At 68.6% G+C, this 111425-nt stretch carries 106 protein-coding genes and 3 pseudogenes; 48 read left to right on the top strand and 61 right to left on the bottom strand.

Annotated features, from left to right (window positions below):
* Nucleotides 1-45 precede the first annotated feature (45 nt).
* The 3 genes from LGN19_RS10705 to LGN19_RS10695 form a co-directional block, all read right to left on the bottom strand.
* The gene (locus tag LGN19_RS10705; protein WP_174960700.1) at nucleotides 46-1362 is read right to left on the bottom strand and encodes an MFS transporter; all 1317 of its coding nucleotides are present in this window, start codon (nucleotides 1360-1362) and stop codon (nucleotides 46-48) included.
* 120 nt (nucleotides 1363-1482) lie between these two features.
* Nucleotides 1483-2418 carry an HpcH/HpaI aldolase/citrate lyase family protein gene (locus LGN19_RS10700; RefSeq protein WP_226214513.1) on the bottom strand — a complete coding sequence of 312 codons (936 nt, stop codon included), beginning with the start codon at nucleotides 2416-2418 and terminating at the stop codon, nucleotides 1483-1485.
* 67 nt (nucleotides 2419-2485) lie between these two features.
* Nucleotides 2486-3715, bottom strand: coding sequence for a Zn-dependent hydrolase (locus LGN19_RS10695; protein ID WP_226214511.1), 1230 nt, complete (start codon nucleotides 3713-3715; stop codon nucleotides 2486-2488).
* A 141-nt stretch (nucleotides 3716-3856) separates the two neighbouring features.
* Here LGN19_RS10695 and LGN19_RS10690 point away from each other — a divergent pair, with 141 nt between their 5' ends.
* Nucleotides 3857-4819 carry a LysR family transcriptional regulator gene (locus tag LGN19_RS10690; RefSeq protein ID WP_174960704.1) on the top strand — a complete coding sequence of 321 codons (963 nt, stop codon included), beginning with the start codon at nucleotides 3857-3859 and terminating at the stop codon, nucleotides 4817-4819.
* A 40-nt stretch (nucleotides 4820-4859) separates the two neighbouring features.
* On the opposite strand, the gene LGN19_RS10685 is transcribed toward LGN19_RS10690, so the two are convergent.
* The 5 genes from LGN19_RS10685 to LGN19_RS10665 form a co-directional block, all read right to left on the bottom strand.
* Nucleotides 4860-5786, bottom strand: a complete 927-nt coding sequence (locus tag LGN19_RS10685; RefSeq protein WP_226214509.1) for a 2-hydroxyacid dehydrogenase — start codon at nucleotides 5784-5786, stop codon at nucleotides 4860-4862.
* Nucleotides 5787-5838: 52 nt separating this feature from the next.
* Nucleotides 5839-6633: a class II aldolase/adducin family protein gene (locus tag LGN19_RS10680; RefSeq protein ID WP_122948902.1), complete on the bottom strand. Its 795-nt coding sequence runs from the start codon at nucleotides 6631-6633 to the stop codon at nucleotides 5839-5841.
* Nucleotides 6634-6722: 89 nt separating this feature from the next.
* Nucleotides 6723-7370 (bottom strand): RraA family protein, encoded by a 648-nt coding sequence (locus tag LGN19_RS10675; RefSeq protein ID WP_226214508.1) that lies wholly within the window; start codon nucleotides 7368-7370, stop codon nucleotides 6723-6725.
* A gap of 26 nt (nucleotides 7371-7396) precedes the next feature.
* Nucleotides 7397-8749, bottom strand: coding sequence for an MFS transporter (locus LGN19_RS10670; protein WP_122948904.1), 1353 nt, complete (start codon nucleotides 8747-8749; stop codon nucleotides 7397-7399).
* A gap of 161 nt (nucleotides 8750-8910) precedes the next feature.
* Entirely contained in the window at nucleotides 8911-9960 is a 1050-nt protein-coding gene (locus LGN19_RS10665; protein ID WP_175219353.1) for an AraC family transcriptional regulator, read from the bottom strand.
* Between the two features lie 70 nt (nucleotides 9961-10030).
* On the opposite strand from LGN19_RS10665, the gene LGN19_RS10660 reads away from it, so the two are divergent.
* Nucleotides 10031-11242 (top strand): MFS transporter, encoded by a 1212-nt coding sequence (locus LGN19_RS10660; RefSeq protein WP_226214507.1) that lies wholly within the window; start codon nucleotides 10031-10033, stop codon nucleotides 11240-11242.
* Between the two features lie 31 nt (nucleotides 11243-11273).
* On the opposite strand, the gene LGN19_RS10655 is transcribed toward LGN19_RS10660, so the two are convergent.
* A complete protein-coding gene (locus LGN19_RS10655; protein WP_226214506.1) occupies nucleotides 11274-12119 on the bottom strand; it encodes a helix-turn-helix domain-containing protein in 846 nt (281 codons plus the stop codon).
* A 47-nt stretch (nucleotides 12120-12166) separates the two neighbouring features.
* On the bottom strand, nucleotides 12167-12724 hold the full coding sequence (locus LGN19_RS10650; protein ID WP_226214505.1) for a carboxymuconolactone decarboxylase family protein: 558 nt from the start codon (nucleotides 12722-12724) through the stop codon (nucleotides 12167-12169).
* A 416-nt stretch (nucleotides 12725-13140) separates the two neighbouring features.
* Here LGN19_RS10650 and LGN19_RS10645 point away from each other — a divergent pair, with 416 nt between their 5' ends.
* Together LGN19_RS10645 and LGN19_RS10640 are read left to right on the top strand one after the other, a co-directional pair.
* Nucleotides 13141-13479 (top strand): hypothetical protein, encoded by a 339-nt coding sequence (locus LGN19_RS10645; protein ID WP_226214504.1) that lies wholly within the window; start codon nucleotides 13141-13143, stop codon nucleotides 13477-13479.
* A gap of 15 nt (nucleotides 13480-13494) precedes the next feature.
* On the top strand, nucleotides 13495-13836 hold the full coding sequence (locus LGN19_RS10640) for a hypothetical protein (RefSeq protein WP_205170120.1): 342 nt from the start codon (nucleotides 13495-13497) through the stop codon (nucleotides 13834-13836).
* Between the two features lie 65 nt (nucleotides 13837-13901).
* Here LGN19_RS10640 and LGN19_RS10635 read toward each other — a convergent pair whose 3' ends face one another.
* Entirely contained in the window at nucleotides 13902-14324 is a 423-nt protein-coding gene (locus tag LGN19_RS10635; RefSeq protein ID WP_413227203.1) for an isocitrate lyase/phosphoenolpyruvate mutase family protein, read from the bottom strand.
* Nucleotides 14294-14422, bottom strand: a pseudogene (locus tag LGN19_RS10630) (transposase); the annotation flags it as partial. The gene LGN19_RS10635 and the pseudogene LGN19_RS10630, both read right to left, overlap by 31 nt.
* Nucleotides 14423-14496: 74 nt before the next feature.
* On the opposite strand from LGN19_RS10630, the gene LGN19_RS10625 reads away from it, so the two are divergent.
* Nucleotides 14497-15699, top strand: coding sequence for an RNA-guided endonuclease InsQ/TnpB family protein (locus LGN19_RS10625; protein WP_226214503.1), 1203 nt, complete (start codon nucleotides 14497-14499; stop codon nucleotides 15697-15699).
* Nucleotides 15700-15753: 54 nt separating this feature from the next.
* On the opposite strand, the pseudogene LGN19_RS10620 reads toward LGN19_RS10625, so the two are convergent.
* A pseudogene (locus tag LGN19_RS10620) lies at nucleotides 15754-16206 on the bottom strand (isocitrate lyase/phosphoenolpyruvate mutase family protein); the annotation flags it as partial.
* The gene (locus tag LGN19_RS10615) at nucleotides 16203-17249 is read right to left on the bottom strand and encodes a saccharopine dehydrogenase family protein (RefSeq protein WP_226214499.1); all 1047 of its coding nucleotides are present in this window, start codon (nucleotides 17247-17249) and stop codon (nucleotides 16203-16205) included. The gene LGN19_RS10615 and the pseudogene LGN19_RS10620, both read right to left, overlap by 4 nt.
* 117 nt (nucleotides 17250-17366) lie before the next feature.
* On the opposite strand from LGN19_RS10615, the gene LGN19_RS10610 reads away from it, so the two are divergent.
* Nucleotides 17367-17960 carry a TetR/AcrR family transcriptional regulator gene (locus LGN19_RS10610; protein ID WP_226214497.1) on the top strand — a complete coding sequence of 198 codons (594 nt, stop codon included), beginning with the start codon at nucleotides 17367-17369 and terminating at the stop codon, nucleotides 17958-17960.
* A 36-nt stretch (nucleotides 17961-17996) separates the two neighbouring features.
* On the opposite strand, the gene LGN19_RS10605 is transcribed toward LGN19_RS10610, so the two are convergent.
* Nucleotides 17997-18464: a MarR family winged helix-turn-helix transcriptional regulator gene (locus tag LGN19_RS10605; RefSeq protein WP_174960729.1), complete on the bottom strand. Its 468-nt coding sequence runs from the start codon at nucleotides 18462-18464 to the stop codon at nucleotides 17997-17999.
* 81 nt (nucleotides 18465-18545) lie between these two features.
* Here LGN19_RS10605 and LGN19_RS10600 point away from each other — a divergent pair, with 81 nt between their 5' ends.
* On the top strand, nucleotides 18546-18914 hold the full coding sequence (locus LGN19_RS10600) for a hypothetical protein (RefSeq protein ID WP_226214496.1): 369 nt from the start codon (nucleotides 18546-18548) through the stop codon (nucleotides 18912-18914).
* Between the two features lie 88 nt (nucleotides 18915-19002).
* Nucleotides 19003-19620 (top strand): glutathione S-transferase family protein, encoded by a 618-nt coding sequence (locus LGN19_RS10595; protein ID WP_226214494.1) that lies wholly within the window; start codon nucleotides 19003-19005, stop codon nucleotides 19618-19620.
* 126 nt (nucleotides 19621-19746) lie between these two features.
* Here LGN19_RS10595 and LGN19_RS10590 read toward each other — a convergent pair whose 3' ends face one another.
* The 5 genes from LGN19_RS10590 to LGN19_RS10570 form a co-directional block, all read right to left on the bottom strand.
* Entirely contained in the window at nucleotides 19747-20469 is a 723-nt protein-coding gene (locus tag LGN19_RS10590; protein WP_226214492.1) for an HAD family hydrolase, read from the bottom strand.
* Between the two features lie 22 nt (nucleotides 20470-20491).
* A complete protein-coding gene (locus LGN19_RS10585; protein ID WP_226214483.1) occupies nucleotides 20492-21463 on the bottom strand; it encodes an ornithine cyclodeaminase family protein in 972 nt (323 codons plus the stop codon).
* Between the two features lie 110 nt (nucleotides 21464-21573).
* Entirely contained in the window at nucleotides 21574-22704 is a 1131-nt protein-coding gene (locus LGN19_RS10580) for a DSD1 family PLP-dependent enzyme (RefSeq protein WP_226214481.1), read from the bottom strand.
* 128 nt (nucleotides 22705-22832) lie between these two features.
* Complete coding sequence (locus tag LGN19_RS10575; RefSeq protein WP_413227202.1) at nucleotides 22833-23759, bottom strand: LysR family transcriptional regulator; 927 nt, start codon at nucleotides 23757-23759, stop codon at nucleotides 22833-22835.
* 188 nt (nucleotides 23760-23947) lie between these two features.
* Entirely contained in the window at nucleotides 23948-24862 is a 915-nt protein-coding gene (locus tag LGN19_RS10570) for an NAD(P)/FAD-dependent oxidoreductase (protein ID WP_226214477.1), read from the bottom strand.
* Between the two features lie 146 nt (nucleotides 24863-25008).
* Here LGN19_RS10570 and LGN19_RS10565 point away from each other — a divergent pair, with 146 nt between their 5' ends.
* From LGN19_RS10565 to LGN19_RS10550, 4 genes are all read left to right on the top strand, one after another.
* Complete coding sequence (locus LGN19_RS10565; RefSeq protein ID WP_122948920.1) at nucleotides 25009-25449, top strand: Rrf2 family transcriptional regulator; 441 nt, start codon at nucleotides 25009-25011, stop codon at nucleotides 25447-25449.
* A 250-nt stretch (nucleotides 25450-25699) separates the two neighbouring features.
* On the top strand, nucleotides 25700-26293 hold the full coding sequence (locus LGN19_RS10560; protein ID WP_226214475.1) for a DUF2760 domain-containing protein: 594 nt from the start codon (nucleotides 25700-25702) through the stop codon (nucleotides 26291-26293).
* Nucleotides 26290-28131: an Hsp70 family protein gene (locus LGN19_RS10555; protein ID WP_122948922.1), complete on the top strand. Its 1842-nt coding sequence runs from the start codon at nucleotides 26290-26292 to the stop codon at nucleotides 28129-28131. The genes LGN19_RS10560 and LGN19_RS10555 overlap by 4 nt, the downstream gene beginning before the upstream one ends.
* A gap of 5 nt (nucleotides 28132-28136) precedes the next feature.
* Nucleotides 28137-30881, top strand: a complete 2745-nt coding sequence (locus LGN19_RS10550; RefSeq protein ID WP_226214473.1) for an Hsp70 family protein — start codon at nucleotides 28137-28139, stop codon at nucleotides 30879-30881.
* 89 nt (nucleotides 30882-30970) lie between these two features.
* Here LGN19_RS10550 and ctlX read toward each other — a convergent pair whose 3' ends face one another.
* Together ctlX and LGN19_RS10540 are read right to left on the bottom strand one after the other, a co-directional pair.
* Nucleotides 30971-31975, bottom strand: coding sequence for a citrulline utilization hydrolase CtlX (gene ctlX / locus LGN19_RS10545; RefSeq protein WP_122948924.1), 1005 nt, complete (start codon nucleotides 31973-31975; stop codon nucleotides 30971-30973).
* Nucleotides 31976-32034: 59 nt separating this feature from the next.
* Nucleotides 32035-33114, bottom strand: a complete 1080-nt coding sequence (locus LGN19_RS10540) for an ornithine cyclodeaminase (RefSeq protein ID WP_122948925.1) — start codon at nucleotides 33112-33114, stop codon at nucleotides 32035-32037.
* A 398-nt stretch (nucleotides 33115-33512) separates the two neighbouring features.
* On the opposite strand from LGN19_RS10540, the gene LGN19_RS10535 reads away from it, so the two are divergent.
* Together LGN19_RS10535 and LGN19_RS10530 are read left to right on the top strand one after the other, a co-directional pair.
* Nucleotides 33513-33944, top strand: a complete 432-nt coding sequence (locus LGN19_RS10535; RefSeq protein ID WP_006479718.1) for an Lrp/AsnC family transcriptional regulator — start codon at nucleotides 33513-33515, stop codon at nucleotides 33942-33944.
* Nucleotides 33945-34528: 584 nt separating this feature from the next.
* A complete protein-coding gene (locus LGN19_RS10530) occupies nucleotides 34529-35071 on the top strand; it encodes a methyltransferase family protein (RefSeq protein ID WP_374104176.1) in 543 nt (180 codons plus the stop codon).
* Between the two features lie 114 nt (nucleotides 35072-35185).
* On the opposite strand, the gene LGN19_RS10525 is transcribed toward LGN19_RS10530, so the two are convergent.
* The 4 genes from LGN19_RS10525 to LGN19_RS10510 are packed head-to-tail and all read right to left on the bottom strand — an operon-like array spanning nucleotide 35186 to nucleotide 38795.
* Nucleotides 35186-35779 (bottom strand): peroxidase-related enzyme, encoded by a 594-nt coding sequence (locus LGN19_RS10525; protein WP_226214472.1) that lies wholly within the window; start codon nucleotides 35777-35779, stop codon nucleotides 35186-35188.
* A complete protein-coding gene (locus tag LGN19_RS10520) occupies nucleotides 35776-36306 on the bottom strand; it encodes a CMD domain-containing protein (protein ID WP_226214470.1) in 531 nt (176 codons plus the stop codon). Before LGN19_RS10520 ends, LGN19_RS10525 begins: the two co-directional genes overlap by 4 nt.
* Before the next feature lie 45 nt (nucleotides 36307-36351).
* On the bottom strand, nucleotides 36352-37785 hold the full coding sequence (locus LGN19_RS10515; RefSeq protein ID WP_226214468.1) for a flavin-containing monooxygenase: 1434 nt from the start codon (nucleotides 37783-37785) through the stop codon (nucleotides 36352-36354).
* Nucleotides 37782-38795 carry a LysR family transcriptional regulator gene (locus LGN19_RS10510; RefSeq protein WP_226214467.1) on the bottom strand — a complete coding sequence of 338 codons (1014 nt, stop codon included), beginning with the start codon at nucleotides 38793-38795 and terminating at the stop codon, nucleotides 37782-37784. Before LGN19_RS10510 ends, LGN19_RS10515 begins: the two co-directional genes overlap by 4 nt.
* 355 nt (nucleotides 38796-39150) lie before the next feature.
* Here LGN19_RS10510 and LGN19_RS10505 point away from each other — a divergent pair, with 355 nt between their 5' ends.
* From LGN19_RS10505 to LGN19_RS10490, 4 genes are read left to right on the top strand one after another with little or no spacing between them, the layout of a single operon-like run.
* On the top strand, nucleotides 39151-40344 hold the full coding sequence (locus tag LGN19_RS10505) for an ABC transporter substrate-binding protein (RefSeq protein WP_011356128.1): 1194 nt from the start codon (nucleotides 39151-39153) through the stop codon (nucleotides 40342-40344).
* A gap of 40 nt (nucleotides 40345-40384) precedes the next feature.
* Entirely contained in the window at nucleotides 40385-42196 is a 1812-nt protein-coding gene (locus LGN19_RS10500) for an ABC transporter permease (RefSeq protein WP_226214465.1), read from the top strand.
* 11 nt (nucleotides 42197-42207) lie between these two features.
* On the top strand, nucleotides 42208-43065 hold the full coding sequence (locus LGN19_RS10495) for an ABC transporter ATP-binding protein (RefSeq protein ID WP_226214464.1): 858 nt from the start codon (nucleotides 42208-42210) through the stop codon (nucleotides 43063-43065).
* Nucleotides 43062-43826, top strand: coding sequence for an ABC transporter ATP-binding protein (locus LGN19_RS10490; protein ID WP_174962083.1), 765 nt, complete (start codon nucleotides 43062-43064; stop codon nucleotides 43824-43826). Before LGN19_RS10495 ends, LGN19_RS10490 begins: the two co-directional genes overlap by 4 nt.
* A 49-nt stretch (nucleotides 43827-43875) precedes the next feature.
* Here the strand turns inward: LGN19_RS10490 and LGN19_RS10485 are convergent, their stop codons facing one another.
* The 3 genes from LGN19_RS10485 to LGN19_RS10475 are packed head-to-tail and all read right to left on the bottom strand — an operon-like array spanning nucleotide 43876 to nucleotide 46613.
* Nucleotides 43876-44754 (bottom strand): NAD(P)-dependent oxidoreductase, encoded by an 879-nt coding sequence (locus LGN19_RS10485; protein ID WP_226214462.1) that lies wholly within the window; start codon nucleotides 44752-44754, stop codon nucleotides 43876-43878.
* Nucleotides 44751-45977: an MFS transporter gene (locus LGN19_RS10480; RefSeq protein WP_122948935.1), complete on the bottom strand. Its 1227-nt coding sequence runs from the start codon at nucleotides 45975-45977 to the stop codon at nucleotides 44751-44753. The genes LGN19_RS10485 and LGN19_RS10480 overlap by 4 nt, the downstream gene beginning before the upstream one ends.
* Nucleotides 45978-46028: 51 nt before the next feature.
* A complete protein-coding gene (locus tag LGN19_RS10475; RefSeq protein ID WP_226214461.1) occupies nucleotides 46029-46613 on the bottom strand; it encodes a TetR/AcrR family transcriptional regulator in 585 nt (194 codons plus the stop codon).
* Between the two features lie 245 nt (nucleotides 46614-46858).
* On the opposite strand from LGN19_RS10475, the gene LGN19_RS10470 reads away from it, so the two are divergent.
* Complete coding sequence (locus LGN19_RS10470) at nucleotides 46859-47305, top strand: hypothetical protein (protein ID WP_122948937.1); 447 nt, start codon at nucleotides 46859-46861, stop codon at nucleotides 47303-47305.
* 37 nt (nucleotides 47306-47342) lie between these two features.
* Here the strand turns inward: LGN19_RS10470 and LGN19_RS10465 are convergent, their stop codons facing one another.
* On the bottom strand, nucleotides 47343-48764 hold the full coding sequence (locus LGN19_RS10465; RefSeq protein ID WP_226214459.1) for a sensor histidine kinase: 1422 nt from the start codon (nucleotides 48762-48764) through the stop codon (nucleotides 47343-47345).
* A complete protein-coding gene (locus LGN19_RS10460; protein WP_174962095.1) occupies nucleotides 48751-49416 on the bottom strand; it encodes a response regulator transcription factor in 666 nt (221 codons plus the stop codon). Before LGN19_RS10460 ends, LGN19_RS10465 begins: the two co-directional genes overlap by 14 nt.
* 140 nt (nucleotides 49417-49556) lie before the next feature.
* Here LGN19_RS10460 and LGN19_RS10455 point away from each other — a divergent pair, with 140 nt between their 5' ends.
* From LGN19_RS10455 to LGN19_RS10445, 3 genes are all read left to right on the top strand, one after another.
* Nucleotides 49557-49706, top strand: coding sequence for a hypothetical protein (locus LGN19_RS10455; RefSeq protein WP_174962097.1), 150 nt, complete (start codon nucleotides 49557-49559; stop codon nucleotides 49704-49706).
* On the top strand, nucleotides 49703-50719 hold the full coding sequence (locus tag LGN19_RS10450) for an ABC transporter substrate-binding protein (RefSeq protein ID WP_226214458.1): 1017 nt from the start codon (nucleotides 49703-49705) through the stop codon (nucleotides 50717-50719). Before LGN19_RS10455 ends, LGN19_RS10450 begins: the two co-directional genes overlap by 4 nt.
* 122 nt (nucleotides 50720-50841) lie before the next feature.
* Nucleotides 50842-52152 carry an MFS transporter gene (locus LGN19_RS10445; protein WP_226214456.1) on the top strand — a complete coding sequence of 437 codons (1311 nt, stop codon included), beginning with the start codon at nucleotides 50842-50844 and terminating at the stop codon, nucleotides 52150-52152.
* A gap of 12 nt (nucleotides 52153-52164) precedes the next feature.
* Here LGN19_RS10445 and LGN19_RS10440 read toward each other — a convergent pair whose 3' ends face one another.
* Nucleotides 52165-52839, bottom strand: coding sequence for a hypothetical protein (locus LGN19_RS10440; protein WP_226214454.1), 675 nt, complete (start codon nucleotides 52837-52839; stop codon nucleotides 52165-52167).
* Between the two features lie 211 nt (nucleotides 52840-53050).
* On the opposite strand from LGN19_RS10440, the gene LGN19_RS10435 reads away from it, so the two are divergent.
* Nucleotides 53051-53239, top strand: coding sequence for a hypothetical protein (locus LGN19_RS10435; protein WP_226214453.1), 189 nt, complete (start codon nucleotides 53051-53053; stop codon nucleotides 53237-53239).
* An 86-nt stretch (nucleotides 53240-53325) separates the two neighbouring features.
* On the opposite strand, the gene LGN19_RS10430 is transcribed toward LGN19_RS10435, so the two are convergent.
* Both LGN19_RS10430 and LGN19_RS10425 read right to left on the bottom strand, forming a co-directional pair.
* Complete coding sequence (locus LGN19_RS10430; RefSeq protein ID WP_226214451.1) at nucleotides 53326-55116, bottom strand: sensor histidine kinase; 1791 nt, start codon at nucleotides 55114-55116, stop codon at nucleotides 53326-53328.
* Nucleotides 55113-55757 carry a response regulator transcription factor gene (locus LGN19_RS10425; protein ID WP_122948943.1) on the bottom strand — a complete coding sequence of 215 codons (645 nt, stop codon included), beginning with the start codon at nucleotides 55755-55757 and terminating at the stop codon, nucleotides 55113-55115. The genes LGN19_RS10430 and LGN19_RS10425 overlap by 4 nt, the downstream gene beginning before the upstream one ends.
* A 322-nt stretch (nucleotides 55758-56079) precedes the next feature.
* Here LGN19_RS10425 and LGN19_RS10420 point away from each other — a divergent pair, with 322 nt between their 5' ends.
* Together LGN19_RS10420 and LGN19_RS10415 are read left to right on the top strand one after the other, a co-directional pair.
* Nucleotides 56080-56532 (top strand): hypothetical protein, encoded by a 453-nt coding sequence (locus LGN19_RS10420; RefSeq protein WP_122948944.1) that lies wholly within the window; start codon nucleotides 56080-56082, stop codon nucleotides 56530-56532.
* A gap of 102 nt (nucleotides 56533-56634) precedes the next feature.
* Nucleotides 56635-58653: an LssY C-terminal domain-containing protein gene (locus tag LGN19_RS10415; protein ID WP_226214450.1), complete on the top strand. Its 2019-nt coding sequence runs from the start codon at nucleotides 56635-56637 to the stop codon at nucleotides 58651-58653.
* A gap of 16 nt (nucleotides 58654-58669) precedes the next feature.
* Here the strand turns inward: LGN19_RS10415 and LGN19_RS10410 are convergent, their stop codons facing one another.
* The 5 genes from LGN19_RS10410 to LGN19_RS10390 form a co-directional block, all read right to left on the bottom strand.
* Complete coding sequence (locus LGN19_RS10410) at nucleotides 58670-58999, bottom strand: DNA-binding protein (protein ID WP_226214449.1); 330 nt, start codon at nucleotides 58997-58999, stop codon at nucleotides 58670-58672.
* Nucleotides 58996-59328, bottom strand: a complete 333-nt coding sequence (locus LGN19_RS10405) for a type II toxin-antitoxin system RelE/ParE family toxin (protein WP_122948947.1) — start codon at nucleotides 59326-59328, stop codon at nucleotides 58996-58998. Before LGN19_RS10405 ends, LGN19_RS10410 begins: the two co-directional genes overlap by 4 nt.
* A gap of 345 nt (nucleotides 59329-59673) precedes the next feature.
* Nucleotides 59674-60228 carry a protein tyrosine phosphatase gene (locus LGN19_RS10400; protein WP_226214448.1) on the bottom strand — a complete coding sequence of 185 codons (555 nt, stop codon included), beginning with the start codon at nucleotides 60226-60228 and terminating at the stop codon, nucleotides 59674-59676.
* A 212-nt stretch (nucleotides 60229-60440) separates the two neighbouring features.
* Nucleotides 60441-62891 carry a flavin-containing monooxygenase gene (locus LGN19_RS10395; protein ID WP_226214447.1) on the bottom strand — a complete coding sequence of 817 codons (2451 nt, stop codon included), beginning with the start codon at nucleotides 62889-62891 and terminating at the stop codon, nucleotides 60441-60443.
* Nucleotides 62878-64593: a GMC family oxidoreductase gene (locus LGN19_RS10390; RefSeq protein WP_226214446.1), complete on the bottom strand. Its 1716-nt coding sequence runs from the start codon at nucleotides 64591-64593 to the stop codon at nucleotides 62878-62880. The genes LGN19_RS10395 and LGN19_RS10390 overlap by 14 nt, the downstream gene beginning before the upstream one ends.
* Before the next feature lie 309 nt (nucleotides 64594-64902).
* On the opposite strand from LGN19_RS10390, the gene LGN19_RS10385 reads away from it, so the two are divergent.
* Both LGN19_RS10385 and LGN19_RS10380 read left to right on the top strand, forming a co-directional pair.
* A complete protein-coding gene (locus LGN19_RS10385; protein WP_226214444.1) occupies nucleotides 64903-65934 on the top strand; it encodes an AraC family transcriptional regulator in 1032 nt (343 codons plus the stop codon).
* A 55-nt stretch (nucleotides 65935-65989) separates the two neighbouring features.
* Nucleotides 65990-66499 (top strand): GNAT family N-acetyltransferase, encoded by a 510-nt coding sequence (locus tag LGN19_RS10380; protein WP_226214442.1) that lies wholly within the window; start codon nucleotides 65990-65992, stop codon nucleotides 66497-66499.
* 3 nt (nucleotides 66500-66502) lie between these two features.
* Here LGN19_RS10380 and LGN19_RS10375 read toward each other — a convergent pair.
* Both LGN19_RS10375 and LGN19_RS10370 read right to left on the bottom strand, forming a co-directional pair.
* Nucleotides 66503-66751, bottom strand: a pseudogene (locus LGN19_RS10375) (leucyl aminopeptidase); the annotation flags it as partial.
* A gap of 64 nt (nucleotides 66752-66815) precedes the next feature.
* The gene (locus LGN19_RS10370; protein WP_011356102.1) at nucleotides 66816-67271 is read right to left on the bottom strand and encodes an Lrp/AsnC family transcriptional regulator; all 456 of its coding nucleotides are present in this window, start codon (nucleotides 67269-67271) and stop codon (nucleotides 66816-66818) included.
* A 117-nt stretch (nucleotides 67272-67388) separates the two neighbouring features.
* On the opposite strand from LGN19_RS10370, the gene LGN19_RS10365 reads away from it, so the two are divergent.
* Both LGN19_RS10365 and LGN19_RS10360 read left to right on the top strand, forming a co-directional pair.
* Complete coding sequence (locus LGN19_RS10365; RefSeq protein ID WP_226214440.1) at nucleotides 67389-67934, top strand: RBBP9/YdeN family alpha/beta hydrolase; 546 nt, start codon at nucleotides 67389-67391, stop codon at nucleotides 67932-67934.
* 225 nt (nucleotides 67935-68159) lie between these two features.
* Nucleotides 68160-69428 carry a YbfB/YjiJ family MFS transporter gene (locus tag LGN19_RS10360; RefSeq protein ID WP_226214439.1) on the top strand — a complete coding sequence of 423 codons (1269 nt, stop codon included), beginning with the start codon at nucleotides 68160-68162 and terminating at the stop codon, nucleotides 69426-69428.
* Between the two features lie 20 nt (nucleotides 69429-69448).
* Here LGN19_RS10360 and hpaC read toward each other — a convergent pair whose 3' ends face one another.
* A complete protein-coding gene (gene hpaC, locus LGN19_RS10355) occupies nucleotides 69449-69994 on the bottom strand; it encodes a 4-hydroxyphenylacetate 3-monooxygenase, reductase component (protein WP_039354714.1) in 546 nt (181 codons plus the stop codon).
* A gap of 353 nt (nucleotides 69995-70347) precedes the next feature.
* Here hpaC and LGN19_RS10350 point away from each other — a divergent pair, with 353 nt between their 5' ends.
* Nucleotides 70348-70980, top strand: coding sequence for a response regulator transcription factor (locus LGN19_RS10350; protein ID WP_122948954.1), 633 nt, complete (start codon nucleotides 70348-70350; stop codon nucleotides 70978-70980).
* Nucleotides 70981-71086: 106 nt separating this feature from the next.
* Here the strand turns inward: LGN19_RS10350 and LGN19_RS10345 are convergent, their stop codons facing one another.
* The 5 genes from LGN19_RS10345 to LGN19_RS10325 all read right to left on the bottom strand — a co-directional run bounded on the left by LGN19_RS10345 (nucleotide 71087) and on the right by LGN19_RS10325 (nucleotide 75250).
* A complete protein-coding gene (locus LGN19_RS10345; protein ID WP_226214438.1) occupies nucleotides 71087-71830 on the bottom strand; it encodes an SDR family NAD(P)-dependent oxidoreductase in 744 nt (247 codons plus the stop codon).
* Between the two features lie 59 nt (nucleotides 71831-71889).
* The gene (locus LGN19_RS10340) at nucleotides 71890-73014 is read right to left on the bottom strand and encodes an amidase (RefSeq protein WP_226214437.1); all 1125 of its coding nucleotides are present in this window, start codon (nucleotides 73012-73014) and stop codon (nucleotides 71890-71892) included.
* Nucleotides 73015-73052: 38 nt separating this feature from the next.
* Nucleotides 73053-73574, bottom strand: a complete 522-nt coding sequence (locus LGN19_RS10335) for a nuclear transport factor 2 family protein (RefSeq protein WP_226214436.1) — start codon at nucleotides 73572-73574, stop codon at nucleotides 73053-73055.
* Nucleotides 73575-73582: 8 nt separating this feature from the next.
* Complete coding sequence (locus tag LGN19_RS10330; RefSeq protein WP_226214435.1) at nucleotides 73583-73960, bottom strand: hypothetical protein; 378 nt, start codon at nucleotides 73958-73960, stop codon at nucleotides 73583-73585.
* Nucleotides 73961-74056: 96 nt separating this feature from the next.
* On the bottom strand, nucleotides 74057-75250 hold the full coding sequence (locus LGN19_RS10325; RefSeq protein ID WP_011356093.1) for an acyl-CoA dehydrogenase family protein: 1194 nt from the start codon (nucleotides 75248-75250) through the stop codon (nucleotides 74057-74059).
* A gap of 166 nt (nucleotides 75251-75416) precedes the next feature.
* Here LGN19_RS10325 and LGN19_RS10320 point away from each other — a divergent pair, with 166 nt between their 5' ends.
* Entirely contained in the window at nucleotides 75417-76982 is a 1566-nt protein-coding gene (locus tag LGN19_RS10320) for a sensor histidine kinase (RefSeq protein ID WP_226214434.1), read from the top strand.
* Nucleotides 76983-77059: 77 nt separating this feature from the next.
* On the opposite strand, the gene LGN19_RS10315 is transcribed toward LGN19_RS10320, so the two are convergent.
* The 3 genes from LGN19_RS10315 to LGN19_RS10305 all read right to left on the bottom strand — a co-directional run bounded on the left by LGN19_RS10315 (nucleotide 77060) and on the right by LGN19_RS10305 (nucleotide 79575).
* Nucleotides 77060-77446, bottom strand: a complete 387-nt coding sequence (locus LGN19_RS10315) for a tautomerase family protein (protein ID WP_226214433.1) — start codon at nucleotides 77444-77446, stop codon at nucleotides 77060-77062.
* Between the two features lie 345 nt (nucleotides 77447-77791).
* Nucleotides 77792-78295: an aromatic-ring-hydroxylating dioxygenase subunit beta gene (locus LGN19_RS10310; RefSeq protein WP_041493642.1), complete on the bottom strand. Its 504-nt coding sequence runs from the start codon at nucleotides 78293-78295 to the stop codon at nucleotides 77792-77794.
* Nucleotides 78292-79575, bottom strand: coding sequence for an aromatic ring-hydroxylating oxygenase subunit alpha (locus tag LGN19_RS10305; RefSeq protein WP_226214431.1), 1284 nt, complete (start codon nucleotides 79573-79575; stop codon nucleotides 78292-78294). Before LGN19_RS10305 ends, LGN19_RS10310 begins: the two co-directional genes overlap by 4 nt.
* 139 nt (nucleotides 79576-79714) lie before the next feature.
* Between LGN19_RS10305 and LGN19_RS10300 the strand changes: the two genes are divergently transcribed.
* Nucleotides 79715-80635, top strand: a complete 921-nt coding sequence (locus tag LGN19_RS10300) for a LysR family transcriptional regulator (RefSeq protein ID WP_226214429.1) — start codon at nucleotides 79715-79717, stop codon at nucleotides 80633-80635.
* 271 nt (nucleotides 80636-80906) lie between these two features.
* Here LGN19_RS10300 and LGN19_RS10295 read toward each other — a convergent pair whose 3' ends face one another.
* Together LGN19_RS10295 and LGN19_RS10290 are read right to left on the bottom strand one after the other, a co-directional pair.
* Nucleotides 80907-81890: a PDR/VanB family oxidoreductase gene (locus tag LGN19_RS10295; RefSeq protein WP_226214427.1), complete on the bottom strand. Its 984-nt coding sequence runs from the start codon at nucleotides 81888-81890 to the stop codon at nucleotides 80907-80909.
* Between the two features lie 167 nt (nucleotides 81891-82057).
* Nucleotides 82058-83455 carry a spinster family MFS transporter gene (locus LGN19_RS10290; protein ID WP_226214425.1) on the bottom strand — a complete coding sequence of 466 codons (1398 nt, stop codon included), beginning with the start codon at nucleotides 83453-83455 and terminating at the stop codon, nucleotides 82058-82060.
* 411 nt (nucleotides 83456-83866) lie between these two features.
* Here LGN19_RS10290 and LGN19_RS10285 point away from each other — a divergent pair, with 411 nt between their 5' ends.
* Entirely contained in the window at nucleotides 83867-84985 is a 1119-nt protein-coding gene (locus LGN19_RS10285; RefSeq protein WP_226214423.1) for a porin, read from the top strand.
* A gap of 65 nt (nucleotides 84986-85050) precedes the next feature.
* Here LGN19_RS10285 and LGN19_RS10280 read toward each other — a convergent pair whose 3' ends face one another.
* Entirely contained in the window at nucleotides 85051-86085 is a 1035-nt protein-coding gene (locus tag LGN19_RS10280; RefSeq protein WP_226214421.1) for a LysR family transcriptional regulator, read from the bottom strand.
* Nucleotides 86082-87056 carry a helix-turn-helix domain-containing protein gene (locus LGN19_RS10275; RefSeq protein WP_226214420.1) on the bottom strand — a complete coding sequence of 325 codons (975 nt, stop codon included), beginning with the start codon at nucleotides 87054-87056 and terminating at the stop codon, nucleotides 86082-86084. The genes LGN19_RS10280 and LGN19_RS10275 overlap by 4 nt, the downstream gene beginning before the upstream one ends.
* Before the next feature lie 150 nt (nucleotides 87057-87206).
* Here LGN19_RS10275 and LGN19_RS10270 point away from each other — a divergent pair, with 150 nt between their 5' ends.
* Together LGN19_RS10270 and LGN19_RS10265 are read left to right on the top strand one after the other, a co-directional pair.
* Complete coding sequence (locus tag LGN19_RS10270) at nucleotides 87207-88322, top strand: NAD/NADP-dependent octopine/nopaline dehydrogenase family protein (protein ID WP_226214418.1); 1116 nt, start codon at nucleotides 87207-87209, stop codon at nucleotides 88320-88322.
* Nucleotides 88319-89329 carry a 3-hydroxybutyryl-CoA dehydrogenase gene (locus LGN19_RS10265; protein WP_226214417.1) on the top strand — a complete coding sequence of 337 codons (1011 nt, stop codon included), beginning with the start codon at nucleotides 88319-88321 and terminating at the stop codon, nucleotides 89327-89329. The genes LGN19_RS10270 and LGN19_RS10265 overlap by 4 nt, the downstream gene beginning before the upstream one ends.
* A 128-nt stretch (nucleotides 89330-89457) precedes the next feature.
* Here LGN19_RS10265 and LGN19_RS10260 read toward each other — a convergent pair whose 3' ends face one another.
* Together LGN19_RS10260 and LGN19_RS10255 are read right to left on the bottom strand one after the other, a co-directional pair.
* On the bottom strand, nucleotides 89458-90795 hold the full coding sequence (locus tag LGN19_RS10260) for an MFS transporter (RefSeq protein ID WP_226214415.1): 1338 nt from the start codon (nucleotides 90793-90795) through the stop codon (nucleotides 89458-89460).
* A gap of 144 nt (nucleotides 90796-90939) precedes the next feature.
* Nucleotides 90940-91830 (bottom strand): LysR family transcriptional regulator, encoded by an 891-nt coding sequence (locus LGN19_RS10255; protein WP_226214413.1) that lies wholly within the window; start codon nucleotides 91828-91830, stop codon nucleotides 90940-90942.
* 101 nt (nucleotides 91831-91931) lie between these two features.
* On the opposite strand from LGN19_RS10255, the gene LGN19_RS10250 reads away from it, so the two are divergent.
* The 12 genes from LGN19_RS10250 (at nucleotide 91932) to LGN19_RS10195 (ending at nucleotide 105544) form a co-directional block, all read left to right on the top strand.
* Nucleotides 91932-93485: an AMP-binding protein gene (locus tag LGN19_RS10250; protein WP_226214409.1), complete on the top strand. Its 1554-nt coding sequence runs from the start codon at nucleotides 91932-91934 to the stop codon at nucleotides 93483-93485.
* 11 nt (nucleotides 93486-93496) lie between these two features.
* Nucleotides 93497-94684, top strand: a complete 1188-nt coding sequence (locus tag LGN19_RS10245; protein WP_226214407.1) for an acyl-CoA dehydrogenase family protein — start codon at nucleotides 93497-93499, stop codon at nucleotides 94682-94684.
* Nucleotides 94681-95832, top strand: coding sequence for a CaiB/BaiF CoA transferase family protein (locus LGN19_RS10240; RefSeq protein ID WP_226214405.1), 1152 nt, complete (start codon nucleotides 94681-94683; stop codon nucleotides 95830-95832). Before LGN19_RS10245 ends, LGN19_RS10240 begins: the two co-directional genes overlap by 4 nt.
* Before the next feature lie 44 nt (nucleotides 95833-95876).
* Entirely contained in the window at nucleotides 95877-97175 is a 1299-nt protein-coding gene (locus tag LGN19_RS10235; RefSeq protein WP_226214404.1) for an MFS transporter, read from the top strand.
* A gap of 114 nt (nucleotides 97176-97289) precedes the next feature.
* Nucleotides 97290-98348, top strand: coding sequence for a porin (locus tag LGN19_RS10230; protein ID WP_122949718.1), 1059 nt, complete (start codon nucleotides 97290-97292; stop codon nucleotides 98346-98348).
* Nucleotides 98349-98385: 37 nt separating this feature from the next.
* On the top strand, nucleotides 98386-98781 hold the full coding sequence (locus tag LGN19_RS10225; protein WP_175219441.1) for a BON domain-containing protein: 396 nt from the start codon (nucleotides 98386-98388) through the stop codon (nucleotides 98779-98781).
* Nucleotides 98782-98827: 46 nt separating this feature from the next.
* Nucleotides 98828-100168 (top strand): serine hydrolase domain-containing protein, encoded by a 1341-nt coding sequence (locus tag LGN19_RS10220; RefSeq protein ID WP_226214398.1) that lies wholly within the window; start codon nucleotides 98828-98830, stop codon nucleotides 100166-100168.
* 425 nt (nucleotides 100169-100593) lie between these two features.
* Nucleotides 100594-101721 carry a porin gene (locus tag LGN19_RS10215; protein ID WP_413227201.1) on the top strand — a complete coding sequence of 376 codons (1128 nt, stop codon included), beginning with the start codon at nucleotides 100594-100596 and terminating at the stop codon, nucleotides 101719-101721.
* Nucleotides 101722-101760: 39 nt separating this feature from the next.
* The gene (locus LGN19_RS10210; protein WP_226214396.1) at nucleotides 101761-101973 is read left to right on the top strand and encodes a DUF3311 domain-containing protein; all 213 of its coding nucleotides are present in this window, start codon (nucleotides 101761-101763) and stop codon (nucleotides 101971-101973) included.
* Nucleotides 101970-103448 (top strand): sodium:solute symporter family protein, encoded by a 1479-nt coding sequence (locus tag LGN19_RS10205; RefSeq protein WP_175219445.1) that lies wholly within the window; start codon nucleotides 101970-101972, stop codon nucleotides 103446-103448. The genes LGN19_RS10210 and LGN19_RS10205 overlap by 4 nt, the downstream gene beginning before the upstream one ends.
* A gap of 64 nt (nucleotides 103449-103512) precedes the next feature.
* Nucleotides 103513-104997, top strand: coding sequence for an amidohydrolase family protein (locus tag LGN19_RS10200; protein ID WP_226214394.1), 1485 nt, complete (start codon nucleotides 103513-103515; stop codon nucleotides 104995-104997).
* 172 nt (nucleotides 104998-105169) lie between these two features.
* Nucleotides 105170-105544: an Ivy family C-type lysozyme inhibitor gene (locus LGN19_RS10195; protein ID WP_226214392.1), complete on the top strand. Its 375-nt coding sequence runs from the start codon at nucleotides 105170-105172 to the stop codon at nucleotides 105542-105544.
* Between the two features lie 141 nt (nucleotides 105545-105685).
* Here LGN19_RS10195 and LGN19_RS10190 read toward each other — a convergent pair whose 3' ends face one another.
* The gene (locus tag LGN19_RS10190; RefSeq protein ID WP_122948980.1) at nucleotides 105686-106207 is read right to left on the bottom strand and encodes a GNAT family N-acetyltransferase; all 522 of its coding nucleotides are present in this window, start codon (nucleotides 106205-106207) and stop codon (nucleotides 105686-105688) included.
* A gap of 203 nt (nucleotides 106208-106410) precedes the next feature.
* Here LGN19_RS10190 and LGN19_RS10185 point away from each other — a divergent pair, with 203 nt between their 5' ends.
* Nucleotides 106411-106794 (top strand): hypothetical protein, encoded by a 384-nt coding sequence (locus tag LGN19_RS10185; protein ID WP_122948981.1) that lies wholly within the window; start codon nucleotides 106411-106413, stop codon nucleotides 106792-106794.
* Between the two features lie 54 nt (nucleotides 106795-106848).
* Here LGN19_RS10185 and LGN19_RS10180 read toward each other — a convergent pair whose 3' ends face one another.
* From LGN19_RS10180 to LGN19_RS10165, 4 genes are all read right to left on the bottom strand, one after another.
* Nucleotides 106849-107268: a RidA family protein gene (locus LGN19_RS10180; RefSeq protein ID WP_226214390.1), complete on the bottom strand. Its 420-nt coding sequence runs from the start codon at nucleotides 107266-107268 to the stop codon at nucleotides 106849-106851.
* A 345-nt stretch (nucleotides 107269-107613) separates the two neighbouring features.
* On the bottom strand, nucleotides 107614-108384 hold the full coding sequence (locus LGN19_RS10175; RefSeq protein WP_174962176.1) for an ABC transporter substrate-binding protein: 771 nt from the start codon (nucleotides 108382-108384) through the stop codon (nucleotides 107614-107616).
* Between the two features lie 151 nt (nucleotides 108385-108535).
* Nucleotides 108536-109765, bottom strand: coding sequence for a cyanate transporter (locus tag LGN19_RS10170; RefSeq protein WP_226214388.1), 1230 nt, complete (start codon nucleotides 109763-109765; stop codon nucleotides 108536-108538).
* 235 nt (nucleotides 109766-110000) lie between these two features.
* A complete protein-coding gene (locus tag LGN19_RS10165) occupies nucleotides 110001-111377 on the bottom strand; it encodes an FAD-containing oxidoreductase (RefSeq protein WP_226214387.1) in 1377 nt (458 codons plus the stop codon).
* Nucleotides 111378-111425: the final 48 nt, after the last annotated feature.

The raw sequence follows: 111425 nt of genomic DNA, 5'->3' as shown, positions 1-111425 counted from the left end.
CGGTCGGGTTCATGCGTTGCGCGCGCATCGCTCACCGGCCCGGTATCACGGGCTGGTCGCCAGCGTGCCGCGAACGGTCGCGCGCTGACGCTGACAGTAGCGCCCGAGCCCGACAATGCCGACGAGGGAGACGAACGACAGCAGCGTGAAGAACGCCGCGAGCGGCAGCCATTGTCCGCGAAACTGCTGCGCGAGCATCGTACCGATCAGCGGCGTCGTACCGCCGGCGACCATCGCGCACAGCTGGTACGCGATCGAGATGCCGGAGTAGCGGACGCGCGTCGGAAACGCCGGGGTCATGAAGCCGGCGATGACCGCGTAGATCGCCGACAGCGTGACGACCGAGAACGAAATGCCGGCAACGATCGCGACGGGGTTCCGGGTCTGAACGAGCAGGAACATCGGATAGGGTGTCAGCATCGACAGCACGGCCGCGCAGGTGAGGAAGCGCGTCTCGCCGAAGCGTTGCGCGAGCAGCGCGGAGACGGGCTGCGACAGCAGCTGGATGAGGGTGACGACGAACAGGCAATCGAGAATGAACGACTTCGACATGCCGAGGTAGGTCGTCACGTACGAAATCATGAACGTATTCGTGAAGAAGAATCCGGCCGAGCCGATCGTCGTTGCCGCGGCGGCCAGCAGGATCGGTACCCACGCGGTGCGCAGCACTTCGGCGACGGGGTACTTGGCCACGGCGTTGGTATCGCGCACGCGTTCGAATTCGGGCGACTCCTTCACGCCGAGCCGGATCGCCATCCCGATGAGCAGCAGCACGAAGCTCGCGAGGAACGGCAGGCGCCAGCCCCAGCTGACGAAGCTGTCGTGGTCGAGCGACGTGACGAAGCGGAACGCGAGCAGCGACAGGATCAGCCCGGCGGGGCTGCCCATTTGCGGGAACGACGCGAAGAACGTCTTGCGGCCGGCCGGCGCGTGTTCGCTCGCCATCAGCACGGCGCCGCCCCATTCGCCGCCAACCGCGATGCCCTGCAGGATCCGCAGCAGCACCAGCAGGATCGGCGCCCAGATGCCGATCGTCGCGTAGCCGGGCAACAGGCCGATGCCGGTCGTCGCGATCCCCATCAGGAACATGGTGAGCACGAGCATTTTCTTGCGGCCGATGCGGTCGCCCAGGTGGCCGAACACGGCGCCGCTCAGCGGCCGCGCGACGAAACCGACGAAAAAGGTGCCGAACGACGCCATGGTGCTCAGGAAGTGGTTGCCGCTCGGGAAGAACACGTCGCCGAGCACCAGCGCGGCGGCGGTCGCGTACGTGTAGTAGTCGTAGAACTCGACGGCGGTGCCGATGAACGCCGCGGTGGCGGCGCGCACGGGCTGATGCGTGTGGGGGGCAGGTTGAGACATGGGCTGTCCTGTCGTTCGTATGAGGGTGCCGGCCGTGCCGCGATGTTCTGCCGCGCGAGGCCCTGGCGTGCCGCAATGCGGTTTATCCGTCGCCGATATGCGTGCGTAAAATTCTGTTTTTTAATTCCGAGCATTAGCGGCGTTTATGCTCGCCGCCTGCGCATGCGCGTCGGCTACGCGCCGGCATTGCGCGTGGCGTTCGAGCAGCCGGCGCGCATTGTTTGCGTCGGGCGCATCGATGCGCCCGGAGGCGGCGGCGTGGCCGGATGCCGATTGCGCGCGATAGGCATCCAGCAGCGCGCGCGCCGCGTGCGCGTCCGCATCGGACGGCGTCAGCGCCCGGTTGATCGCGTCCACTTGCGTGGCGAACACCGCGCATTTCGACCGGAAGCCCAGCCCGGTCGACGTGGCGAGATCGTGCGCGAGGACGTCTGCCGCAAGGTAGGTGCAGGGCAGGTCGATCGGCTGGCAGCCGGCCGCGATGCATTCGATCAGGAAGCGGCTGCGCGCATGCAGCAGTTCCAGCCCGTCACGTGTGCGGCGCGCGCCGAAGCTTGCCGCGAGATCCTCGACCGCCAGCATCGCGTGACGGATGCGCGGGCTCGCGGCGAGCATCGCGCCCAGGTGCACGAGTCCGCGGGCCGATTCGATCGTCGGCACGATCTCGGTCGAGCCGTCCGGCAGGCCGTGCCGCGCTTCGAGCGCCGTCAGCGCGTCGGCGAGCCGTGCGAGCTGCGCAGGCGTTTCCGCATGCGGCAGGAAGATCGCCCCGGGGCGGCCGCGCATCACGCCTTCGAGATCGTCCTGGCCGTCCTGCTCGAGCGGATTGATCCGCACCGCGCCGAGCGCGCCGCAGGCGGCCGCGTCGCCGAGCAGCGAGACGATGCGCTGGCGCGCGGCCGGCCGGTCGGCAGGCGCGGTCATTTCTTCCAGGTCGGCGACGATCGCGTCGGCGGACGTGCCGAGCGCGGCGGCGTGAGCGGCGGCATCGGCGCCGGGGACGAAGAGCCATGCGCGTCGCAGCGCGGCAAGCGGTCGGTCAGGGTAGCGGGTCACGGTCGGGAGCAGTGTCGGGGTCGGAAAGGGGGCCGGTTGTGCGTGGCGTAACGTGAGGATCGGCCGCTTACACGCGCGCCGCACGTGCGAGCATCGCGTGCAGCAGCACGTCCGCGCCGCGCGCCACATCGGCCGGCAGTGCGTCTTCGGCTTCGTTGTGGCTCAATCCGCCGACGCACGGAATGAACACCATCGCGGTCGGGCAGTGTTTGGCGAGATGGATCGCGTCGTGTCCGGCGCCGCTGATGATGCGCTGGTTCGGATAGTCGAGCATGTCGACCGCGCGCTGAACGGCGTCGACGCAGGCCGGATCGAACGGCGTCGACGGGCTGACCCAGTGTTGCCCGATCTCGACCGACACGCCGCGCCGCGCGGCCACTTTGCCGAAACGTGCGCGCACGGCGGCTTCCATGTCGGCGATCGCCGCGTCGTCCGGATGGCGCAGGTCGACCGTGAACGTGACCTCACCCGCGATCGTGTTGCGCGACGCGTTGCGGATCTGCCATTCGCCGATCGTCGTCAGTCCCAGCGGGAAGTATTCGGCCGCGATCGCCTCGAGTTCGGCCGCCATGTCGGTGGCGGCAAACAGTGCATCTCGCCGGTACTGCATCGGCGTCGTGCCCGCATGGGCGGCTTGCCCCGCGACGCGCACGTCGAGCCAGAGGATCGCCTGGCCGCCCGTGACGACGCCGATCGGCACGCCGTTTTCCTCGAGCACCGGCCCTTGTTCGATATGCGCTTCGAAATAGGCGTCGAACGGCGCGCCGGGCACGGCGCGCTCGCCCGCATAGCCGCTCGCGCGGAGCGCATCGGCGACGCTTGCGCCGGCCGCATCGCGTGACGCGAGCGCCGCGTCGAGCGGCATCACGCCGGTGAACGCGGCGGAGCCGAGCATCGCGGGCGTGAACCGCGCGCCTTCCTCGTTGGTCCACACGACGATCTCGATCGGCCGTTCGGTGGCGATCCCCGCGTCGTTCAGCGTGCGCACGACCTCGAGCGCGGCGAGTACGCCGTACACGCCGTCGAAGCGCCCGCCTTCCGGCTGGGTATCGAGGTGGCTGCCGCTCGCGACGGGCGCCGCGTCCGGCCGCAGGCCCGCGCGCCGCGCGAACAGGTTGCCGACGCGATCGACGGTGAGCGTGAGCCCCGCGTCCCGGCACCACGTCTCGAAGCGCGCGCGGCCGGCCGCGTCTTCGTCGGTCAGCGCGAGGCGGCGCACGCCGCCTTTCGCGGTCGCGCCCACTTGCGCCATGTCCATGAGGCTCTGCCAGAGCCGCTCCGCATTGATCTTCAGCATCGTCGAGGTTCCTGATCGGTCGGCCGCCCACGGGCCGGTGTTCATCGTGTCGTCTTTATCGAAAATCAAAAATAATTAGTCCAATTTTTAATCGTTATCCTGAGTATAATTTTCACGAATGATGAAGCCGCGAGATCCGTGATGAGCAAAGACCGCCCCGACACCTACCTGAACGACCGCCTCGACTGGAACCTGTTGCGCACCTTTCTCGCGATTGCGCGCGAGCAGAGCGTGAGTCGCGCGGCGATGCGCCTGCACCTCACGCAGCCGGCCGTGAGCCAGGCGCTGCGGCGGCTCGAGGAGCAACTCGGCCTGCGTCTCGTCGACCGCCACGGGCCGCGCATCGAGGTCACGCAGGCCGGCATCGAGGTGCAGCAGATCGCCGAAGACATCTACGGCACGATCTCGCGGCTGTCGCTTGCCGACGTCGATCGCGATCACGACATCTCGGGCACCGTGCGCATCGGGATCGTCAGCGGCATCGACTTTCCCGCGTACGACGATTTCCTCGCCGAGTTTCATCGCACCTATCCCCGCATCGAATTCGAAAGCCAGGTGATGCGCAGCGCCGACGTCGTCAACAGCCTGCAGCAGCGGGCGCTGACGCTCGGGCTGACGCCGCGCCGCGCGCTGCCGAAACGGATCGACGCCCGCGTGTTCCTGCGCCAGCATTACGCGCTGTTCTGCGGGCGCCACCATCCGCTGTTCGGGCGCGACGGCCTGCGCACGGCCGACCTGGCCGGCCTGCCGTTCGTGTCGTTCACCGGTGACAAGGTCGGCGATCACATGTCGCCGCTGACGATCTTTCGCGACGAGATGGGGTTCACCGGGCGCGTGATCGCGTCGTCGTCGAGCATGGCCGAGGTCAAGCGCTTCATCTTCGCGGGGCTCGGGATCGGCTGCCTGCCCGAGCACATCGTCCGGGACGACATCGCGCACGGACGTTTTCAGCGCCTGCCGCCCGACGAAGGCGTGGCCGACGTCGACATCCACTTCCTGTGGTCGCAGGACCGCAAGCTCAATGCGGCCGAGGCGGCGTTCGTCGACGCGCTGAACGCGTTTCTCGACCGCCAGGAGGCGCCCGACGCACCGGCCGCGCCGTGACCCGGGCGGCCGTGACGCGGCGGCACGCGGCCGCCGGCCGTCAGTAGCCGCGTGCGACATCCACCACGTTGTGCAGCGGCTCGCCGTCCAGCAGCCGCTGTACGTTCTGCGCGACCTGCTGGCCGATCGTGTCGGAGCTGGCGACCGACGCCATGTGCGGCGTGACGATCAGGTTCGGCGCGCGCCAGAGCGGATCGTCGGCGGGCAGCGGTTCGACCGGGAACACGTCGACGAGCGCGCCGCCGAGCTGGCCGCGTTCGAGCGCCGCGGCCAGATCGGCGACGACGAGATGCTCGCCGCGTCCGACGTGGATCAGCTTCGCACCGGGCTTCAGCCGATCGAACGTGGTCGAATTCAGGATGCCGCGCGTTTCATCCGTCAGCGGCAGCAGGCACACGAGGATGTCGGTGCCGGCGAGAAACGCGTGCAGGCCGTCGTCGTGCTCGAACAGGTCGATACCGGGCAGCGCGCGTGGCTGGCGCGCCCAGCCGCGAACTGTGTAACCGCGTTGCTGGAGATCGACGGCGACACGGCTGCCGATCTCGCCGAGCCCCATGATGCCGACCGTGCATTGCGACGGATGCGCCTGGTCCGGGCGAAACCAGCGCGCCGCCTGCTGGTTGCGCATCGCGAGGTCGAGCCGGCGGTGGAAATGCAGCACGCCCCAGGCGACGAATTCGCTCATGCCGCGCGCATGCTGCGGATCGACGACGCGGCACAGCGGCAGCGCGGGCAGCGCGGGATCGGCGAGGATGTTGTCGACGCCGGCCGCGATGCTGTGGACGAGCCGCAGGTTCGGCATCGCGGCGAGCGCGCCATGAGGCGGATCCCAGCACGCGGCGATTTCCGCGTCGACCGCGCCCGGTTCGCCGTGCATCACGACGTCGAAGGCCGGCGCCGCACGCCGGATCGATCCGACGAGGTGCGACATGTCATAGCTTTTACTGAGGAGTGCGATTGTAGTCATCGGAAGCAGTGGCAGAGGCCGGCACGGAGGGCCGGCGCATGACGAAAGAGTTTCAGCAGCGGTAGTCGGACGCGGGATCGTCGATCAGGCGCAGCGCCGCGCGCCACGCGGTGTCGGCGATGTCGGCCGAATCGTCGCGCGTGAATTGCGCGGCCGTGCGCCGGCAGACGTCGGCGGGCGGCACGATCAGCTTCGCGCCGCCGGCCATCGCCTGCACCTGCGCCTGGCACGCGCGTTCGAGGAAGTAGATTTCGTGGAACGCCTCGGCGGCGGTGGCGCCGCCCGCAAGCAGGCCGTGGTTGCGCAGGATCATCGCCTTGTGCGTGGCCAGGTCGCGCACCAGCCGGTCGCGTTCGGCGAGGTCGAGCGCAATGCCCTCGTAGTCGTGATAGCCCAGCTTTTCATGGAACTTCAGCGCGTGCTGGCTGATCGGCAGCAGGCCGTGTTCCTGTGCGGACACGGCGATGCCTGCCGCGGTATGCGTGTGGACGACGAAGTGCAGGTCGTCCCGCGCGGCATGAACCGCGGAATGGATCGTAAAGCCCGCCGCGTTGACGCGGAACCGTGCCGGCTCGCTGGCCGCGCGCGGGTCGATCACGTTACCGTGCGCGTCGATCTTCACGAGATCGGACGCGCGCATCTCGTGGAACAGCACACCGTAGCGGTTGATCAGGAAAGTCGGTGTGTCGCCGGGCAGCCGCGCCGAGATGTGCGTGTCGATCATGTCCGTCATGCGGAAATGCGCGACGAGGCGATACAGTGCCGCCAGGTCGGTACGGATCGCCCATTCGTCGGGCGGGCAGTCGTGCGCGCCGGCTGGCAGGCGTGCGTCTTCGAAGGATCGCATCGGTGTCTCTCCATGTTCAGGCATTGATGGCGGGGTAGTGTTCGCCCGCGCGGGGCGGCCCGTCAATTTCATTGTGCTAATGCGGATCATTAGCGCGGCGAATGGTCGTGCTGCGCGGTGACGGACAGCACGTTGGATACCGGTTCGCCGGCCCGCAGGCGGGCGAGCAGCGCAGGTTCCGCGCGATCCGACGCGAGCGCGGCGTCGATGACGGCGGCGAGCGTCGCCGGGTCGGCGAACAGTACGCCGTTGTCGTCGGCCATCACGATCGAACCTGGCGCGACCGTCACGCCGCCGCACTGGACGGATCGGCCGAATGCGCTGGCGTCGTCGTCGAGGCGCTTGGTCGTCAACGCGCTCGTGCCGCGCGCAAAGACGGGCAGTCCGATCTGCCGAAGCTCGTGCAGATCGGTCGCCGCGCCGTCGACGACGATGCCGGCCGCTCCCGTGCATTGCGCGGCCGTCGCGGTGACCGCGCCGACACACGCATGCATGTGGTCGCCCTGCATGTCGATTACGAGCACGTCGCCCGTCGCGAGGCGGGCCAGCGCGCGATTGACCGCGACCGCGTCAGGGCTGCGCAGTTGCAGGGTGACCGCGCGGCCCACCAGCTTGACGCCGGGGACGAGCGTACGCAGTACCGGTTGTGCGAAGCCGGTTTCGAGGAAATGGCCGAGCGTCGGCAGGCTCACGTCGCGCAGTTGCTGCACGAGCGACGGATCGAGGGCGGGTGTCACGGGATTCACCGTTCGGCTGGCCGGATTCATGCGCGTTCCCCGACCGGTTCGTCGCGGTGCGCGTGCGCGGACAGGTCGCGTTTCAGCGTTTCCGTGAGCAGCAGGAGCGCGAGCGCGGAGACCAGTGCGGACGCAACCATGTACCACGCGACCGACGAGCCGCGCCCGGTCGCGGACAGCAGCGCGGTCGTCACGATCGGCGTGGCGGCGCTGCCGAGCAGGCCCGACAGCATGTAACTGACCGACAGCCCCGAATAGCGCACTTCGGTGCCGAACAGTTCGGCGAGGAACGTCGCGATCGGCCCGTAGTTGGCCGCGAACGCGGTCATCATCAGCAGGTAGCCGGCGAGCGCAAGCGAGAACTCGCGGCTGTCGAGCAGCCAGAACATCGGAAACGCAAACAGCGCCTCGGCGAGAATGCCGCCGAAGATCACGGGTTTGCGGCCGATGCGGTCCGACAGACGGCCGAACAGCGGCAGCATCACGATGCAGAGCGCGCAGGCGATCAATGCGATCGACAGCATCGCGCCGCGCGAGTAGCCGAGTGTCTGCGTACCGTACGTGAGCCCGAACGCGACCATCAGGTTGAAAGCGGTGCCGGTCGACATCGTCGCGACGCCGCCCAGCACGACCTGCTTGCCGTAGCGGCCGAGCACCGCGGCGATCGGCAGCTTCACCTGCGCGGCGGCTTCCTTGACCTTCGCGAAGGTCGGCGTTTCCGTCGTGTTCAGGCGGATATACAGGCCGACACCGACGAGCAGCGCGCTCGCGAGGAACGGAATGCGCCAGCCCCACGCGAGCAGTGCCGCGGGCGACAACATCGCACTGCTGACGAGAAATGCGAGATTCGCGATCAGCGTGCCGGCGGGGACGCCGACCTGCACCCACGAACCGAACAGGCCGCGCTTGCCGGCGGGTGCATGCTCGACCGCCATCAGTACCGCGCCGCCCCATTCGCCGCCGAGCGCGAGCCCCTGGACGATGCGCAGCGTCAGCAGCGACACGGGCGCCCAGATGCCGATCGCGCCATAGCCCGGCAACAGGCCGATCGCGAACGTCGCGCAGCCCATCAGGACCAGCGACACGAGCAGCATTGACTTGCGTCCGAGCCGGTCGCCGAAATGGCCGAACAGCGCGGCGCCGACGATGCGCGCGAGATACGCGGACGCGAAGGTGCCGAATGCGAGCAGCGTACCGACGAGCGGCACGAAGCTCGGGAAGAACACCTTGTTGAAGACGAGCGCGGACGCGGTGGCGAAGACGAACAGGTCGTACCATTCGACCGTCGTGCCGATCACGCTCGCGATGGCGATGCGCTTCAGGTCGTTGGGCGCAGCAGGAAGGGCGGGGGATGAGGCGGCGGGACGAACCGTGGCCATGGCTTTCTCCGGGGTGGGGCGGTCAGCGTTGAGATGACGGGCCGCGCGGCGTGCGCGGCAGGTGCGCCTTTATCGGAAGCCAAAAACAATAAGTAAAAGTGCGTTTTCTGATTCTTTGTATTAACGGCGTTGATGATGCATCCGGTGGTTGCCGGCGATGTTCAGTGCGGGCTGACCACCTCGCCGTCCGCGCGCACCGCGCCCGGCGGCTTGCCCACCACGCGCTTGAATGCACGGCTGAACGCGGCGAGCGAGCCGTAGCCGAGCCGGTATGCGACGGCCTCGATCGTCTCGTGGTCGCGCGTGATCCATTGTGCGGCGAGCCGCATCCGCAGCTCGGTCAGGTAGCGCACGGGCGTCATCCCGGTCGCCGCGAGAAAGCGTTCGGCAAACACCGAGCGCGACACGCCTGCTTCGGTGGCGAGTTCCGCCACGCTCCAGTTGCGACCCGGGTCGCGATGCAGCGCGACGATCGCGCGGCCGAGCTTCGGCTCGCGCAGCGCCTGCACCCAGCCCGCCGCATCGCCGCATCCGCACTCGACCCAGCCGCGCACGATGAACGCCGCGACCACGTCCGCGAGCCGCGCGAGGATGCCCGCGAAGCCCGCGCGCGCCGAGCACGCTTCGCGCTCCATCGCGTCGAGCATCGGGCGGATTTCCGGGTAGCGCGCGAGCAGCGTGCCGACGTGCATGAACTCGGGCATCGTGCCGACGAGCGGCTGCATGCCGCCGAGATCGAGCTCCATGCACGCGCTGAAGATCAGCGCATCGCCGGCGCCCGGCTCGGTCGTCGCGCAACCGGCGGGCGATACGCCGGCCGACGCGACCGACGCCACCGTATCGCAGATCTTTGCGACCTCCAAGCCGTTGATCTCGCGGCACGGTGCATCGGGGTCCGACACCAGCGCGTGCATCCCGCCGTGCGGCAGCAGGATCGCGTCGCCGGCCTCGAGCCGGATCGTGTCGCCCGACGCGTCGCGCAGCAGCACGGGCCCGCGCCCGACGAAATGGAACTGCGCGCGGCCGGTCACCTGGCCGAAGTTCAGCCCGAACGGCCGCGCGACCTGGATGCGGCGGTACTGGACGCCGCTCAGGCGCATCCCCAGCAGCAGCTCGCTGACGAGGTCGTGCACGTCGGGGATGGGCGGAAGCAGGGGCTCGGACATGTCGAGATTCGGACGATTGATCAACAAGAACGGATTGTATGTCATAGACCGTCCTGACGTGGTTCCTTACGATACGCCCTCATCAGTACTTTCCCTAACCGACACGGAACCACGCATGAATCCCGGAATCTCCACGGCCGCCTCGACGGCGGCCCCCCGCGAACCGGCCTGGGGCGCGGTATTCGCGATGACGCTCGGCGTCTTCGGGCTCGTCACGGCCGAATTCCTGCCCGCGAGCCTGCTGACGCCGATGGCCGAGAGTCTCGGCGTGACCGAAGGCGTGGCCGGGCAGGCCGTCACGGCCACCGCGACGGTCGCGCTGGTCACGAGCCTGCTGATCTCGGCGCTGACGCGCACGATCGACCGGCGGCGCGTGCTGCTCGTGTTCTCGGTGCTGCTCGTCGCATCGAACCTGGCGGTCGCGTTCGCGCCGAACTTGGGCGTGCTGCTGGTCGGCCGCGTCGTGCTCGGCATTGCGCTCGGCGGTTTCTGGACGATGGCGACGGCTACCGCGATGCGGCTCGTGCCGACGTCGATGGTGCCGCGCGCGCTGTCGATCATCTTCAGCGGCGTGGCGGTCGCGACGATCGCGTCCGCGCCGATGGGCAGCTACTTCGGCCACCTGATCGGCTGGCGCAACGTGTTCCTGATCGCGGCCGTGCTCGGCGCCATCGCGTTCGTGTCGCAGGTCGTCACGCTGCCGTCGATGCCGCCGAGCGGCACGACGCGGCTGCGCACGCTGATCGACGTGCTGCGCCGGCCGACCGTCGGCCTCGGGATGTTCGCGACGATCCTCGTGTTCACCGGGCATTTCGCGTTCTTCACGTACCTGCGGCCGTTCCTCGAACAGGTCGCGGGCGTCGGCGTGAACGGGCTGTCGGCGATCCTGCTCGGCTATGGCATCGCGAACTTCGTCGGCACGTCGCTGGCGGGCCGCGTGCTCGAACACCGGTTGCGGCCGATGCTGATCGGGATGCCTGCGCTGATGGTCGTGCTCGGCGTCGCGCTCGTCGCGCTCGGCCGTGCGCCGATGATCGACGCGGTGCTGGTCGCGTTGTGGGGGATGGCGTTCGGCGGCGTGCCGGTCGCCTGGTCGACGTGGGTCACGCGTACCGTGCCCGATGAGGCCGAGAGCGCGGGTGGGCTGATCGTCGCGGCGATCCAGCTCGCGATCGCGACGGGCGCGGCAGCCGGCGGCGTCGTATTCGACGCGAACGGTGCGGCCGGAGTGTTCGTCGCGGCAGCCGTCGTGCTGGCCGTCGCGGTTGCGACGATCGTGACCGGCGTGCCGAAGCGTGTCGGCGTGGTGTCCGCGCTCGCGGAATGACGTTGCACCGGCGGGCCGCCCGGCCCGCCGCTCAGCGCACGCGTGCGTGCGCGTCGAGCAACTGCCGGTGGCGCGCTTCGGTCGCGTCGTCGGCGGGGAACATGCACTCCATGCGCAGTTCCTGCGCGGCGGCGCTTTGCGGCGTCCCCACCGTCGTGACCAGCGAGAAGTAGCGCAGCACGACGCCTTCGTGCACGAAGCCGATCGGAATGACCGGCAGCGACGGTGCGGCGGCCGGCGCCGGCGGTGTTTTCCAGTCGCGCGGCGCATCGGGGCTGGCGAGCAGGTCGTCGAGCAGTTGCCGCGTGTCGTCGTCGATCACGCGGCCGACCGATTCGCGCTGCACGCGTTGCAGCAGGCTGCGCGACACCGTATCCCAGTCGGCCACGAACGGCCGCATCCCGTGCGGATCGAACATCAGGCGCAGCAGGTTGCGCGGGCCTTCGCGCGCGGCCATGTCGATGAAGCAGCCGAAAAAGCGCGGCGCCGCGTCGTTGCTCATCAGCACATTCCAGTGGCGATCCATCACGATCGCCGGAAACGGATCGTGCTGGCGCACGACCCGTTCCAGCGCGCCGATCACACCCTGCATCTCCTGCGCATCCCACGGCGCTTCCGAATACACCGGCGCATAGCCGGCCGCGAGCAGCAGCGCGTTGCGCTCGCGCAGCGGCACGTCCAGAGTTTGCGCGAGCGTCAGCAGCGTGTCGCGGCCCGGCACGCTGCGCCCGCTTTCGATGAAGCTGATCTGGCGCTGCGAGATGCCCGCGTCGAGCGACAGGTCGAGCTGGCTCACGCCGCGCACGTCGCGCCAGTAGCGCAGCAACTGGCCCAGTTCGTGCGGCGGCGCGTGCGGTTCGCGGCGGCTGGCGTTCATCGTGCGTCCCTGGGCGTTCCGTGAGCGACCGATCGACTATATCGGACTCACGCGGCGTGCGCATGCCACGCAAATGCGTCGAACGGTGCTTCGAGCGCGGGCTTCGTCACGCTGCCGACGTAGTTCGTGATCGTCGACGCGGCGACCACCGCGATCACCTCCAGCAACTGTTCGTCGCTGAAGCCGGCGTCGAGGAACGACTGCCGGTCGGCATCGGCCAGGCGGCCGCGGGTGTCGATCAGCTTGCGTGCGGTAGCCGACAGCGCGGCCAGTGTCGCATCGCCGGGCAGGCCGCCGCGGCGGATCGCATCGACGTCGGCGTGGGTCACACCCTGTTTCAGCGCCAGCGCGGTATGGAACGCGACCGGCCACTCGCTCGCGTTCGTGACCGCGTTGGTGAGCAGGAGCGTCTGGATCTGCGGCTCGGTGAGGCTGCTTGCGTGCACGCGCTCGAACAGGCCGAGGAAGCCGTTGATCAGCACCGGCGATGCGGCCATGGCCGCCGCGATGTTCGGGATCACGCCGAAGGTGTGCTGGAGCTGCTGGAGGACGGGCTTCGATGCGGCCGGCGCGGAGTCGATGGTGTGAAGCGGATAGGCGGACATGATGTCTCCCGGGCGATGAGCGCCGCCGGAATGGCGGCGCGACACCCGAAGCGTAGGAGCGGTCGTGTCGTGCGCCAATTACATGGGATGTAATCGTCGTGAGTGGCGGGGCCGCGAACGGCGCGAATCGATCGCGTGGCACACCCGGGTTCGGCGGGCCGATTCGCGTGGCGCTCGCATGCGATCGTATGATGTGCGAGCATCCGTGGCGCCATGCTCGCGCCGGTGGCTGGAAAGGGTCAGCGACCGTTGGCCGGTGCGGGGGGAGGGTACGGCCGCGTTGGCTGTTCGCATGCGCGGCGCGATGGGCTTCCCGGACTTTTCCACGCAACAACTGCATTCTTGAAGCGCTTGGCTCAATGAAGAAGGTAATCAACTTCAACTATCTGTCGCCGCTGTACACGTGCTTGTTCATCATGACCGATGACGAGCTGGACGATTTCTACATCAACTCCGATGACGGGCGGGCGTGGCTGCTCCAGCAGATGAAGACCCGATTCGAGCGATACGGTGCTGAATCCCGGTCGCGCGTCGTCGACGCACTGGAATATGCGCTGGTGTCGGGTTCATGGCTGGCGCGCTGGCGTGGCATCGTGCCGCACGATATTCCGCTGGACGACGTGACGGACAAGGAGAAATATGTTCGCGATCTTTTTCACGTGCTGGCCGGCAGGGCACCCGATCCCGCATTCGACGTTCGCGAGATCGAATTCGACCAGACCGTCGGGCCCGACGGAATCGACGTCCGGAAATAGCGAGGCAACCGACGAATGAGCGCGACGAAACGCGAGATGAAGAAGGATAACGAAACGATCGAACTGTCCGGCGAGGAGGCGTTGCGTGTGCTCGCGGAGATCGAATACATCCTCATCTCGTTGCGCAATATCGGCCGCTACTATCACGCTGGCCCGGCAGCCGCCGCCGGTACGGATCCGGACTATGCGCACGAGACCAACCGGTTCATCGACGAGGGCGGCGTGACCCGGCGGCTCGCGGAGGTGCGAAAGATCATCACCGGGAAATTCGATCGGTCGCTCGGCGCCGACGACATGGACGACGTCGAGCGGGCGATGGAACACATCAAGGTCTGGGAGAAACCCGGCGATCTGTGACGGCCGGTGCGGCGTGCGGCCGGCATCGCGATGCCGGCCAGCGCTGGATCGCGATGAAACGCGCGTCAGCTGCCTTGCCTGACCATCTCCGCCAGCGTCTTCATCGCCTGCAGGTACGGATATGGCCCGTGGCTGATGCGGGCCACGCCGTATGCCGCGAATTCGGCGAGCGTCGGTGTCTCAGTGACGCGCATCACGTTCACCGGCAGCGGCGATGCGGCCGTCAGCGCGCGAATGAGCGCCGGCGAGCGCAGCCCCGGCACGAACAGCCCGTCGGCACCGGCCGCTGCATAGGCGCGTGCGCGGGCCAGCGTGGCGTCGAGCAGGCGCTCGTCGTGCGTGTCGGCCGGCGCCTTGAAGAACTCGTCGGTACGCGCGTTGATCTGCATGTGCGTCAAACCTCGTCCTTCAGGGCGGTGAAGGATAGCGCGGACGCCGTAGGCGTCCTTTCGGGCGGCTAGTGGGGCGTTTTCTGTTGGTCGATGTATTTGCGAACGATTTCGACAGGCGCTCCGCCACAACTTCCGGCAAAGTAAGACAGAGACCACGGCGCGCCGCCCCACAACTTTTTACGAATGCTCGAGTAGCACTTGAAAGACGCAAATGCGACCACGTCGAATGGCTTGACTCGCTCTTGTGGGCCAGACATACAATCGTCGGATGCGACGACTCCAGGCCTTCAAGTTCGAACTGATGCCGAACGGCGAGCAGCAGCGCGATATGCGCCGCTTCGCCGGATCGTGCCGGTTCGTCTACAACAAGGCACTGGCGTTGCAGAAGGAGAACTACGAGGCGGGCGGCAAGTTCATTGGCTACATAGCAATGGCCAAGCATCTGACGGAGTGGCGTAACGGAGGCGAAACGCCATGGCTCAAGGATGCCCCCGTTCACCCGTTGCAACACGCCCTCAAGGACATGGAACGGGCCTACAAGAACTTCTTTGCCAAGCGAGCGGCGTTTCCGAAGTTCAAGAAGCGCGGCCAGCGCGACAGTTTTCGCTACCCGGACCCCAAGCAATTCAAACTCGACCAGCCCAATGGGCGCATTTTTCTGCCCAAGCTGGGCTGGATGCGGCTAAGGCTGTCGCGTCCTGTGCCGGGCGAACTGCGCAACGTAACGGTCAGCTTCAACGCGGGCAAGTGGTGTGTCTCGATCCAGACCGAGCGCGAGGTCGAGCAGCCGGTGCCCCATGCCACCAGCGTGATCGGCATCGATGTGGGCATCGCCCGCTTCGCCACGATGAGCGACGGCACGTTTGTCGCACCGCTCAACAGTTTCAAGAAACATGAGGCTTGTCTGCGCCGATGCCAACGTGCGATGAGCCGCAAGGTCAAGTTCAGCAATAACTGGAAAAAAGCCAAGGCCAGAGTCCAGCGTATCCATACGCGCATCGGCAATGCTCGCCGCGACTACCTGCACAAGGTCACGACCACGATCAGCAAAAACCACGCGATGGTGTGTATCGAGGACTTGCAGGTTCGGAATATGTCCAGGTCGGCGGCAGGCAGCACCGATGCGCCTGGCAAGAACGTTCGGGCCAAGTCCGGTCTGAATAAGGCCATCCTCGACCAAGGGTGGTTCGAGTTCAGACGGCAGTTGGAATACAAGCTGGCCTGGAATGGCGGCTGGCTGGTGGCGGTGCCGCCCGCGAATACAAGCCGGACGTGTCCGGCTTGTGGATACGTGAGTGCGGATAACCGGACCACGCAGGAAAAATTCGCCTGTGTCGAATGCAGTTACGAGGAGAACGCCGATGTCGTCGGTGCTCTGAACATTCTGGCGCGGGGACACCGCGTTGCAGCCTGTGGAGAGCCGGTGAAGTCGGGCCGCTCCGTGAAGCAGGAACCTGCCGAGGCGATCTGAGACAAGCATTGTCGTTTCAGACGCGGTAGGAATCCCCCGTCTTCAGGCGGGGGAGGATGTCAAGAAGTAGTTGGCGCCCGTGCGATCCGCGGCCTGCCGTGCCGCTGCGAGGCGAGCTGCGGCGGCTTCGACGTCGCGCAATTCGCCCGTCGCCGGGAAGCTGTCCTCGAGGTTGCAGCCGATCGCGCCGGCGTCGATGCTCAGCGCGATCGTTTCGGCGACATCTTCCGGCCGCTCGCCGTACCCGCTTTCGAGATCGACGGTGACGGGCAGGTCCGTGGCACGCGTGATCCGCTCGAGCACTTCCATCATCAGCGCGCGCGGCATCTGTTCGCCGTCGACGAAACCGTTGGCCGCCGCGACCGACCAGCTGCCGGTTGCCAGCGCGACGGCGCCCGCGTCGGCCGCCGTGCGCGCGCTGCCGGCGTCCCACACGTTGAACAGCGCCAGCGGCTGGCCCGCGCGGTGAAGCGAACGGAAATATGCGCCTTTCTCATTGCTGCTCATACCTGTGTCTCCTTGTGGAAAACCGGGTCGGTTGTCGTGCCGAACGATACTGCCACCGAATCGAGCGCCGCGAGGAAATCGCGCGCGTCGAACAGTTCGCCGAGACTGCGCACGCCGCCCGACACCGCGGTGTCACCCGCTATCAGGCGAACGGCCGCCTCGACGATGATCGGCGCGCTGACCGCGTAGATGTCGCGCCCGGACGCCGTCGCGCGGTGTGTCGTGCCGCCCTGCACGACGATTACGTCCATCGCGAACTGCTGCGCCGAGCGGCCCAGTGCGTCGGTTGGCGCGGGCGGCGGCGTGGCCGCATCGCGTACGTCGCGCAGCGCGAGCGTCGCGAGCCACGATTCGATCGTATCGATGTTCAGGTGACGCGACAGCGTCATCACTTCGGAAAACGGCAGCAGCGTCACGTCGACGCGGCCGATCGGCGGCGGGAACGGCCATGCGCGCTCGCGTGCGGTAGACGGCACCGGCGTCGGCTTGCCGGCCTTCTGCACGAGCCGCACCGCGCGATTGCGTTCGCCCGTCACGCGCGTGCCGCGCGTCGGGTGCCAGCGGTCGAGCCCGGTCGCGATATCGACGCGCTCGATCGGCTGGTTTCGGTCGACCACGGCCGTGACGAGCAGGTCGGCCAGGCCGCCGTAGAACGCCGCGGCCGGCACGACGGTCACGCCCGCCGCGCGCGCCCGCGCATCGCTGTGTTCGGCCAGCGCCAGCACCGACGGCTGTTCGGCGGTCAGGTCGAGATAGGGGATGCCGGCCCGCAGCGCGGCATCGGCCAGCGGCAGCGCGGTATCGAGGTACGGGCCCGCGCAGTTGATCACCGCAGCCGCGCCGCGCAACGCGGCGTCGAGCGCGGCCGGATCGTCGATCGCGGCGACGCGCGCGAGCGCCGTAGCGCCGCCGTCTTCCGCGAGCCGCGCGGCATCGCGGCCGATGCGGATCGCGCGCAGGCCGCGCCGTGCCAGTTCGGCGACGACAAACCGCCCGGTATGACCCGTGGCGCCATAGACTGCAACCGTCATTCGATCATTCATGATCAACTCCGCTACAGAACGGTCTGTTTTATAGTACAGACCTGTAGCGTCGTCAAGGTCGCGGTGCTATGATCGGATCACTGTTGCGGTAGGGGCGGCCAGCACGGCCGGGTCGGGATGAAAAAGGAAACAGGCACACCAGGGAACGCGCCCGATACGCGCGAACGCATTCTGCAGACGGCCAGCGAGCTGTTCTACCGGGAGGGCACGCGCGCGGTCGGCGTGGACCTGATCGTCGCGCAGGCGGGCGTGGCGAAGACGAGCCTCTATCGCCACTTCGCGACGAAGGACGACCTGATCGAAGCGTTCCTGCTGCGCGAGGACGCCGATTTCTGGGCGCATTGGGATGCGGTGGCCGCGCAGTACCGGCGCACGCCGCGCGAGGAGCTGGATGCGCAACTGCAATGGATCGGCGAACGCATTGCGCGCCCCGGCTATCGCGGCTGCCCGCAGATCAACATCGCCGCCGAATATGCGGACGGCAACCATCCGGCCCGCAAGGTGGCCGTCGCGCACAAGCAGGAGCTCCGGCGCCGGCTGACCGAACTGGCGGCGGCGATCGGTGTCGATGAACCGGAAACTTTCGCATTGCGGCTCGCGACCGTCATCGACGGCGCGCTGAGCAGCGGGCAGGCGCTGCATGCGCACGGGCCCGTGGCCTTCCTGCAGGAATTCGCGCAACTGCTGCTGCCGAAGAAGGGCCGGAAGTAAGCCGCCTTGCCGCAGCGACCCGCGTGCCGGTTCGGTTCAGTCGCGCGCGGCCGGATCGACCGACAGCGCGCGCAACTGGCCGCGCAACTGGTCGACTTCTTCCGGCGCGAACGGCCGTTCGATCTCGGCATGCGCCTGCTGCCACAGCGGAAACGCTTCGGCCAGCAGGTCGTGGCCGGCCGGCGTCAGTTCGAGCAGGCGGCTGCGCCGGTCGTCCGGATCCTGGATGATCGTGACGAGGCCGCGCCGCTCGAGCGGCTTGAGCGCGGCCGTGAGCGTGGTGCGATCCATCGCGAGCAGCGACGCGACCGATTTCATCGGCGCCGGCTGGGGCCGGTTCAGCGACATCAGCAGCGAAAACTGGCCGTTGGTGAGATCCAGCGGGCGCAGCACATCGTCGAAAATCCGCGCAAGGTTGCGCGCCGCGCGCTGCATGTGCAGGCACAGGCAGCAATCGCGCACCATCAGCGTCGTGTCGAAAGGGAGCTTTTCTTTTCGTGCCATGTTGCAATTGTGTTGATATCAACCTATCGTGTCAAGGTCGAGGCGCGGCAGCCCGTCGCGTCCGTCACCGGAGGAGACAACATGAGTGCTCAACAGCAGTTGTATCTCGCGGTATTTCTCGGGACCAAGGATAGTCCGGCCATGAAGGCCTGGCTGGCGCTGCCGGAAGACGCGCGGCGCACGCGCGAGCGCGATGGCATCGCCGCATGGCATGCATGGGTCGACCGGCATCGCGACGCGATCGTCGAGATGGGCGGGCCGCTCGGCAAGACCAAGACCATCGATGCGGCCGGCGTCACGGACACGGCGAATGCGATGAGCGGCTTTACCGTCGTGCGGGCCGCGTCGCACGACGCGGCGGCCGCGCTGTTCGAAGGCCATCCGCATTTCACGCTGTTCCCGGGCGTGGCGATCGACGTGATGGCGGTGCTGGCGATTCCCGGCGCGTGAACGACGAGCGAGGCCACGCGTCGGGTATCGGCGATGCGCCGTGGCCGCCATGCGGAAGTTTTCCCGACATTCTGGATGGAGACTGGCGATGAAGCTTTACGGATTTGCCGGCACCCGCTCGCAACGCGCGCTGTGGGGGCTGAAAGAGCTGGATGCCGATTTCGAGTTCATCTCGGTGAACCTGCTCCAGGGCGAGCACAAGCGTCCTGAATTCCTGCGCCTCAATCCGGCCGGCAAGGTGCCCGTGCTGGTGGACGGCGACCTCGTGATTCCCGAATCGGCCGCGATCGTGCTGTATCTCGCGGACGAGTACCCGGAGAAGGCGCTGCTGCCGGTCGATCCGGCGCTGCGGGCCGAGGCTTACCGGTGGGTCATGTTCGCGGTGACGGAGCTCGAGCAGCCGCTGTGGCGGATCACGCGGCATTCGTTCATCTATCCGCCGGAGAAGCGCTCGCCGGCCGACATCGAACTGGCGCGCGAGGATTTCAGGACGATGGCCGCAATCCTCGACAAGCATCTCGAAGGGCGCGAGTTCATCGTCGGCGATTCGCTGACGGTGGCCGATTGCGTGACGGCCTACCTGATCGACTGGGCGGGCGAGTGCAACCTGATCGAATCGTTCCCGCAGCTGCGCGCGTATCTCGAACGGCTGTATGCGCGGCCGAAGGCGCCGCAGCGGATCGCGGACGCGCGCAAGGCGGCGTGACGAGCGGCGGTCGGTCATGTGCCGCATCGGCGTGACCGGCCGCTACTTTGGCGGAATCGGCGACCGGCTATCAGCCGCGTGTCATGGCGGGGAAGCGCGCGTCGCGAATGCGGCGCGCGCAGACGTTCACGCTACGTCGTCGGGGCCGCCAAGCATGCGACACAGCATCGACAGGTCGCTGAGTGTGAGGTGCGGTGTCGCGGCCTGCGGCTGAACACGCTCCGTTTCCGGATGCGTATCGCGTACCACCCACGCTGCCTGAAGTCCTGCGTTCAATGCGCCGACGACATCGAGGTGATAGTCGTCGCCGACATGCAGCAATTCCGCCGGCCGCACATCGAGCGTTTGCGCCGCCGCATGGAAGATCCCGGGCTCCGGCTTCGCGACCCCGAACGCCTGCGCGCTGAGCGTCGCACGAAAGAATTCGCCGCCGCCGGTCAGCTGGAGATTCGCGTTGCCGTTGGTTACCGCGATCAACGGGAACCGCGCGCTCAACCACGCGAGCGCCGGCAGCGCATCGTCATAGAATTCGACCCGGTTGCGCGCGGCATAGAAGGCCGCGTACGCATGCTCGGTGAGGGCGGCATCCTCGTTCGCACGCTCCAGCGCCAGCCTGATCGAGCCGATTCTCATTGCGCGGAAGTCGCCGGCAAGCTCGGGGCACAATCGTTCGTATTCCTCACGCAGCTCGCTCAGTGCCTGCTGCGTGGGCAGCACGCTCGCGGTACCGGGCGCATGCTCGATCAGCCACGCGCGGAGTGCGGCTTCGGCCCGTACGACGGCCGGCCCGAACGGCCACAGGGTGTCGTCCAGGTCGAACGAGAGGGCGGAAACTTGGGTGAGACGCATGGCGATTGACCGGGAATTTCGTTTACCAGGGCCACGGAATGGAGATTCCGGTGCCGTTTTCGAGGGCCTGCTGATACAGGAAGCGTGCGACGGTCAGGTCCTGAAGCGCGAGGCCGGTCATGTCGAAGACGGTGATCTCGTGCGGCGCGCGGTCGACCGACGCGGTTCCGGTGAGGATGTCACCGATTTCCGTGCGTGGCAAATCCGGTGCCCACTGGCATTCGCCAATGCTGCGCGCCTGATCGTGATCGTCCACGACGATGCGCGCGCGTGCCAGCACGCCTGCCGGAAGCTCGCGCTTGCCGACGGTGTCGGCGCCCACGCAGGTCAGGTGGGTGCCCGGCTGAACCGCATCCGCATCGAACAGCGCGCCGCCGCCCGGCGTTGCCGTGATGACCACGTCGCTATCGGCCACCGCGTCGTTCCGGTCGCGCGCCACGGCGATCGCGCATCGTTCCCGGAAGGCCGATTCGAATCCCGGATCGGGTTCGCCGCTGACGTTCACGTACTGCACCGTGCACCGTTGCGGCAGCAGCGCGAGCGCGTAGTCGAGCTGGACGCGCGCCTGCACGCCTGTGCCGAACACACAGATTCGCGTGCTGTCGCGACGCGCGAGCAGTTGCAGCCCGAGGCCGCCGGCCGCCCCGGTTCGCGCGGTGGTGATCGCATTGCCGTCCATGATGCAGAGCGGGCGGCCCGTGGCGGGATCGAATAGCGCGACGGTGGCCTGATGCGGTTCGCCGCCGAGCCCGCGGTTGCCGGGCCAGAACCCGGCCGCCTTGAAACCGAGCAGATCCTGGCGCGCGACGTCGCCCGACTTGATGCCGAACACGCCGCCGGTGTGCAGCTTCTCGCGAACCACCGGAAACACGCGTCCGGCCCGTTGACTGTGCAGCACGAAGGCTTCGCGAACCGCCGCCGTCACTTGCGCGGCCTGGAGGGCGGGTTCGACGGCGTCGCGGTCGAGAAGCAGGAGTCGGGCGTCTGTCGGCATTTTCGAGCAAGCGCTTTCGGCGCGAGGTGTTGGCGAATTGTTTTAAATTTTGTCCAGATTTGGATAAATAGTCAACGTGGCGATGGCGCGGCGCGGACGCTCGGTTGGGTTCACCACCCGTAGAAGCGCGGCCACGTCTGCGCGCCGCCGTCTTCGCCGACGGCCTGATACTCGGGATGTTGCGCGCCGGTGGCGCACGCGTGATTCGGCAGGATGCGCAGGCGGGTGCCGATCGGAAACCGTTGTGCGATGCCGGAATCGGGCGAGCCCGCGCGCGACACGATCCCGTGCTCCTGGTTGGCGGCGCTCATCACGTAGCCGCCGAGCACGTCGCCGTGTTCGGTGCAGACCAGCCCGTAACCGAAATCGCGCGCCTGGCGCTGCGTGCCGCGGTCGCGGCTCATCGCCATCCAGCCCGCGTCGACGATCGCCCAGCCTTTCTCTTCCTGGTGCCCGATGACGGTGGTCAGCACCGACAGCGCGATGTCGGCCAGGTCGCACACGCCGATGTTGTGCATCACGAGGTCGAACATCACGTACACGCCGGCGCGCACCTCGGTGACGCCGTCGAGGTGGTTCGCCGCGAGGGCGGTGGGCGTCGAGCCGATGCTCACGACCGGGCAAGGCAGACCGGCGGCCCGGAGGCGCTCCGCCGCCCGTACGGTGCGGCTGCGTTCCTGCTCGGCGATGGCCGCCAGCGCGTCGGGCGTGTCGTATTCGTAGCTGGAGCCCGCGTGCGCCAGCACCCCGCCGAGCGCCATCCCGCCGTCGACCAGCGCGCGGCCCACGTCGATCAGCAGGTCGGCGTCGGGCGGAATCCCCGAGCGGTGGCCGTCGACGTCGACCTCGATCCACACGTCGAAGCGCTCGCCGTGCGCGCGTCCGAATGCGGCGATCGCGTGCGCGGCCGGCAGGCTGTCGGCGACCAGCTTCAGGTCGCAACCTTGCCGGCGCAGCGCGAGCGCCTGGCCCAGCTTCGCGGGCACGATGCCGACCGCGTAGACGATGTCGCGGATGCCGTGCGCGAAAAACTGTTCGGCTTCCTTGAGCGTCGACACCGTGATGCCCTGCGCGCCGGCGGCGATCTGCGCATCGACGACGTGCGCGCATTTGGTGGTCTTGACGTGCGGCCGGAACCTGACGCCGAGCGCATCAAGATGCGCCTGCATGCGGCCGATGTTGTGACGCATGCGGCCGACGTCGATCAGGGCGGCCGGCGTGTTGAGGGTTTGAAGATCCACGATGCGTTGCCTCGGAGGGTTGCCGATGCGAACACTGTAGAGACGTCGACGGGATTCGTGTTTAACGCATGGCTAATCCGGCATTAAACGCTGCTTAATCGACCGAATCGTGCGGATCGCGGCGCGGCTCATGCCTTGCCGCGCCACGGCGGCGGGCTCAGAAACCGCGTCGCGGCTTCGAGAAACACCCGTTGCCGCGCGGAGCGGCCGGTGCGCGATGGCAGCAGCGCCGTCACCGGCGCGGGCGGCAGGTGCCAGTCGGGCAGCAAGCGGACGAGCCTGCCGTTCGCCAGCAGCGGGGCGACGTCCCACTCGGAGCGCTCGACGATCCCGAGGCCGGCCAGCGCCCATTCCGTGATGACGGTGCCGTCGTTGGAGGACAGTGCGCCGGTGACGCGGATCACGGCGGAGCGCCTCGGTTCGCCCTTGACGTCGCCGCCTTGCGAGAAGCGCCATCGCGGGATGTCCTCGTCGTTCTCGCGCAGGCACAGGCAGTCGTAGCGGGCCAGGTCGGACGGATGGTTCAGTTCCTTGAGGCGACGTGCATAGGCCGGGCTCGCGCACAGAAAGCGCGCGTTGGGCGCGAGCGGATACCCGATCCACGACGACGACTTGAGGCTGCCGACATGAACGACCACGTCGGCTCCCGATGCGCCGGTCAACGGGCTTTCCGACAGGTGGAGCGCGATGTCGAGCTTCGGATGCGCGCGTTGCACGTCGCGCACGATCCGCGCGACGTACTTTCGCCCGAAGCCGAGCGGGGCGACGATGCGCAGCGTGCCGCGCACGTCGTCGTGGTCGCCCGAGATGCTGACCGGCAGCGCCTCCACGCGCTCGAGAATGTCGACGGCCTCCTGGTACAGCCGTTGTCCTTCGTCGGTCAACGCGATCCCTTTCGGTTGCCGCACGGCGAGCCGTGCGTTCAATCGCGCTTCCATCCGCTGCAGGCGAATCGTGACCGCGGGCGGCGTGAGATCGAGCAGCCGCGCGGCCGAGGCGAGCGAGCGCGACGTGCCGATCGCGCGTACGAGTCGAAGGTCGTCGAGGTCGAGCATTTCACGTCTCTTAATGCTGGAGGTGCCGAGCATTAAACCGCACATCGGGATGCGAATCCATCGATGCGGATGCGGATGCGGATGCGGATTCGGATGCAGATGTGGATGCGGATCGCGGTGACTGCGTATCGAATCGAACCGGATCGCACCGCCGCTTCGCATGACGCAGCCCGCGGCTCCACGCACCGTTACCGGTCGAGCCCGAAAATCAGCGACCGGTGCGCGGCGACCCCGGCCATCACACCCGACGCCGACGCGAACGTCGCGTTGGTCATCGGCGTCGATGCGTCGCCAGCCACGAATACGCCGGGGACACTCGCCTGCTTCCCCGCATCGACACGAACGACCGGGCCGAGCGGTCCGTCGTCGAATGCACAGCCGAGCTGCTGCGCGAGATCGCTCGCCATGGCCGTGCGCGCACCGACGAACAGCGCATCGATCGGCACGACCTGCCCGTCGGCGAGCCGCAATGCGTCGATTCGCGGCGCATCGCCCAGGATTTCAGCAACGGGCGACCGTTCGATGCGCACGCCACGCGCATTGAGCAACGCGGCTTCTTCTTCATTTGCTTCGACTACACCCTGCGTGAACCACGCCGTCGGGCCCCAGTCCGGAATCAGGATCGCCTGATGCACGGACAGCGGATGCGAGGCCAACACGCCGAGCCGCTGGCCGCTCACCTCGTACCCGTGGCAATATGGGCAATGCAGCACGCTGACGCCCCAGCGCTCGGCGAGCCCCGGCAGCGCGGGCAACTCGTCCCGGATACCTGTCGCGAGAATCAAGCGGTCGGCACTCGCACGGCTGCCGTCGGCGAGCGTCACGTGGAAGCGGCCGTCCGCATCGCGTTCGGCCGTGCGCACGTCGCCGGTGATCCGCTGTACGGTCGGATACGCGGCGAGCTGCGCGGCGGCTTCCGCGACGATCTGCGCGGGCGGCTTGCCGTCCTGCCCGAAAAAGCCGTGCGCGTGCGCGGCAAAGCGGTTGCGCGGCCGGCCGGCGTCGATCACGAGCACGCGGCGGCGCGCCCGCGCAAGCTGCATCGCGGCCGACAGCCCCGCAAAGCTGCCGCCGATCACGATCACTTCATGAGGGTCATGCATGCACCTTCTCCTTTCCTGAACCTGCGTGAATGACGGGCGCGTTCCGATGACGGCCGATCTAACTCATGAAACACGAGCAGTTACATGATAGGGCGATGGTATCATTCACGCAACTTCAGAAGTTTCGAGAGAGAGGGGCGCTGCCCGTGAGAACCGATAGCCGTTTGTCGCGCATGCTGCATGTGCTGATCCACATGGACCAGGCCGACGGCCCGCTGACGTCGGAGACGATCGCGACGATGCTGAGCACGAACCCGGTGGTCGTGCGGCGCCTGCTCGGCGGCTTGCGCGACCGCGGCTACGTGCAGTCGGAGAAGGGACACGGCGGCGGCTGGGCGCTGAGCGTCGCGCTCGACGACATCACGCTGCTCGATGTCTATCGCGCGGTGGGCGAGCCGCCGCTGTTCTCCGATCTCGTCACGGACGACGAGGCCGAATGCCTGGTCGAGCAGGCCGTCAACGCGCACCTGTCGGCCACGCTGAAGGAGGCCGAGACGACGCTGCTCGCCCGCTTCGGCGAAGTCACGCTCGGCATGCTGTCGCGCGATTTCGAGGCGAAGCACGCGAAGCGGCGCAAGCCTCGCTGACGCGCCGCAGCATCGCGGCCGGCCGTCGCCAACCTGCGATCCGGCACGGCCGAAAACGCTGCGCCGCAATGTTCTGTCCCCCAACTTCTGCCCGGTTCGCCCGCCACAGGGCAAAATACGGGTTTTCCGCACCCGCGAGGGCGCGACCGAATCACGCGCCGGGCGGCGGCAGTGCGCAATCCGCACGCCGCCGCCGGGCGCCCAGGCAAGATCGCTCGCCATGTCGCGAGCCCACAGGAGTCCAGACCTCATGCCCGAATCCAACCTGTCCTTCTTCGGCCGGCTATCGCTGGCCGTCGGCACGTTCTTCTCCGTGCTCGGCAACCGCGAGTTCGCGGCCGGCGTGCTGCGCGTGCGCGATGGCGCCCCGGCGCCCGTCGCGCCGGCACCCGCTGCCGCACCGGCCCCGGCCCCGGCGCCTGCCGCCGCGCCCGTGAAGGCGCCGGCACCCGAGTTGCGCGAAGCGAGCCCGCAGGCCGCGCTGCAACTGCTCGGCCTGCTGCAGCGCGATGCGCGCTTCATCGATTTCGTCGAGGAAGACATCGCCGGCTACGCGGACGCCGACATCGGCGCGGCCGCGCGCCTCGTGCACGACGGCTGCCGCGCCGCGCTGCGCGAACACTTCTCGATCGTGCCGGTGCGCGACGAAGCCGAAGGCAGCCGCGTGACGCTGCCGGCCGGTTTCGACGCGACGGCCGTGCGCGTGACGGGCAACGTGGTCGGCTCGGCGCCGTTCACGGGCACGGTCAGCCATCGCGGCTGGCGGGTGGCCGACGTGCGCCTGCCGAAGCTGACGGGCAGCCACGACGCATCGGTCGTCGCACCGGCGGAGGTGGAACTGTGAGCGATCCGCGCTATTCGATCGGTATCGATCTCGGTACGACCCACTGCGCGCTGTCGTATGTCGACAGCGCCGCGAGCGACGGCGAAACCATCACGCAGCAAGTGCTGCCGATCGCGCAGCTCACCGCGCCCGGCGCGCTGGAGTCGCGCGACCTGTTGCCGTCGTTTCTCTATCTTCCGCATGAAAGCGAACTGACGCAGGGCGACCTGACGCTGCCGTGGACGGCCTCGCGCGCGTTCGCGGTCGGCGAGATGGCGCGCACCCGCGGCGCCGGCACGCCGATCCGCCTCGTGTCGAGCGCGAAGAGCTGGCTGTGCCACCCGGGCGTCGACCGCCGCGCGGCGATCCTGCCGAGCGATGCACCGCCGGAAGTGTCGCGCGTGTCGCCGCTGGAAAGCTCGATTCGCTACCTGACGCACCTGCGCGAAGCGTGGGACCACACGCATCCCGACGCGCCGTTCGCCGACCAGGACGTGACGGTCACGATCCCCGCGTCGTTCGACCCGGCCGCGCGCGAACTGACGGCCGAGGCCGCCCGCGCCGCCGGCTACTCGCGGATGACGCTGCTCGAGGAGCCGCAGGCCGCGCTGTACAGCTGGATCCAGAAGAGCCAGGGCGGCTGGCGCAAGCAGGTGCAGGTCGGCGACCTGATCCTGTGCGTCGACGTCGGCGGCGGTACGACCGACCTGTCGCTGATCGCGGTGGTCGAGCGTGAAGGCAATCTCGAACTGCATCGCGTGGCGGTCGGCGAGCACATCCTGCTCGGCGGCGACAACATGGACCTCGCGCTTGCGCATATCGTTGCGCGCAAGCTCGCGCAGCAGGGCACGCAGGCTGACCCGTGGCAACTGCGCGCACTCACGTACGCGTGCCGTTCCGCGAAGGAAACGCTGCTGTCCGACCCGACGGCCGACGCGGTGCCGCTCGTCGTGCCGAGCCGCGGCTCGAAGCTGATCGGCGGGTCGATCCGCACGGAGCTCACGCGCGCGGAACTCACGCAGACGATCCTCGAAGGCTTCTTCCCGCAAGTCGACGCAGCCGCGCGCCCGGTGAGCCGCGCGCGCGTCGGCCTGACGCAGCTCGGCCTGCCGTATGCGCAGGACGCGGGCATCACGCGCCATCTCGCGGCGTTCCTCGGCCGCCAGGTCGCGGCGCTCGACTCGCTCGAAGGCGTGCAGCGCACGCTGCCGCAGGGCGCGACGTTCCTGCATCCGACCGCCGTGCTGTTCAACGGCGGCGTGTTCAAGTCGACGCTGCTCACGCAGCGCGTGCTCGATACGCTCAACAGCTGGCTCGCCGCCGAAGGCGCGCCGCCCGCGCGCCTGCTGGAAGGCGCGGATCTCGATCTCGCGGTCGCACGCGGCGCGGCGTACTACGGCTACGTGAAGCGCGGCCGTGGCGTGCGCATTCGCGGCGGCACGGCGCGTGCGTACTACGTCGCGATCGAATCGGCGATGCCCGCGGTGCCGGGGCTCGAACCGCCGGTGCAGGCGCTGTGCGTCGCGCCGTTCGGGATGGAGGAAGGTTCGGACGCGGCGTTGCCGCCGCAGGAGTTCGGCCTCGTCGTCGGCGAACCGGTGCAGTTCCGCTTCTTCGGTTCGTCGGTGCGCCGCCAGGATCAGGTCGGCACGCTGCTCGACTACTGGTCGCCGGAAGAGCTGCAGGAGCTGGAGGAAATCCAGGCCACGCTGCCCGCCGAAGGGCGCACCGTCGGCGAAGTCGTGCCCGTGAAGCTGCATGCGCGCGTGACCGAAGCCGGCACGCTCGAACTCGAGGCGATCCCGAGCGGCACGAACGAGCGCTGGAAGGTCGAGTTCGACGTGCGCGGCGCCGCCTGAGCGCGATGAAGCGCTATACGGTCGGGATCGACCTCGGCACCAGCAATACGGTCGTCGCCTACGTCGAGGCCGGTTCCGACGCGATCCGCGTGTTCGACGTCGAGCAGCTGGTCGGCCCCGGCGCGGTGGCCGCGCAGCCGCTGCTGCCGTCGGTGCGCTATCACCCGGCGGCGGGCGAGCTGCCGCCGGACACGCTGCGGCTGCCGTGGGCCGCCCACGCGAAGGCGAACACGGCCGGTGCGACGCCGGCCGTGATCGGCCGCTACGCGCGCACGCTCGGCGCGCAGGTGCCGGGCCGGCTCGTGACGAGCGCGAAGAGCTGGTTGTCGCACGCGTCGGTCGACCGGCTCGCGGCGATCCTGCCGTGGGGCGCGGCCGACGGCGTCGACAAGGTGTCGCCGGTCGACGCCAGCGCGAGCTATCTCGCACACGTGCGCGACGCGTGGGACGCACGCTTTCCCGATGCGCCGCTCGCGAAGCAGGACGTGATCCTGACGGTGCCCGCGTCGTTCGACGACGGCGCGCGCGCACTGACGGTCGAAGCCGCGCGGCGCGCGAAGCTGCCCGCGCTGCGGCTGCTGGAAGAGCCGCAGGCCGCGTTCTACGACTGGCTGTACGGCCAGCGCGACACGCTGCGCGAGACGTTCTCCGCCGCGCGGCGCGTGCTGATCTGCGACGTCGGCGGCGGCACGACCGACCTCACGCTCGTCGATGTCGCGCCCGGCGACGACGGCGAGCCGAGTTTCACGCGTGTCGGCGTCGGCAATCACCTGATGCTCGGCGGCGACAACATGGACCTCGCGCTCGCGCGCCTGGTCGAGACGCGGCTGACCGAGCCCGGCACGCGGCTGTCCGCCGCGAGCCTGTCGCAGCTCGTCGAGCGTTGCCGCGCGGCGAAGGAGCGGCTGCTCGGCGACGATGCACCCGAATCCGTCAACGTCACGCTGCTCGGCGCGGGCAGCAAGCTCGTTGGCGGCGCGCGTTCGGCCGAGCTGACGCGGCAGGAAGTCGAGCAGATCGTCGTCGATGGTTTCTTTCCGCAGGTCGAAGCCGGCGAGTTGCCGCGCCGTGCGCGCGCCGCGATCGTCGAATTCGGGTTGCCCTATGCGAGCGATGCGGCCGTTACGCGGCACGTCGCCGCGTTCCTGAATCGTCATGCGGAAGGCCCGCTGCCCGACACGCTGCTGCTCAACGGCGGCGTGTTCCGTGCGGGGGCGCTCGCCGGCCGTCTCGCACAGACGCTCGGCGCGTGGCGCGGTGCACCGCTCGACGTGCTGCACAACGCGCATCCGGACGTGGCGGTCGCGCGTGGCGCGGTGGCCTACGGGCTCGCGCGCGCCGGGCATGCGCCGCGTATTGGCGGCGGTTCTGCGCGCAGCTATTTCCTCGTGCTTGACGATGGCGAGGCCGAATCTGCCGCGCGCGGCGTCTGCCTGCTGCCGCGCGGGGCGGAAGAGGGCCACGAGATCCGGCTCGACGATCGCACGTTCGCGCTGCAACTTGGGCAGCCGGTGCGTTTCCACCTCGTGTCGACGGTGGCTGAGACGGCGTACCGGCCCGGCGATCTCGTCGATCTCGACGGCGGCGATTTCGTGCGGCTGCCGCCGATTGCGACGGTCGTCGACGCGAAAGCGGCCGGCGACGCGCGCGAAACGCCGGTGAAGCTCACCGCGTCGCTGACCGAGGTCGGTACGCTCGAAATGCACTGCATCGCGACCGACGATGCGGCGCGCCGCTGGCGGCTCGAATTCCAGTTGCGCGGCGATGCGCCCGCGCAGGGTGACGACGCCGCACTTGCGCGGCATCCGCGTCTCGACCAGGCAATCGAACTGATCGAGCGCTCGTTCGGCAGCAAGGCCGCCGGCGTCACCCCGAAAGACACGCGCCGGTTGCGCGGACAGCTCGAACAGGCGCTCGGTGCGCGTGAGGAGTGGGACGTCGCGCTCACGCGTGAATTGTTCGACGCGTTGCTCGCGCGCGCACGGCGGCGGCGGCGCTCGTCCGATCACGAACGTGCTTGGCTGAACCTCGCCGGTTACTGCCTGCGTCCGGGCTTCGGCCATCCGCTCGACGCGTGGCGCATCGAGCAACTGTGGCCGCTGTTCGACGACGGGATTCAGTATGTGACCGACGCTCAGGTGTGGTCGGAGTGGTGGACGTTGTGGCGGCGCGTGGCCGGTGGCCTCGACGACGATGCGCAGACCCAGGTGCGCGACGCGATCGCGTTCCTCGAACCGACCGACGACAAGCGGCGCAAGCTGCCGTTCGATCCGGGCAAGGTCGGGCCGGCCGACATGACGCGGTTGTCTGCGTCGCTCGAACGGCTGCCCGTGGAACGCAAGGTCGAACTGGCCGAGCGCCTGATCGCGCAACTGCAGAAGCCGGGCGAGCGTGCATTGTGTGCATGGGCACTTGGGCGCATCGGCGCGCGCCGGCCGTTCTACGGCAGCGCGCACAGTGTCGTGCCGGCGGAAGTCGCCAACGGTTGGCTCGATGCGCTGTTCGAGCTCGACTGGAAGCAGGTCGAACCGGCCGCGTTCGCGGCCGCGCAGATTGCGCGGATGACCGGAGACCGTTCACGGGATCTGCCGGACGACACACGCGAGGCCGTGATCAAGCGCCTGTCGGCCGCGAATGCGTCGACGGCGTGGATCGACATGGTGCGCGAAGCGATTGCGTTCGACGAAGCCGACACGGTGCGCGTGTTCGGCGAAACATTGCCGGCCGGGTTGAAGCTGCTGGCCGGGTGAAGGCGGTCACGGAACGGATGCTTCGACCACGTTTGCAGGACGAAGCATCCGGTTGCGCCGGTCAGTGCGCGACGTGACCGCTGTTTGCTTCACGCATGCGATGACGCTTCGCGCTGTCGTTCCACCGATTCGATTTCCGACGCATCGCGCGCGGTCGAGCGCCGCGCGAGATGAATCCCCGCGAGCATGCAGCGCACCGAGCCGCCGGCCAGTTCGATCGTCGGCACGTCGAGCGGCAGCAGGCGGGCAGAGCGCTCGATCGTCGCGCGCTGCACCGGCGTGAGGCAGTCATACGCGCGCCGCGACAGCGCGAGCACGCGCCCCTCCTTGCCCGACAATTCCAGCGTATTGCCCGCGAAATTCGCGATCTGCGACGCATCGAGCGCGATCACCGTGCGTCCCGTTTCGGCCAGCCGTTGCGCGATCTCGTCACGTCGGCGGCTGTCGGCGATGAGGTCGAGCCCGACCATCGCGAACTCGGTCGCGACGCTCATCATCACGTTCGTGTGATAGATCGGCCGCCCGTCGGCATCGGCCGTATCGAAGCAGATCGGCTCGAAATTGAAGTTCGTGCAGAAGCGTTCGAGCGCGACCGGATCGGCGCGGCGCGAACGCGCGGTGTACGCGATCCGCGCGACGTGATCGAGCACCATCGCGCCCGTGCCTTCGAGGAACACGTCGTCGTATTCGAGCCCGGAATAATCGATCACGTCCTGCACGCGATACTCGGCCTTCAGCATCTCGACGATATCGGCGCGCCGCTCGCGGCGCCGGTTCGCGCTGAACATCGGATACAGCGCGACGTGGCCGCCCGGATGCGTCGAGAACCAGTTGTTCGGGAACACCGAATCGGGCGTGTCGCGCTCGCCGTGATCGTCGAACACGTGCACGCGCACGCCGGCGTCGGCGAGCGTCTGCGCGGCGGCCGTGACTTCGTCGCGCGCGGCGGCGGACACGGATGCCGCGCCGTGCGCGCCGTCGGCGGCGGCCGTGCGCTGGAACGCGTTGTCGGCCGCGGTTTGCGGGTTCGGCAGGAAGCGGTGCGGCCGGATCATCACGACGGCGGCCGGCGCCTGGATCGATACGAGATTCATGGAAGGCAAGGACGAAAGGCTGGAAACCGGGCGGCGTGCGTGCCGCCCGGGCATCGCAGTCAGCGCGCGAACGCGGCGACGGCTTCGGTGACGTACGCCGCGTGACCCTGCGCGATCGCGGCCGGGTCGTCGATCAGCGCGAACAGGTTCTTCGGGTCGACGGCCGGTGGAATCAGCGCGATTTCGACGCCCGCGTTGTGCTGCTGCGCGAGCGCATACAGATAGCGCAGCGCCGAGTAGTCCTCGAGCGCGAAGCCGACCGAGTCGAACACCGTGACTTCGTCCGCGCGTGCGCGGCCGGTCGTCTCGCCCTGCAGCACGCGCCACAGCTCGGTGACGGGGAAGTCGGCCGGCATCTGCTGGATCTCGCCCTCGATGCGCGATTGCGGCTCGAATTCGACGAACACGCTGCCTGCATGCAGCACGCCTGCTTCGAGTTCGGTCTTGCCCGGGCAATCGCCGCCCACGGCGTTCAGGTGCATGCCCGGCTCGATCATGTCGGCCGTGACGATCGTCGCGTACGCCTTGTCGGCGGTGACGGTCGTCACGATGTCGGCGCCGCGCACGGCGTCGGCGGTCGACGCGGCGCGCACGACGCGCAGCGCCGGGTACGCGGCGAGGTTCTGCACGAGCTTGTCGGTCGCGCGCGGATCGACGTCGAACACGCGGATTTCGTCGATGCCGAGCAGCGTGTGGAACGCGATCGCCTGGAATTCGCTCTGCGCGCCGTTGCCGATCAACGCCATCGTGCGCGAGTCGGGACGTGCCAGTGCCTGCGCGGCGAGCACCGACGTGGCGGCCGTGCGCAGCGCGGTGGTCAGCGTGAGTTCGGCGAGCAGCAGCGGGTAGCCGGTATCGACTTCGGCGAGCGCGCCGAACGCCATCACCGTGTGCATGCCGCGCGCGGCATTGACGGGGTGGCCGTTCACGTACTTGAACGCGAACAGCGACGCGTTCGCGACGGGCATCAGTTCGATCACGCCGTCGCGCGAGTGGCACGCGACGCGCGGCGATTTGTCGAAATCGGCCCAGTGCAGGTAATCGGCGCGCAGCGTGTCGACGAGCTCGCGGAGGAACGTCGTGACGCCGGTCGTGGCGATCAGTCGGGCGGTGGCGGGAACGTCGAGGAAGCGGGTCATATGTTTGTCTCCTGTCGACCCGAGTTAGCGCTTTAGCGCTTACTCGGGTCCCATGCCTTGTGCGGTCGACCCGAGTTCGCGCTTTAGCACTTACTCGGGTCCCATGCTTTGCAATTACTCAGTGCCGGTACGGGTGTCCCTGGCGTTCTGGTCGACCTGGCGGTGCGTCGGCGCGCGTCCCGGCTTCCTGGAAAGCGGCGGTGCGGCCTGTCCCGCCGGTCGATAGGGTCATTATTTCCGCGAGTCGAGCCAACAAAAAGACAGCAAAAGTGGCAGATTTATCGATAGACTTGGCAAATTGCCAGCCTGATCCGGCAGTTTGACCAGTTCTCGCTGGTCGGAATGCACAGCTTCCGGCACGCTGGCGGCCGGTTCACGTTCAACAGGAAGGCCCGTCCATGATCACGCTCGACGACGTCGACCGGCAGCTCATCGCGCTGCTGCGCGACAACGCGCGACTGCCCGTCGTCGCGCTGGCGAAGGAATTGCGCGTCGCAAGGGCGACCGTGCAGAACCGGCTGACGCGGCTGGAGAAGAACGGCGTGATCGTCGGCTATACGGTGCGGCTCAAGCCGGCGGCGGAACGGCACCGGATCCGAGCGCTGATGTCGATCGCCGTGCAGGGCAATCGCGGCGCGGAAGTGGTGAAGGTGCTGCGCGGGCATCCGAACGTCGCATCGATCCACAGCACCAACGGGCGCTGGGATCTCGTCGCCGAGCTGCATGCCGATTCGCTCGAGCACTTCGATCGCGTGCTCGGCGCGATCCGGCTGATCGACGGGATCGCGAATACCGAGACGAGCATTCTGCTGTCCACGCACAAGGCGTGACGGGGGCGGGGCCGAGCGGACCTCGTTGCTGCCGAAGGGCCCGGCCGCGGATAGATTGGCCACGTAGCGGCTGCGAATCAAAGCGGCCGGCGCGAAAGGTGCCGCGTCGCGCCGTTGTCCGAATTCCATTTCGATCGCGACATGGCTAGCTGAAAGCGGGCCGGTTGCACTCGGCGTACCAGCCAATCGTTTGCCGCACGACCGAGATGATCCTGTCCGCGCGACGCGCGATACGAGCCACGAACCGCCGGGCCGGCAGCGCGCCATCTTGCTTCGGTATCCCTATTTGACCGATGGCTCGGGATTTACGCTAATTCACGTCAGAAAGTCAAAACTTTGGCCCTCGTTGATCGATCGGGCATGCTAGTCTGAATCGGTAATACAAAGTAATAAAAAAAGCCCTTAATAAATTACAAATCAATAACATGGCACAGACGATAGAGGACGCAGGGGGACGGGGAACGTGCACGTCAAGTACGCCGGCAGTACACGCTACGGCTATACGAGAGGAATCGGAGGGGATCAGTCTGATCGAGCTTGGCGCTCGCGTGTCGTCGGTGACGGTGCTGGGCGTGTTTGCCTACATGCTCTATTTGCAGTGGCGACTGGATACGAGCCGGATCACGCTGATCCTGCTGTTGGTCTCCGCCGTACTGACCGTTGGATTCTCGGTGTTTGCGAACTTGCCGAGGCGGCGCGACTGGCATCCCGTCGCGGTGATTTTTACGCTCGGCGGTTCGTTCTATTGCCCCGCGTATCAGCTGACCGTCAGCACGCAACTGATTCCGGAGTGGGCCGGGGGCGCGTGGCAAATCACCGGGATTGCATTGCAATTGTTCGCAAAGCTGTCGCTGGGGCGCTCATTCGGTCTGCTGCCGGCGAACCGGGGCGTCGTCTCGACCGGTGCGTACCGCTTCGTGCGTCACCCGATCTACGCCGGTTACCTGTTGTCTGAAATCGGTTTCCTGCTCGCCAACTTCAGTACCCGAAACGTGGTCACGATCGGCGTCTGGATGGTGTTGCAGATCGGGAGAATCCTGCTCGAGGAGCGCCTGTTGTCGGACGACGCGGATTATCGTGCGTACCGGGCGCAGGTTCGGTACCGGCTGATTCCGGGCGTGTTCTGACGGGCATGCCGAACGCTCGCCATGCCTGAGCGTGGATGAACCTCGCGAGCGTGGGGCCGGCGCAGCTTCGTGCGCCGGTTTCCGTCGGATCAGGTGGCGAATCGCGCGGCAGGGTCAGGCGTGGGCCGCTGGCTCCGGAAACACCGGCTCGCCCAGCGTCAGCATCAACCGGTTTGCCCACGCGAAGATCGCGACCGCGTGCGACAGGTCGAGAATCTCCTCATGTGTCAGCCCTTCGGCTTCCAGCGCGGCGATATCGCGCGCGTCGACCGTATCGGGCCGCTCCGTCAGCGCGATCGCGTAGCGGACGATCGCGCGCTCGCGCGCCGTCGTGCCGGCCGTCGCCGGATCGTCGAACACCTGCTCGATCGCGTCGGTGCGTTTCGCGAGTTGTGCGAAGCGCTGCGCATGCACGGACGCGCAATATACGCAGCCGTTCACGCGTGACACGGCCGTGCTGGCCAGTTCGCGCTCCGCGCGCGACAGCCCGCCGGGGCCGTACATGATCGCGTTGAACACGCCCGAGCGTTGCCGCAGGATCTCGGGAAGATGGACGAGCAGCAGGTAATAGTCGGACGTCTTCGCGTGCGGGTGGCTTGCTTCGAGCACGGCTAGCTGATCGGGCGTCGCGGCATCGAGCGAAACGGTGTCGAGCCACGCACGCCAGCCGAGCGTGTCGGACGTGAAGCCGTGGGCGGTCGTCGTCATGCGGCCTCCGTGGCGGCACGTGCCTGAAGCGCTTGCGCGGCGACGCCGACACGCAATTGATACGCGACGAACGCCACGAGCTGCGACAGCGCGACGATCGCGGGCGTCGTGAGTCCGGCCGACTTCAGCGTATCGAGGTCGGATGGGCGCGCATCGACCGGGGCGTACGTCAGCAGGCGTGCATGCGCGAGGATCGCGCCGATACGGCGGGGCAGCGCGTCGAACGCATCGGCGTCCGCGCGTGCGATGTCGTCGAGCGTGCCGCCTGCGTCGAGCAATCGTGCGCGATAGGTGTCTGCCAGCATGCGTGCGTTTGATTTTTCCGCAACATACCGCGCCGCATGCAATCGTTCGATCAACGAAAGATCCGGCAACGCGGGATCGAACAATGCAGCTTCGCTCAGCCGCGTATGCAGCAGCACCTTGTCGCGCGCGCGGCGGAGCGCGGCGAGCGCGTCACCGTCGCGCAGGCCGGCGATCGCGTCGATCGTGTCCGGCGCATCGGCCGGCGTGATGGATTCAGTCATCGTTTCGGGTTCCCTTCGTCGTCAATGTGATCGATGGACGTGCGCTTACGCATCGGCGTCGCGCCATTCGTCGCCTTGCAGTTCCGCGTTGGCATACGCGACGAGCGCGTCGTAGTGGCGGTCGCGGTCGGCGTCGAACAGCCGGCTCGCGATGCCGCGCGCAAGCCGCTGCGCGCCCGCGCTGATGGCCGGGATATCGCCGGACAGCTTGCCGTGGCTCAGGCTCGCCGCATGGTTGAAGCAGTGGATCCGCGTGATGGTCGCGCACGTGCCGGGCTCGTGCTCCTGGAACGCGAACGCGGGGCCGAGATCGGGCGACTCGGCGAGCTCGTCGAGCCACGTGCCCGGTTCCGGTCGATAGCGATCCTTCCAGCGCCGTACCTGCGCGCCGAACGACGCGAATTCCGTGCGGGTCGTCCAGTCCGAATGAAAGCCGGTCGCGAAGATCAGGAAGTCGACGGTGTACCGCCCGCGCGGAGTCGTCACGTCGAGACCGTCCGCGTGTTCGGCGAGCGTCTCGATCGGGCTGCCCGCATGAAAGTGCGCATGCTCGTGGCGCGACACGCGCAGCACGCTGTCGCGCGGCGGCGGCGTCTGCGACGTCAGCGCGTAGTGCATGAAGCGCCACTTCGTCGCGTCGTCGAGATCGGCGTAGCCGTGCACGAGGCCCGGGCTGCCGATGCCCGTCAGTTTGTTGATGCGTGGAATGTCCGCGCGGCGGAAGAACAGGTCGACGCGCGCGGCGCCCGCTTCGAGCGCGGTGCCCGCATTGTCGAACGCGGACGCGCCCGCGCCGACCACGCCGATGCGCTTGCCCGCGAGCGCCGCGAAGTCGATCGGCTCGGACGAATGGGCCCAGCGCGTGCGCGGCGCGCGTTGCGCGACGGGCGGCACGTACGGGCCGCCGAGCCCGTCGCGGCCGGTTGCGAGTACCACGTGCCGCGCGAGCAGCGTCTGCGCTTCGCCGTTGCCGCGCACATCGAGCGCGAGCAGGCCGTCGTCGCGCGGACGCAGCGCGACGAGCGTGGTGTCGTTGCGCACCTGCAGGTCGAGCACGCGCCGGTACCAGCGCAGGTAGTCCATCCATTGCGTGCGCGGAATCTTGTAGAGCGCGTCCCACGCGTCGCGGCCGTATTGGGCCTCGAACCAGGCGCGGAACGTCAGCGCGGGCAGGCCGAGCGCGGGGCCCGCGAGTTGCTTCGGCGAGCGCAGCGTGTCCATCCGCGCGAACGTGACCCACGGGCCTTCGTAGCCGGCCGGCGCGCGATCGATCACGCACTGGTTGTCGATGCCGAGAAGGCGCAGTTCGGCGGAAGCCGCGAGCCCGGCCATGCCGCCGCCGACGATCGCGACGTCGAGCACGCGTGTGCCGTCCGCGTCGCGCGGCGGCACCCACGCCGGCGCCGGCAGGTCGAGCCAGCGCAGGTCTTGCGCGAGCCGGGCTTCGAGTGCGTGGAGTGCGTCGAGTGGCGTCGTCATGCGGCCTCCGGGCGTGTGCGGCGCGATCGTGTCGTGCGTGACGTGCGTGACGGGCGCTCGGCGCGCAGCCGGTCGCCGCGCAGCAGCGCGTCGTGCGCGGCGGCTTCGTGAAAGGTCACGTCGTCGAGCAGGGCGCGCGTCGTGCGGTGCAGCGCGTCGAGCAGCGCATCGATGGCCGCGGTGCGTGCCTTGCCAGCCGGCGTCGCGACGCCGAACGCAAACGGGATGTCGACGTCGAGCGGGCGTGCGACGACGCCGTCCACTGGCAGCGCGACGCCCGTCGCCGGATCGACGATGCCGACTCCGATGCCCGCGCGTGCGGCCATGACCGCGTTCAACGACGCATTGGTTTCGATGAATACGCGTGCGTCGACCCGTGCGGCCGCGAATGCCGCGTCGATCCGCTGGCGCAGCCGGTGCCGGTTCGCGACCGTCACGATGCGGCGGCGCGCGAGATCGCGCAGCGCGATGCGCGGCTGCGCCGCGAGCGGATCGCCGGCGGGCAGCACGGCGACGCACGGCGTCTGCGCGATCCAGTGCACGTCGAGCCCCGCATGCGCCATCGGCAGCGTGACGACGCCGACGTCGGCCGTGCCGGCCAGCACCTCGTGCACGACATGCTCGGCCGATTCGCTGCGCAACTGGTAGTGCGGTGCCTGCGCGCCGTCGGGCAGCGCGGCGAGCGCGGCCGGCACGAGCGTGGCCGCGAGCGAAGGCGTCGCCGCGATGCGCACGGGTTCGGCGGTTGCATCGCCGAGTGCCCGTGCGCGTGCCTCGATCGCCCGCAGGCCGACCAGCGACCGTTCGACTTCCTCATAGAGCAGGAATGCGCGCCGCGTCGGCGTGACGCGCGGGCCGTGCCGGTCGAACAGCGCGTAGCCGAGATCGGCTTCGAGCTCCTGGATCTGCCGCGTGACGGCCGGCTGCGAGCGGCCGAGCAGTTCGCCCGCGCCGGTCACGCTGCCGGCCGACATGACCGCGGAAAAGGCTTCGAGTTGATGCAGCTCCATGACACCTTCCGATGATGCGATTTGCGCATTGTAGGAGGGCGAGCATGCGCGATTCATATAATGATTTTTGCTATCGACAGCGTGAAAACTTCGAAGCGCCCGATCGTCGCGATGGCCGGTTGTGCGTGCGTCCGCGTTGGTTGCGACGGGTGACGCGAGCGAAACGCCAATCGAATCAACGTGATGCGATCCATGCCGGCATATCGCGCGATGCAAGGCGTGCAGGCGAGCATTCGCGAGCACCAACCCCTTCGCGCCGCGCACGATATCGATATGCGCAAAACTTCGTTGGATCGTCCTGAACCGGATGGTTACATGCCCTCACTCTTTTCGACTGACTGAAGCTGGGGGACGCATGAACGTTTCGGGGAACGACGCACGCGGCGCATGGCGGCGCGTGCTGGGCACGGTGGCGGCGCTCGCTGCCGCATGGGGCTTGTCGACGGGCGGTGCGCTCGCGGCGGGCGTGTCGGGCGAGCCGGTGGTGATCGGCGTGAGCGGCCCGCTCACGGGCCAGGACGCGCAGTACGGCGAACAATGGAAGCGCGGCTTCGATCTCGCGCTCGACGAGATCAACGGCAGCGGCGGCATTCATGGCCGGCCGCTCGCGGTCGACTTCCAGGACAGCCGCAGCGACCCGCGCCAGGCCGTGGCGATCGCACAGAAGTTCGTCGCCGATCCGCGCATCGCGATCGAACTGGGCGACTTCTCCAGCGCGACGTCGATGGCTGCGTCGCCGATCTACCAGCGCGGGCAGCTGATCCAGTTCGGCTTCACGAACTCGCATCCGGACTTCACGAAGGGCGGCGACTATCTGTGGAGCACCGCGCTGAGCCAGGCCGAGGAGCAGCCGCTGCTCGCACGCTATGCGGTGAAGGAACTCGGCTTCAAGCGGATCGCGGTGCTGTACCTGAACACCGACTGGGGCCGCACCAGCAAGGACATCTTCGCGAAGGCGGTGGCCGGGCTCGGTGCGCAGGTCGTCGCGGCCGAAGGCTATCAGCCGACGGAGAAGGATTTCCGTTCGACGCTCGTGCGGATCGGCGCGTCGAAGCCCGATTCGATCGTGCTGATCTCGTATTACGCGGACGGTGCGCAGATCGTGCGGCAGGCGCGCACGTCGGGCGTCACGCTGCCGATCGCGGCGGTCGGCTCCGTGTATTCGCCGAAATTCCTCGAGCTGGGTGGTGCGGCCGTCGATGGCGTCTATACCGAATCGAACTTCTTCCCGGCCGAACCGCGCCCCGAGGTGCAGGCGTTCGTGCAGCGCTATCGCGCGAAGTTCCATGCCGATCCCGACTCGTTCGTCGCGCGGGCGTACGACGCGCTGATCCTGTCGGCCGAGGTGCTGCGCCGCTACGGCACGACGCGCCAGGCCGCGCACGACGGCTTCGCGAAAATCAGCGACGTGCCGAGCGTGATCTTCGGCAAGGTGCGCTTCGATCCGCAGACGCGTCGCGTCGCGGGCGCGCGCACCGTGTATCTGGTCGTGAAGCAGGGGCAGTGGGCGCTGTGGGATGGCGCGAAACCGCAGCTCGCCGCGCGTTGAGCGCGGCCCTGAACCGCATGCACGGAACGGACGCATCGTGATGGCTTCCTGGCTCGACTACACGCTCAACGGCCTCATCGTCGGCAACATCTACGCGCTGCTCGCGGTCGGGCTCGCGCTGATCTTCGGCGTGTCGCACCTGATCAACTTCGCGCATGGCTCGGTCTACATGGTCGGCGCGTTCATCGGCTGGCTGTGCCTGACGCGCTTCGGGCTGCCGCTGCCGGTCGCACTCGCGGCGGTCGTGGTCGGCTGCGGCGCGCTCGGCGTCGCGATCGAGCGGATCGGGCTGCGACCGCTGCGTCACGCGGCACGCATCGCGCCGCTGCTCGCGACGATCGGCATCAGCTTCATCCTCGACCAGCTCGCGCAGCTCGCATTCGGCGCGGACCCGCGCGCGGTGCCGACGCCGCTGCCCGACTGGCATCTGCGGATCGCCGGTGCGACGCTCGGCTCGCTCGACCTGCTGATCGCGGGCATCGGCATCGCGGCGGCCGCGCTGCTGTACGGCTTCCTGCGTTTCACACGGCTTGGCTGGGCCGTGCGCGCGACCGCGCAGGATCGCGACGCGGCGCTGCAGATGGGCGTCGACGTCGACCGCGTGAACCAGACCGTGTTCGCGATCGCGTGCGCGCTCGGCGGCGTGAGCGGGCTGCTGGTCGGCATGTACTACAACAGCATCGATCCGGCGATGGGCTTCCAGGCCACGCTGAAGGGCGTGGTCGCGCTGCTGATCGGCGGGCTCGGCAACGTGCCGGGCGCGATCGCGGGGAGCCTGCTGCTCGGTCTCGTCGAAAGCTACGGCGTCGCGCTGTTCGGCACGAGCTACCGCGACCTGTTCGCGTTCGGGCTGCTGATCGTGTTCCTTGTGTGGCGGCCGAACGGGCTGTTCAGTGCGAATCGCGCGCTGCCGCCCGAGCCGATGACGGGCACGTTCCTCGCGGCCGCGAAGGCCGTGCGTGTGCCGCGCCCGGTACTCGTCGTGCTGGTCGTACTCGCGGCCGTGCTGCCGTGGCTCGGCGCATCGCCGTACGTGCTGCAGACGCTCACCAACGCGTGGCTGTACGGGCTGCTCGCGTTGAGCCTCACGCTGGTGGCGGGTACGGTCGGGCAGATCTCGCTCGGTCACGCGGCGCTGCTCGTGATCGGCGCGTATGCGTCGGCGCTGCTGTCGTCGGATCTCGGCTGGTCGCCGGCCGTGACGATCCCGTGCGCGGGCGTGATCACCGCCGTGCTCGGCACGCTGCTCGTCTATCCGGCGTTCCGGCTGCGCGGGCATTACGTGTCGATCGCGACGCTCGGCATCGGCGAAGTGGTGAGCCTCGTGATCCTGAACTGGGACGGCCTCACGCGCGGCCCGCTCGGCGTCACCGGCATCGCGCCGCTGCCGTGGGCGACGACCGCGCGTGCCGCGTACTGGTTCACGTTCGCGGTGCTCGTCGTGTTCGCGCTCGTGCAGGTGCGGCTGCTGCACTCGCATCTCGGCCGCACGCTGCGCGCGGTGCGCGAGGACGACGTCGCCGCGCGCGCGCACGGCATCGCGCCGAACCGCTACAAGGCGATCGCATTCGCGGTCGGCGGCGTCGCGGCCGGCGTGAGCGGCGGGATCGCCGCGCATCTGTACAGCTACATCAATCACCAGACCTTCGATTCGCAGGTGTCGATCCTCGCGTTGACGATGGTGATCCTCGGCGGGCTCGGCAACGTGCTCGGCGGCATTGCCGGTGCGATCGCACTGATCGGGCTGCCCGAACTGTTCCGCTGGGCGGCCGACTACCGGATGCTGATCTACGGCCTCGTGCTGCTGCTGCTCGTCCGGTTCCGGCCGCAGGGCCTGCTCGGCACGGTGTGAGGAGGAATGCGATGACGACCAATCGACCCTTGCTCGACGTGCAGGGCCTGACGCGCCGCTTCGACGGCGTGACCGCGCTCGACGGCGCGAGCCTGACACTCGCCGATGGCGAACTGCTGAGCGTGATCGGGCCGAACGGCGCGGGCAAGTCGACGCTGTTCAACCTGATCGCGGGGGCCGACCGGCCCGACGCCGGCCGCGTGACGTTCGACGGCCGCGACATCACCGGCACGGCTCCCGAGCGGCTCGCTGCGCTCGGCCTCGCGCGCACGTTCCAGCACGGCCGCGTGTTCGGCAACCTGAGCGTGCTCGACAACGTGCTGATCGGCGCGCATGCGCGGCTGCGCGCGGCGCGGCCGGGCTGGCCCGCGCTGGGTGCTGCGGCCGAAGTGCTGCGCGCGCTCGTGCGGCCCGCGTCGGTGCGGCGCGAGGAAGCCGCGCTGCGCGAAGAGGCGCGCGCGATCGTCGCCGGGTTCGGCGAGCGGCTCACGCCGCGCATCGATCATCCGGCGCACAGCCTGTCGTATGCGAACCGGCGGCGTGTGGAGATCGGCCGCGCGCTCGCGCTGCATCCGCGCCTGCTGCTGCTCGACGAACCGACGGCCGGGATGAACGAGACGGAGACGGCCGAGATGCTGCAGCTGATCCAGTCGCTGAAGGCGCGCGGCCTGACGATCCTGCTGATCGAGCACAAGCTCGAACTCGTGATGCGTGTGTCCGACCGCGTGATGGTGCTCGACAACGGCGTGAAGATCGCCGAAGGCGCGCCGCGCGACGTGCGGCACGATCCGCGCGTGATCGAGGCGTATCTCGGCCGCCGCCATGCGGGTGGCGCGCCGGCCGAACGCGCAGCACAGGCGGCCGCATGACCGCACTTTCTTCCGGACCCGACACGACCATGACCGACGCGCTGCTGAAACTCGAACACCTCGACACGTTCTACGGGCCGGTGCAGGTGCATTTCGACGTGAACTTCGAAGTCGGCCGTGGGCAGATCGTCAGCCTGCTCGGCGGCAACGCGAGCGGCAAGTCGACGACGATGAAGCTGATTCTCGGGCTGATGCGGCCGCGTCGCGGCGTCGTGCGCTTCGACGGCGACGACGTGACGGCGCTTGCGACGCCGCAGCGCGTGCGGCGCGGGATCGCTGCCGTGCCCGAGGCGCGGCGGCTGTTCGGCGACATGAGCGTGCGCGAGAACCTGCTGATGGGCGCATACACGCGGGGCGACCGCACGGCGGTGGCGGAAGACTACGAACGCGTGCTCGATCTGTTTCCACGGGTGCGCGAGCGGCTGACGCAGCGCGCAGGCACGCTGTCGGGCGGCGAGCAGCAGATGCTCGCGATGGCGCGCGCGCTGATGGCGCGGCCGAAGCTGATCTGCATGGACGAGCCGACGATGGGGCTGTCGCCGCTCTATGTCGACAAGGTGCTCGAACTGATCGACGCGATCAACCGGCAGGGCGTGACCGTGTTCATGGTCGAGCAGAACGCGAGCCTCGCGCTGGAGATCGCGCATTACGGGTACGTGCTGCAGACGGGGCGCGTCGTGCTCGAAGGGCCCGCGAAGGCGCTGCTCGACGACGAACGGGTGCGCGACGCGTATCTCGGCGGGGAGGCGGCGCTCGCGTGAGCGGTGCGCGCACCGGCACCGCCGGCCGCGCCCGCCCGCGGATTCCGCGCTATGCGAGGAACGACGCTGCCATGTCCTTGTCCCCGTGCCCCGCGTCGGCGGCGCGCCGGAATCGCGCGAGGCTCGCATTCGCGACGTCGGCGTGCATGCCGGCGTCATGCGCGGCCTGCGCGATCAGCGTGGCGTCCTTCACCGCGTTGGCGACCGTGAACGCCGGGCGGAAGTCGTCGTTCAGGATTAATACGCCCTTTGCCTGAAAGTAGCCGTTGTCCATCGGGCCGCCCGACACGACATCGATCACGTCGCGCGGATCGGCGCCGAGCGCGCCGGCCAGTTTCAGGCTTTCCGCGATCGCGTGCGTGAGCGTGAACGCATAGTGGTTGAGCGCGAGCTTGAGCCGGCTGCTTGCGCCCGTCGAGCCGTCGTCGGCGACCCACAGCGTACGCCGGCCGATCGCGTCGAACAGCGGCTGCACCTGTGCGCGATCCGACTCGGGCCCCGCCGCGAGCACGACGAGTTGCGCATTTTCGGCCGGTAGTCGCGAGCCTTGCACGGGCGCGTCGTAGAACACGAGGTCGTGCGTCCGCGCGAATGCCGCGAGTCGTGCGATGCCGCGCACGCCTACCGTGCTGACCTGAACCCAGATCGTTCCGGCCGCCAGCTTCGGCGCAGCGGCTTCCATCGCCTGCAGCACGCCGTCCGCATCGTTGAGCACTGTGACGACGATGCGCGCGTCGCTGACGGTCTCGGCCGGCGTCGCGAACGCGGCGACACCGTCGGCGGCGAGTGCGGCGGCTTTGGCTCGCGTGCGGTTCCATGCGCGGACCGTGAATCCTTGCCGGGCCAGATTGCGGGCGATCGGTGCGCCCATCACGCCGATACCGAGGACGGCGACGGTGGTGGCGTTGCGTGTAGCGGACGTGCTCATGACGTTTCTCCTGTCGAACGTGTGTATGAAGCGGAAGAGGACGGCGCGTGCGGACGCGTCGATGCGAGTGCGAGGACCAGGGCCAGTGCGGCGAGCGCGACGCCGACCCAGACCGTCGACACGAATCCGAGCCCGGCGTTGATCGCGACGCCGCCGAGCCACGGGCCGACGGTGTTCCCGACGTTGAACGCCGACGTGTTCGCCGTCGTCGCGAGCGTCGGTGCGTGCGGAGCTTCGGCGATCGCGCGGGCTTGCAGCGCGGGATTGATCGAGAACGCCGCGATGCCGAACGCGGCCAGGGCGATGATCGTGCCGGTGCGGCTGTGCGCGAGCGCGCCGAACGCGGCCATCGTGACGATCAGCGCGACGAGGCCCGCGACGAGGATCCCGGCCGGATAGCGATCGGTATAGCGGCCGCCCACGACGGTGCCGGCAAAGCAGCCGATGCCGAACAGTGCCTGCAACGCCGGCACGGCTGCGCGCTCGAAACCGCCGAACTCGGTGAAGATCGGCGAGAAATAGCTGTACGCGGCGAACAAGCCGGCCTGGCTGAGCGCCGAGATGCCGAGCGCGGCCCACAGCCGCGGCTGCCGGAACGATGCGAACTCACGCGCGATGCCGTGATACGGCGGCCGGCCCTGCATCGGGACGACGAGCGTGGTGGCGACGAGGCTCAGCACGGCGAGCGCCGTGACGACCCAGAAGCTCGCACGCCAGCCGTACTGCTCGCCGATCAGCGTGCCGAACGGCGCGCCGGCGATATTGGCGATCGTCAGCCCGCCGAACATCACCGCGAGCGCGCGGCCTTTCGCGTCGGGGCCGGCCAGGTCGATCGCGAGCAGCGAGCCGATGCCGAAGAACGCGCCCTGCGCGAGCGCCGCGACGACCCGCGAGGTCATCAGTAGCGCATAGTTCTGCGCGAGCGCGCCGAGCGCTTGCCCGGCGATGAATACGCCGAGCAGCACGAGCAGGGCGGTCTTGCGGCGCGTGCGCAGAAACGCGAGCGTCATCGCGGGGCCGCCGACCACCACGCCGGCCGCATAGCCGGAGATCAGCAGGGCGGCCGACGGAATCGACACGCCGAAATCGTGCGCGAGCAGGGGCAGCAGGCCTGACACCATCACTTCGGTGGTGCCGATGCAGAACACGGTGAGACCGAGCACGAAGACGGCAAGTGGCAGCCGCGCGCCGCGACGGGGAACGGAAGAGAGTGAAGCGTTCATCGGGGTCCTTGTTGTGGAATGATCATTCCATAATTGGGAAAAATTTTTTGGTCAGCCCAGTGCGTGCAGGGTCCGGTCGACGATTGCGACGAGCCGCTTGCGGTCCTTGTCAGACGACGTCCTGGCGAGCACCCGCAACCCTTGCATTGCATTGAACACGAACCACGCGAGATCCTCGGCGTGCGCGTTGGCATCGACTTCGCCGGCGGCTTGCCCGCGCTCGATCGTTTCCTGGATGCCCGCAAGCATGATCCGGAAGTTCTGTCGCACGAGTTCGGCGACATGCGCGTCGCGGCTCGCGCGCTCGATCGCTGTGTTCGTCGCGAGACAGCCGCGTTTTTCGGGCGACTTCAGGTCGGCGTCGACGACGCTTGTCAGCAGCGCACGCAGGCGCTCGGTCGCAGGGCCGGGAGCGCGCAGCAGGTCGACGTTGTCGTGCGAGCGCTGGTTGTAGCGCAGCATCGCCTGCTCGAACAGGCCGTCCTTGTTCGTATAGGCCGCATACAGGCTACCGCGGCCGAGCCCGGTCGCCTGCACGAGATCCTGCGCGGACGTCGCTTCGTAGCCGTGGCGCCAGAACGTGTCCATCACGGCGTCGAGCACCTGGTCTTCGTCGAATTCTCTTGGCCGCGCCATCGGGCTCTCCTGATTGTTGAACGACCATACCATAATTGACCGGCGTGCTGCCGTCAAGTCGAGTGGTGCGAATCGGTGCAAAGGGCGCGGTAGTCGAACCTGTGGGTCGAGTGCCGCGCAAACCGCACGATGGCATTCCACACTGGCGTCCGCGCGTCGGCGACGCGCAGCAAAAAGCTGACGAATACCGCAAATCGGCGTAGCTTGACGATCTCCTGATCCTGAATGCCACGGAGCGCCGCGCCATGTTGACCTATTCCATTCAGAAAGTCGGCTACCAGTTCGATCAACTGGATTCTCAGGGTGCGACGGATTACCCGTCGTTCACGCAAGCGTTCGACGTGTTCCCGTGGGCGGCACAGCATGCCGAATGGGACGACACGCAGGAAGGCCCGTTGCCGGCCCTCGTGCTGCAGCATGCCGACGATCAGCGGGAATTGTGGGTGACCGCGCTGAGCGATGCGCATGCGGACGGCTTCCAGCTGAATGCCGTCTCGATGCGGATGAAGAAGGGGCTTTTCGGAATCGGCAAGGGAAAGCTGGAGCAGCACGTCGATACGATCGACGTCGACACGCGCGCGGACGTCGATACGTTGTGCCGGCTGTTCTGCGACCGTCAGTACGACGAGCTGGACCGGCTGGTCGCGCGGCATGCGGAGCGCAACCGCTTCGATGACGACAGCGACGATTGAGCGCCTGCCGTGCGTGAGCCGATGCGGGATCGTCGGCTCACGGCTGCGCCGCGCCGCCCCCCGCCGCGCGCGGAAACGTCAGCACCACCGCAAACCCGCCCGCATCGGGAAACGCGAACCCGATGCGCCCGCCGTGCGCCTTCATCACTTCCTGCACGATCGCGAGCCCGAGGCCTGACCCGGTGCGCCGCTCGCTGCCGTCCGGCGCAATCCGCACGAACGGCTGTAGTGCCGCTTCCCAGTGCTCGCGCGGAATCCCGCGGCCGTTGTCGGTGATGGTCAGCGTCACCGCGTCACCGGCGTTGCCCCGCGTCGCGACCGACACGATGATGTCGTCCGCATGCCCATGCAGCAGCGCGTTGTGCAGCACGTTCGACAGCGCTTCCTGCAGGCTGATCGCGTCGCCGTCGATCCACGCGAGCGGCGCGTCGCTCGCGAACGCGACGGCGACATCGCGCTCTCCCGCGAGCGGAATCGTGCGGCCGAGCACGTCTTTCGCGAGCGCGACGAGTTCGACGGGTTGCAACGGCACGGCTTCGGTGCGATGAATCACCATCGCGTGATTGAGCAACTGGCCGGTGAGCCGCCCGACATCCGAGCAGGTCGCACGCAGCGCGTCGAGCCGCGCCGCGTGACGCGCGGGATCGGCTTCGCCGTCGAGCAGTTCGATTTGCGCGTCGAGTCGCGCGAGCGGCGTGCGCATCTGGTGCGCGGCGTCGGCGATGAAGCGCTGCATCGCGTTGATCCGCTCGGCGAGGCGGCGCATCAGCCCGTTGATCGACCCGATGATCGCGTCGATCTCGCTCGGCGTGTCGACGGCCACCGGCCGCAGGTCGGCCGGGTCGCGCGCGGCGATGATCGTGCCGATCTGCGCGAGCGGGCGCAGCCCGCGCCGGATCGCGAGGCCGCTCGCGCCGATCGCGAGCACGCTCATCAGCAGGATCAGCGTCCACACCTTGAAGCTCATGTCGTTCGTCAACTGCTGGCGTGCGTTGGTGGTTTGCGCCACCGTCACGAGTGCCCAGCCCGGCGTGCTTTCCTCGGGCATGTAGCGTGCGATGGTCGCGGTGCGAATCCGGTGTCCCTGGTACATGCCGTTCGCGAACGCGGGGCCCTGTTTCGCGGCGGCGAGCGTCGCGGGGCTCGCAAGATCGTTGTAGCCGGCCACGACGATGCCGCGCGAATCGACGACCTTGTAGTAGACGAGGTCGTAGCGCGACAGCGTCGACAGCGCGGCCACCGGCGGATTCAGTGCGAGCACGCCGCCCTGCACGTAGAGGTTTTCCGCGACCTGGATCGATGCGCCCGCAAGCAACTGGTCGTACGCACGGTCGGCCGCGACGCCCGCGTAGTAGCGCGCGATCGCTGCGAGCGCGAGCGCACCGGTCGCGACGACGAGCGCGATGAAGAGCAGCGTGCGCCCGAACAGCGTCTTCGGGAACCAGTCAGTGCGCCGCAATCTGATACCCCATCCCGCGCGCGGTGCGAATCTCGACCGAGCTGCCCTGCAGCTTCTTGCGCACGCGTGTCACGTACTGCTCGACCGCGTTCGTAGTTGGCTCGTTGCCGAAGCTGAACAGCTGGTTCAGCAGTTCGTCCTTCGAGAAGATCCGCTGTGGGCGGCTCGCGAGGATTTCGAGCAGCGCGAATTCCTGGCGCGACAGCGACAGCGGCTGGCCGTCGAGTTCCGCGAGGCGGCTGCTGCGGTCGATCACGAGGCCGCCGAGCGTCAGCACGTCGTTCGCGTGGCCGCTGTTGCGGCGCAGCAGCGCCTGCACGCGCGCATCGAGCTCGCGGTAGTCGAACGGCTTCACGAGATAGTCGTCGGCGCCGAGGCCGAGGCCGCTCACGCGGTCGTCGATCGCCGAGCGCGCGGTGACGAGCAGCACGGGCGTCGTGCTCCCCGACGCGCGCAGGTGGCGCAATACCGTGAAGCCGTCCATGCCGGGCAGGTTCGCGTCGAGCACGACGAGGTCGAAACGCTCGACGCGCAGCAGCCCGTTCGCGGTCGCGCCGTCGGTTTCGAGATCGACCGCATGGCCGAGCCGCGCCAGGCGGCTGCGGATCGCCGCGCCGATTTCGGCATCGTCCTCCACGACGAGAATGCGCATGGTGCCGTTTCGCAGGTGGGTGGGTTAGGGGTTTTCCCGGGGCCGGGATGTCAGCATTTTCTCAGACTCGGTCGATAACCTGTGTCGAGCCGGACGTTGCAAGGACGGCCATTAATACCAGAACCACAGGAGACGGCAACATGCAGCAGCAAACGGGCGCGACGAACGCGCGGCGCAGCGCGCCGCCGGCCTGCGCTCGCCGGGGCGGCGAAGCGGGCCGCAGCCGCATGGCGGTCGGCGCGATGGCGTTCGCGGCTCATGCCGCGCGTGCCGGGCAGGCCGGCGCATGACGATGTTGCCGCGCCGCCGCGCATTGATCGCCGCCGGGCTCGGCGTGCTGGCCGCGCCGTCGCTCGTGCGCGCAAAGCCGCGCACGGTGCGGATTTCCAAAGGCTATGGCGTGCTGTACCTGCCGCTGCTCGTGATGGAGAAGCAGCGGCTGTTCGAGCGGCACGCGGCGCGCCACGGCGTGCGTGACGTCGCGGTCGACTGGGTGCTGCTCGACGGCGGCAATTCCGTCAACGACGCGATGATGGCCGGCACGCTCGACTTCGCGGGCGCCGGCGCGCCGGGTTTCATCGAGCTGTGGGCGCGGGCGCGCGGCATTCCGAACGTCGAGGTGATCGGCATCAGCGGGCTGTCGACCACGTCGCTGTCGCTGAACACGAACCGGCCGGGCCTGGTGTCGCTGCGCGACTTCACGCCGTCCGACCGGATCGCGGTGCCGGGCATCCGCACGTCGCTGTCGGCGGTGGTGCTGCAGATGGTCGCGAGCAAGCAGCTCGGCCCGAAGCATTTCGCGCAGCTCGATTCGATCACCGTGAGCCTGCCGCATCCGCAGGCGATGCAGGCGCTGATCCGCCGCGAGAACGGCGTCACCGCGCATTTCACGTCGCCGCCGTTCTCGACGCTCGAGCTGCGGCAGCCGGGCATCCACCGCGTCGTGAATTCGGTCGACGTGCTCGGCCCGATGACGCACGACGTCGTATTCGCGCCGAAGCGACTCGTCGATACGGAGCCCGCGCTGGCCGTCGCGTTTCTCGGCGCACTCGACGAAGCGAACCGCTTGATCGCGCAGGACCCGCGCGCGGCGGCGGCGCTCTTTGCGGCGTCGTCGGGCGTCGGCATGTCGCACGACGACGTGATGCGGATGCTCGCCGCACCCGACACGCGCTTCTCGGTGCTGCCGAACCAGTTGATGGACTACGTCGAATTCCTGTACCTGGCCGGCACGATCAAGGCGAAGCCGCGTGCGTGGCACGAGATGTTCGCGCCGATGCTCGACGCGTACCGGTCGGGCTGATATCGCCGCTCCCTTTCATCGAAATACCCTGCGCCCGTGCGTTCGTCGCGCACGGCGCCGCTTCAACTGATATGCAACCCATACGCAATCGCTATGCAACCGATTCACGCAAGGAGCCCGAAGTGAACGCCACTGATACCCTGGACCCCGCGTCCGCCGAAGAACAGCGCATCATGTCGAAGATGGCGCGGCGCCTGCTGCCCATCCTCGTCGTGATGTTCCTGATCGCGTTCATCGACCGGCAGAACGTCGGCTTCGCGAAGCTGCAGATGGTGCACAGCCTCGGGATGACGGAAGCCGCGTTCGGGCTCGCGTCGTCGCTGTTTTTCATCGGCTACCTGCTGTTCGAGGTGCCGAGCACGCTCGCGCTGCATCGCTACGGCGCGCGCGTGTGGCTCGCGCGGATCATGTTGACGTGGGGGCTCATCACGGTGCTGATGGGCTTCACGACGTCGATGCCCGCGTTCTGCGCGCTGCGCTTCGTGCTCGGGATCGCCGAGGCCGGTTTCTATCCGGGCGTGATCTACTACCTGACGCTGTGGTTTCCGCAAAGCTATCGCGCGAAGGTGCTCGGCATCTTCACGCTCGGCAGCGCGCTCGCGAACATGCTCGGCTCGCTGGTCGGCGGCGTGTTGCTGAGCCTGAACGGCGTGTGGGGGCTCGCGGGCTGGCAGTGGGTGTTCGTGGCGACGGGCATCCCGGCGGTGATCGTCGCGGTCGTCGTGTTCCGGGTGCTGCCCGCATCGGTGCGCGACGCACGTTTCCTCGACGACCGCGAGAAGCGGATCGTCGAGGCCGCGCTCGAACGCGAGCAGCCCGCGCAGGCCGAGCACGGGCAGCCGTGGAAGGCGCTGCTCGATCCGCGCGTGATGCTGTTCGCGGCGACCTACATGCTGATGTCGACGTCGCTGTACGGTGTCACGTACTGGCTGCCGACGCTCGTGAAGTCGTTCGGCGTGTCGAGCACCACGAATGGTTTCCTGAGCATGCTGCCGTGGGCACTCGCGGTGCTGCTGCTGCTGTGGCTGCCGGCGAAACTGCGCCGCGCAAAGAGCATCCTGCGCACGATCGCGATCGTCGCGGCGCTCGGCGCGCTTGGCTTCCTGCTGAGCCTCGTGCTGCCGTCGACGCCGCTGCGCTTCGTCGCACTGGTGCTCGGTGGCGCATGCATCCCGCTGCTGTATCCGTGCTTCTGGTCGATGCCGCCGCGCTACTTCACCGGTGCGCGGGCGGCGGCAAGCGTCGCGGCGATCAACTCGATCGGCAACCTCGGCGGCTTCTTCAGCCAGAACCTGATGCCGTTTGCCGGCAAGGCGACGGGCACCGCGTTCGGGCCGATGATCGTGCCGATCGTGTGTCTTGCGCTGCTCGGGATCGGCGCGCTGGTCGCGTGGACGCGGTCGGAGCGGGGGATGGTGGCGGCGCGGGCGTGATGGCGCGCGGCCTCATCGCATCGTCAACTGGTCTCCGACGATCGAGAAGTTGGCCGAGGCGTGCGTGTTCGACAGCAGGTACTTGAGCGCGTCGATGTCCGGCGCGGTCGTCGTGAATTGTTCGTCGCCGTCGAAGATGAAGTCCCACGTGATGATGCGGTTGGTGTCGGGATCGGCCACGTGGATCTCCTTCAGCGAGGCGAGCGGATACGCGCGCTCGTGCCAGTCGAACAGGTGCCGGACGTAGAGGTGATCCGGCGTGACGATCTCGTAGCGCCGCAGGAACGGTATCGCGATGAGGAGGAGCACGGCGGTCGTGACCAGCCCCTTGCGGGCCGCGCGCCACACGACGGCCCGCGATGCGCGACCGCGCGGCTTGGTGCGGTAGTGCCGGTACGCGGACGGTACGATCAGCCACGCGGCGAACCACCACGCGATCGCGATGAACCCGAGCGGCACGTTCATGAACGGCACCGAAAAGGCGGCGACGAAGGTCGTCGGAAAGTCCAGGAGCCGTGCGGTCGACACGAACCCGAGCCCCATGTAGCTGCCGGCCGGATGGGGGATGAACACGGCCGTCGTCAGCGCTTGCAGCGCGAGCAGGATGGGCCAGCACAGCAGCGATACGGCAAGCCAGCCGGCCAGGACCGCTAGAAGGATGAGTGCATAGGTCAGGATGGATTTCATCGTGATGGAAACGCGAGGTCCGGACGGCTGGCGCGTGAGCGTGAGCGGGATGCGAGATGGCGACGAATTGTAACGTTGTCCCGAAACGGGGCATGCGGGTCATGTTGCGATTGGGGGCTGGTTTCCGAGCAGGACGCATGCAGCGCATGCGCTGCGGTTGGCAGGATGACACTTTGCGCATCCTGTCGAGGCTTGACGGATGGAGCAGGCAATGACGACGGCGATGGGCAGGTTGCGCGATGGCATGTCCCGCCGACTCATGCAGCGCGAGTGTGTCGCGCGTGGCCTGGTGTCGCGCGACGAGGCGCGGCAGACCGGCGAATACATCGATGCCGTACACGTTCATGGAGAACTCGAGCGCATGCTGGAAGCAGCACGCGCGACGAAGGCCGACGATTGAGTCGGCGGATCAGGCTCGTACTTTACCGGGCAGGCAGCGATTGCCGCTGTTCGGCACCCGCCCGCACCGCCGCCTTCACTGGGTATCTACCCGCGCGAACCCCCATCCCCACCATGTGCGACCGTCACCTGCGCATGCGACAGCGGAATCTCCACCTCGACCGTCGTCCCTTCGCCAAGCGTCGTTGCGATCCGCAGCGTGCCGCCGACGAGATACGCGCGCTCGCGCAACCCGACCAGCCCGAACGATCCCGACTTGCGCGGCACGCCGGGATCGAATCCCGCGCCGTCGTCGCGAATCGTCAGCGCGATCGCATCGTTCGCATGCATGAGCTCGACGTTCGCGCGCGACGCGGCCGCGTGACGCGCGACGTTCGCGAGCGCTTCCTGCGCGATGCGGAACACCGCGGTCGCGTAAGGCTCGTCGAGCTGCAGCTCGGGCGGGTCGACATGCAGCGTGCATTCGATGCCGTGACGGTGCCGGAAATCCTCCACGAGCCATTGCATGGCCGCGGCGAAGCCGAGATCGTCGAGCATCAGCGGGCGCAGGTCCGACGCGATGCGGCGCGTCGCGGCCACCGCGCCGCGCGTCAGCGCGTGCATCGCCGCGATCTTGCGCGCCAGCAGCGCATCGTCCTGCGGCACGCGGTCGATCAGCCATTCGAGGTCGTTCTTCAGCGTCGCGAGCGTCTGCGCGAGTTCGTCGTGCAGCTCGCGTGCGATGCGGCGCTGCTCGGCTTCGCGTGCGCTCGCGCTGATCGCGGCGATCTCGCGCAGCTCCTCGCGCGACGCCTGTAGCGCCCGCTCCGCACGCACGCGATCTTCGACTTCGCGCCGCAGGTCGCGGTTCGACGCACTCAGTTGCGCGGTGCGCGCGGCGACGCGCTGTTCGAGCCGTTCGTTCGCGTCGTTCAGCTGCGCGCTCTTCTGCACGACGAGCAGATGCTGGTAGCGCGCGCCGGCCAGCGCCCGCACCGTCTGCGCATGCAGCCGGCCGTTCTCGAACAGCATCGCGAACAGCACGACGGCGGACGCGACGAGGCCGTACGCGCGCCCCGCGTAGAAGCCGAGGTCGTAGCGCCCGTGATTCAGCATCGACGACAGCGCGATGTCGAACAGCCACGCGACCAGCACCGTCATCACCCACAAATCGAGCACGGAATGGCGTCGCCGCCGCTGCCACATCAGCATCAGCGCCACCAGGTTCAGCCCCCAGACGATCGTGATCGCGTTCGTCATCGTCGCGGCCATCCGGTTGCCGTTCATGATGCGCGGCAGCAGGTCGTGGCCGGCCGTCGCGAGCAGCGCGAGCGCGACCGTCGCGCCGATCGCGGCCGCGATGCACAGCACCACGGGAATCGCCGCGCGGCGCTGCGGGGCCGGGATCGGGCCGGCCGCCCGCGAGGTCGCGCGCAGCAGCGCGTACGCGGCGACCGCCAGCGGAAAGCCGCCGTGCCAGAACAGGTACAGCCACGCGGTGGTCTGGTCGCCGGCGCCGAGCAGGCCGGTCGGCGCGAACAGCCCGGGAAAGGTCAGCATGTGAGTGCCGGCCATGAAGCCCGTGAACAGGTAGCCGCCCGCGAGCACGAGCAGCGGTTTCTCGCGCAGGATCGCGTACTGGCCGAGCAGCAGGCCGGCCGTGACCATGTCGTTGACGACGATCGCCGACTGGTACACCGGGATGAACGCCCAGCCCGGCGCAAGCGGTCTGCCCGCGAATGGCGCAAGTGCGGCAAAGATCACGGCGGACACGAGCACGGTCGCGAGCGCGAGCCGTCGTTCGCGCCGGCCCGGCGGCAGCGACGACATGAACAGGCGCGACGCGTCCGGGTGGTCGTCGTCCGGGAGCGAGGGCGGGGCGCAGGGGGCGGCCGTCATGCGTCGCCGCCGGGGTCGAGGTCGTGGCGCACCGCGTAGCGGATCAGCGCGGCTTCGTGCGGCAGCTCCATCTTCTCGAGGATCCGCGTCTTGTACGTGCTGACCGTCTTCGCGCTCAGCGCGAGTTCGGTCGCGATCTGCGTGACGGTCTGGCCCGCGACGATGCGGCGCATCACGTCGAGCTCGCGCGCGGACAGCCGTTCGTGCGGCAGCGCCGCGGCCGGCGCGCGCATCGTCAGCGCGAGGCTTTCGGCCGCCGACGGGCTCACGTAGACGCCCCCCGCCGCGACCTTGCCGACCGCCTCGACGAGCTCGGCGGTTGCGCTGTCCTTCGTCAGGTAGCCGGTTGCGCCGGCCTTGAACGCGCGCGCCGCGTACTGCGCTTCCGCATGCATCGTCAGCACAAGCGTGCGCAGCGACGGCGCGTGGCGCTTCACCAGCTGGATCAGCTCGATGCCGGTCGGCGCGGGCATCGACAGGTCGAGCAGCAGCACGTCGGCGGCGCCGCGCTCGACCAGCGCGAGCGTGGCCGAGCCGTCGCTCGCCTCGCCGACGATTTCGAAACCGCCGGCCGTTTCCAGGATGTGACGCAGTCCGTCCCGCATGACTGCGTGATCGTCAGCCAGAATTACCCTGATCATCTAGCGATCCTCTTCGGGATGACGCCGCGCACCGTTGTCCGGTGGTCGCCGCAGCTGTTCTTCCGACCAATACTATTCCGCCGAATCCGAAAACGGTACACATCCGGGAAATTTTCGAGATGGTCGATCGAGGAATGTGTACTGAAACGAAATAATCGCGGGGAAAAGGTACGCGGTGAAGTGGGCGCGAATCAGGGTATTCCCTGATGGGTGCGGCAACCGGAACAGAACGGCGCGACGCGTCGCGCGACGCCCCGCGAACCGTCCCGATTCGGGACTAAACTGGTGCCCGATGCCACACCGCCACCCGAGGAGCCCCGCGATGATCGATCTTGCCGATATCCTGCCGTCCGCACTGCCCGCCGCCGTTGGATGGGCTGAAGCCGAGGCGGCGCGCGGGATCGCGCAGGGTGTGCCGCTGACGCCGGTGCAAGCCGACGATGCGCGCACGGTGGGCGTCGCGCAGCCCGAGCGGATCCGCGTGGTGATCGTCGACAGCATGCCGTTCCCCGAGATACCTTCTCTGGCCGCGATCGCCCGCGACACCGGGCTGCTGTCGCCGGGCACGATCGGGCTCACGCTCGGCCATGCGGTGTACGTGCTGCGCGGCCAGGACACGCGCCGCCTGCTGACCCACGAATTCCGCCACGTGCATCAGTACGAGGCCGCCGGATCGATCGGCGCGTTTCTCGCCCGCTATCTGCAGGAGATCGCGACGGTCGGCTATCACGACGCGCCGCTCGAGGCGGACGCGCGGCAGCACGAGTTCGATTGACCCGTCACACCGGCGCGACCGCGCGCAGCACCCGATGAACGTTCCCCATGCCATCGCCGGCCCGGTGTTCGCACGCCGGGCCGCCCCGCCGTGGAGCGTGCGATGAGCGACACGATCCACGCGTGGATCGGCGCGATCGGCGCGCATCCGCTGCTCGTGCTCGCGATCGTGTTCGTGACGGCGTGCGCCGAGGCGATCGCGCTGATCGGCACGGTCGTGCCGGCCGGCGCCGTGATGTTCGCGGCCGGTGCGCTGATCGGCGCGGGCGCGCTCGACGGCTGGACGACCATCGGTGTCGCGGCGGTCGGTGCCGTGGTCGGCGACGGGATCAGCTACGAACTCGGGCGGCACTATCGCGGGGTGATTCGCAACGCGTGGGCGCGCTTTGGCTATGCGGCCGCCTATTCGCGCGGCGAGGAGTTCGTGCTGCGTCATGGCATGAAGAGCATCGTGCTCGCGCGCTTTCTTGCGCCGGTGCGCGCGGTCGTGCCGGTCGTCGTCGGCTGCGCGACGTTGCCGCGCCGGTCGTTCTATCCGGTCAACGTCGTCTCGGCGCTCATCTGGGCGCCCGTGCACGTCGCGCCGGGCATCCTGTTCGGGGCGTCGGCCGCGCTGGCCGCGGCGATCAGCGTGCGGGTCGCCGTGATCCTGCTGGTCGTCGCGGCGCTGGTCGCGCTCGTGTGGATCGGCGTGCGCGTGGCGCTGCGGCGCGGCTGGCCGCTGCTGCGCCGCGCGCTCGTCGAAGGGGTGCACGCATGCGCGCGCCGCTGGCCGCGGTTCGGCGCGCGGCTGCACGACGCGATCGCTTACCTGCGCGGCCTGCCGGGCGCGGTGCCCGTGCTCGCGCTGCTGTTCGTCGGCTGCGTGTGGCTGTTCGCGGGCCTCGTGCAGGATGTCGTCGCGAACGATCCGCTGATGCACGCGGACATCGCGCTGTATGCGTTCCTGCAGAACCTGCGCACGCCACCGGTGGACGCCACGATGCGCGCGCTGGCCGTGCTGCACGGGCACGATACGGGGCTGATCGTCGCGGCCGCGTTTCTCGTCTGGCTGATGATCCATCGCTGCTGGCTGACGGCCGCGTGGTGGCTCGTGACGGTCGGCGTTGCCGTCGTGCTCGTGCCGGTATTCGGCGCGGGCGTGCCCGGCGCGACGCCCGCGAGCCTGCCGCCCGGCGCGCTGCACGTGCCGCTGCCCGATGCCAAAGCCGCGTTCGCGATTCTCGCGAGCAGCGGCCTCGGCTGGGTGCTGACGCGCGACCGGCCCGCGCGGTGGCGGATCCCGGTCGTGACGGCGGTGGTGCTGTGGATCGTGCTCGGCGGCTTCGCGCGACTGTATGTCGGCGACACGTGGCTGTCGGGCTTGCTGGGCGGCTGGAGCCTCGGGCTGGCGTGGTTCGCGCTGCTCGCCGGCGCGTATGCGTACTGGCGCGTGCGCGAGCATGTGCAGCCGAGGGGCGCGCTCGTCGCGGTGACCGTGGTGCTCGCGACGGCCGGCGTATGGACGGTTCCCGCGCAATGGCAGCTCGACCGCGCGGCGCGCCCGCATGTCGGCGACGTGGTCGCGATGACGGTCGACCAGTGGCTGCGCGGCGGGTGGCAGCGCGTGCCGGTGCGGCGCACCGAGATCGGCGGCGACCGCGAGGAATACCTGCCGCTGCAGTGGAGCGCGACGTCGGACACGCTCGATCGGCATCTCGCGCAGGCCGGCTGGCAGCGCGCGACGCCGTGGTCGCCGGCCACCGCGCTGCGCTGGCTGTTGCCGCAGGCGCCGGCCGACACGCTGCCCGTGCTGCCGCGCTACACGCACGGCGAAAGCACGCGCCGCGTGTTCGTGCGCATCGATCCGGGCCAGCCGGAAAGCCGCCTCGTGCTGCGGCTGTGGCGTTATCCGTACGTGTTGCAGGACGCGCTCGGCATGCGGCCGCTGTGGTACGGCGCGCTGTATCGCGAGACGCTGCACCGGCCGGCGCGGCTGATGACGATCGTGCACACGACGACGATCGACGATGCGGAGACGATTGCGAAAGCGCTGGCGGTCGAGTCGACGATCGAGCATCCGCCGGCGGGGATGACGGCCGCGCCGAAGGAGATGCTGCTGGTGTGGATGGTTCGGCCGTGAGCGGGCAGTGCGCCGCTTACGCGTGCGCCGGCTGCGCGGGGACGACGGACAGGCGCAGGCCGACGGTCTTGAGCACCGCGAGCAGGGTTTTCAGCGTCGGGTTGCCGTTGGGGGACAGCGTGCGATACAGCGATTCGCGGCTGATGCCGGCTTCGGCCGCGACGGCGCCGAGCCCGCCGTACGCTTCCGCGACCGTGCGCAGCGCGAGCAGGCCGGCCGCGCGGTTGTTGGGATCGTCGAGCGATTCCATCGCGACGCGCAGATAGGCCACCGCGAGTTCGCGGTCGGCGCCGAGTTCGGCGACTTCCGCGTCGTGGTGCGATACCGCAGCTTTGAGCTTGGTCATGTTTGCCTCCGTTTCCAGTTCGACCAGTGTTCCTTGGCGCGCCTGATGTCGTCGGGTTGACTGCCTTTGTCGCCACCGGACAGCAACAGCACCAGTGCGCTGCCGTACCGCCCGAAATACACGCGATAGCCGGCGCCGACGTGGACGCGCAGTTCGATCACGCCTTCGCCGACGGGCTCGCAATCGCCGAAGTTGCCTGTCTGCACGCGGCGCAGGCGTTCGCGAATCCGTGCCTGCGCAGGCTTGTCGCGCACGGCGTTCAACCATTCGGTGAAGGGCTCGCGACCGTCGTCGCGCTGGTAGCGAAGAAGTTCGAACTTGGATAGCATTGTAACTTATAAGCTACAAATAGGTGAAGGGTAAATGAGGTGGTTGTGCGAGCGGCCGGGTGGTGCGCGTATTGCCGAGTCGGGGCGACACACAACGCCGCATGCGCTGCAGTTGCAACGCATACGGTGCTTTCAAGGGCGGGATTTCAGGCCTCGAAGCCGGCTTCCCGGACGAAGATCATTCTTTCATCCGGTGCGTAGGCTGACGATTCGGCTGAATGGCCAAAGTCCACGGCCCGATGAAGGGCGCGTGCGGTGGGTGGGGTGTCTGGGGGAGCGGCGTAAAAGGCAGACCTGTCGGCGCCGGCGCGTCGCGCGCCTGGCGAACCAACAGGCCTTCCCGCATTACTGTTTCGTCGGCGCGGCCGTTGCGACCTTGTCGAGCGCGGCCGGGATGTACGTGTCGAGCTGCGCCGTGACCGATTCGTAGAAATCGATCGGCTTGCCCCACGCGTCGGGCACGTCGACGTGCTTCCCGGACGCATACTCGGCAAGCGTGAACACCTTGCCGGCGGCCGACGGATAGAGCGCGAGCACTTTCTCCTTGTGCTTGTCGGTCATCGTCAGGATCACGTCGGAATGCTTGATGTCGTTGGCGTTCAACTGCACCGAACGGTGCGCGGACGTGTCGATGCCGCGGCGCTTCATCAGGATCACGCCGTTTTCCTCGGGCTTTTCGTCATACGGATCTTCGTCGACCGCGCGTGAAATCACCGCGATGTGCGCGTGGCGCTGCGCGATCAACTGGCCGGCGATCGCTTCGGCCATCACGCTGCGCCCGGTGTTGCCGGTGTCGACGAACGCCACCTTCTTCGGCTCGTCGGCGAATGCCGAAGTCGCGCACTGGATGCCGACACAACAGAGCAGTGCCAGCGTGTTGAGGGTGTGCCTTCTTTTCATGATGTCTCCGCGAGGATGGGGGCGCCCCGGCGGCGCGCCAGGGCTTGCGGGAGATCATGACGGCCTCATGCGACGGAAAAAAATAAACGGCCGGTTTTCGCAAGACGGCGTCGCTTCGTGGCAAGCGGGCCCGGTGGCGACGCATGCGCCGTGTGCCCGATCGGGGAAGCCGCAAATCACGGCCCCGATCGCGGCGTATTACTGCTTCATCGTCACGCCGTCACCGCCACCCGCTCCGCCGCAAACCCCGCCAGCGTCCGCAACGCATCCCGCGCCGACCGCAGGTAAAACGCCTGCAGATGAAACACATGCCAGCGTGCCGCATGAACTTCCAGCCGGCACGACACGCCACAGGCCTGCGCATGACGGGCCAGCCGCTGCGCATCCGACAGCAGCACCTCCTGGTCGCCGGCCTGGACGAGCATCGGCGGCAATCCGCGCAGGTCGGTGTCGAGCGGGCCGCGGGCCGCCACCGAACCGGCGCCGTGATACCAGCGCAGCCCTTGCTCGAGCCAACCGCGGCGGATCATCGGATCGTCGTGGCGGCGCGAAGCCAGCGTCGCGCCGCCGAGCGCGGGATCGGTCACGGGCGAGATCAGCAGCAGCGCGGCGGCGGCCGTCTCGCCGCGCTCGCGCAGCGCGATGGCCAGTGCCAGCGCCAGCGCGCCGCCGGCCGAATCGCCCGCGATCACGATCCGGTGCGGCGCATGGCCCTGCGCGCGCATCGCGTCATAGACGGCCAGCGCATCGTCGAGCGCGGCCGGGCTTGGATGCTCGGGGGCCAGCCGGTAATCGGGCACCCACACCGGCAGGCCGGCCTCGTTCGCGAGCCGCGTCGTCACGCCGCGATGCGTATGCGGCCCGCCGAGACAGAAAGCGCCGCCGTGCAGATAGAGAATCGCACCGCCCGAATCGCCGCGCTTCGGCGCAACGACTTCAACCGGCACGCGGTGCGCGGACGTGCGGTAGCGCAGCGTGCCGCCCGTGCCCGGCATCAGCGGCGACAGCAGCGCGACGACGCGGCGCTGCATGCGCGCGCCGAACGGCGGCCCGATCAGCGGCCGGAACGCGACGCGCAGGAAACCGCGCAGCGATGCGGCAGTGAGGGCCTCCAGCCGTCCGGCGGGCGGCGCGACCACGACGTCGGGCGTCGGTGCGACCGACTCGGGCAACGGATGCGTGAAGCGGTAGGCGGACATCCCGGTGAAGCGGGTGATCCACCGGTAGGTCAGCGTGAAGCCCGGCCAGTTCGTGCTGTTGTGTCCCGACGCATCGACGTACCAGCTCTTGCAGCTGTTCCATACCGATCCTTCGAGCCGCTGCTGCACGTGCACGTTGAAGCGCCGGTAGCGGCGCGCGTCGACGTCGATCGCGCGCGCGCCGTCGCGCCGCATCGCGTGCAGGCAGCGCATCACGTGCGCGATCTGGCTTTCGAGCATGTAGACGATCGAGTTGTGGCCGAGGTTGGTGTTCGGGCCGTACAGCATGAAGAAGTTCGGAAAGCCGGGCACGGTGAGCCCGAGATACGCCTGCGCGCCGCGCCGCCATGCGTCGTTCAGGTCGAGCCCGTCGCGGCCCGTGATGCGCATCGGCGACAGGAATTCGGTCGCCGCGAATCCCGTGCCGTAGACGATCGCATCGACCGGATGGTGCACGCCGTCGACGGTCTCGATGCCGTCCTCCGTGACGCGCCGGATCCGCTGCGTGACGAGCTCGACGTTGTCGCGGCTCATCGCGGCCAGGTAGTCGCTCGACAGCAGGATGCGCTTGCAGCCGATCGGGTAGTCGGGCGTGAGCCGCGCGCGCAGCGCCGGGTCCGGCACGTCGCGTGCGAGCAGCTTGTGGAACGGCCGGCCGACTGCAACCTTCATCACCTTGTGCAGGCGCGTGAACGCGATCGCGCGCGATTCGTAGCGCAGGTAGATCGACGCGCGATGCAGCTTCATCGCCCACGGCAGCCGGCGGAACAGCGCCTTCTCCCACGGGCGGTACGCGCGGTCGGGGCGCGGCATCACATAGGCCGGCGAACGCTGGAATACGACCAGGCGCTGCACGTCGCCGGCGATCGCCGGGACGAACTGGATCGCCGATGCGCCGGTGCCGACCACGGCCACGCGTTTGCCGGCGAGCGAATAGTCGTGATCCCAGTGCGCGGAGTGGAACGCGCGGCCGCGGAACGTGTCGATGCCGGGCAGGTCGGGCATCGCGGGGCGGCTCAACTGCCCGGTGCCGCTGACGAGCACGGCGGCGCTCAGCGTCGTGCCGTCGGCGAGCGTGACGCGCCACAGCGCGGCGGCTTCGTCGTAGCGCGCGTGCGCGACTTCGGCGCCGAAGCGCAAATAGCGCGCGAGGCCGTACTTGCGCGCGCAATGCTGCAGATACGCATGGATTTCGGGTTGCGGCGCGAACACGCGCGACCAGGCCGGATTCGGCTCGAACGAGAACGAGTACAGGTGCGAGGGCACGTCGCAGGCGGCGCCCGGGTAGCTGTTGTCGCGCCACACGCCGCCGACGTCGTGCGAGCGTTCGACGATCGCGAAATCGTGGATGCCGGCACGTTGCAGCGCGATCGCCATGCCGATGCCGGCGAAGCCGGCGCCGATGATGATCGCCGCAAGCGGGGCGGCGGATTCGGTCAGACGGGTTGCGTCACGCGGCGACATGGCGAATTTCCTCAGGCTGGACGGTATCGTGCGCGGCGCGCGATGCAGGAACGGTGTCGGGATCGGTCGTGATGCTGACGGTTTCGCCCTGCCGCCGCGCGGGCGTGCGGCTCACGCCGCGGATCAGGTCGACGGCCTTCTCGGCGATCATGATCGTCGGTGCGTTGGTGTTGCCGCCGATGAGCGTCGGCATGATCGACGCATCGACGATGCGCAGCCCCTGCAGGCCGCGCACGCGCAGCTGCGGATCGACGACGGCGAGCGCGTCGTGCCCCATCCGGCACGTGCCGACCGGGTGATACACGGTGTCGGTGCGCCGCCGCAGCACGTCGCGGATTTCATCGTCGGTGTGGACGTTCGCGGTGAACAGGTCGCGCGTGGTCCAGCCCGCGAGCGCCGGCGCCTCCATCAGCCGGCGCGTGAGGCGGAAGCCCGCGACCATGTCGTCGAGGTCGCGCGGATCGTCGAAGAACGCGGGATCGATGCGCGGCGCCGCGAGCGGATCGGTGCCGTTGAGCGTGACCGAGCCGCGGCTGCGCGGCCGCAGCAGGCACACGTGGCACGACAGCCCGTGGCCGGCGTGCAGCTTGCGCGCGTGATCGTCGACGAGTGCGACGACGAAGTGCAGCTGGATGTCTGGTGCGTCGAGCTCGGCGCGCGTCTTCAGGAAACCGCCGCCTTCCGCGAAATTCGACGTCAGCATCCCGCGCCGTTCGCGGCGGAAGCGCATGAACTCGCGCAGCATGCGCAGGCCGCCGCGCGCGGACACGCCCATCGTGTCGACGCTGCGGGTGCGGTAGCCGAAGATGAAGTCCGGATGATCCTGCAGGTTACGGCCGACGCCGGGCAGGTCGGCATGTACGGCGATGCCTTGTTGCTGGAGTTCGCGGCCCGGGCCGACGCCCGACAGCATCAGCAACTGCGGTGTTTGCAGTGCGCCCGCCGCGAGCACGACTTCCCGCCGAGCGCGCAGCGTGCGCACCTCGCCATGCTGCCGCACTTCGACACCGATCGCGCGCGTGCCGTCGAACAGGATGCGCAGCACCTGCGCATGCGTCTCGACCGTCAGGTTGTCGCGGCGGCCGACGTGCGGCAGCAGGTACGCGCGCGCCGCGCTCCACCGTTCGCCGTGCTTCTGCGTGACCTGGTAGAGGCCGATGCCTTCCTGCTGCGCGCCGTTGAAATCGTCGGTGAGCGGCAGGCCGGCTTGCTGCGCGGCTTCCAGGTAGCGCGCATGGAACGGGTTGCCGGTGCGCAGGTCGCTCACCCACAGCGGGCCGTCGCGGCCGTGCCACGCATCGTCGAAGCGCTCGTTGTGCTCGCTCAGGCGGAAGTACGGCAGCACGTCGTCGTAGGCCCAGCCTTCGTTGCCGAGCGCGGCCCAGCCGTCGTAGTCGACGCGATGGCCGCGGATATACACCATCGCGTTGATGGCCGACGAACCACCGAGCACCTTGCCGCGCGGCTGGTAGCCGATGCGCCCGCCGAGGCCCGGCTGCGGCACCGTGTCGAAGGCCCAGTTGTTGATGCGGGTCGGCATCATCGCGACCGCGCCGGTCGGCACGTTCACCAGCGTGCCGTCGCCGCGGCCGCCGGCCTCGAGCACGCAGACGGTCACGGCCGGGTCCTCGGTCAGCCGCCCGGCGACGACGCTGCCGCCCGAACCGCCGCCGACGACGATGTAGTCGAAAGTCTTGCTCATAGATTCGTTCTCCGAGGGTCGATGGATCAAGCAGGTTGCGGCGGCGCACACCGGCGTGCGGGGCGCGGCAGGTGGATCGCGAGCGGCGGGGCGGGGTCGGGGGCAATCGCGGCGCGCTGGCGTGCCAGGCGGGCTGCGGGATCGGTCGGGCGACGTTGTCGCATGGTGTCTCCTCCGGAGGGCAATGGGGTCGTTCGGATGACGACTGGATGACGCCGATGGTGCTGGCCGCATGGGAAAACACCAATGCTGCTTCGGGACAATTGTTTTAGTATTTGGGCCAAATTGGCGCTTCGAGGGTTTCTCCGCATGAGCTTCTGGGATTTCACCCGGAGTCCGGCCAGCGCCCGGCTGCTGGTCGATTTCGGCGACGAACGCGGCGTGCCGCACACGACGCTGCTGGCCGGCACGGGGCTCGCGGACGCGCAGCTCGACGATCCGAAGGTCGAGGTGACGGCCGCGCAGGAGCTGCGGCTGACCGGCAACCTGCTGCGCGCGCTCGGGCGCGCGCCGGGCCTCGGGTTCGAGGTCGGCCGGCGCTACCATTTCTCCGCCTACGGCGTGTGGGGCTACGGGCTGATCGCCAGCGCGACCGCACGCGACGCGCTCACGCTGGCGATGCGCTTCCTGCCGCTCACCTATGCGTTCACCGTCATCACGTACCGCGAGGAAGACGGGACGTGCGTGCTCAATTTCGGCGCGCCGGAACTCGATGGCACACTGAGCCGGTTCCTCGTCGAGCGCGACATGACGGCCGCGGCCGTGCTGCTGCAGGAAATCGGCGGCGACGCATTCGCGTTGTCGCGCTTCACGGTGCAGGCGACGCGCGCACCGTCCGCGCCGGTGCCGCGCATCGCCGGCGTCGAACCCGCTTTCTCGGCGCGCGCGAACAGCCTCGCCTTCGACCGCGTGTTTCTCGACCGGCTGCTGCCGCATGCGAATCCGCTGACGGTGTCGATGTGCGAACAGATGTGCGGGCAGCTGCTCGACGCGCGGCGCGCGCGCGTGGGCACGTCGGAGATGGTGCGCCAGTACCTGACCGCGACACGCGGCTCCACGCCGTTCTCGCTCGAGGACATGGCACGGCTGATGAACACGAGCCCGCGCACGCTCAAGCGCCGGCTGCAGGAGGAGGGCACGACGTTCCGGACGCTGCTCGCGCAGGCGCGCGGCGCGATGGCCGAGACGCTGCTCGGCGACGCGCGCCTGTCGCTCGCGGAAGTGGCCGAGCGACTCGGTTTCAGCGACCTGTCGAGTTTCTCGCAGGCCTTCAAGCGCTGGTACGGCGTGCCGCCGGGCGCGTACCGCAGCGCCGCGCAACGGGACGGCGGCCGTTCGTGAATCACGGTACGATCGCTGGCTTTCCTGCCGACATTCCAATCACGAGAGGCTCCGCATGATCACGATTCGCCCGATGACCGACGACGATTTCCCGCGCTTCTGGCCGACCTACCGCGCCATCGTCGCTGCTCAGGAAACCTATGCATTCGATCCGGAGTCGACCCCCGACGCGGCGCGCGCGCTGTGGCTCGACGCACCACTCTGCACGTGGATCGTCGAAGAGGACGGTGTGGTCCTGGGCTCGTACTACCTGAAGGCGAACGCGGGCGGCCCCGGCAATCACGTGAGCAACTGCGGGTACATGGTGAGCGAGGCCGCACGCGGTCGCGGCGTCGCACGCCTGATGTGCGAGCACTCGCAGCAGGTTGCGCGCGAGCGCGGCTTCCTCGCGATGCAGTTCAATTCGGTGGTGTCGACGAACGAGGTGGCGGTCGCGCTGTGGCAGAAGCTGGGATTCGACATCGTCGGCCGCCTGCCGCGTGCGTACCGTCACGCGCGGCTCGGCTTCGTCGACTGCCTCGTGATGTACAAGTGGCTCGGCGACACCGGGGCCGCCGACGCCTGAGCACGCGGCTGCGTCGATCAGCCGGCCGTTGCGTGCCGCGATGTCGTCGAGCGATTCGGCGAACGCCTCGTCGAGATGCGGGCCGTAATCCTTGAACAGTACCGACTTGCTCCAGTGCTCGATGATCGCGGGACGGATCGCGGCGAGGAACGGCGGCCCGCTCGGCGACGGCGTCGGCAGGCACGACGAGTCGTCCACCAGCACGAACAAATCGGCACGATCGAGCGCGGCGGCGATGTCGGTGTTCGCGGTGCCCCTGGCTGCGCGCGAACGCGTCGTCGGTCATCGGCGGCGCGTCAGCGCCCCGATGCCCGTGTCAACCGAGCAGCGCCTTGCCGAGCGGTTTGGCCGGCTCGGACCGCAGCACCAGCGACGTCGTGACCGCGCCGAAGCGGGCGATCGCATCGATGATGGTTTCCAGTTGCCCCGGTGTCGGCACCAGGACCTTCAGCAGGAAGCAATCCTCGCCGGTCATCCGGTGGACCTCGATCACGTGCGGCATCTCGGCGAACGCGCGCAGCGCAGGCTTGATGTGTTCGTGCGTCGTCTTCAGCCGGATGATGGCCATCATCCCCAACCCCAGCGCGGCCGGGTCGATCCGTGCGCCGTAGCCCGCGATGATGCCGCGCTCTTCCAGGCGCTTGACGCGCTCCGACGTGGCCGGCTGCGACAGCCCGATGCGCCGGCCCACTTCGGACAGCGGCATGCGCGCATTCTCCTGTAGCGCCTCGAGGATCGAAAGATCCAGGCGATCGAGCTCTCCGTTCGACATGTCCGCTTTCCCGCTCCGTTAATTCATCGGCATATTGTCTCAATATCCGATGATTTGCCATTCCCGGCCGGTGTCCGGCAGGCCAGACTGCGAGCTCGCTTATTCATGGAGACGGAGATGGACCAGACGATCGTGATCGTGCCGGGGATCGGCAACTCGGGACCGGATCATTGGCAGAGCCACTGGGAGGCCGCGCTTCCGGGCGCGATCCGCATCGCGCCTGCATCATGGGATGCGCCCGACCTGCGCGACTGGATGGCGGCGCTCGATGAAGTCGTTGCGCAAGCCGCGACGCCGCCGGTGTTGATCTGTCATTCGCTGGGTTGCCTGCTGTTCGCGCACTGGCGTGCGGTGTCGACGCGCGTGATGCGTGGCGTATGGCTCGTTGCGGTGCCCGATCCGGGCGGCCCGCGTTTTCCGGCCGCGGCCAACGCATTTGCGAATGTGCCGGATGGCGATTTCGGTGACGTGCCGGTGCTGGCGATCGCCAGTTCGGATGACGGGTACGACCCGTTCGGAAGCGGCATTGCGTGGGCGAGCGAGCGTGGCGCGACACCGCTGCTGCTCGGCCCGCGCGGCCATCTGAGCACGGAAGCGGGATTGGCGGAATGGCCCGAGGGACGTGCGTTGTTCACGGCCTTCATGGCGGGATTGCGGGGGTAGCGCGGGCAAGTGGCCGACGTGCTCCCGCGACGGCCTGCAGCGGGCGATGCATGGACGATCCGGCTGCTGCGCCGGGTTCCGGTTGCCAACGCATGCCGGCCTGCGACGGCTCAAGTATGATCGTTCGACAGAATCGGAAGCCTCGACAGTCGCGAATGCCGCGTGCGGAACACCGGTTCCGCCGTCACGACTTGTCGCGGCTTCGAACGACAAAGGAGACACGCGATGCGCGCAGCGCCGCAACCGGAGCATGCCGGCCCGTCGCAGCCGGACACCGGCGCGACCAGCCTCTACCCCGACCGTGACCCGGATCGCATGGCCGCGTGGCGGCTCGCGATCTGCCTGTCGCTCGGCAGCGCGATCGCGCTCGGCCTCGCGCGCTTTTCGTATGCGCTGCTGCTGCCGCCGATGAAGGCCGATCTCGGCTGGACGTTTGCTCAGGCCGGCGCGCTGAACACCGCCAACGCGGCCGGCTACCTGATCGGCGCGCTCGCGTTTCCGTTGCTGTCGCGGCGTTGGCGAGCAGGCGCGCTGCTGGCGGCCGGCTGCGTGCTGACCGCGGTGCTGATGGCCGCGTGCGGGCTCACGTCCGGCATGCACGCGCTGCTCGTGCAGCGGCTCGCGACCGGCGTCGGAAGCGCGCTGATCTTCATCAGCGGCGGCGTGCTGGCCGCGCGGCTCGCATCGGCGTCGCCACGCGATGCGGGCTTGCTGCTCGGGCTCTACTACGGCGGCACGGGATGGGGCATCGTCGCATCGTCACTGCTCGTGCCGGTGACGCTCTCGCACGGTGTCCATGGCTGGCAGCCCGCGTGGTTCGCGCTCGCGTTCGCGTGTGTGCTGTTCTCGTTGGTGGCCGTGTCGGCTGCGCGCCGCATCGAGCGCGTGCATGCGGCGCCGACCACGCCGCGCGACGGCGCGGCACCGGCCGCGACCGCGAGCCCCGTGCGCTTCGCACTCGCGCTGGCCGGCTACGGCCTGTTCGGCGTCGGCTACATCGGCTACATGACGTTCATCGTCGCGCTGCTGCGCGGCGCGGGGATGAGCGGCACGGTGGTCGCCGCGTTCTACGTGATGCTCGGTGTCGCGACCGTCGTGTCGGCGCGGCTGTGGTCGGGGCTGCTCGACCGGATGCGCGGCGGCCAGGCGCTTGCCGTGCTCAACGCGCTGCTCGGCATCGCGACGCTGATGCCGGCGATGTTCGTGCATCCGGTGGCCGCGTTCGCGTCGGGCGTGCTGTTCGGCGCGACGTTCCTGTCGGCCGTCGCATCGACGACGGCCTTCGTGCGTCACAACCTGCCTCCCGACGGCTGGGCGAAAGGGATCAGCGCGTTCACGACGGTCTTCGCGTTCGGGCAGATTGCCGGGCCGGTCGCGATCGGCTGGGTGTCCGACAGCGCAGGGCTCGCGCGCGGGCTCGTGTATTCGGCGCTGACGCTGTTCGCAGGCGCCGCGCTCGCGGCCGGGCAGCGCGCGTTGCGGGCCGCCGCTTAGTCACGCGCGACACGCGCCGTTCACCGCACGCAGGCCGTGCGCGACACGCGATGAAATGCACGGCTGAAGTAGATCAGGCTGTCGCCGTCGTCGCGCACGCGGATCGACGTCGCCTCGATGAACATCACCGAATGCGAGCCGACTTCCTTCATGTCGGCGATCGTGCCCTGCAGGCTCGCGAGCGCGTCGCGCAGCACGGGCACGTCCTGCTCGCCGCGATCCCACACCGGCAGGTCGAAGCGCCGTTCCATCGGCAGGTCGGTGAGCCCCGCGAAATGCCGCGCGAGTTGCTCGTGTTCGGCCGGCAGCACGTTGATGCAGACATGGCGGTTGCGCTCGAACGTCGCACGCATCGCGCTCGACCGGTTGAGGCACACGAGCAGCGTCGGTGGCGTGTCGGTGACGGAGCACACGGCGCTCGCGGTGATGCCGCAGCGGCCGTGCGGCCCGGCGGTGGTGATCACGTTGACGGCCGCGCCGAGGTGGGCCATCGCTTGCCGGAAGGCCTTCTGCGCGTCGGTCGGCTCGACGCGTGCCGGTCGCTGGATATCGGTCGTGGAAGACATGGGCGCTCCTGATTGGACGAAAGCGGCGGTCGTGCGGCGCTGCCGGTGCAGCGCCGGATCGCCGACGATGACCCAAGCGTACGTCGCGAAAATGCCGGCGACCATTCGCACGATTGACGATGGAGATGGCGTTCTCGCCAACGCGTCTAAAGGTTCTACCTAGATGCGCGGCGCACCGCGTGAAAAAAAGCGCGATTGCGCGTCCGAGCGGCCCGCGAAGGGGTTTTCAGCGGGTTTTCGGCTCGTTATGATGTGCCGCACACCCCCAGCGAACGACGCGCGCGACGAGCCGGCCCCCGGCCCCGTATGCCGCGCGTGCGATACCCATACCGATATTCAGTGAGACACCCGCGATGACGTCACCCGCACCGATCGTATACATCGTCGACGACGACAACGGCATGCGGACGTCGCTCGCGTGGCTGCTCGAATCGGTCGGCATCGCGTCCGAAGGGTTCGCCAATGCCACCGATTTTCTCGCGCGCTTCGACGTGAACCTGCCCGCGTGCCTGGTGCTCGACGTGCGCATGCCGGAGAAGAGTGGCTTCGACGTGCAGGCGGAACTGAACGCGCGTGGCGCGACGCTGCCGGTGATCTTCGTCAGCGGGCATGGCGATATCCCGATGTCCGTGCGTGCGCTGCAGAACGGCGCGATCGATTTCGTCGAGAAACCGTACAACTCGCAGCAGATGCTCGAGCGCGTGCAACGCGCGCTGCGGCTCGCGCAGCAGCGGCATGCGGTGAGCCAGCGTCACCGCGAGCTGCGCCAGCGGCTCGATGCGCTGACCGCACGCGAGAAGGAAGTGCTGCGCGGCGTGGTGGACGGCAAGGGCAGCAAGCAGATCGCGTCGGATCTGTCGATCAGCGTGAAGACGGTCGACGTGCATCGCGCGAGCATCAAGGAGAAGCTCGGCGCGACGTCGATCGCCGCGCTCGTGCGCGACGTGATGGTGGTGTGGGGCGACGACGGCGAAGCGCCGCGCTAGGGTACGTTCTGCTGTCCGGAGAAGTTCGTTCGCGGGCCGGCGCATGGGCGGCCGTTGGCGTGAACCGGCCCCGAGCGTCGCAGGAGACGCGACGAGGCCGTCGCGCTCAGCGCATGTACAACCCGCCGTTGATGTCCCAGCACGCGCCGTTCGCGAAATGCGCGTCGCCCGATGCGAGCAGCACCGCGGCATCCGCGACGAAACCGGCCGAGCCGAGCTTGCCGCCCGGCAGGCTCGCGAGCACCTGGCGCAGCTTCTCCGGTGCGACGCTTTCATACACGATCGGCAAATCGAGCGGGCCCGGCGAGATCGCGTTGACGGTCACGCCCTGGGCAGCGAGATCGCGTGCGAACACCTTGGTCAGCGTCAGCGTGCCGCCTTTCGCGGCCGCGTAGTGTGCGCCCGTCGCCGAGCCGCCGTTCTGCCCGGCGAGCGACGCGATGTTGACGATACGGCCCGCGCCGCGCGTCGCGAAGAACTGGCCGAACACCTGGCAGCCGAACAGCACGCTGCGCAGGTTCACGTCGATCACCTGGTCGAACTGCTCGGCCGTGATCTCCATCGCGGGCACGACCTTCGAAGCGCCCGCGTTGTTCACCAGCGCGTCGATCGTGCCCCAGCGCGCGACGAGCGCATCGCGCGCGGCTTCGAAATCGCGTTTCGACGTGACGTCGAGCGGCAGCGCGATCGCGCGTTCGCCGCTCGGGTCGAGTTCGCGCGCATGCGCCTGAATGGCGTCGGCGGCGATATCGGCCAGCGCGACGCGGTAGCCGGCCGCATGAAAGCGTTCGGCGATGACGGCGCCGAGCCCGCGCGCGGCGCCGGTGACGAGGACGACTCGGTCTGACATGGTGTGTGATTCCGTGGTTCGCGAGCGCGTGCGGCGTGCCGCCGCGCCCGCATCGTGATTCATGCGGCGAGTGCCGCTTCGAAGTGTGCCGCGATCGCGCAGACCTGCTCGTCCGCGCCCTTGCGCCCGACGATCTGCAGGCCGGCCTTCAGCGGCGAACCGGCCAGCGGCAGCGGCAGGCTCAGCGCCGGATGGCCGCTCAGGTTGAACGGCCGGATCAGCGACGACATCGCGATCACCGATACGCCGTCGCGCGCCTGCTGCAGCGTGATCGGCTGCGCGGGCAGTGTCGGCAGCACGAGCACGTCCGCGTGTTCGAGCGCGGCGTCGACCTGCGCGGTGAAGCGTGCGCGCACGGCCTCGGCATCTTTCAATGCCGCAGGCGTGGTCGTTGCGGCCGCACGCAATCGCGCATCGAGGTCGGCGCCGAGCTGGCCGGTCGCGACCAGATGACCGAACGCGCGCGACGTTTCCGCGTTGATCACGGTGAGCCCTGCGGCGAACGACGCGGGCATTTCGTCGAGTACGACCGCGTGCGAGCGCAGGCCCGACGCGCGTATGGCGGCGTCGAGTGCCGCAGCGATTGCCGGATCGGCGTCGACCGTGACGTTCGCGACCGTGCAGCCTGCCACGGAGGCCGCCGCTTGCGCACGATCGAAGCCCGGCGCGATCGCGGCCATCACCGCGACCAGCGTGCGGATATCGCGTGCGAATGGCCCGACGCAATCGAGCGTCGTTTCGACGGGCGCGACGCCGCGCCGCGACACGCGGCCGAACGTCGGCTTCAGCCCGGCCACGCCGCAGCAGGCGGCCGGCCCGCGGATCGAGCCGCCGGTGTCGGTGCCGAGCGCCGCATCGACCGTGCCGAGCCCGACGAGCGATGCGGAACCGCTCGACGAGCCGCCCGGAATGCGCGTCGCATCCTGCGGATTGACGGGCGTGCCCGTGTAGTCGTTGATGCCGGTCATGCCGAACGCGAGCTCGTGCATGTTCGCCTTGCCGGCGATCTGCCAGCCCGCGTCGAGCAGCAGGCGGACCACGTCCGCGTGTTGCGCCGCAGGCGGGGCATCGGCGAACGCACGGCTCGCCGCGCGGGTCGGATGGCCCGCGATGTCGATCGTGTCCTTGATCGCGATCGTGGGGCCGGGGCCGCCGAGCGTGAAGGTGTCGATGAAGCCTGTCATGGTCGTTATCGTGAGCGAGCGTTGGGAAGCATCGGGAATCAGGACCGTGGCGCGGCGGCGAGCGGCCACGGGCCGTCGAGCACGCGTTCGGTGCGGAAATGGCGGATCAGCCACGCAGCGCCGTTGGCGGCCGGCGCGAAATCGACGGTCAGCCGCGCGGCGATCAGCTCGGCCGTGCCGTCCGCGTAGCGCGACGCCTGCAGCATGATCCAGCGGCCGCGCGCGTTCGCGTTGCCGGCGCCGATCTCGATCGACTCCGACGTCAGGAAGTGCAGGTTCGCCGAGAAATGCGGATCGGGCGGCAGGTAGCGGCCCAGCATCGCGACGATCGCGGCGGTGCCTTCGAGGCGGCCGAACTTGCGCGCGTATTGCGGGCCGACGCCCTCCCACACGGCGTCGGCGGTGAACAGCTCGGCGAGCGACGGGCCGTCGCCGGCATCCTCGGGCACGTCGCACAGCGCCATGTAGCGCGTGATCGTCGCGCGCACCGCGCGCTCGGCGTCGAGCGCCGCCAGGCGCTGCGCGAGCGCGTCGATCAGGCCGGGAGACAGGTCGGTCATCGCGCGCCTCACGCCGCGGGCTTCGCGGCCGGCGGCACGGTCAGCGCGCGGCCAACGCGTGCTTCGATCTTGCCGTAGCGCCACAGGTTGTATTCGCCGACCGGCGTCGTGCGATACAGGTTGCACACGGCGACCGTCGTGTCGAAGTCGGCGACGTCGGCCATGATGTAGAACGTCCAAGGCGCGCCGTCGGCCTGGCCGACTACGAGGCGGTCGTCGTCCATCACGCCGAGTACGCGCACGCCGGGCATCGCTTCGACTGCGGCGAGCATCGCGCCGTACGCCTGCCACACTTCACCGATCTTCTCGCGCGGCAGGTCGAAGAAGTTTTGCGACACGCCGCAGCAGAACAGGACGCGCAGCGGCAGCGAATTCGAATCGGACATATCAGGTTCTCCAGAGGAATCGGTGGGGCGCATGAACCGGCCGGCGACGGCATTTCGGCTTCATGCGCGTTCAAAAACAGTTCGGTCAGACGCAGGTTACAGATAGCCGGGAAACGGCGTGACGCCGGTGAACACCGCGCCGGCGCCGTCGAAGTTGCCTTCGCCGAGAAACGCGTGTTGCGTGACGACCATTGCATCGCGCAGCAGCCGCTGCAGCGGGTGCGTGCGATAGATCGCCGCCGTGCCGCCGAGCCGATATGCGCGTTCGACGACGCTCGCGCCTTCGCGAGCGATCTGCGTGGCCGCGAGCCGCAACAGGCTGACTTGGTCGGGTGTCACCGGGTTGCCGGCGAGGATCGATTGCCACACGCCGTCGGTCGCGTCATAGAAGAATGCGCGCGCCGAGCGCAGCTGCGCCTCGGCCTTCGCGAGTTCGATGCGGTAGTACGCGCGATCGGCGAGACGCGGTGCGCCCGTCGTCGTCTGCCGGCCGCCCGACATCCGGTTCACGACGTCGAGCGCCGCGCGCGCGAGGCCGAGGTTCACGACGGCGAGCACCTGCGCCGCATACGCGACGGTCGGATAGCGGTACAGCGGCTCGTCGACGGTCGGCTCGCCGCCGCGCACGAAGGTCCATGCTTCGGGCACGAAGCGGTCGTCGACGCGCAGGTCGTGGCTGCCGGTGCCCTGCATGCCGACCACGTTCCAGTTCTCGACGATCTCGACCTGGTCGGCGCGGAACACGGCCGTGCGCGGCTTGTTCGGCGCGGCGTCCTGCGCGCCCGGTACGGCGATGCCGACGCCGAGCCAGTCGGCGCCCTTGCAGCCGCTCGCGAATTTCCACGTGCCGTTCACGCGCCAGCCGCCGGGTGCGGGCTGAGCCGGCTGCACCGGAAACAGGCCGCCCGCGAACACCTGGTCGGGGCCGCTTGCATACAGCTCGGCCTGGGTCTCGAGCGGCAGCGCGGCGAGATACACGTTCGCCGAGCCGAAGCTCGCGACCCACGCGGCCGAGCCGTCGGCGGTCGCGATCCGTTCGATCATGTCGAGGAACGCGGTCGGTGCGAGCGCATCGCCGCCGAAGCGGCGCGGCGTGCCCGCGCGATAGATGCCCGCCTGCTTGAACAGCGCGATCACGTCGCGCGGCACGTGCGACAGGCGGTCGAATTCTTCGCGGCGCGCGGCGACGGTCTCGATCACGGCGTCGAGCGGCGACAGCCGGGCGGCCGGTTCGCTGGCCGCATGGGGGGCGCTCGGTGCGGTGTCGAGGGCGAGGGCGGCGTGGGGCATGGCTGTCTCCTGGGGCGGATTGGGGTTCGAATTCGGGGTGGCATGCATGCCGCGCGGAAAGCGGCACGTCGATGCAACCAGTCTAGAAACGCCGAAAACGCGCAGCAATTGGTGCGTTGGGCCGTGCGACTGGTGACGTTCCGTGCCGCACTAAAGAAATCTTCAGATGCGGGCGGCGCGCGCCGGTGCTATGTTGGGTTTCCGGTCGCGCGATGCCGCGCGACCCCATCCGAAGCCGATCATGAGTTTCCCCGACGAAGACGATTTCCACCGGCTGCTCGACGCGTTGACGACCTGCGTGCTGCTGCATGACGCGCACACCAAGGCGATCGTGTGGGCGAACCGCGCCGCGTGCATCGCGCTCGGTTTTTCCGTCGAGGAACTGCTGCCGCTGAAGGCGCCGGACATGACGCGCCCCGAGCCGAAATACCAGCGCGAGATCGCGGTGAGTGCGTGGGATCGCGCGCTCGTCGACGGGCCGCAGGTGTACGAGTGGTGCTACCGGTCGCGCACGGGTGTCGACATGCTGTCCGAGGCGACCGCCACCTACGTGCCGCTGCGCGGGCGCGACGTCGTGATGGTGCAGTTCCGCGACATCAGTGCGGAAGAGGCGGTGCGCCAGCAGTTGCGCCGCTACGAGGCGCGGCTGCGCGAATTCATGCAGGACCTCGACGAAGGCATCGCGGTCGTCACGCCGCACGGCGGCGTGCAGTTCATCAGCGAGTCGGGCCGCCGCGTGCTCGGGCTCGCCCCCGACGAAGCGCTCGGCGAGGTGCTCGACTATTGCTCCGAGGCCGATCGCGACCGGCTCGTCGCGCAGCTGCGCGATGCGCCGTCCGCGTACCCGTCCGCGCCGCAACGCTACCGGATCGTGCGGCGCGACGGCTCGACGTGCTGGCTGCGCATCCTGTGCCGGCAGGTCGAGATCGAGGACGATCTCGACGGGCTGCTCGTGCAGTTCCGCGACGTGAGCGACGAAGTCGCGATCGAGGACGCCCGCCGCGCGGAAGCGCGCATGCTCGAACATGCGGGCCGTTACAACGCGATGGGCGAGATGGCGAGCGTGATCGCGCACGAGCTGAGCCAGCCGCTCGCGGCCGTGCGCAATTTCATCGAAGGCGCGGTGCAGCGGCTGAACGGGCGCGGCGCCATCGACGACGCGATCTGGGGGCTGCGCAGCGCGGACCGGCAGGCCGAGCATGCGGCGCTGATCATCAAGAGCGTGCGCGAGTTCATCGTGAAGCGCGAACCGGTCGTCGCGCTCGCCGACCTGCGCGACATCCTCGCGGACGTCGCGTATTTCATCGAGCTGCGCGCGAAGGAGGCCGGCGTGACGGTCGCGATCGTGCAGGCCGATGCACCGCTGCCGATCCGCTGCGAGCGCGTGCTGATCGGGCAGGTGATCCTGAATCTCGCGTTCAATGCGATCGAGGCGTTTGCCGGTTGCGAACGTGTGCCGCGCATGCTTACGCTCGGTACTGCGAACGTGGGCGGGCATGCGGAGCTGCGCGCGATCGACAACGGCCCGGGCATCGCGGCCGGCGCGCACGACCGGCTGTTTGACGGCTTCTCGTCGTCGAAGGCCGGCGGGAATGGAATCGGGCTGTCGCTGTGCAAGAGCATCGTGACGCGCCACGGCGGCCGGATCGGCGCGAGCCCGGCCGAGGGCGGCGGGCTCGACTGCCGCGTGACGCTGCCGCTCGCCGGGACGAAGGCGAACGCAAGCGCATAGCCGCGGGGGAGCATGCGATATCGCTGCCGCCTGGCGGTCGTCGCGCATGAGCGGGCAGGCTCGCACGCAGCGCATGGTCAGCGTCCGAGCGCCCGTGCGGTTTGTCCGCCGATGCCGAAGTCGGTGTTCGGGATGTCCTTGATCATCACGCGGGTGGCTTGCAGGGGCGCGTCGAGCACGCTGGCGCTCGTCTCCGACAGCGCGGCGATCAGCGCGCGCTTTTGTTCATCGGTGCGGCCGGCGATCAGGATCGCGACGATCACGGGCAGCGACGGTGTCGCGCCGTCCGCGGCGCTGCGGCCGCCGAGGCCGATGTGCGTCGCGGGCAATTCGGTGAGCAGCACGCGCACCGATTCGATCGGTGCGCCGATCGCGTCGACGGTCGCGTTGCTGAGCCGTGCGATCAGTTCGGCCTTGCGGGCGTCGTCGTGGCCGGCCGGCAGGAAAACTTCGAGTGTGGGCATGGTCGTCGGGAAAGGTGAAGGTGGCCGGCTCACCGTTGCGTTGGCGACGGCGAACCGGTGGCCGCTTACAGGTGAAGGTGTCCGGTTCGCCGTTGCGCTGGCGATGGCGAACCGGTGGCCGCTTACAGGTGAAGGTGGCCGACTCACCGTTGCGTTGGCGACGGCGAACCGGTGGCCCCTTACAGGTGAAGGTGGCCGGCTCACCGTTGCGCTGGCGACGGCGAACCGGTGGCCGCTTACAGGTGAAGGTGGCCGGCTCACCGTTGCGTTGGCGATGGGCGAACCGGCGGCCGCTTACAGGTGCAGGCGACCGGTTCACCGTTGCGATGGCGAACCGGCGACCGCTTACAGCAGGAAGCCGATTGCGCTGAGTGCTTCGGTCGAATCGATCAGGCGCACGACCTTCTCTGCGATCCGCATCTCGCCTTCCGCATCGACGTGCAGCTTGTGCGTGACATCGGCCGCGAACAGCGTCGCGACGCCGCGCTTGTACGCGACGACGACCTGCGCCGACTTCAGCTCGACGGTGTCGGCGCTGCCGCTTTCCAGCGTGAAGCGCGACACGGTGCGCACCGTGCGCGCCGCGTCGGTCGCCGACGCCGAATAGCCGGACACCATCCGCTGCACGCGCTTCTCGCGCATGTCCTGGTCGTCGAACACGTAGTTCAGCGTCGCCGCGAAATCGGTCGTATCGGGATCGATCGGCACCACGTAGTGGCCGGCCGGATCCCACAGGTCGAGCCACGCGCGATAGTCGCGGCGGTCGAGCATCTCGGCTTCGCGCCACACGAATTCGACCGCGCGGGCGAAGGTCTGCTCGGAAAAGAGGGCGTTGCGGTCGTCCATTATTGTTGCTCCATCATCGTGCGCCATTGCTGGTAGGCCTCGCGCATGCCGGTCTCGTCGGTCGCATGCGCGGTCTTTTCGCCGTTCGCGGCAGTCGTCTCGCGGTTCAGCCCGCGATTCACGAGGATCGGCACGTCGGGGCCCGCGTGCGCGCCGCGCTGTACGCGTTCCCACGCTTCCGCGTCGTCGGGGCTGCCGAAACCGAACGGGCCCTGGAAGTGCTCGTGGATGCGCAGTCGCTCGCGGTTCGCCTCATCGGGGCCGCCGTCCATCGCGAGCGCGACGTGGCGGATCTCGGTTTCGTTTGCGGAGATCGGCCGCAGCACGCGGAAGAACGCCATCGACAGCGCGAGGTTCGGGAACAGGTTCAGGTTGAAGCCGACGCCCATCAGCGAGCGCACGATGCGGCGCACTTCTTCCGGCGTATGGCGCTCGGCGAGCTTCGCCGCGAGCGGCGCGAAGCGCTCGGCCAGCGGCGCGCCGTCGTCTTCGTCGAGGTCGATCAGCTCGGGCATCAGCACCGCGAGGCTGTGACCGTTGCCGAGCCCGCGGCAGAACGCGTCCTCGCTCGTCATGAAGCTCGTGATCGCGGCGGCCGTTTCGTCGTCGATCGACTTCATCCACGACTTGTGCACGACCGGGAAGTGATAGAGGTCGGTCGTGTTCTCGAGCTGGATCTTCCAGTTGCCCTTGAACTTGAACTTGTGCTCGCCGTTCGCCTTGATCGGGTAGCCGGCGCCCTGCTTCATGAACAGGTCGATCCACGGCTTCGCGCCGCCGAGGAAATCCTCGAGCGGTTCGATGTCGTCGTTGAAGCTCGCGAAGATCAGCCCCTGGTACACGCCGACGCGCAGCTTCACGAGCGGCAGGTCGCCTTTCTCGCACACGCCTTCGTAGCCGTCGCCGTACGGCAGCGCGCGCAGCGTGCCGTCGAGTGCGTACGACCAGCTGTGATACGGGCACGTGAAGCCCTTCGCGTTGCCCTTGTGCGATTCGCACACGGTCGCGCCGCGATGGCGGCAGCGGTTCTGCAGCACGTTGATCTCGCCGGTCTTGTCGCGCACGACGATCACCGGCTGGCGGCCGATGGTCGTTGTGATGAAGTCGCCCGGGTTCGGCAGCTCGCTCTCGTGTGCGACCCAGATCCAGGTGCGGTAGAAGATGCGGTCGAGCTCGGCTTCGAACAGCGCGGGATCGTGATACATCGCGGGCGCGATGCGGTCGGGTTGCGCGAGACCGTGCAGCGCGCTGGTGTCGATCGTCTGGTAGGAAATGTCGCTCATCGTTGTCGTGGGGAAAGAGTCGCGAAATCGGGCCGCGCAGCGCGCGGTTTCGAGTACCCAGTCTCGTCTTCCACTACATATCCGTCAAATTGATCTAAAATTGGCCGGTCAATAAATGCGGCAAATAATGGAGGCTACGATGACATCGGTCGATCATCTCGATCTGAACCTGTTGCGCGTATTCCAGGCGATCGTCGAGGAGCGCAGCCTGACGAAGGCCGGCGAGCGGCTCGCGCTGTCGCAGCCGGCCGTCAGCTATTCGCTCGGCCGGCTGCGCACGCTGTTCGACGATCCGCTGTTCGTGCGCACGCGCTCGGGCATGCAGCCGACGCCGGTCGCGCTCGAGCTCGCGGGCATCGTCGGCAAGGCGCTCGACATGGTGCGCGTGGCGCTGCGCTACGCGGAGCGCTTTGATCCGGCCACCAGCACGCGCACGTTCCGGCTGTCGTTGTCGGATGCAGGCGAGATGGCGTACCTGCCGGCGATCTGCCAGGCGCTACGCGAGCGCGCGCCGCGCGTGACGCTGAGCGTGCAGCCGCTGCCGGTGGAGGAGATCGAGGAAGCGCTGCGCGCGAGCCGGCTGGATTTCGCGATCGGCAACCTGCCGGAGCTGATGCCGCGCACGCGTCATCAGGTGCTGTTCGAGGAAACCTATGTGTGCATGACGGGCCGCCGGCGCGGGTTGCCGAGCGGCGCCGCGCTGAGCCTCGACCAGTTCGTGCGCGCCGCGCACGTCAACGTGAAATCGGTCGAGCACAGCCACCACGCGCTCGACGATGCGTTGCGCGCGCAGGGTGTGGGCCGCAACATCGCGCTCGAAGTGCCGCACTTCGTTGCGCTGCCGAGCGTGCTGTCGGTCACGGATCTGTATGCGACGCTGCCGAAGCGGCTCGCGCAGATCCTGAACCGCGACAATGCGTTTCGCCTGTATGACCTGCCCGTCACGCTGCTGCCCGCGCCGGTGACGATGCACTGGCACGAGCATTTCCATGAAGACGAAGGCAGCGCGTGGATGCGCACGCTGCTGGTCGAGCTCGTCGAGCGATTCGACAACGCGTGATCCACGAGGACGGAGGCAATGCGTAGGTGCGCGCGCTGTCGGCGGAGACCGGCGAGCGACCGGGCGACGCGTGACCCACGACGCGAGGGCAACGCGTGGGATGCGCACGCTGCTGGTCGAGCTGGTCGAGCTCGTCGAGCGTTTCGACGACGCGTGACCCGTGAGGCGGAGGGCAACGCGCGGCTGTGCGCATTGCCGGCCGCGTTTGTCGAGCCATTCGACGGCGCGAGACGTCCTGAACGGGTGTTGCTCGTGCCGCGCGCGTCAGTGATCAGAGATCCAGAACGAGCACCGCCGAGCGCGCACGCGACACGCAGCAGCAGATCACCGTGTTGCTCGCGCGCTCGGCCTTGCTGAGACAGTGGTCGCGATGATCGGGCTCGCCGTCGATCACGGGCACCATGCAGGTGCCGCACACGCCTTCGCCGCATGACGTATCGACCTCGATGCCGATGCGCGCGAGCGCGTCGACGATCGACGTGTCGGGCGTGACGCGTACCGATTGCCCGCTGCGCTGCAGGCGCACTTCGAAGCCGTCGGACGGGCTGGCGTCGGCATTGCCCGCATCGGCGGCGGCCGGCTCCGCCGCGAAGCGTTCGAGATGGATCGAATCGTCGGGCAAGCGCGTCGCGGCTGCCGCGACGACCGCATCCATGAACGGCCCCGGGCCGCACGTATAGACGTGTGCTCGCGCGTCGACCGATTCGACGCAGCGGCCCAGCTCGGCCGCGAGCGCGTCGGGCTCGATGCCGTAGTGGAACGTCACGTGCGACGCGAACGGCTCGGCCGACAGTGCGTCGACGAAGGCCGCGTGCTCGCGGCTGCGGGCGAAATAGTGCAGCCGGTAGCGCGCGCCGCGCTTGTGCAGCGCATACGCCATTGACAGCAGCGGCGTGATGCCGATGCCGGCCGCGATCAGCACGTGCTCGCTCGCATCATCCGTCAGACGAAACAGGTTGCGCGGCGCGCCGATCGACAGCTCGGCGCCGACTTGCACGTCGTCGTGCAGCGAACGCGAGCCGCCGCGCGACTGCGCTTCCTTCTTCACCGCGAACAGGTAGCTGCCGCGCTCGTCGGGGTTGCCGCACAGCGAGTATTGCCGCGTGACGCCGGACGGCGCGGTGACGTCGATATGGGCACCCGGTTCGTACGCATCGAACGGTTGGCCGTCGACGCGCGAAACCCGGAAACAGCGGATGTCCTGCGCCGCGTCGATCAGCGCGTCGATCCGGACTTGGTGGCGGTTCGCTTGCATGGGGAAATCCGTGGGGTAGGGGAAACGCGGCGCGGCAGACACCGCGCCGTCATGCGATCGAGAATAGGGATGGGCATCGCATAAATCAAATCGATTAAAAAGCGATGCCTGAATCAGTGGGATGGATGATGGTCGAGCGGCCGATCGTGACCGATCGCGCCCGATGTTCAGCGCGCGGCGATCGGGTTGCCCGCGTCGGCCGCCTGCGGCGCCGCTGCCGACGCATGGCCGCGTTCGCGGTCGAGACTGCGGCGATAGTGCCGGCACCCGGCGGTGAGCAGCAGCGCGGCGAGCGTGGCCGCCGCGACGTTGACGATCGACATCGAATGGCCGACCGCCGCCGGCGCGCCGAACACGCGGTCAGTGAACAGCGCGACGACGGTCGTGCCGATCCCGAGCGCGATCAGGTTCGACACGAGCAGGAACAGCGCGGAGATCTGCGCACGCATCTGGTTCGGCGCGAGCGTCTGCATCGCGGCGGTCGACGTCGGCATCGGGAACGACGCGAAGAACATCGCGACGACGAGCATCGCGAGCGACGCGGGCAGCGAGTCGAGCTGCGTGAACAGTGTCGCGGGGATCACCATGCACGCGGCGCCGATCGCGCCGGCACGCATCGGCGCATCGTGGCGGCCGCGCCGCAGCAGCCAGTCGTTGAGCCAGCCGCCGCAGAACACGCCGGCCGTGTTCGCCACCAGCAGCACGATGCCGAGCGTGTAGCCGGCTTCGACGGCCGTCATCCCGAAGTGGCGGATATAGAACGCCGGCGTCCAGCTCAGCAGGCAGTACAGCGTCATCGCGTAGAACGAGAAGCCGAGGTAATGGCACGCGAAGGTTGCGCGGTGCGTGCCGACGAAGCGCAGCGAATCGCGCATCGACACGCGTCGCACGGCGCCCGAGCGATCCTGCGCGAGCCCCTTGCGCTGCGGGTCGCGCACGGTCGCGGCGAACAGCAGTGCGACCAGCAGCCCCGGCAGCCCGACGATCAGGAACGTGACCTGCCATGCATGCACCTGCCCGACCACCGGCAGCGTGAATGCGCTCGCATGCTTGAGCAGCGCGATCACGTAGCCGCCGATCAGGAACGCGATGCCGCCGCCGATGAATGAGCCGAGCGAATACACGGCGATCGCGCGCCCGAGCTTCTCCTTCGGGAAGTAGTCGGCGAGCATCGAATACGCGCCGGGCGACAGCGCGGCCTCGCCGACGCCCACGCCCATCCGTGCGATGAACATCTGCACGAAATGCTGGCTGAGCCCGCACGCGGCGGTCGCGACGCTCCACAGCGCAATGCCGAGCGAGATGATCCGCGGGCGTGCGTAACGATCGGCGAGATACGCGACGGGCAGCCCCATCACCGCATAGAACAGCGAGAACGCGAAGCCGTTCAGCAGGCTGAACTGCGTATCGGACAGGTGCAGGTCGCGCTTGATCGGCTCGATCATCAGCACGAGGACCTGACGGTCGACGAACGAAAAGATGTACGCGAGCATGCAGATGACGACGACATACCATTCGTACGTATAGCGCTTGCCGTCGGCAGCGCGGGCCGTGGATGCGGACATGCGGATTCTCCAGGAGCGGGCGGTGGAAACGCGAGGCAGCGGCCTGGCAGGCCGGGCGCCGTCGCGGCGCGAAAGCGTGCGGGGGGCACGTGTCGGAGACGCAGCGTAGTCGGCCAAATTCGGCCGCCATAGCCGGAGTGACAGCCGCGCCACACGGGCATTTACCGACCCGGATAAAGAAAACACCAGGGTCGCGTGCGCTGGCCGCCGCGCAGCGCGCCTGCGGCGGGGCGCGCACGCATCATGCGGCGCATCTATAAGCGTTATAGAGCGCATTGCGTCGACGTCCGAAATTGTCGTTCCTAGACTCGGCCCGTTTTTGATCGGCAGCGTTGGCCCTTCGCGGCGAACGCGCTTCACACCACGCGGCGCAAGGCCAACAGGCGCCGGAAACTCTACGGGACGACGACGATGAACCAACCGAACGGGCGGGCCGACCGGCTTGCCGTACCGCTTGCCGCGCTGCTTGCCTGCGCGGCGCTGCCCGCATTCGCACAATCGAGCGTGACGCTCTACGGCCGCGTCGACACCGCGATCGAATACGCGAACGCCGGGCCGAACCACGTGACGCGCATGGGCAGCGGCAACCTGTGGGCGTCGCAGTGGGGGCTGAGGGGTGTCGAAGATCTCGGCGGCGGCTATGCGACGATCTTCAAGCTGGAAGACGGCTTCAACGCGGGCAGCGGCGCACTGTCGAACAGCAGCGCACTGTTCGGCCGCGAGGCGTGGGTCGGCATCACGGGGCCGTTCGGCGGCGTGCAGTTCGGCGAGCTCTACACGATCCTGCACACGACGCTCGTCACGTACAGCCTGCCGGGCCTCGGCGCGGGGCTCGCGTGGGGCAACGCGACCAACAACTTCGTCGGGCCCGCGTTCCTGCGCGTGCGCAACTCGATGCGCTACACGTCGCCGCGCTACGCGGGCTTCATGCTGCGGGCGATGGCCGCGCGCGGCACCAACGGCGCGGCCGGACAGCCGGCGACGCTCGGCGATACGTACGGCGCGGGGCTCAACTACGTGCGCGGCGGCCTGTCGGTCGACGTCGACTACATGCAGCAGAAGTTCAGCCCGGTGGCCGCGTCCTCGCTCGGCGATACGAGCCCGGCCGCGAACGGCAACTACACGCTGGGCGCGATTTCGTACGATTTCAGCGTCGTGAAGGTGGCCGCACTGTACATGCGCCATCGCGGCGGCCCCGACGTCGCGGCCGCGATCGACAGCCAGAGCGCGTATCCGCACAGCGACACCATGGAGCTGAGCGCGACGGTGCCGATCGGGCGGGCGTCGCTGCTGCTGAGCGTCGGCCATTACCGCAAGGTCGCGGACAGCGACGGCAACGCCGATTCGTACGGCATCCGCTTCGACTATCCGCTGTCGAAGCGCACGGTGCTGTACACGGGTGCCGCGATGGTGCGCAATGGCGCGCATGCGCGCTTCGTCGTCAACGGCGCGGCCGGTGGCGGCGTCGCGGTCGCCAAGCCGGGCGCGACCGCCAGCTCGATCGTCGCGGGCATCCTCACGGCGTTCTGACCGGCCCGCGCCAGTGCCCGCTCGCGCTGCGTGCGCCGTTCGAGCCGCTCGAGCCGTTCGCGTCGTTATGCGCAGGCGGGCGGCTGCGGCGCGAGCCATGCGTCGAACGGCGCCAGCTCGCCGATGTTGAACAGTTCGAGCAGCAGCGCGCGCAGCCAGCGATGGCCGGGGTCGGCGTCGAAGCGCCGGTGCCAGTACGCATTGACGGCCCATTCGCCGGCACCGGCAATCTCGTACAGCGTGCATGGCTGCCGCGCCGCGAACGTGATCGCGATCGTCTCCGGCAGGATCAGCGCGTAGTCGCCGTCCTGCAGCAATGCGGGCACCACCATGAAATCGGGTAACGCCGCGCGCACGCGCGGCATCAGCCCGTGCCGCTCCAGCAACTGCATCGATTGCGGATGCGACGTGACCGCGACGAAGCGCAGCGCGTCGGGCGCCTCGCCATCGAGCACGTAGTCGTCGGGCAGCGCGACGCGCTGCGCGGTACGGCGCGGCATCAGTAGCACGCAGCGCTCGTGCAGCAGCGCGGCGCGCTGGAAATGGCTCGACGCGTCGGCGAAATGCCCGAGCGCGAAGTCGATGCGCCCCGATTCGAGCGCGACGTTGAGCTGGCATTCGTCGACGTGCAGCGTCTCGATCACCGCGCCCGGCGCGCGATTGGCGAACTCGGCGAGCAGCGTCGGCAGGAACGCGCTCGCCGCGAAATCGCTCATGTGCAGGCGGAACACGCGCTGCGTGCTGTCGGGCGTGAAGCGCGAGCCTTCGTCGAGCACGTGCTGCAGGATTGCGAGCGCCTTGTCGACCGACAGCGCGAGCCGTTGCGCGCGCGGTGTTGGCTCGACGCCGGTGCCGGTGCGCACGAACAGCGCGTCGCGGAACATCAGCCGCAGCCGGCCGAGCGCGTAGCTGACGGACGGCTGCGTGACGCCGAGCCGCAGCGCCGCGCGGCCGACGTGCCGCTCCTCGTACACGGCGCGAAACGTCTTCAGCAAGTTGAGATCGAGATCCTGCACGCGCAGTTCGGACGGGTCGCTGTCGTGCGGCGCGGATTCGGTGCGGGCCGGCGCCGCCGGGCGGCCGGTTGCGGAGTGCGTCATCGGGGGTGCCTCGCGGTGACGGAAGGCGCGTGGCCGTAACGCCGCGCATACGCCTTCGCGAAATGGCCGAAGCCATGGATGCCGTGCGCGATCAGCACGTCGGTCACGCTGCGCGCGTCGCCAAGTTGCAGCGCCGCGTGCACGGCGGCGAGCCGGCGTTCGCGCACGTAGGCGGCCGGCGTGGTGTGCAGGAACGCGCGAAACGCGTGCTGCAGCGTGCGCGGCGCGACGCCCGCGACCGTCGCGAGCGCGGCGAGCGAGAGCGGTTCGCCGAGGTGCGCATCGACGTGATCGCACGCGCGGCGCACGTGGGCCGGCAGCGGCGGCGTGCCGCGCGTCAGCGCATCGCTGTACGAATGCGGCAGGTGCGTGAGCAGTAGCGACATCAGCCACGCGGTGAGGTCGGCGCCGAAGGTCGTCGCGGCCGTGCCGATACCCGGCTGCGCACCGAGCCGGCACAGGTATTCGAAGGTCGGCAGCACGAGCGCGGCGCCCGCACCCGCACCGTCGGCCGCGAGATCGAATTGCAGCGGCCGCGTGAGCGTGGCCTGCAGCATGTCCTGCAGCTTGCGCTCGAGCGCGCCGCGTTCGAGCCGCAGCACGAGGTTGCGGCAATCGGGGCTCGTGCTCAGGCGGCTCGCGAGCGCGGGCGACGATACGGTCAGCTCGCCGGGGCCCGCCCGCGCGACGACGCTGCCGGCCTGCAGCTCGCAGGCGCCGGCGAGCGTCAGCCTGAACAGGAAGTGATCGGCATCGCCGCCGAAATCGATACGCGTTTCGCGGCCGTAGCAGAGTTCGAGCAGTGCGCCGTGATGCAACGGCACTTCATACAGTTCCGCATGAAACGGATCGCGGCCGCGTGCGGCCATCCGGTGCGGCCCGAGCCGGTGCGCGACCGCGCGTTCGACTTCGTCGGGGGCGTGCAGCGTGCCGAGCCGGTTCGGCGCATGGCGGGACAGGGCGATATCCATTCACGGACCTCGTAGCGGATGCGGCGGGCGCGGCGGCATGCGCATCGCCGCGATTGCGTTGCGCGAACGGGCGTGCCGTTGCGCGTTTTGAAGCGACGCGGCGAAAGCCGCCGCGTAGTCTCGGAAGCACTCAATCACCGGGAGAAGACGATGAAGGTATGTGTTCTGGGCGGCGGCCACGGCTGCCATGCGGCGGCCATCGACCTGCTCGAGAAGGGCCATGACGTGACGTGGTGGCGGCGCGACCGCGAGCCGCACGCGCGGCTGCGCGAGCTCGGCGTGCTGAATGTGACCGACTATCGCGGCAAGCGCGCGGTGCCGCTCGGCGATGCGCCGGGGGCGATCCGTCTGACCGGCGATCTCGCGGCCGCACTGCGCGGCGCGCAACTCGTCGTGGTGCCGCTGCCGGCCACGTCGCACGACGCGCTCGCCGCGCAGGTCGCGCCTTTGCTGGAGGACGGCCAGGTCGTATTCCTGCCGCCCGGCACGTTCGGCAGCTTCGTGTTTGCGCAGGCGGCGGCCGACGCCGGCAACCGAGCGCGCGTCGCATTCGCCGAAACGGGCACGCTGCCGTACCTGGTGCGCAAGCATGGCGACAACGACGTCGTGATCAGTGCCTACGCGACGCGTCTGCCGACCGGCGTGTTGCCGGCGAATGCGGCCGGCTGGGCGTTCGACGTGCTGCGCGCGGGCTATCCGTCGGTCGAGCCGGTCGAGGATGCGTTGTCCGGCGCGCTGATGAACGCGGGGCCCGTGATCCATCCGCCGCTGATCCTGATGAACGCCGGGCCGCTCGAACACTTCGACGCATGGGACATCCACAACGAAGGCACGCAGCCGTCGATCCGCCGCGTGACGAACGCGCTCGATGCCGAACGCATCGCGGTGCGCGAAGCGCTCGGCTACCGCGCGCCGCATTTCCCGCTCGCGGATCACTACGCAGCCGAAGGCGACGAATGGATGTACGGGCGCGGCGCGCACGGCAAGCTGACCGATAGCGGCGACTGGCGCGAGAAGATCGATCTGCGCACCCATCGCTACATGCTCGAGGACACCCGGCTCGGGCTGTCGTTCATCGTGTCGTGCGGTCGCTGGGCCGGCGTGCCGACACCGGTTGCGCAGGGGCTGCTGAGCATCGCGAGCGCGGTGGCGGTGCGCGACCTGTATGCGGAGGGGCGTACGCTGGAGCGGCTCGGGATCGCGGCGCTGTCGAAGGACGCGATGCGTGCGCTGCTCGACGCGGGTGTCACGGGAGTCGCGGCATGAGCGCGGCCGCCGACGTGACGCGTGTGCACGTGCTCGGCGCAGGGCGCATGGGTCAGGGGATCGCGCTCGTGTTCGCCTTTGCCGGGATCGACGTGACGCTGATCGACTTCAAGCGGCGCGATGCGGCTGGCCAACGCGCCTTCGACGATCGCACGCGCGATGAGATCGCCAGGCCGCTGCACGCGCAAGTCGCGCTCGGCCGCATCGATGCCGCGCAGGCCGACGCGGTCGTTGCGCGCATCGCGCTCGTTTCCCGGGACGGCGCGGCGGAAGCCGTGCGCGATGCAGATGTCGTGTTCGAGGCGCTGCCCGAAGTGCTCGACGCGAAGGCCGACGCGCTGCGCTGGCTCGGCGAGCATGTCGATGCGCGGGCAACGGTTGCATCGACCACGTCGACCTTCGTCGTCACTGAATTGCAGCGCCATGTCGCGCATCCGGAGCGGATGCTGAACGCGCACTGGCTGAATCCCGCGCTGCTGATGCCGCTCGTCGAAATCAGCCGCAGCGATGCGACCGACCAGTCGGTGGTCGACGCGCTCGCTGCGCTGCTCGAACGCGTCGGCAAGAAGCCGGTGATCTGCGGGCCGGCGCCCGGCTACATCGTGCCGCGCATCCAGGCGCTCGCGATGAACGAGGCCGCGCGAATGGTCGAGGAAGGCGTCGCGAGCGCCGAGGATATCGACACGGCCATTCGCACCGGCTTCGGCCCGCGCTTCGCGGTGCTCGGGCTGCTCGAATTCATCGACTGGGGCGGCTGCGACATCCTGTACTACGCGTCGCAGTACCTGGCCGGCGAGATCGGCCCGCGCTTCGCGCCGGCCGCGAGCGTCGTCCGCAACATGGAAGCCGGGCGCGACGGGGTGCGCACGGGTACCGGCTTCCACGACTATGCGAACGTGGACGTGCCCGCGTACATGCGGCAGCGGCTCGGCGAATTCGCGCGGTTGCTCGATCATCTGGGACTGGCGCCGGTATTCGACGGTGGGCGGCGCAACCAGGACGCGTAGCCCGGGCGTCGATGCCGAGCGCGCTCGCGGTGCCACGAAGGCGCGCACGTGGCACCGTGAACCGGCGTGACGCTCACCCGGCGGCAAGGGCAAAGGCGCGGGCGTCGCGGCCGGCGCGGGCCGCGCACTCATGCCGTATCGCCGCGCGTGCCGGCGGCCGGTGCGGAACGCGTCTCGCGCATCACGCACAGCGTCGCGACGGTCACGAGGCCGAGCGCGATGAGGAACAGCGACACGGGCCACGACGCGTGATAGTGCGCGAGCAGCGCGGTCGCGATCAGCGGCGACATCCCGCCCGCGAAGATCGATGCGACTTCATGCCCGAGCGCGACGCCCGAGTAACGCACCTCGGTACTGAACAGCTCGCCGACGAGCGCGGGCAGCGTGCCGATCATCGCGCCGTGGCTCACCGCTGTGCCGACCGTGAGCGCGAGCCACACGAGCGGCGTCGCGCGCGTGTCGAGCAGCCAGAAGAACGGGAACGCGCACGCGACGAGGCTCAGCGCGCCGATCAGGTACACGGGCTTGCGGCCGATCCGGTCGGACAGCCGGCCCCACGCGAGCATCGCACCCATCTCGACGATCATCGCGATCATCACGCCGGTCAGCATCACGCCGTTCGGGATGCCGACGTACTTGCCGTAGACAAGCGAGAACGCGAGGAAGATGTACGCGCCGCCGTTCTCGGCCACGCGCAGCCCCATCGCGAGCAGGATTTCCTTCGGATGGCGACGGAGGCATTCGACGATCGGCAGGTGCGTGTGCGCGCCGCGCTTGCCGGCCTGCTCGAAGTCGCGGCTTTCCGGCAGATGGCGGCGGATATAGATGCCGATCGCGAAGATGGCGATGCTCGCGAGGAACGGCAGCCGCCAGCCCCAGGTGCGGAACGCGTCGTCCGGCAGCGCCTGTGCGGCGAGAAACGCGGCCGACGACAGCACGAATCCGCCGCCCACGCCGAGCTGGCTCCACGCGGCGTAGTAGCCGCGCTGTTCCGGCGGCGCGTTTTCGCTGATCATCAGCACGCCGCCGCCCCATTCGCCACCGGACGCAATGCCTTGCAGCAGGCGCAGCGCGACGAGCGCGGCCGGCGCCCACACGCCGACCTGCGCATAGGTCGGCAGCAGGCCGATCGCGAAGGTCGACGCGCCCATGATCAGCAGCGTCCACACGAGCGACGCCTTGCGCCCGTAACGATCGCCGACGTGGCCGAACACGATCCCGCCGAGCGGCCGCGCGACGAAGCCGAGCGCGAAGGCCGCGAACGCGGCGAGGCTGCCCGCGAGTGGCGACGCGCCCGGCGGAAAGAACACATGGCCGAACACGAGCGCCGCGGCCGTGCCGTACACGAAGAAGTCGTACCACTCCATCGCGTTGCCGGCGACGGAGGCGATGACGATCCGGCGCAGCTGCCGGTCGGCGAGCGGCCGGGCGGCGCTCGGGTATTGCACGGTGTCGGTCGGGACCATGGCGGACTCTGAAGGGGAGGCGGGCGCGTGCCGTCTTTGCAGCACTGCGGGCTAGTGTTGTCGGCACCGTGCCCCCGGTCAAATCCGCAGAAAAAGGGGAGGGTCATCACTCCCGCAAATGATGGTCGCGGCGCTTCCCCGTGCCTACCCCACGCTTTCCCGCAGCAGCGCGATCATCCGCTGCGCCAGTGGTGGCACGTACGCGCCCGCCCGGTGCATGGCGCCGATGCGGCGGTCGAGTTCGAGCTCGCCGGCCCGCAGGTCGAGCGCGCGCAACCCGGTCACCTTGTCGAGCGCATCCATGCCGCCGACACACAGCAGCGGTGTACCGCGCAACAGCTGCAGCAGTGACGTATTGCCGAAATCGGTCTCGATGCGCAGGCGCGGCGCCGGCAGGCCGCGTGCGCGAAACGCATCGTCGATCCGGTGCCGCACGGGAATCGTCGCTTCCGGCAGCAGCCATTCCTGATCGGCGAGATCCGCGAGCGTGAGCCCGCGCTTGCGCTGCAGCGGGTGCGCGGCGTCGGCGAGCACCGTCAGCCGGTCGTCGAGCAGCGCGATGGTGTCGAGGCCGGCATCCTGCTGCTGCGGCTCCGGCGCGACGACGAGATCGAGCTCGCCGGCCGCGAGCAGGTCGAGCAGTTCGCGCGCGAGCCGGCAACGCAGCCGCAGCCGCGCGGCCGGCCGTTCGCGGATCAACTGCCGGCACGCACCGAGCACGAACGCACTGGGCACGGTCGGTGAGTAGCCGATCCGCACCACGCCCTGTTCGCCGCCGCGAATCGCGCGCATCTCCTGCATCGCGTCATCGAATTCGAGCGCGATCCGCTGCGCGCGCGCGACGAAGCGTGCGCCGGCCGGCGTCGGCGTCATTCCGTTGGCGGTGCGCTCGAACAGCGTCACGCCGACTTGCGCCTCCAGCCGCTGCACGGCTTTCGTGAGCGCTGGCTGCGACAGCCCCAGCGCCTCGGCGGCCTTGCCGATGCTGCCGTGCCGCTCGACGGCCAGCAGGTACTCCAGATCGCGCGTGTCCATTGGGGGATTCCTGTCGGTTATGACTTTATATCCGGTGATGCATTGTGGTGATGCCTGGGCATCTTACAGACTGGCGGCACTGTTCGACCAGGAGAATCGTTTTGAGCTTCGCCTACTTCCTGCGGCGCGCGGCCCGCTACTGGGGCAGCCAGCCCGCCGTGATCCATCGCGACCGCACCGTCACGTACCGTCAGCTCGACGAGCGCTCGACGCGGCTCGCGAATGCGCTGCGCGGCCTCGGCTTCGCGCCCGGCACCCGCATCGCCGTGCAGGCGCGCAACTGCATCGAGCTCGTCGAGATCGAGTGCGCGCTGTACAAGGCCGGCCTCGTGAAAGCCGCGCTGAACCCGCGCTTCACGGCGGCCGAGGCCGCCGACGTCGTCGGCAACTGCGCACCCGCCGCGTTCATCGGCGGGCGCGGCTACACGGATTACACGCCCGATTCGCCGGGCTTCGCGTCGGTCGAGCGTTTCGTGTCGATCGGCGGCGCGGTGGCCGGCTATCTCGACTACGAAACGCTGCTCGCGAAGGGCAGCGATACGCCGCCCGACTACCAGCCGGCGCCGGACGATCTCGCCGTGCTGCATTTCTCGTCCGGCTCGACGGGGCGCATCAAGGCCGCGATGCAGAGCTACGGCAACCGGCTCGCGTCGCTGCGCAAGATCGTGCTGGGGATGGACCGCCCCGCGCAGCCCGGCGACCGGCTCGCGCTGATCGGCCCGATCACGCATGCGTCCGGGATGCTGATGCAGCCTTACCTGTTCTGCGGCGCGACGCTCGTGCTGTTCGACGCGTTCGAGCCCGCGCACTTCCTCGCCGACGTCGCGCGCCAGCGCATCACGCACACGTTCATGGTGCCGGCGATGGTCAACATGCTGCTGAACGCGCCCGAGCTCGCGCAGGCCGACCTGCGCAGCCTGAAGGTGCTCGGCTACGGCGCGGCGCCGATGGCGCCGGCGCGCATCGAGGAAGCATGGGCGCGCATCGGCCCGGTGCTGTCGCAAGGTTATGGCGCGAGCGAATCGACGTCGGGCGTCACGCGGCTCGGCATCGCCGATCACGCGCACGCGCTGCTGCAAGACCGCGAGCGGCTCGCGTCATGCGGCCGGCCGCTCGGCGAAACCGAAGTGCGCGTGGTCGATGCGGACGGGCGCGAAGTCGAAGGCGACGCGATCGGCGAGATCGTGATTCGCGGCGCGGACGTGTTCCAGGGCTACTGGAACGCACCGGAGCTGACGCGCGAGGTGCTGGTCGACGGGTGGCTGCACACGGGCGACCTCGCGCGCACCGATCGCGACGGCTTCATCTATCTGGTCGACCGCAAGCACGACATGATCATCTCGGGCGGCTTCAACGTGTACCCGACCGAAGTCGAAGCGGCGCTGTACCGGCACGAAGGCGTGCTCGAGGCCTGCGTGGTCGGTGTGCCCGACGACAAGTGGGGCGAGGCCGTGAAGGCCGTGGTCGTGCTGCGTGCCGGCCGCGATGCGCAGGCGAGCGATCTCGTCGCGCATTGCCGCGCGCAGCTCGCCGACTACAAGCTGCCGCGCTCCATCGATTTCGTCGCCGAGCTGCCGAAGAACGCGAACGGCAAGATCGCCCGCAAGCTCGTGCGCGAGCAGTACTGGCGCGGTGTCGCGCGCCGCGTCAACTGAAGGAACCCGCCATGTTCGATCATCTGCAACGCCCTGAATTCGTCGCGCTGCGCGCGGCCGTGCTGCGCTTCGTCGACGACGAGCTGCGCCCGATCGAGCGCGAGCTGCGGCTCGGCTCCGAGGATGTGTGGCCGCGCGACGTGCTGCGCCGCGTGTGGCAACGCTCGGCCGCGCTCGGCTTCTATACGGCGAGCCTGCCCGTCGAGATCGGCGGGCAGGGGCTGTCGATCGCCGAGGTGTGCGCGCTGAAGGCCGACCTCGCCGCGTGCGGCGCGGCGCTTGCGCCGCACGTGCTCGGCGAGCTCGGCGGGCCGCCGCGCGTCGGCAACATGCTGAAGTACGCGACACCCGCGCAGCTCGATCGCTATTTCAGGCCGGTGATGCGCGGCGAGAAATCGACGTGCTTCGCGCTGACCGAGCCACACTCGGGCTCGGATGCGATGAGCATCCGCACCACGGCGGTCGAGGACGGCGATGCGCTCGTGATCAACGGCACGAAGCACTACATCAGCGGCGCGCCGTTCGCCGATTTCGCGATCGTGATGTGCGTGACCGATGCGTCCGCGACGCCGCCGCAGATCACGGCCGTGCTGGTCGATCTCGACCTGCCCGGGGTGAGCGTCGAGCACGAGTACGTGCCGATGTCCGGCCAGCACATCGATGCAGATATTCGCTTCGTCGACGTGCGCGTGCCGCGCGAGAACGTGTTCGGCGGGCTCGGCAACGGCTTCCGGCTCGGCATGTCGCGCATCAACGTGAACCGGCTGCTGCATTGCCCGACGATGCTCGGCCTCGCAATGTCGGCGTATCAGGCGTCGCTCGATTACGCGCGCACGCGCCGGCAGTTCGGCGGCCCGATCGCGCGGTTCCAGGCGATCCAGCACATGCTCGCCGACATGGCCGCCGCGCTGTGGGCATGCGAAAGCATGATCGCGCATACGGCCGCGCTCGCCGATGCGGGTGCCGACCTGCGGATGACGGCGGCCGCCTGCAAGCTGTACGTGTCGGAGCGCTGCTTCGATGTCGCGGACAAGGCCGTGCAGATCCACGGCAACGTCGGCGTCACGCGCGGCCATCCGGTCGAACAGACGTTCCGCAAGCTGCGGATGTTCCGGATCCTGACCGGCACCAGCGAGATCCAGCGCAACACGATCGCGAAGGCGATTCTCGAACCGGCCGGCGCGGGAGGCGGTGCATGACGGCCCGCGACGACGCGCGCAACGCGTGGCCTGCCGCCGATGGTGATGGCGACGCGTCTGACTGGTCCTGCCTGCGAGGCGTGCGGATCGTCGATGCCGGGCAACTGCTGCCCGGGCCGCATGCGTGCGCGTTGCTGCGCCAGCTCGGCGCCGACGTGATCAAGGTCGAGCCGCCGGGCGGCGACGCGTTGCGGCAGTTCGGCGCCGACACGTTCGCGCAGTTCAATCGCGGCAAGCGCTCGATCGTGCTCGACCTGAAGACGCCCGACGGCCGCGCACGCTTTCTCGAGCTCGTGCGCGAGGCCGATGCGGTGGTCGAAGGCAACCGCCCCGGCGTGATGGCGCGGCTCGGGCTCGGCTACGACGTGCTGGCGCACGCGAACCCGCGCGTCGTGCTGTGCTCGATCACCGGTTACGGGCAGGACGGCCCGTATGCGAACCGCCCCGGCCACGACCTGAACTTTCTTGCCGACGCCGGTTACTGGTCGGTGCCCGCGCAACTGCACGACACGGTCGCGCGGCCGCGCGTGCGGCTGGCCGATCACACAGCCGCGCTGCACGCGGCGCTCGCGCTGGCGGTCGCCGTGATGAGCGCACGTGCGAGCGGGCGCGGCCAGCATCTCGACGTGTCGATCCACGACGCGATATTCGCGTGGACCGCACCGGCCGCGTGGGCGCTGCGCACAGGCCGCGATACGCGCGACACCGCGCGCTGGGTGATGCCCGACAACGACCTGTTCGAGACGGCCGACGGGCGGCACATCGTGCTCGCGACGCTCGAGGACAAGTTCTGGGCCGCGTTCGCCGATGTGCTCGGTGACGCGTATCCGGCGCTGCGCGAGCCGCGTTTCGCACAGCGCGCGGGCCGGCAGCAGCATCGGCACGCGCTTGGCGCGCTGTTGCGCGCGACCTTCGCGACGCGCACGCAGGACGACTGGATGCGCGTGCTCGGCGCACTCGGGTTGCCGGTGTCGCGCGTGCCCGACGCGGGCGCGGTGTTCGACGATCCGCACGTGCGCGCACGCGGCGTCGCCCGCGAGGTGGCCGCCGACCGGTCGCTTGCGGTGCGCTTCCCGGTGAAGTTCTCGCTCGGCTTGCCGGACGGTGACGACCAGGTACCGGCGCCCGGCGAGCACGGCGGCGGATAGCGCGACGCCACCGGCCGCCGACGATAACGAAACAGGAGACAGCCATGACGAATGGTGCGCAGTACCGCCCCGGACGGGCGTGGTCCATCGCGACGATGCTCGCGCTGATGATGCTGGTGAATTTTCTCGACAAGGTCGTGCTCGGCCTCGTGTCGGTGCCGATGATGCGCGACCTGCATCTGAGCCCGACGCAGTTCGGCGTGATCGGCGGCAGCCTCAACTGGCTGTTCGCGGTCGCGGCGGTCGCGGGCGGCATCGCCGCGAACCGCTGGCCCGCGAAATGGCTGCTGTTCGCGATGGCGGCCGCATGGGCGCTGCTGCAACTGCCGATGCTCGCGGCGAGCTCGATCTGGGTCGTCATCGCGTGCCGCGTGCTGCTGGGCATCGGCGAAGGGCCCGCGTCGCCGGTCGCGACGCATGCGATCTACAAATGGTTTCCCGATACGCGGCGCAATCTCCCGGTCGCGCTGCTGCACCAGGGCAGCGCGCTCGGCCTGCTGATCGCGGGGCTCGCGATTCCGGTCGTCACGTCGCACTGGGGCTGGCGCGCGAACTTCGCGATGCTGGCGCTGCTGGGGGCCGTGTGGTGCATCGCGTGGGCGGTGGTCGGCGAGGAGGGCACGCTGTCGCGCGGCCCGCGCGCAGCCGGCGGCGAACGCGTGCCGTACGGGCGGCTGCTGACCGACCGCACGGTGCTCGGCAACTTCCTCGGCCATTTCGCGGCGAACTGGATTCTCGCGATGACGCTCACGTGGATGCCGACCTACCTGCAGCTCGGGCTCGGCTTCGGGCCGCACGAGGCGGGGCGGATGTTCGCGCTGTTCGTCGCGGTCACGTCGCCGCTCAGTCTCGCACTGGCATGGCTGTCGCAGACGCTGCTCGCGCGCGGCATGCCGTCGCGGCACGGGCGCGGCACGTTCATCGCCGTCACGCTCGCCATCGCCGGCGCGATGCTGGCCATGCTGCCGGTGCCGGAGGTGCCGCGCGCGGCGAAGCTCGTGCTGCTTACGCTCGGCAGCGGCTTGACGCTGACGATGTATTCGATCGGCCCGGCGATGCTCGCCGAAGTGACGCCGGACGCGCAGCGTGGCGGCGTGCTCGCGCTCAGCAACGGCTTCGCGTCGCTCGCGGGCCTCGGCGCGCCGGTCGTCACCGGGATGCTGATCGAGGCGAGTGGCGCGTCGGTCGCGCACGGCTTCGAACAGGCGAGCGTCGTGTGCGGCGTCGTGCTGATCGCATGCGGCGTGCTCGGCGCGTGGTGCCTCGATCCGCAGCGCTCGCTGCGGCGCCTCGCGGGCGACGCCGAGCGCGCGGCGCCGCCGGTCGGCGCGTGCGGCCGCTAGCGCTGCCGCGCATCTCGCATCGCATTCGGCGCACGGCCCGCCAGCCGGGCCGTGGCGCTTTTCGACGGGAAGCAGTACCACGATACGCCGCGCGATGACGCGGCAGGAGGAGACATGAAGAAGATGATCGCGGCGGCGCTGATCGGCGCGCTGTGGGGGAGCGCGCACGCGCAGTCGAGCGTGACGCTGTTCGGCCGGATCGGCGGCGGCGTGCGCTGGGTCAACGGGCTGCCGGGCGGCAGCCAGGTCGGGTTCAACAACAACATCATCGCGGGCAACGAGTTCGGCATTCGCGGCAAGGAGGATCTGGGCGGCGGGTTGAAGGCGCTGTTCGTGCTCGATGGCGCGTTCAACAGCGGCACCGGTGCGCTGAAAACGTCCGGCACGCTGTTTTCGCAGGCCGCGTATGTCGGGCTGGCCGGCGATTTCGGCCGCCTGACGCTTGGCCGCCAGTTCAACGCCGCGGAGGATCTCGGCATCGCGCTCGATCCGCTCGGCGGGCGAGGGCAATCGCTCGCGGTCGAGCCGGGCGTGCTGTTCGACGGCAACTTCTTCACGCTCGACTCGCGTTTCAACAACACGATCAAGTATCTCGGGCAGGTGGGCGGTTTGCGGTTCGGCGCGAACTATTCGCCCGGCGGCGTCGCGGGCAGCTCGCATGCGGGCACCAGCTATTCGACGGCCGCGATGTACACGTATTCGGATCTGATGGGCGGCGTGTCGTATGCGAAGACGTACAGCCCGGACGGCTCGCAGTCGGCACAGACGATCCAGGCGGGCGGCACGCTGCAGCTCGGCCGTGCGCGCTTCTACCTGAGCTACGCGTCGCTGAACGTGAGCGCGAACAAGGCCGGTGCGCCGTCGCGGCGTGACGATATCCCGTCGTTCGGCGTCGTCGTGCAGCCGCTGCCGTCGGTGCAGTTGAGCGCGGCCGCGTTCTACGACCGCGCGCGCAATCTCGGCAACGTGTCGGGCGCGGACGGTCACAAGCTGACGACCTACGCGATCGCCGAGTATTTCCTGTCGAAACGCACCGAGCTGTATGTCGAGGTCGACCGCAACGGGATGACCGGCGCGTACATGCGCGACCCGGCGACGATCGCGGCGCTGAACCTGCGGCGCGGTGCGAGCGCGACGACCGGTGTGTCGATCGGGCTGATGACGCAGTTCTGAGTGCCTTTCAACGATTTTTCAGGAGTGTGATTCGATCATGCGTACTTCATCCCGACTCGCTGCGGCGCTGCTGACGGCGGCATGCTGGACCGTTGCCGCCCACGCGCAATCCGATGCCGCGAGCGCGGCGGTCCCGGCATCGGCCGAGACAGCCGTGCAGGCATCGGCGCAGATACCTGCATCAACTGACCTGTCGCCGGCACAACGCAAGGCGGCCGACCGCAAGCTGAAACGCCGCGTCAGCACGGCGCTCGCGCGCACCAAGAACCTCAACGTCACGCGCATCCTCGTGCGGGTACGCGACGGCAGCGTGACGCTCAGTGGCTCGGTCACCGATACGAACCAGGTGAATCTCGCGGCGGCGGTTGCGCGGCGCGTCGACGGGGTCGCGTCGGTGTCGAACCTGCTGCGCATCGACGGCCAGCAGCCGTGATCGCCGGGCACACGATCGTTTTCTTTCCACTACGAGACATGATTCGATGCGCATTCATCGACGCTTTACCGCGACCCGGCGCACTCGCCGGCTGGCCGACACCTTCATGCTGGCCGGCGGGCTCGCGCTCGCCGCGATCGCGCCCGCTGCCCCCGTCGCTACCGACGTCGTCACACCGGGCATGATGCAAGGCTTCCCGCCATCGGCCGACCAGGTCGTCAACAAGGCGAACGCATTCACGCCCGCACGCCTGCGCTGGGCGCTGAGCAACACGCGGCTGCTCGCGCCGACGGCCGGCATCCGGCACGCGGCCACGCCGATGCCGCTGCCCGAGCAGCCGGCATCCGGTCTCGACACGCTGCCCGTGACGATCGGCGGCGAGACGCTGGCGCTCGACGCATACCTGCGCGCAACGCATACGGACGGCTTCATCGTCGTGCAGCGCGGCCGGATCGTGTACGAGCGGTACTTCAATGGCTTCAGACCAGACCAGCCGCACGCGTGGGCGTCGATGACGAAATCGGTGACGGGCCTGCTGGCCGCGCAGACGATCGAGTCCGGCGTACTCGACGCGGGCGCGCCGCTGGCGCGCACGGTGCCGGAACTCGCCGACACGCCGTTCGGCAGCGCGACGCTGCAGCAGAACCTGGACATGGAAGTGCCGACCGCATACGCACCGGGCATCCCGCCCGATCTCGGCCTGTTCGGCGCGGTCGGGCTGGTGCCGCACCGTGAAGGCGCGCCTGCCAGCATCGCCGACTTCCTGCTGACCGTGCAGCGTGTGCCGGACGTGGCGCCCGGCACCACGTGGTTCTACCAGAACGGTTCGCCGGAAGCCGTCGCGTGGGCGATGCAGCGCGCGACGGGGCAGTCGTGGAGTGCGCTGGTCGAGCGGTGGCTGTGGCGCGATTTCGCGGAAGACGATGCGTACGTCGTCGTCGACCGCAACGCGATGGCGATGGCGAGCGGCGGGCTGTACACGACGCTGCGCGATGCCGCGCGCTTTGCCGAGCGCGTGCGCACGGGGCTCGACGGCGCACGCGGCGCGCTGCCCGCCGCGACGATTCGGGCGGCACTGCAGCCCGCGCACAACGCGGCGCTGTTCGAGAAGGGCAACGTGATCGCGGGCAAGGACGGCTATGCGTATCGCGACTACTGGTACCAGGTGAACGACGGCGACGGTTCGTTCGCGGCGGCGGGGCGGTTCGGCCAGTCGATCCTCGTCGATCCGAAGCACGCGCTGACGATCGTGAAGTTCTCGTCGTCGCCGGACTTCGCGCCGCGCGCGCTCGATGCGCACGGCGAAGCGACACGGCCGCGCGCGGCGCTCGAACGCGGCGATGCGTTGAGCATGGTGGCGCGCGCGGTCGCCGTCCGGCTGCGCTAGCGCGCTGCAACTGCGGGGTGCCCGACGAGAGGGGCGGCGTTGCGTCGCCGCTCCTCGATCGCGTCGGCCATCGGGCCGACGTCGCGCTCCGGTAGCGCGATGGACGAGCCATCAGGGAAAACCGCATAGGCGCATCACGCGTCGCCGTTTCGTCAGCTTGCTTACGCGATCCATTCACGTCTGAGCAAAACGCGCCGCGTCCAGCGGACCTGCGCGCTTTCGTTTCTCTTGCAGGGGCGCACCGTCCCCGCTTATCTCCCCGCCATTCGATTTTCAACTGCTGGCCAGTTGAACATTTCATTTCTTGATGTGATTGCGGCTGGATACCATCCAGCAAATGTCTATACAACCCGATCGGCGCGTATGGGCAGGATCAAAAAAAACACAACACATCGATGAACAGGTTTGGAGAAGAGGAGACGGAGATGGTGCGAATGAAGGGTGGGAAAACGGGCGCCGCAGGCGTGGGCGCGGCTGTCGCTATGCTGTTCGCCGCCGCCGCGCACGCGCAGTCGACGGTGACGCTGTACGGGATCGTCGACGCGGGCGTGACCTACACGAACAACGCGAAGGGCCATGCACTGTGGCAATTCACGGGCGGCAACGAATCGGGCCCGCGCTGGGGCTTGATCGGCACCGAGGATCTCGGCGGCGGCCTGAAGGCGAACTTCCGCCTCGAGAACGGCTTCAACGTCGCGAACGGCGCGCTCGGGCAAGGCGGCCGGATGTTCGGGCGTTCGGCGTGGGTCGGCCTGAGCGGCGCGAACTGGGGCGCGGTGACGCTCGGCCGCCAGTACAACTCGACGCAGGACATCCTCGGCTCGCTGCAGATGAGCAGCTTCCTCGCGCAGTACTCGACGCACCCGTTCGACAACGACGACATCAACAACACGTTCCGCACCAACAACGCGGTGAAGTACGTGTCGCCGACGATCGCGGGCCTGCAGGCGAACCTCGTGTACGGCTTCTCGAACTCGACCGGCTTCGCGAACGACAACAGCTGGAGCGCCGGCGTCACGTACGCTAACGGGCCGCTCAACGCGGGCGCCGCGTATGCGCGCGTGAATCATCCGGCGGTCAGCGCGAGCGGCGCGGTTGCTTCGGATAACTACTATCTGGCGTCGGAATCGGTGTTCGGTGCGAGCCTCGGGAACGCGATCCGCCAGCAGATCTGGGGCGCGGGCGGCAGCTACGCGATCGGGCCGGCGACGCTCGGCCTGCTGTATACGGGCTCGAACTTCGGGCAGGCAACGGGCGGCGCGCTGCGCTTCAACAACTACGAAGGCAGCCTGCGCTACATGGTGACGCCGGCGCTGATGGCCGCGGCCGGCTACACCTATACGCAGGTCGCGCGCGGCAGCGACAGCGGCCACTACCACCAGGTATCGGCCGGCGTGCAGTACCTGCTGTCCAAGCGCACCGACGTGTACGTGAACGGCTTCTACCAGAAGGCGTCGTCGGGTGTCGGCCACGCGTGGATCGACGGCACCGACAGCGCGTCGTCGACGACGTCGCAGGTGGCGGTGGTGGTCGGCATCCGCCAGAAGTTCTGATGTTCTGACGCATACGCGCGTCTTCCGGAGGAGGCACTCATGAAACTCAAACTGTTGCTGGCGGCGTTGCCGTTCGTCGGGATGTACGCGGGCGGCTCGCTCGCCGAGGTGCGGCCGATGCTGTTCGGGCTGCCGTTCCTGCTCGTGTGGAACCTGGTCTGGATGGCGGCCACCGCCGCGATCCTCGCGATCCTGTTCCGTCTCGACGAACGCGCCGCAGCACGCGACGGCCGCCCGGGAGACGCGCGATGAACGCTTCGATCGTCATCATCGCGGCATTCGCCGTGTTCGCGCTCGCCATCGGCGTGATGGCGCGCCGCGGCCGCAAGCTCACGCTCGAGCAGTGGGCGGTCGGCGGGCGTGGCTTCGGCTCGCTGCTGACGTTCCTGCTGATGGCCGGCGAGGCGTTCTCGACGTTCTCGTTCCTCGGCGCGAGCGGCTGGACCTACAGCAAGGGCGTGCCCGCGTTCTACATCCTGACGTACGGCTGTCTCGCGTGCGTGATCGGCTACTGGATGCTGCCCGCGATCTGGCGCCACGCGAAAGCGCGCGGGCTCGTGTCGTTCGCCGACTACTTCGCGTCGAAGTACGACAGCCGCGCGATCGGCGTGCTGGTGTCGGTCGTCGCGGTGTTCGCGATGGTGTCGCTGCTGATGATCCAGCTGCGCGGGCTCGGCGTGATCGTGTCGGAGATGTCGTACGGGCTGATCCCGCAGGCGGCCGCGATCTGGATCGCCGCGACGCTGATGGCCGTCTACATGGTCGTGTCGGGCATCCACGGCTCGGCGAACATCGCGATCGTCAAGGACGTGCTGATCCTCGGTATCGCGATCTTCCTCGGCCTGTACCTGCCGATCCACTACTACGGCGGCCTTGGCGCGATGTTCGCGAAGATCGACGCCGTGCATCCGGAACTGCTTCGGATGCCGGAACATGGCTTCAACCTGAGCTGGTACAACTCGACGATCCTGCTCACGTCGCTCGGCTACTACCTGTATCCGCACGGCTTCACCGCGATCTACGTCGCGAAGGACGAGCGCGCGCTGCGCCGCAACGTGATCCTGATGCCGCTGTACCAGGTGCTGATCGCGTTCCTGTTCCTGGTCGGCTTCGCGGCCGTGATGACCGTGCACGGGCTCGAAGGCGCGCAGACCGATCTCGCGCTGCTGCGGCTCGTGAAGCAGACGTTCCCCGCGTGGTTCGTCGGCATCGTCGGCGGCACGGGCCTGCTGACCGCGCTGGTGCCGGGTTCGCTGATCATGCTGAACGCGTCGACGACAATCGCGCGCAACATCTACCGCGAAGGCTTCGCGCCGAACGCGACCGACCGCGAGGTGACGCGCGTCGCGCGAATCGCGCTGCCGATCTTCACGCTGGTGGTCGTCTACTTCGTGCTGCGCGGCGGCGCGACGTTCGTCACGCTCGCGATCTTCTCGTCGAGCCTGCTCACACAGCTCGTGCCGATGCTCGCATCGAGCTTCCTGAAGCGGCCGTTCGGCACGCGCGAAGGCGCGTTCGCGGGCATCGCCGCCGGTGCGATCGTGATCGCGATGACGAACTACTATGGCGTGACGCTCGCGTCGCTGTTCCCCGGCGCGCCGAATACGCTGACGTCGATCAACCCCGGGCTCGTCGCGCTGGCGGTGAATGCGGTGGTGTTCATCGCGATCAGCGCGGGGCAGCGCAAGCTGAAGGCGCGTGTCGCGGCGCCGGTCGGTCCCGCGTGAGCGCTTGCGTGCAGGGCCGCTGGACGGCAACCCGATCAATCGAACTACAACAGGACACCATGCGATGACTACCGAGGACAAGCGAGAGGACAAGCGAGAGGACACCCGCGAAGCGATCGACACGCTGATCGCGCATGGCTGCGTGATCACGATGGATCCGCAGCGGCGCGTGATCGAGAACGGCGCGGTCGCCGTGAAGGGCGATCGTATCGTCGCCGTGGGCGGCACCGATGAATTGCAGGCCCGCTACCGCGCCGCGCGCACGATCGACGCACGCCGCAAGGCCGTGCTGCCGGGCCTGATCGATGCGCACGCCCATGCAGGCCACGCGATGCTGCGCACGATCGGCGGCGCGGATGGCGATGCGTGGTCGGCCGCGGCCGAGACGATCTATACGCGCGCGTCGGACGAGGCGTTCTGGGAAACCGAATCGCATCTCGCGGCGCTCGAGCGGCTGAAGGCCGGCGTGACGACCGGCGTGTCGCTGCTCGGCGGCGGCAATTCGATCATGCGCGTCGACGATCCGATTTATGCGCGGCGTCATTGCGATGCGGTCGTGCGTACCGGCACGCGTTCGATCGTCGCGGTCGGCCCGTCGCGTCCGCCCGCGCCGCGTGCGTACACGCGCCACACGCCGGACGGCAGCGACACGCGCGACATCGATTTCGACACGATGTATGACGTGTGCGAGCGCATCATCGACGAATGCCACGGCGATGCCGACGGCCGGATCCGCATCGCGCTCACGCTGCCCGTGTACGGTCCCGAACACGATCCCGAGCTCGCGCAGTACGAACGCGACTTCCGCGACCAGGCCGCGCGCTACGGTGCGCTCGCGCGTGAGCGCGGGCTGACGTTCACGCAGGACGGCCACCGCGCGGGCACGCTCGCGTTCGCGCATCGCGAGCTCGGCTTGCTCGGCCCGACGTCGTTCATGTCGCACAGCATCGACCTGACCGACGACGACATTGCAGCGTGCGTCGAGACGGGCACCGCGATCGTCCACAACCCGAGCGCGATCATGTCGATCATCGGGCGCTGCCCGGTACCCGAGCTGATCGAGGCGGGCGTGACGGTGGCGATCGCGTCGGACGGCGCGGCGCCCGATCGCGGCTACGACATGTTCCGCCACATGTGGCAATGCATGCATTACCACCGCCGGCATTTCCGCGACCCGGACGTGCTGCCGCACGGCAAGGTGCTGGAGATGGTGACGATCGACGCGGCGAAGGCGCTGTCGGTCGATCATGAGGTCGGTTCGCTCGAAGCGGGCAAGCTTGCCGACCTCATCCTCGTCGACCTGTTCCGGCCGCACATGATGCCGATGAACATGCCGGTGTATCGCGTGACGTGTTTCGCGAATGCGGCCGACGTGTGCATGACGATGGTCGGCGGAAGGGTGCTGATGGAGGGGCGGCGCGTGTTGTCGGTCGATGAGGAGGCGATTCTCGAACGGGTGAACGAAGTCGCGGCGATCACGATCGAGCGCGGCGGGTTGCGTCATTTGCTCGACGAGCCGAAGACGCTGTGGGGGCGTAGCCGCTATTGATTAACAAAAGTTGACGCGACGGGCAGAACTCTTTTCGGTGTTACGGCGACTAAGGAGTCGCCATATTGACAGGAGTGGATATATGAACTTGAGGATTCCTCTCGCCGCTGCCGCGCTGATCCTCGCCCAGGCCGCATGGGCCGCGGGCCCCGCGCCCACGAAAACATGGACGATGAGTGCAATCCCCGGCGATCGCGCGGCGAGCGATGCGTTCGCCGCAATGAAGAAAGGTCACGCAGTGCCGGCATGGGTGACGAACGGCACCGAATCTCCGGGAACCACCGTCGTGTTCGGCGGGCACGACGTCTACGTGATGACTGCCTGCAAGCCGCACAACTGCGGCTCGGAGCGCATCGCGGTGCTGTACGATCCGCAGAAGAAGGTGATGTACGGCGTGCTGTCCGTCGCAGGTCCGAAGGAGGGTGCCGAGAAGCTGACTTGGCTCAATATCGGCGGCGGTAGCGAATCGATCGACGGACGGACGATTCTGTATGCGGCACTGACGGGCAGCCTCGAGAACCACCCCGACGCGTTCAATTACAAGTGACGCCGGCCGATTGACGGCCTGTCATGCATCAATCGCCATCGTTGCGCGGCCTGGCTGGCCGAAGCGAAGCAGGGGCATCGCGCACTCGTGCGCGGCGCCCTTTTTTGCTGGCGTGGCTCGGTCGGCATGCAGCAGCGAAGGTCAACGGCGGTAGATGAATTCCAGATCGGTCGCCTCACCGACCTTGAAATCGTACGTGCCGACGCGCTTGAACCCGGCCTTCTCGTAGAAGGCGATGGCCTTTGCGTTGCCGGACCACACGCCCAGCCATACCGGGCCGGGGCGTTCCGTTGCCAGATAATCCAGTGCGGAGTCGAACAACGCGCGTCCTGCGCCGGTCCCTTGCGTACCGCGACGAAGGTAGATCTGATGGATCTCCCCCGAACCGTCGGCCACGTCCGGGTGAGGGAGCTTGCATGGCCCCGCGTGCGCATACCCCACCAGCTGGCCGTCGCCGCTTTCGGCGACCCACGTGCGGCACTCGGGATCGTTGAGCTGGCCGGTGATCGTTTCTACCGAGTAGGTCTGGGTCTCGTAGGCGGCCAGATCGTGCGGCGGGTAGTCGATGTTGAATCCGTCATGCAAAAAGGTTTCGCGAAACGTGTCGCGCTTCAATTCGGCAAGCGGGATGGCATCGGACGGGGTGGCAACGCGGATCAACATGGGGGATGGCTTGATTCGTGGGTCGGGCAGACAGTTTATCCCGGGTGACGAGCGGCTTGCGAGCACCTGGTTGACCTGCGTGCGAGCCGTGCCGGGGGCGCGTGCGCCCGAACCTGATCAATCGCAACGCAATCGTGCCGATGCCGGTGGTTGACCGCCGACGGACATGCTAGGATTTCCGACAAACAACTTCGGAGACTGCCATGCCGTTCATCTGCGAAAACGTTGCATGTCGCGCCGTGCTGGCTCGCGGGCAGGTCAGGCCCCATCAAGAGGACTCGGGGTGGTGCTTCTACTGCCCGGACTGCAATACCAGGAACGAGTTGATGTATGTCGACGTGGCCGGCGGTGCCGTCGAGCTGGTTCAGCCGGAGCGAGCCAGCCCGCCACACAAGGTGGTTGCAACGGCCCGACCGCTGCAGGATGGCAAATACGCCGCGCAGTTGAGCGTTCAGCGGGCGCTCGCCGTGAAGGGAACGTATGCGGCCGAAGAACACTGGGACGAGCTCGGTGTGTTCGGTGACGCGCAGGAAGCCGTCGCGCACGCGAACTCTTTCGCCACCGATCTGTTGCAGCGAGCGGCGTAGTCGCGCCGTTCGATGCCGGCGGGCCATGCCTGTCGCGATCGCTCGCGACATGCGTCATGGCTTGTCCAGTACGGCGATACAGTCGATTTCGACGAGAAAGTCGGGATGCGGCAATGACGCCACGATAGCGGTACTTCGGGCCGGGAATTTCCCGGCCTGGAAGTATCCCGCGTAAATGCGGTTCATCTCCTTGAAGTCTTCGCGCCGCACCAGCATCACATCCACCTTCACCACGCGATCCCATCCCGTGCCCGCGGCCTTGAGGATGCCCGTGACGTTCTCCATCGCCTGGTTCATCTGTTTGGTGAAGTCGCCGACGGCGAGCTTGCCGTTCCGGTCGTAAGCGGGAATCCCCGAAACGAACAGAAGATTGCCGGCTTTGACGGCCGGGGCGAGCGGCACGGGGATCGCATACTGATCGGGGGCCTGCACATATTCCAGCGGTGTCCGGGCGGAAGCGGCCTGCTGACCCATGGGGGTCGTGCAGCCGCATAGAAGGAGGCCGGCTCCGATGAATCCGGCAACAAGGCAGCGCGTTCGCATCGTGTTTTCTCCCGGGATCGGTTCTGTGCGCGATCCGGCAGTGGGGACGCTGCGCAACAGCGGATCGTGAACTCTTCCAGACAGTTTAGGAAATCGAAGCACGAACGGTTAGGCGGCCCGCGCAGGATGGCGTCGTAGCGCGAAGCGCGGATGGCGAGCGCTTCGTTTGTCCTACGAAAAAGCCGGCTGGCGAGCGGCGTCGACGAGGCGCGAAAGTGACGAAGGGGCGTCGTGCATTCACGCACGACGCCCCTTCGCGTTTTCCGCTTTCGCCCGTCAGTTATAGATATCGAACGAGAAATATTTCTTCGCGATCTGCTGGTACGTCCCGTCCTGGATCAGGCTCGCGAGTGCCTGGTTGATCTGCGTGCGCAGCGCGTCGTCGTCCTTGCGCACGCCGATCGCCGACCCCACGCCGAGCGTCTTCGGATCGTGCAGCGGCGGCCCCGCGAACGCGAAATTCGCGCCCTTCGCGGTTTTCAGGAAACCGAGGTCGGCCTGTACCGACGATTGCAGCGATGCGTCGAGCCGCCCCGACAGCAGGTCCTGGTAGACGAGATCCTGCGTCTGGTACGTGCGGACGATCACGCCCTTCGGCTCCCAGTAGGTGCGCGCATACGTCTCCTGCGTCGAGCCCTGCTCGACACCGACGCTCTTGCCTTGCAGCGATTCGGGCGTCGGCTGCAGGTTCGCGCCGCGCCGCGCAACGAGGCGGGGCGGCACGTTGTTGATCTTGTCCGTGAACGCGATCTGCGCGAGGCGCTTCTCGGTCACGCTCATCGACGACAGCACGCCGTCGAACTTGCGCGCCTTCAGCGCCGGGATCATCCCGTCGAAGGCGTTCTCGACCCACACGCAGCGCACCTTCATTCGTTCGCAGATCGCGTTGCCGAGATCGATGTCGAAGCCGACGAGCTTGCCGTCGGGCGCGAGCGATTCGAACGGCGCATAGCTGGGGTCGACGCCGAGGCGCAGGACCGCCGGGTCCTTCGCGGCGGCGACGCTCGCCGTCAGCGCGAGCGCAACGGCCAGAACGAGCTTTTTCATGACTGTCTCCATTTTCGATCTTCGATCGATGTTGTTTGTCGTAATGCGAATCAGCGGCCGTCGGGCGTGACTACCCGCGCCCGGCCATGCGCGGGCGGCTGGACTGTGCGCCGGAAGCGGCCGGCGCACAGTCCGGATTCGAAAGGGGGCTTTAGCGGGCGGCGCCGGTGATGTGAACCATGCCGGGCCGGTAGCCGGCAGGCGAGAACGCGGTGTTCAGCGCGGCCATCGCGGCGATCACGCCGAGATGCATCCACCACGCGATCGCGAAGCCGCCGCCTGCGTCGCGCAGCCAGCCGATCAGCCAGGGGCTCGCCGCGACGGTCAGGAAGCCGATGCCCTGCACGAACGCGGCGAGCGCGCCTGCGAGCCGTGCATCGGGCAGGTGGTCGAGCGTGACGATCAGGCTCATCGAGAAGAAGCCGCCGAGACCGAGGCCGACGCTCGCGACCCACAGCCACGGCGCGACCGCGGGCAGCGTCGCGAACCCGGCGAAGCCGGCCGCCTGCAGCGCGAGCGTGAGCCACAGCACGGCGCGGCGGTCGGGCGAACGCTTCGCGAGCATCGGCATCGCGAGCGCGCCGGTCGCCTGGAACAGCGCCATCCACGCGAGCAGGTTGCCGCTTGCTTGCGGACTCATGCCGATGCTGCGGTAGAACGCGGGCAGCCACGCGACGAGGCTGGCGTAGCCGCTGTTGCTGAGCCCGAAGAACAGCGCGAGCTGCCACGCGCGCGGAATGCGGGCGAACGCGAGGATCGGCGCCGACACGGCCGTTGCGTGCACGGCGTCGCGCGGCGCCTTCGCGCGCCACAGAGCAAGCGTGACGAGCGCGGGTACGGCCCACACGGCGAGCGAGAGATGCCAGCCGCCGTGCGCGGCGAGCCACGGGCTCGCGACCGCGCCGAAGGCGCCGCCGCCGACCAGCGCGGCCGAATAGAGGCCCATCGCGAGCGGCAGCCGGTCGACGAACCAGCGTTTCGCGAGGCCGGGGACGAGCGCCTGGACCACGGCGACGCCGGCGCCCGCGACGATCGCGGTCGCGATCAGGCCGGCGCTGCCGCCCGTCCACAGGCGCGCCGTGCAGCCGGCCGCGATCAGCGCCAGCGCGACGGTCAGCGCGCGCTGCTCGCCGACGCGCCGCGCGAGCCCGACGCCGATCCCGGCGACGACACCCATCAGCACGAACGGCAGCGTGGTCAGCAGCGCGGCCGCGCGAAAGCCGAGGCCCGTGTCGGCGCGCACGACGTCGAGCACGGGGCCGAACGCGGTCAGGAACGGGCGCAGGTTGAGGCCGGCCAGCACCAGCAGCGCGAGCGCGCCATAGGACACGGAAGCCGCATGCGGGCGGTGGACGGCTTGCGCGGTGCCGGGTTCGGACATCGGGATGCTCCAGGGAGGGGCCGGTGGCCCTGTGATGCAATGCCGAAAGGGTAAGCGCGCGCTACGCCAGGTGAAAATTAAATATTCGACTGGGAATCAGTGCGGAATGCGATGGGGCGGAGCGGGGGCGACGGGGACGGATCGGGCGGCCGGCGGCGGCGGGCGAGCCGCCGCTTTCGACTGGCCCACCCGCTGCCCGCTCGACGCTCATGCACGGCCGCCGTCAGGCCGCGCGTCATTCGACCGGATGCAGATCCTGCAGCAGCGTCGGCACGAGTTCCGACACGGTCGGGTGGATATGCATCGCGCGGCTGATCGTCGTGTACGGCGCGCCGGCTGCCATCACGTCGAGCATCCCGTGCACGACCTCGTCGCCCGTCACGCCGAGGATCGACGCGCCGAGGATCGCATGGCTGTCCGCGTCGACGATCACCTTCATGAAACCCTGGCTCTCGCCTTTTTCCACCGCGCGGCCGACGCGCGTCATCGGGCGCGTGCCGACCAGCAGCCGGCGGCCCGTCTGCTTCGCTTCCGCGAGCGTCATGCCGACGCGGCCGAGCGGCGGATCGATATACATCGCGTATGCCGTGATGCGGTCGGACACCTTGCGCGGATCACCGTCGAACAGGTTGGCCGCGACGATCTCGTAGTCGTTGTACGCGGTGTGCGTGAACGCGCCGCGGCCGTTGCAGTCGCCGAGCGCCCAGATGCCGGGCACGTTCGTGCGCAACTGCTCGTCGACCTCGATATAGCCGCGTGCGTCGATCGCGACGCCCGCACGGTCGAGCCCGAGATCGTCGGTGTTCGGCACGCGTCCGACCGCGAGCAGCAGGTGCGAGCCCGCGACCTCGCGGCCGCCGCCCGCGCAGTCGAGGCCGACCGCGATGCCGTCGCCGTCGCGCCGCGCGCTCAGGCAGGTCGCATCGAGCTGCACGTCGATCCCTTCGTTTTCGAGAATCTCGCGCACGGCCTGCGACACGTCCTCGTCCTCGCGGCGGATCAGGCGCGTGCCTTTCTCGACGATCGTGACCTTCGACCCGAAGCGGCGATACATCTGGCCGAATTCGAGCCCGACATAGCTGCCGCCGACGATCACGAGATGCTCGGGCAGGAAGTCGACGTCCATCATCGTCGAGTTGGTCAGGTACGACACCGAGTCGAGGCCCGGCATGGTCGGCACCTGCGCGCGCCCGCCGACGTTGATGAAGATGCGTTCCGCTTCGAGCAGTGCGTCACCCACGCGCACCGCGTCGGCGCGCTCGAATCGGGCGTGACCCTGAAACACGGTCGCGTTCGCGAGGCCGCGCACCCATTGCTCGACGCCGTGGTTCGAGCGGCCGGAGATCTGGTCCTTGCGCGCCTTCACGGCTTTCATGTCGACGCTGACGGTGCCGACCGACACGCCGTATTCGCCGGCGCGTCGCGCGAGCTGCGCGGCGTATGCGCTCGCGATCAGCGTCTTGGTCGGAATACAGCCGGTGTTCACGCAGGTGCCGCCGAAGCGGCCGCGCTCGATGATCGCGACCTTCATCCCGGCGGCGGACAGCCGCGCGGAGAGTGGCGGCCCGGCCTGCCCGGTGCCGATGACGATCGCGTCGAAGTGTTGCGTCATGACGCCCTCCTGGGCGGGTGCAGCGAGGGAACGCGTGCGGGCGAGCCG

The organism is Burkholderia sp. AU30198 (assembly GCF_020419825.1).
In the GTDB taxonomy this organism is placed as follows: Bacteria; Pseudomonadota; Gammaproteobacteria; order Burkholderiales; family Burkholderiaceae; genus Burkholderia.
Note: the sequence above shows the minus strand (reverse complement) of the source record. Positions and strands in the feature narration are given on the sequence as shown.

Coding starts and splice junctions, on each gene's coding strand:
- LGN19_RS10705 (WP_174960700.1), bottom strand. CDS start 1,362: ATGTCTCAACCTGCCCCCCACACGCATCAGCCCGTGCGCGCCGCCACC.
- LGN19_RS10695 (WP_226214511.1), bottom strand. CDS start 3,715: ATGCTGAAGATCAATGCGGAGCGGCTCTGGCAGAGCCTCATGGACATG.
- LGN19_RS10690 (WP_174960704.1), top strand. CDS start 3,857: ATGAGCAAAGACCGCCCCGACACCTACCTGAACGACCGCCTCGACTGG.
- LGN19_RS10685 (WP_226214509.1), bottom strand. CDS start 5,786: ATGACTACAATCGCACTCCTCAGTAAAAGCTATGACATGTCGCACCTC.
- LGN19_RS10680 (WP_122948902.1), bottom strand. CDS start 6,633: ATGCGATCCTTCGAAGACGCACGCCTGCCAGCCGGCGCGCACGACTGC.
- LGN19_RS10670 (WP_122948904.1), bottom strand. CDS start 8,749: ATGGCCACGGTTCGTCCCGCCGCCTCATCCCCCGCCCTTCCTGCTGCG.
- LGN19_RS10665 (WP_175219353.1), bottom strand. CDS start 9,960: ATGACATACAATCCGTTCTTGTTGATCAATCGTCCGAATCTCGACATG.
- LGN19_RS10660 (WP_226214507.1), top strand. CDS start 10,031: ATGAATCCCGGAATCTCCACGGCCGCCTCGACGGCGGCCCCCCGCGAA.
- LGN19_RS10655 (WP_226214506.1), bottom strand. CDS start 12,119: ATGAACGCCAGCCGCCGCGAACCGCACGCGCCGCCGCACGAACTGGGC.
- LGN19_RS10650 (WP_226214505.1), bottom strand. CDS start 12,724: ATGTCCGCCTATCCGCTTCACACCATCGACTCCGCGCCGGCCGCATCG.
- LGN19_RS10645 (WP_226214504.1), top strand. CDS start 13,141: ATGACCGATGACGAGCTGGACGATTTCTACATCAACTCCGATGACGGG.
- LGN19_RS10640 (WP_205170120.1), top strand. CDS start 13,495: ATGAGCGCGACGAAACGCGAGATGAAGAAGGATAACGAAACGATCGAA.
- LGN19_RS10625 (WP_226214503.1), top strand. CDS start 14,497: ATGCGACGACTCCAGGCCTTCAAGTTCGAACTGATGCCGAACGGCGAG.
- LGN19_RS10615 (WP_226214499.1), bottom strand. CDS start 17,249: ATGAATGATCGAATGACGGTTGCAGTCTATGGCGCCACGGGTCATACC.
- LGN19_RS10610 (WP_226214497.1), top strand. CDS start 17,367: ATGAAAAAGGAAACAGGCACACCAGGGAACGCGCCCGATACGCGCGAA.
- LGN19_RS10605 (WP_174960729.1), bottom strand. CDS start 18,464: ATGGCACGAAAAGAAAAGCTCCCTTTCGACACGACGCTGATGGTGCGC.
- LGN19_RS10600 (WP_226214496.1), top strand. CDS start 18,546: ATGAGTGCTCAACAGCAGTTGTATCTCGCGGTATTTCTCGGGACCAAG.
- LGN19_RS10595 (WP_226214494.1), top strand. CDS start 19,003: ATGAAGCTTTACGGATTTGCCGGCACCCGCTCGCAACGCGCGCTGTGG.
- LGN19_RS10590 (WP_226214492.1), bottom strand. CDS start 20,469: ATGCGTCTCACCCAAGTTTCCGCCCTCTCGTTCGACCTGGACGACACC.
- LGN19_RS10585 (WP_226214483.1), bottom strand. CDS start 21,463: ATGCCGACAGACGCCCGACTCCTGCTTCTCGACCGCGACGCCGTCGAA.
- LGN19_RS10575 (WP_413227202.1), bottom strand. CDS start 23,759: ATGCTCGACCTCGACGACCTTCGACTCGTACGCGCGATCGGCACGTCG.
- LGN19_RS10570 (WP_226214477.1), bottom strand. CDS start 24,862: ATGCATGACCCTCATGAAGTGATCGTGATCGGCGGCAGCTTTGCGGGG.
- LGN19_RS10560 (WP_226214475.1), top strand. CDS start 25,700: ATGCCCGAATCCAACCTGTCCTTCTTCGGCCGGCTATCGCTGGCCGTC.
- LGN19_RS10550 (WP_226214473.1), top strand. CDS start 28,137: ATGAAGCGCTATACGGTCGGGATCGACCTCGGCACCAGCAATACGGTC.
- ctlX (WP_122948924.1), bottom strand. CDS start 31,975: ATGAATCTCGTATCGATCCAGGCGCCGGCCGCCGTCGTGATGATCCGG.
- LGN19_RS10540 (WP_122948925.1), bottom strand. CDS start 33,114: ATGACCCGCTTCCTCGACGTTCCCGCCACCGCCCGACTGATCGCCACG.
- LGN19_RS10535 (WP_006479718.1), top strand. CDS start 33,513: ATGATCACGCTCGACGACGTCGACCGGCAGCTCATCGCGCTGCTGCGC.
- LGN19_RS10530 (WP_374104176.1), top strand. CDS start 34,529: ATGCTCTATTTGCAGTGGCGACTGGATACGAGCCGGATCACGCTGATC.
- LGN19_RS10525 (WP_226214472.1), bottom strand. CDS start 35,779: ATGACGACGACCGCCCACGGCTTCACGTCCGACACGCTCGGCTGGCGT.
- LGN19_RS10520 (WP_226214470.1), bottom strand. CDS start 36,306: ATGACTGAATCCATCACGCCGGCCGATGCGCCGGACACGATCGACGCG.
- LGN19_RS10515 (WP_226214468.1), bottom strand. CDS start 37,785: ATGACGACGCCACTCGACGCACTCCACGCACTCGAAGCCCGGCTCGCG.
- LGN19_RS10510 (WP_226214467.1), bottom strand. CDS start 38,795: ATGGAGCTGCATCAACTCGAAGCCTTTTCCGCGGTCATGTCGGCCGGC.
- LGN19_RS10505 (WP_011356128.1), top strand. CDS start 39,151: ATGAACGTTTCGGGGAACGACGCACGCGGCGCATGGCGGCGCGTGCTG.
- LGN19_RS10500 (WP_226214465.1), top strand. CDS start 40,385: ATGGCTTCCTGGCTCGACTACACGCTCAACGGCCTCATCGTCGGCAAC.
- LGN19_RS10495 (WP_226214464.1), top strand. CDS start 42,208: ATGACGACCAATCGACCCTTGCTCGACGTGCAGGGCCTGACGCGCCGC.
- LGN19_RS10490 (WP_174962083.1), top strand. CDS start 43,062: ATGACCGCACTTTCTTCCGGACCCGACACGACCATGACCGACGCGCTG.
- LGN19_RS10485 (WP_226214462.1), bottom strand. CDS start 44,754: ATGAGCACGTCCGCTACACGCAACGCCACCACCGTCGCCGTCCTCGGT.
- LGN19_RS10480 (WP_122948935.1), bottom strand. CDS start 45,977: ATGAACGCTTCACTCTCTTCCGTTCCCCGTCGCGGCGCGCGGCTGCCA.
- LGN19_RS10475 (WP_226214461.1), bottom strand. CDS start 46,613: ATGGCGCGGCCAAGAGAATTCGACGAAGACCAGGTGCTCGACGCCGTG.
- LGN19_RS10470 (WP_122948937.1), top strand. CDS start 46,859: ATGTTGACCTATTCCATTCAGAAAGTCGGCTACCAGTTCGATCAACTG.
- LGN19_RS10460 (WP_174962095.1), bottom strand. CDS start 49,416: ATGCGCATTCTCGTCGTGGAGGACGATGCCGAAATCGGCGCGGCGATC.
- LGN19_RS10455 (WP_174962097.1), top strand. CDS start 49,557: ATGCAGCAGCAAACGGGCGCGACGAACGCGCGGCGCAGCGCGCCGCCG.
- LGN19_RS10450 (WP_226214458.1), top strand. CDS start 49,703: ATGACGATGTTGCCGCGCCGCCGCGCATTGATCGCCGCCGGGCTCGGC.
- LGN19_RS10440 (WP_226214454.1), bottom strand. CDS start 52,839: ATGAAATCCATCCTGACCTATGCACTCATCCTTCTAGCGGTCCTGGCC.
- LGN19_RS10435 (WP_226214453.1), top strand. CDS start 53,051: ATGACGACGGCGATGGGCAGGTTGCGCGATGGCATGTCCCGCCGACTC.
- LGN19_RS10430 (WP_226214451.1), bottom strand. CDS start 55,116: ATGACGGCCGCCCCCTGCGCCCCGCCCTCGCTCCCGGACGACGACCAC.
- LGN19_RS10425 (WP_122948943.1), bottom strand. CDS start 55,757: ATGATCAGGGTAATTCTGGCTGACGATCACGCAGTCATGCGGGACGGA.
- LGN19_RS10420 (WP_122948944.1), top strand. CDS start 56,080: ATGATCGATCTTGCCGATATCCTGCCGTCCGCACTGCCCGCCGCCGTT.
- LGN19_RS10415 (WP_226214450.1), top strand. CDS start 56,635: ATGAGCGACACGATCCACGCGTGGATCGGCGCGATCGGCGCGCATCCG.
- LGN19_RS10410 (WP_226214449.1), bottom strand. CDS start 58,999: ATGACCAAGCTCAAAGCTGCGGTATCGCACCACGACGCGGAAGTCGCC.
- LGN19_RS10405 (WP_122948947.1), bottom strand. CDS start 59,328: ATGCTATCCAAGTTCGAACTTCTTCGCTACCAGCGCGACGACGGTCGC.
- LGN19_RS10400 (WP_226214448.1), bottom strand. CDS start 60,228: ATGAAAAGAAGGCACACCCTCAACACGCTGGCACTGCTCTGTTGTGTC.
- LGN19_RS10395 (WP_226214447.1), bottom strand. CDS start 62,891: ATGTCGCCGCGTGACGCAACCCGTCTGACCGAATCCGCCGCCCCGCTT.
- LGN19_RS10390 (WP_226214446.1), bottom strand. CDS start 64,593: ATGAGCAAGACTTTCGACTACATCGTCGTCGGCGGCGGTTCGGGCGGC.
- LGN19_RS10385 (WP_226214444.1), top strand. CDS start 64,903: ATGAGCTTCTGGGATTTCACCCGGAGTCCGGCCAGCGCCCGGCTGCTG.
- LGN19_RS10380 (WP_226214442.1), top strand. CDS start 65,990: ATGATCACGATTCGCCCGATGACCGACGACGATTTCCCGCGCTTCTGG.
- LGN19_RS10370 (WP_011356102.1), bottom strand. CDS start 67,271: ATGTCGAACGGAGAGCTCGATCGCCTGGATCTTTCGATCCTCGAGGCG.
- LGN19_RS10365 (WP_226214440.1), top strand. CDS start 67,389: ATGGACCAGACGATCGTGATCGTGCCGGGGATCGGCAACTCGGGACCG.
- LGN19_RS10360 (WP_226214439.1), top strand. CDS start 68,160: ATGCGCGCAGCGCCGCAACCGGAGCATGCCGGCCCGTCGCAGCCGGAC.
- hpaC (WP_039354714.1), bottom strand. CDS start 69,994: ATGTCTTCCACGACCGATATCCAGCGACCGGCACGCGTCGAGCCGACC.
- LGN19_RS10350 (WP_122948954.1), top strand. CDS start 70,348: ATGACGTCACCCGCACCGATCGTATACATCGTCGACGACGACAACGGC.
- LGN19_RS10345 (WP_226214438.1), bottom strand. CDS start 71,830: ATGTCAGACCGAGTCGTCCTCGTCACCGGCGCCGCGCGCGGGCTCGGC.
- LGN19_RS10340 (WP_226214437.1), bottom strand. CDS start 73,014: ATGACAGGCTTCATCGACACCTTCACGCTCGGCGGCCCCGGCCCCACG.
- LGN19_RS10335 (WP_226214436.1), bottom strand. CDS start 73,574: ATGACCGACCTGTCTCCCGGCCTGATCGACGCGCTCGCGCAGCGCCTG.
- LGN19_RS10330 (WP_226214435.1), bottom strand. CDS start 73,960: ATGTCCGATTCGAATTCGCTGCCGCTGCGCGTCCTGTTCTGCTGCGGC.
- LGN19_RS10325 (WP_011356093.1), bottom strand. CDS start 75,250: ATGCCCCACGCCGCCCTCGCCCTCGACACCGCACCGAGCGCCCCCCAT.
- LGN19_RS10320 (WP_226214434.1), top strand. CDS start 75,417: ATGCGGGCGGCGCGCGCCGGTGCTATGTTGGGTTTCCGGTCGCGCGAT.
- LGN19_RS10315 (WP_226214433.1), bottom strand. CDS start 77,446: ATGCCCACACTCGAAGTTTTCCTGCCGGCCGGCCACGACGACGCCCGC.
- LGN19_RS10305 (WP_226214431.1), bottom strand. CDS start 79,575: ATGAGCGACATTTCCTACCAGACGATCGACACCAGCGCGCTGCACGGT.
- LGN19_RS10300 (WP_226214429.1), top strand. CDS start 79,715: ATGACATCGGTCGATCATCTCGATCTGAACCTGTTGCGCGTATTCCAG.
- LGN19_RS10295 (WP_226214427.1), bottom strand. CDS start 81,890: ATGCAAGCGAACCGCCACCAAGTCCGGATCGACGCGCTGATCGACGCG.
- LGN19_RS10290 (WP_226214425.1), bottom strand. CDS start 83,455: ATGTCCGCATCCACGGCCCGCGCTGCCGACGGCAAGCGCTATACGTAC.
- LGN19_RS10285 (WP_226214423.1), top strand. CDS start 83,867: ATGAACCAACCGAACGGGCGGGCCGACCGGCTTGCCGTACCGCTTGCC.
- LGN19_RS10280 (WP_226214421.1), bottom strand. CDS start 86,085: ATGACGCACTCCGCAACCGGCCGCCCGGCGGCGCCGGCCCGCACCGAA.
- LGN19_RS10275 (WP_226214420.1), bottom strand. CDS start 87,056: ATGGATATCGCCCTGTCCCGCCATGCGCCGAACCGGCTCGGCACGCTG.
- LGN19_RS10270 (WP_226214418.1), top strand. CDS start 87,207: ATGAAGGTATGTGTTCTGGGCGGCGGCCACGGCTGCCATGCGGCGGCC.
- LGN19_RS10265 (WP_226214417.1), top strand. CDS start 88,319: ATGAGCGCGGCCGCCGACGTGACGCGTGTGCACGTGCTCGGCGCAGGG.
- LGN19_RS10260 (WP_226214415.1), bottom strand. CDS start 90,795: ATGGTCCCGACCGACACCGTGCAATACCCGAGCGCCGCCCGGCCGCTC.
- LGN19_RS10255 (WP_226214413.1), bottom strand. CDS start 91,830: ATGGACACGCGCGATCTGGAGTACCTGCTGGCCGTCGAGCGGCACGGC.
- LGN19_RS10245 (WP_226214407.1), top strand. CDS start 93,497: ATGTTCGATCATCTGCAACGCCCTGAATTCGTCGCGCTGCGCGCGGCC.
- LGN19_RS10240 (WP_226214405.1), top strand. CDS start 94,681: ATGACGGCCCGCGACGACGCGCGCAACGCGTGGCCTGCCGCCGATGGT.
- LGN19_RS10235 (WP_226214404.1), top strand. CDS start 95,877: ATGACGAATGGTGCGCAGTACCGCCCCGGACGGGCGTGGTCCATCGCG.
- LGN19_RS10230 (WP_122949718.1), top strand. CDS start 97,290: ATGAAGAAGATGATCGCGGCGGCGCTGATCGGCGCGCTGTGGGGGAGC.
- LGN19_RS10225 (WP_175219441.1), top strand. CDS start 98,386: ATGCGTACTTCATCCCGACTCGCTGCGGCGCTGCTGACGGCGGCATGC.
- LGN19_RS10220 (WP_226214398.1), top strand. CDS start 98,828: ATGCGCATTCATCGACGCTTTACCGCGACCCGGCGCACTCGCCGGCTG.
- LGN19_RS10215 (WP_413227201.1), top strand. CDS start 100,594: ATGGTGCGAATGAAGGGTGGGAAAACGGGCGCCGCAGGCGTGGGCGCG.
- LGN19_RS10210 (WP_226214396.1), top strand. CDS start 101,761: ATGAAACTCAAACTGTTGCTGGCGGCGTTGCCGTTCGTCGGGATGTAC.
- LGN19_RS10205 (WP_175219445.1), top strand. CDS start 101,970: ATGAACGCTTCGATCGTCATCATCGCGGCATTCGCCGTGTTCGCGCTC.
- LGN19_RS10200 (WP_226214394.1), top strand. CDS start 103,513: ATGACTACCGAGGACAAGCGAGAGGACAAGCGAGAGGACACCCGCGAA.
- LGN19_RS10195 (WP_226214392.1), top strand. CDS start 105,170: ATGAGTGCAATCCCCGGCGATCGCGCGGCGAGCGATGCGTTCGCCGCA.
- LGN19_RS10190 (WP_122948980.1), bottom strand. CDS start 106,207: ATGTTGATCCGCGTTGCCACCCCGTCCGATGCCATCCCGCTTGCCGAA.
- LGN19_RS10185 (WP_122948981.1), top strand. CDS start 106,411: ATGCCGTTCATCTGCGAAAACGTTGCATGTCGCGCCGTGCTGGCTCGC.
- LGN19_RS10180 (WP_226214390.1), bottom strand. CDS start 107,268: ATGGGTCAGCAGGCCGCTTCCGCCCGGACACCGCTGGAATATGTGCAG.
- LGN19_RS10175 (WP_174962176.1), bottom strand. CDS start 108,384: ATGAAAAAGCTCGTTCTGGCCGTTGCGCTCGCGCTGACGGCGAGCGTC.
- LGN19_RS10170 (WP_226214388.1), bottom strand. CDS start 109,765: ATGTCCGAACCCGGCACCGCGCAAGCCGTCCACCGCCCGCATGCGGCT.
- LGN19_RS10165 (WP_226214387.1), bottom strand. CDS start 111,377: ATGACGCAACACTTCGACGCGATCGTCATCGGCACCGGGCAGGCCGGG.